Source organism: Corynebacterium nasorum, assembly GCF_032821635.1.
GTDB classification, from domain to species: Bacteria; Actinomycetota; Actinomycetes; order Mycobacteriales; family Mycobacteriaceae; genus Corynebacterium; species Corynebacterium kefirresidentii.
This window is the reverse complement of the sequence record NZ_JAVBIE010000001.1, coordinates 1-115,343: the sequence shown is the minus strand read 5'-3', so window position 1 is coordinate 115,343 and position 115,343 is coordinate 1. Positions and strand designations below refer to the sequence as shown.

Annotated in this window: 111 protein-coding genes and 2 tRNA genes (1 of these 113 running past the window's edge); 32 read left to right on the top strand and 81 right to left on the bottom strand. The window is 59.2% G+C overall.

The genetic code is table 11. The annotated features are described in order from the left end of the window. The 3 genes from RAE07_RS00560 to RAE07_RS00555 all read right to left on the bottom strand — a co-directional run. Positions 1-1,332, bottom strand: the 5' portion of a protein-coding gene (locus RAE07_RS00560; RefSeq protein WP_317001092.1) for an FtsX-like permease family protein. 432 nt of this gene lie to the left of the window's left edge; the window shows 1,332 of its 1,764 coding nt (coding positions 1-1,332); its start codon is at positions 1,330-1,332; the stop codon falls past the left edge of the window. Then, a complete protein-coding gene (locus RAE07_RS11920) occupies positions 1,329-1,901 on the bottom strand; it encodes an ABC transporter ATP-binding protein (protein WP_349839670.1) in 573 nt (190 codons plus the stop codon). The genes RAE07_RS00560 and RAE07_RS11920 overlap by 4 nt, the downstream gene beginning before the upstream one ends. Before the next feature lie 202 nt (positions 1,902-2,103). Beyond that, on the bottom strand, positions 2,104-2,691 hold the full coding sequence (locus tag RAE07_RS00555; RefSeq protein WP_317001090.1) for a YdcF family protein: 588 nt from the start codon (positions 2,689-2,691) through the stop codon (positions 2,104-2,106). 54 nt (positions 2,692-2,745) lie between these two features. Here RAE07_RS00555 and RAE07_RS00550 point away from each other — a divergent pair, with 54 nt between their 5' ends. Further along, positions 2,746-4,770 carry a TPM domain-containing protein gene (locus tag RAE07_RS00550; RefSeq protein WP_317001088.1) on the top strand — a complete coding sequence of 675 codons (2,025 nt, stop codon included), beginning with the start codon at positions 2,746-2,748 and terminating at the stop codon, positions 4,768-4,770. A 60-nt stretch (positions 4,771-4,830) separates the two neighbouring features. Here RAE07_RS00550 and RAE07_RS00545 read toward each other — a convergent pair whose 3' ends face one another. The 3 genes from RAE07_RS00545 to RAE07_RS00535 are packed head-to-tail and all read right to left on the bottom strand — an operon-like array spanning position 4,831 to position 7,168. Further along, entirely contained in the window at positions 4,831-5,277 is a 447-nt protein-coding gene (locus tag RAE07_RS00545) for a hypothetical protein (protein WP_316360410.1), read from the bottom strand. After that, on the bottom strand, positions 5,277-5,786 hold the full coding sequence (locus RAE07_RS00540; RefSeq protein WP_200288793.1) for a hypothetical protein: 510 nt from the start codon (positions 5,784-5,786) through the stop codon (positions 5,277-5,279). The genes RAE07_RS00545 and RAE07_RS00540 overlap by 1 nt, the downstream gene beginning before the upstream one ends. 2 nt (positions 5,787-5,788) lie before the next feature. Beyond that, positions 5,789-7,168: a glycine--tRNA ligase gene (locus RAE07_RS00535; protein WP_200288792.1), complete on the bottom strand. Its 1,380-nt coding sequence runs from the start codon at positions 7,166-7,168 to the stop codon at positions 5,789-5,791. A gap of 183 nt (positions 7,169-7,351) precedes the next feature. Here RAE07_RS00535 and RAE07_RS00530 point away from each other — a divergent pair, with 183 nt between their 5' ends. Both RAE07_RS00530 and RAE07_RS00525 read left to right on the top strand, forming a co-directional pair. Continuing rightward, positions 7,352-7,642, top strand: coding sequence for an ArsR/SmtB family transcription factor (locus tag RAE07_RS00530; RefSeq protein ID WP_200288791.1), 291 nt, complete (start codon positions 7,352-7,354; stop codon positions 7,640-7,642). A gap of 70 nt (positions 7,643-7,712) precedes the next feature. After that, entirely contained in the window at positions 7,713-8,132 is a 420-nt protein-coding gene (locus RAE07_RS00525; RefSeq protein WP_049361563.1) for a Fur family transcriptional regulator, read from the top strand. Between the two features lie 110 nt (positions 8,133-8,242). Here the strand turns inward: RAE07_RS00525 and RAE07_RS00520 are convergent, their stop codons facing one another. After that, a complete protein-coding gene (locus RAE07_RS00520; protein ID WP_200288790.1) occupies positions 8,243-8,905 on the bottom strand; it encodes a CPBP family intramembrane glutamic endopeptidase in 663 nt (220 codons plus the stop codon). Between the two features lie 120 nt (positions 8,906-9,025). Here RAE07_RS00520 and RAE07_RS00515 point away from each other — a divergent pair, with 120 nt between their 5' ends. Together RAE07_RS00515 and relB are read left to right on the top strand one after the other, a co-directional pair. After that, a complete protein-coding gene (locus tag RAE07_RS00515) occupies positions 9,026-9,493 on the top strand; it encodes a hypothetical protein (RefSeq protein ID WP_234288167.1) in 468 nt (155 codons plus the stop codon). Between the two features lie 3 nt (positions 9,494-9,496). Next, positions 9,497-9,691, top strand: a complete 195-nt coding sequence (gene relB / locus RAE07_RS00510; RefSeq protein ID WP_200288788.1) for a type II toxin-antitoxin system RelB family anti-toxin — start codon at positions 9,497-9,499, stop codon at positions 9,689-9,691. A 24-nt stretch (positions 9,692-9,715) separates the two neighbouring features. On the opposite strand, the gene RAE07_RS00505 is transcribed toward relB, so the two are convergent. The 4 genes from RAE07_RS00505 to RAE07_RS00490 form a co-directional block, all read right to left on the bottom strand. Continuing rightward, complete coding sequence (locus RAE07_RS00505; RefSeq protein WP_317001087.1) at positions 9,716-10,471, bottom strand: isoprenyl transferase; 756 nt, start codon at positions 10,469-10,471, stop codon at positions 9,716-9,718. A 10-nt stretch (positions 10,472-10,481) separates the two neighbouring features. Continuing rightward, positions 10,482-11,198 (bottom strand): DNA repair protein RecO, encoded by a 717-nt coding sequence (recO, locus tag RAE07_RS00500; protein ID WP_049361567.1) that lies wholly within the window; start codon positions 11,196-11,198, stop codon positions 10,482-10,484. A 6-nt stretch (positions 11,199-11,204) separates the two neighbouring features. Further along, on the bottom strand, positions 11,205-12,242 hold the full coding sequence (gene era, locus RAE07_RS00495; protein ID WP_200288786.1) for a GTPase Era: 1,038 nt from the start codon (positions 12,240-12,242) through the stop codon (positions 11,205-11,207). A gap of 182 nt (positions 12,243-12,424) precedes the next feature. Continuing rightward, complete coding sequence (locus RAE07_RS00490; RefSeq protein ID WP_234288166.1) at positions 12,425-12,571, bottom strand: hypothetical protein; 147 nt, start codon at positions 12,569-12,571, stop codon at positions 12,425-12,427. Here RAE07_RS00490 and RAE07_RS00485 point away from each other — a divergent pair. Beyond that, on the top strand, positions 12,570-12,950 hold the full coding sequence (locus RAE07_RS00485; RefSeq protein ID WP_200288785.1) for a hypothetical protein: 381 nt from the start codon (positions 12,570-12,572) through the stop codon (positions 12,948-12,950). The genes RAE07_RS00490 and RAE07_RS00485 overlap by 2 nt on opposite strands. Before the next feature lie 84 nt (positions 12,951-13,034). Here RAE07_RS00485 and RAE07_RS00480 read toward each other — a convergent pair whose 3' ends face one another. From RAE07_RS00480 to hemW, 8 genes are all read right to left on the bottom strand, one after another. Further along, positions 13,035-14,033 carry a formamidase gene (locus tag RAE07_RS00480; protein WP_317001206.1) on the bottom strand — a complete coding sequence of 333 codons (999 nt, stop codon included), beginning with the start codon at positions 14,031-14,033 and terminating at the stop codon, positions 13,035-13,037. Positions 14,034-14,326: 293 nt separating this feature from the next. Next, positions 14,327-15,175, bottom strand: a complete 849-nt coding sequence (gene pdxY, locus RAE07_RS00475) for a pyridoxal kinase PdxY (RefSeq protein ID WP_200288783.1) — start codon at positions 15,173-15,175, stop codon at positions 14,327-14,329. A gap of 51 nt (positions 15,176-15,226) precedes the next feature. Then, positions 15,227-15,844 carry an rRNA maturation RNase YbeY gene (ybeY, locus tag RAE07_RS00470; RefSeq protein WP_200288782.1) on the bottom strand — a complete coding sequence of 206 codons (618 nt, stop codon included), beginning with the start codon at positions 15,842-15,844 and terminating at the stop codon, positions 15,227-15,229. Beyond that, complete coding sequence (locus RAE07_RS00465; RefSeq protein WP_200288781.1) at positions 15,841-16,821, bottom strand: PhoH family protein; 981 nt, start codon at positions 16,819-16,821, stop codon at positions 15,841-15,843. Before RAE07_RS00465 ends, ybeY begins: the two co-directional genes overlap by 4 nt. Positions 16,822-16,844: 23 nt before the next feature. Continuing rightward, the gene (locus RAE07_RS00460) at positions 16,845-17,606 is read right to left on the bottom strand and encodes a 16S rRNA (uracil(1498)-N(3))-methyltransferase (protein ID WP_284798753.1); all 762 of its coding nucleotides are present in this window, start codon (positions 17,604-17,606) and stop codon (positions 16,845-16,847) included. Beyond that, positions 17,606-18,757, bottom strand: a complete 1,152-nt coding sequence (gene dnaJ / locus RAE07_RS00455; RefSeq protein WP_200288779.1) for a molecular chaperone DnaJ — start codon at positions 18,755-18,757, stop codon at positions 17,606-17,608. Before dnaJ ends, RAE07_RS00460 begins: the two co-directional genes overlap by 1 nt. Before the next feature lie 69 nt (positions 18,758-18,826). Next, positions 18,827-19,876 (bottom strand): heat-inducible transcriptional repressor HrcA, encoded by a 1,050-nt coding sequence (gene hrcA, locus RAE07_RS00450; RefSeq protein ID WP_200288778.1) that lies wholly within the window; start codon positions 19,874-19,876, stop codon positions 18,827-18,829. Positions 19,877-19,935: 59 nt separating this feature from the next. Continuing rightward, positions 19,936-21,075 carry a radical SAM family heme chaperone HemW gene (gene hemW / locus RAE07_RS00445; protein WP_317001085.1) on the bottom strand — a complete coding sequence of 380 codons (1,140 nt, stop codon included), beginning with the start codon at positions 21,073-21,075 and terminating at the stop codon, positions 19,936-19,938. Between the two features lie 147 nt (positions 21,076-21,222). Between hemW and RAE07_RS00440 the strand changes: the two genes are divergently transcribed. The 3 genes from RAE07_RS00440 (at position 21,223) to RAE07_RS00430 (ending at position 24,769) form a co-directional block, all read left to right on the top strand. Further along, a complete protein-coding gene (locus RAE07_RS00440) occupies positions 21,223-22,617 on the top strand; it encodes a hemolysin family protein (RefSeq protein WP_239207877.1) in 1,395 nt (464 codons plus the stop codon). Further along, complete coding sequence (locus RAE07_RS00435) at positions 22,617-23,675, top strand: CNNM domain-containing protein (RefSeq protein ID WP_284798752.1); 1,059 nt, start codon at positions 22,617-22,619, stop codon at positions 23,673-23,675. The genes RAE07_RS00440 and RAE07_RS00435 overlap by 1 nt, the downstream gene beginning before the upstream one ends. Before the next feature lie 221 nt (positions 23,676-23,896). After that, entirely contained in the window at positions 23,897-24,769 is an 873-nt protein-coding gene (locus RAE07_RS00430; protein ID WP_317001084.1) for a type IV toxin-antitoxin system AbiEi family antitoxin, read from the top strand. A gap of 241 nt (positions 24,770-25,010) precedes the next feature. Here the strand turns inward: RAE07_RS00430 and RAE07_RS00425 are convergent, their stop codons facing one another. The 3 genes from RAE07_RS00425 to RAE07_RS00415 form a co-directional block, all read right to left on the bottom strand. Beyond that, on the bottom strand, positions 25,011-26,459 hold the full coding sequence (locus RAE07_RS00425) for a hypothetical protein (RefSeq protein ID WP_317001083.1): 1,449 nt from the start codon (positions 26,457-26,459) through the stop codon (positions 25,011-25,013). Positions 26,460-26,825: 366 nt separating this feature from the next. Next, the gene (locus RAE07_RS00420; protein WP_086588326.1) at positions 26,826-27,506 is read right to left on the bottom strand and encodes a hypothetical protein; all 681 of its coding nucleotides are present in this window, start codon (positions 27,504-27,506) and stop codon (positions 26,826-26,828) included. A 251-nt stretch (positions 27,507-27,757) separates the two neighbouring features. After that, positions 27,758-29,590, bottom strand: coding sequence for an AMP-dependent synthetase/ligase (locus RAE07_RS00415; RefSeq protein WP_317001082.1), 1,833 nt, complete (start codon positions 29,588-29,590; stop codon positions 27,758-27,760). Positions 29,591-29,684: 94 nt separating this feature from the next. Here RAE07_RS00415 and malQ point away from each other — a divergent pair, with 94 nt between their 5' ends. Beyond that, positions 29,685-31,808, top strand: a complete 2,124-nt coding sequence (gene malQ, locus RAE07_RS00410) for a 4-alpha-glucanotransferase (RefSeq protein WP_317001081.1) — start codon at positions 29,685-29,687, stop codon at positions 31,806-31,808. A 50-nt stretch (positions 31,809-31,858) separates the two neighbouring features. Here the strand turns inward: malQ and RAE07_RS00405 are convergent, their stop codons facing one another. Both RAE07_RS00405 and RAE07_RS00400 read right to left on the bottom strand, forming a co-directional pair. After that, entirely contained in the window at positions 31,859-32,098 is a 240-nt protein-coding gene (locus RAE07_RS00405; protein ID WP_086588323.1) for a hypothetical protein, read from the bottom strand. Continuing rightward, positions 32,091-32,306, bottom strand: a complete 216-nt coding sequence (locus tag RAE07_RS00400) for a hypothetical protein (protein ID WP_200288770.1) — start codon at positions 32,304-32,306, stop codon at positions 32,091-32,093. The genes RAE07_RS00405 and RAE07_RS00400 overlap by 8 nt, the downstream gene beginning before the upstream one ends. A 38-nt stretch (positions 32,307-32,344) precedes the next feature. Here RAE07_RS00400 and RAE07_RS00395 point away from each other — a divergent pair, with 38 nt between their 5' ends. Next, positions 32,345-33,643: a carboxylesterase family protein gene (locus RAE07_RS00395; protein ID WP_317001080.1), complete on the top strand. Its 1,299-nt coding sequence runs from the start codon at positions 32,345-32,347 to the stop codon at positions 33,641-33,643. Here the strand turns inward: RAE07_RS00395 and idi are convergent, their stop codons facing one another. Together idi and RAE07_RS00385 are read right to left on the bottom strand one after the other, a co-directional pair. After that, positions 33,644-34,180, bottom strand: a complete 537-nt coding sequence (idi, locus tag RAE07_RS00390; protein ID WP_200288768.1) for an isopentenyl-diphosphate Delta-isomerase — start codon at positions 34,178-34,180, stop codon at positions 33,644-33,646. It lies immediately after the preceding gene. Continuing rightward, positions 34,177-34,725 (bottom strand): hypothetical protein, encoded by a 549-nt coding sequence (locus tag RAE07_RS00385; protein ID WP_239205090.1) that lies wholly within the window; start codon positions 34,723-34,725, stop codon positions 34,177-34,179. The genes idi and RAE07_RS00385 overlap by 4 nt, the downstream gene beginning before the upstream one ends. A 181-nt stretch (positions 34,726-34,906) precedes the next feature. Here RAE07_RS00385 and RAE07_RS00380 point away from each other — a divergent pair, with 181 nt between their 5' ends. The 4 genes from RAE07_RS00380 to RAE07_RS00365 all read left to right on the top strand — a co-directional run bounded on the left by RAE07_RS00380 (position 34,907) and on the right by RAE07_RS00365 (position 40,830). Beyond that, positions 34,907-36,796, top strand: a complete 1,890-nt coding sequence (locus tag RAE07_RS00380; protein ID WP_317001079.1) for an ABC transporter ATP-binding protein — start codon at positions 34,907-34,909, stop codon at positions 36,794-36,796. 91 nt (positions 36,797-36,887) lie between these two features. After that, positions 36,888-38,018, top strand: a complete 1,131-nt coding sequence (locus tag RAE07_RS00375) for a MalY/PatB family protein (protein ID WP_317001078.1) — start codon at positions 36,888-36,890, stop codon at positions 38,016-38,018. Positions 38,019-38,223: 205 nt separating this feature from the next. Further along, positions 38,224-39,624, top strand: a complete 1,401-nt coding sequence (brnQ, locus tag RAE07_RS00370; protein ID WP_200288765.1) for a branched-chain amino acid transport system II carrier protein — start codon at positions 38,224-38,226, stop codon at positions 39,622-39,624. Positions 39,625-39,810: 186 nt separating this feature from the next. Beyond that, positions 39,811-40,830 carry an LLM class flavin-dependent oxidoreductase gene (locus tag RAE07_RS00365; RefSeq protein WP_200288764.1) on the top strand — a complete coding sequence of 340 codons (1,020 nt, stop codon included), beginning with the start codon at positions 39,811-39,813 and terminating at the stop codon, positions 40,828-40,830. On the opposite strand, the gene RAE07_RS00360 is transcribed toward RAE07_RS00365, so the two are convergent. Continuing rightward, a complete protein-coding gene (locus RAE07_RS00360; RefSeq protein ID WP_200288763.1) occupies positions 40,827-41,363 on the bottom strand; it encodes a hypothetical protein in 537 nt (178 codons plus the stop codon). The two genes, RAE07_RS00365 and RAE07_RS00360, sit on opposite strands and share 4 nt — an antisense overlap. A gap of 198 nt (positions 41,364-41,561) precedes the next feature. Here RAE07_RS00360 and RAE07_RS00355 point away from each other — a divergent pair, with 198 nt between their 5' ends. From RAE07_RS00355 to RAE07_RS00330, 6 genes are all read left to right on the top strand, one after another. Continuing rightward, positions 41,562-42,326: a GntR family transcriptional regulator gene (locus RAE07_RS00355; RefSeq protein WP_086588313.1), complete on the top strand. Its 765-nt coding sequence runs from the start codon at positions 41,562-41,564 to the stop codon at positions 42,324-42,326. 39 nt (positions 42,327-42,365) lie between these two features. Beyond that, positions 42,366-43,952: an ABC transporter substrate-binding protein gene (locus tag RAE07_RS00350; RefSeq protein WP_317001077.1), complete on the top strand. Its 1,587-nt coding sequence runs from the start codon at positions 42,366-42,368 to the stop codon at positions 43,950-43,952. Further along, on the top strand, positions 43,949-44,917 hold the full coding sequence (locus tag RAE07_RS00345; RefSeq protein WP_200288761.1) for an ABC transporter permease: 969 nt from the start codon (positions 43,949-43,951) through the stop codon (positions 44,915-44,917). Before RAE07_RS00350 ends, RAE07_RS00345 begins: the two co-directional genes overlap by 4 nt. Then, positions 44,917-45,738 (top strand): ABC transporter permease, encoded by an 822-nt coding sequence (locus tag RAE07_RS00340; protein WP_200288760.1) that lies wholly within the window; start codon positions 44,917-44,919, stop codon positions 45,736-45,738. The genes RAE07_RS00345 and RAE07_RS00340 overlap by 1 nt, the downstream gene beginning before the upstream one ends. Next, the gene (locus tag RAE07_RS00335; RefSeq protein WP_200288759.1) at positions 45,735-47,189 is read left to right on the top strand and encodes an ATP-binding cassette domain-containing protein; all 1,455 of its coding nucleotides are present in this window, start codon (positions 45,735-45,737) and stop codon (positions 47,187-47,189) included. The genes RAE07_RS00340 and RAE07_RS00335 overlap by 4 nt, the downstream gene beginning before the upstream one ends. Before the next feature lie 67 nt (positions 47,190-47,256). Beyond that, on the top strand, positions 47,257-48,948 hold the full coding sequence (locus RAE07_RS00330) for an FUSC family protein (protein ID WP_317001076.1): 1,692 nt from the start codon (positions 47,257-47,259) through the stop codon (positions 48,946-48,948). Here the strand turns inward: RAE07_RS00330 and thpR are convergent. The 3 genes from thpR to RAE07_RS00315 all read right to left on the bottom strand — a co-directional run bounded on the left by thpR (position 48,945) and on the right by RAE07_RS00315 (position 51,093). Beyond that, positions 48,945-49,487, bottom strand: a complete 543-nt coding sequence (gene thpR, locus RAE07_RS00325; protein ID WP_317001075.1) for an RNA 2',3'-cyclic phosphodiesterase — start codon at positions 49,485-49,487, stop codon at positions 48,945-48,947. The two genes, RAE07_RS00330 and thpR, sit on opposite strands and share 4 nt — an antisense overlap. A gap of 3 nt (positions 49,488-49,490) precedes the next feature. Beyond that, positions 49,491-49,613, bottom strand: a complete 123-nt coding sequence (locus RAE07_RS00320) for a hypothetical protein (protein ID WP_255342548.1) — start codon at positions 49,611-49,613, stop codon at positions 49,491-49,493. Between the two features lie 85 nt (positions 49,614-49,698). Then, positions 49,699-51,093: a YeeE/YedE thiosulfate transporter family protein gene (locus RAE07_RS00315; RefSeq protein WP_200288756.1), complete on the bottom strand. Its 1,395-nt coding sequence runs from the start codon at positions 51,091-51,093 to the stop codon at positions 49,699-49,701. Between the two features lie 173 nt (positions 51,094-51,266). Between RAE07_RS00315 and RAE07_RS00310 the strand changes: the two genes are divergently transcribed. Further along, positions 51,267-51,647: a hypothetical protein gene (locus RAE07_RS00310; protein WP_317001074.1), complete on the top strand. Its 381-nt coding sequence runs from the start codon at positions 51,267-51,269 to the stop codon at positions 51,645-51,647. A gap of 22 nt (positions 51,648-51,669) precedes the next feature. Here the strand turns inward: RAE07_RS00310 and RAE07_RS00305 are convergent, their stop codons facing one another. The 6 genes from RAE07_RS00305 to RAE07_RS00280 form a co-directional block, all read right to left on the bottom strand. Further along, complete coding sequence (locus tag RAE07_RS00305) at positions 51,670-52,323, bottom strand: response regulator (protein ID WP_317001073.1); 654 nt, start codon at positions 52,321-52,323, stop codon at positions 51,670-51,672. Continuing rightward, entirely contained in the window at positions 52,320-53,531 is a 1,212-nt protein-coding gene (locus RAE07_RS00300; RefSeq protein ID WP_317001072.1) for a sensor histidine kinase, read from the bottom strand. Before RAE07_RS00300 ends, RAE07_RS00305 begins: the two co-directional genes overlap by 4 nt. A 66-nt stretch (positions 53,532-53,597) precedes the next feature. Continuing rightward, positions 53,598-54,254, bottom strand: a complete 657-nt coding sequence (locus RAE07_RS00295) for a response regulator (RefSeq protein WP_317001071.1) — start codon at positions 54,252-54,254, stop codon at positions 53,598-53,600. Next, positions 54,251-54,862 (bottom strand): hypothetical protein, encoded by a 612-nt coding sequence (locus RAE07_RS00290; protein WP_317001069.1) that lies wholly within the window; start codon positions 54,860-54,862, stop codon positions 54,251-54,253. The genes RAE07_RS00295 and RAE07_RS00290 overlap by 4 nt, the downstream gene beginning before the upstream one ends. Beyond that, the gene (locus tag RAE07_RS00285) at positions 54,859-56,079 is read right to left on the bottom strand and encodes a sensor histidine kinase (protein WP_317001068.1); all 1,221 of its coding nucleotides are present in this window, start codon (positions 56,077-56,079) and stop codon (positions 54,859-54,861) included. The genes RAE07_RS00290 and RAE07_RS00285 overlap by 4 nt, the downstream gene beginning before the upstream one ends. Positions 56,080-56,121: 42 nt before the next feature. Then, the gene (locus RAE07_RS00280; protein WP_284835877.1) at positions 56,122-57,498 is read right to left on the bottom strand and encodes a M20 metallopeptidase family protein; all 1,377 of its coding nucleotides are present in this window, start codon (positions 57,496-57,498) and stop codon (positions 56,122-56,124) included. A 157-nt stretch (positions 57,499-57,655) separates the two neighbouring features. On the opposite strand from RAE07_RS00280, the gene RAE07_RS00275 reads away from it, so the two are divergent. Then, positions 57,656-58,645, top strand: coding sequence for an HNH endonuclease signature motif containing protein (locus RAE07_RS00275; RefSeq protein ID WP_317001067.1), 990 nt, complete (start codon positions 57,656-57,658; stop codon positions 58,643-58,645). A gap of 79 nt (positions 58,646-58,724) precedes the next feature. Here the strand turns inward: RAE07_RS00275 and efeB are convergent, their stop codons facing one another. The 4 genes from efeB to lepA all read right to left on the bottom strand — a co-directional run bounded on the left by efeB (position 58,725) and on the right by lepA (position 65,246). Beyond that, a complete protein-coding gene (gene efeB / locus RAE07_RS00270; protein ID WP_200288748.1) occupies positions 58,725-60,005 on the bottom strand; it encodes an iron uptake transporter deferrochelatase/peroxidase subunit in 1,281 nt (426 codons plus the stop codon). Next, complete coding sequence (locus tag RAE07_RS00265; RefSeq protein WP_317001066.1) at positions 60,005-61,168, bottom strand: EfeM/EfeO family lipoprotein; 1,164 nt, start codon at positions 61,166-61,168, stop codon at positions 60,005-60,007. The genes efeB and RAE07_RS00265 overlap by 1 nt, the downstream gene beginning before the upstream one ends. Positions 61,169-61,171: 3 nt before the next feature. Beyond that, entirely contained in the window at positions 61,172-63,136 is a 1,965-nt protein-coding gene (locus RAE07_RS00260) for a phospholipase C (protein ID WP_317001065.1), read from the bottom strand. Between the two features lie 259 nt (positions 63,137-63,395). Continuing rightward, positions 63,396-65,246 carry a translation elongation factor 4 gene (lepA, locus tag RAE07_RS00255; RefSeq protein WP_023020960.1) on the bottom strand — a complete coding sequence of 617 codons (1,851 nt, stop codon included), beginning with the start codon at positions 65,244-65,246 and terminating at the stop codon, positions 63,396-63,398. 18 nt (positions 65,247-65,264) lie between these two features. Here lepA and RAE07_RS00250 point away from each other — a divergent pair, with 18 nt between their 5' ends. Continuing rightward, positions 65,265-65,801: a type II toxin-antitoxin system PemK/MazF family toxin gene (locus RAE07_RS00250; RefSeq protein ID WP_023031165.1), complete on the top strand. Its 537-nt coding sequence runs from the start codon at positions 65,265-65,267 to the stop codon at positions 65,799-65,801. Positions 65,802-66,029: 228 nt separating this feature from the next. After that, entirely contained in the window at positions 66,030-66,293 is a 264-nt protein-coding gene (gene rpsT, locus RAE07_RS00245) for a 30S ribosomal protein S20 (RefSeq protein WP_023020958.1), read from the top strand. An 84-nt stretch (positions 66,294-66,377) separates the two neighbouring features. On the opposite strand, the gene RAE07_RS00240 is transcribed toward rpsT, so the two are convergent. After that, complete coding sequence (locus RAE07_RS00240) at positions 66,378-66,956, bottom strand: TetR/AcrR family transcriptional regulator (RefSeq protein ID WP_023020957.1); 579 nt, start codon at positions 66,954-66,956, stop codon at positions 66,378-66,380. A gap of 331 nt (positions 66,957-67,287) precedes the next feature. On the opposite strand from RAE07_RS00240, the gene RAE07_RS00235 reads away from it, so the two are divergent. Next, the gene (locus RAE07_RS00235) at positions 67,288-68,130 is read left to right on the top strand and encodes a DNA adenine methylase (protein ID WP_317001064.1); all 843 of its coding nucleotides are present in this window, start codon (positions 67,288-67,290) and stop codon (positions 68,128-68,130) included. Then, positions 68,123-69,475 (top strand): type II restriction enzyme, encoded by a 1,353-nt coding sequence (locus RAE07_RS00230; RefSeq protein WP_317001063.1) that lies wholly within the window; start codon positions 68,123-68,125, stop codon positions 69,473-69,475. Before RAE07_RS00235 ends, RAE07_RS00230 begins: the two co-directional genes overlap by 8 nt. Here the strand turns inward: RAE07_RS00230 and RAE07_RS00225 are convergent. The 22 genes from RAE07_RS00225 to RAE07_RS00120 form a co-directional block, all read right to left on the bottom strand. Then, positions 69,472-70,119, bottom strand: a complete 648-nt coding sequence (locus tag RAE07_RS00225; RefSeq protein WP_023020954.1) for a LysE family translocator — start codon at positions 70,117-70,119, stop codon at positions 69,472-69,474. The two genes, RAE07_RS00230 and RAE07_RS00225, sit on opposite strands and share 4 nt — an antisense overlap. Further along, positions 70,116-70,505 (bottom strand): ankyrin repeat domain-containing protein, encoded by a 390-nt coding sequence (locus RAE07_RS00220; protein ID WP_023020953.1) that lies wholly within the window; start codon positions 70,503-70,505, stop codon positions 70,116-70,118. Before RAE07_RS00220 ends, RAE07_RS00225 begins: the two co-directional genes overlap by 4 nt. A 10-nt stretch (positions 70,506-70,515) precedes the next feature. Then, entirely contained in the window at positions 70,516-71,493 is a 978-nt protein-coding gene (gene holA, locus RAE07_RS00215; protein ID WP_317001062.1) for a DNA polymerase III subunit delta, read from the bottom strand. A 1-nt stretch (position 71,494) separates the two neighbouring features. Then, complete coding sequence (locus RAE07_RS00210) at positions 71,495-72,907, bottom strand: ComEC/Rec2 family competence protein (RefSeq protein WP_317001061.1); 1,413 nt, start codon at positions 72,905-72,907, stop codon at positions 71,495-71,497. Between the two features lie 18 nt (positions 72,908-72,925). Beyond that, positions 72,926-73,612, bottom strand: a complete 687-nt coding sequence (locus tag RAE07_RS00205) for a ComEA family DNA-binding protein (RefSeq protein WP_200288744.1) — start codon at positions 73,610-73,612, stop codon at positions 72,926-72,928. A 99-nt stretch (positions 73,613-73,711) separates the two neighbouring features. Beyond that, the gene (locus RAE07_RS00200; RefSeq protein ID WP_023020949.1) at positions 73,712-74,587 is read right to left on the bottom strand and encodes a DegV family protein; all 876 of its coding nucleotides are present in this window, start codon (positions 74,585-74,587) and stop codon (positions 73,712-73,714) included. Next, positions 74,587-75,285 (bottom strand): histidine phosphatase family protein, encoded by a 699-nt coding sequence (locus tag RAE07_RS00195; protein ID WP_200288743.1) that lies wholly within the window; start codon positions 75,283-75,285, stop codon positions 74,587-74,589. The genes RAE07_RS00200 and RAE07_RS00195 overlap by 1 nt, the downstream gene beginning before the upstream one ends. A 6-nt stretch (positions 75,286-75,291) precedes the next feature. Next, the gene (rsfS, locus tag RAE07_RS00190; protein WP_179387589.1) at positions 75,292-75,735 is read right to left on the bottom strand and encodes a ribosome silencing factor; all 444 of its coding nucleotides are present in this window, start codon (positions 75,733-75,735) and stop codon (positions 75,292-75,294) included. Positions 75,736-75,881: 146 nt separating this feature from the next. Further along, positions 75,882-76,499 (bottom strand): nicotinate-nucleotide adenylyltransferase, encoded by a 618-nt coding sequence (gene nadD, locus RAE07_RS00185; protein WP_023020946.1) that lies wholly within the window; start codon positions 76,497-76,499, stop codon positions 75,882-75,884. Next, on the bottom strand, positions 76,496-77,452 hold the full coding sequence (locus RAE07_RS00180; protein WP_317001060.1) for a cutinase family protein: 957 nt from the start codon (positions 77,450-77,452) through the stop codon (positions 76,496-76,498). The genes nadD and RAE07_RS00180 overlap by 4 nt, the downstream gene beginning before the upstream one ends. 11 nt (positions 77,453-77,463) lie before the next feature. Beyond that, positions 77,464-78,732 carry a glutamate-5-semialdehyde dehydrogenase gene (locus tag RAE07_RS00175; protein ID WP_317001059.1) on the bottom strand — a complete coding sequence of 423 codons (1,269 nt, stop codon included), beginning with the start codon at positions 78,730-78,732 and terminating at the stop codon, positions 77,464-77,466. A gap of 72 nt (positions 78,733-78,804) precedes the next feature. Then, entirely contained in the window at positions 78,805-79,140 is a 336-nt protein-coding gene (locus tag RAE07_RS00170) for a hypothetical protein (RefSeq protein WP_317001058.1), read from the bottom strand. Beyond that, positions 79,140-80,045, bottom strand: coding sequence for a D-isomer specific 2-hydroxyacid dehydrogenase family protein (locus RAE07_RS00165; protein WP_317001057.1), 906 nt, complete (start codon positions 80,043-80,045; stop codon positions 79,140-79,142). The genes RAE07_RS00170 and RAE07_RS00165 overlap by 1 nt, the downstream gene beginning before the upstream one ends. Continuing rightward, positions 80,045-80,974 (bottom strand): D-isomer specific 2-hydroxyacid dehydrogenase family protein, encoded by a 930-nt coding sequence (locus RAE07_RS00160; RefSeq protein WP_317001056.1) that lies wholly within the window; start codon positions 80,972-80,974, stop codon positions 80,045-80,047. Before RAE07_RS00160 ends, RAE07_RS00165 begins: the two co-directional genes overlap by 1 nt. A 33-nt stretch (positions 80,975-81,007) precedes the next feature. Continuing rightward, on the bottom strand, positions 81,008-82,240 hold the full coding sequence (gene proB / locus RAE07_RS00155) for a glutamate 5-kinase (RefSeq protein ID WP_317001055.1): 1,233 nt from the start codon (positions 82,238-82,240) through the stop codon (positions 81,008-81,010). Positions 82,241-82,300: 60 nt separating this feature from the next. After that, positions 82,301-83,833, bottom strand: coding sequence for a GTPase ObgE (gene obgE, locus RAE07_RS00150; protein ID WP_317001054.1), 1,533 nt, complete (start codon positions 83,831-83,833; stop codon positions 82,301-82,303). Between the two features lie 1,804 nt (positions 83,834-85,637). Continuing rightward, positions 85,638-85,772, bottom strand: coding sequence for a hypothetical protein (locus RAE07_RS00145; RefSeq protein ID WP_023020938.1), 135 nt, complete (start codon positions 85,770-85,772; stop codon positions 85,638-85,640). Between the two features lie 36 nt (positions 85,773-85,808). After that, positions 85,809-85,994: a hypothetical protein gene (locus tag RAE07_RS00140; protein ID WP_284835861.1), complete on the bottom strand. Its 186-nt coding sequence runs from the start codon at positions 85,992-85,994 to the stop codon at positions 85,809-85,811. Between the two features lie 1,416 nt (positions 85,995-87,410). After that, complete coding sequence (locus RAE07_RS00135; protein WP_232212622.1) at positions 87,411-87,470, bottom strand: hypothetical protein; 60 nt, start codon at positions 87,468-87,470, stop codon at positions 87,411-87,413. A gap of 775 nt (positions 87,471-88,245) precedes the next feature. Then, positions 88,246-88,524: a 50S ribosomal protein L27 gene (gene rpmA / locus RAE07_RS00130; protein WP_005324079.1), complete on the bottom strand. Its 279-nt coding sequence runs from the start codon at positions 88,522-88,524 to the stop codon at positions 88,246-88,248. A 42-nt stretch (positions 88,525-88,566) separates the two neighbouring features. After that, positions 88,567-88,872 (bottom strand): 50S ribosomal protein L21, encoded by a 306-nt coding sequence (gene rplU / locus RAE07_RS00125; protein ID WP_005324077.1) that lies wholly within the window; start codon positions 88,870-88,872, stop codon positions 88,567-88,569. Between the two features lie 226 nt (positions 88,873-89,098). Beyond that, positions 89,099-92,935, bottom strand: coding sequence for a translation initiation factor IF-2 N-terminal domain-containing protein (locus tag RAE07_RS00120; RefSeq protein ID WP_317001053.1), 3,837 nt, complete (start codon positions 92,933-92,935; stop codon positions 89,099-89,101). Between the two features lie 202 nt (positions 92,936-93,137). Between RAE07_RS00120 and RAE07_RS00115 the strand changes: the two genes are divergently transcribed. Next, on the top strand, positions 93,138-93,905 hold the full coding sequence (locus RAE07_RS00115) for a hypothetical protein (RefSeq protein ID WP_284798727.1): 768 nt from the start codon (positions 93,138-93,140) through the stop codon (positions 93,903-93,905). On the opposite strand, the gene arsB is transcribed toward RAE07_RS00115, so the two are convergent. Further along, complete coding sequence (gene arsB, locus RAE07_RS00110; RefSeq protein WP_239207916.1) at positions 93,902-94,966, bottom strand: ACR3 family arsenite efflux transporter; 1,065 nt, start codon at positions 94,964-94,966, stop codon at positions 93,902-93,904. The two genes, RAE07_RS00115 and arsB, sit on opposite strands and share 4 nt — an antisense overlap. 125 nt (positions 94,967-95,091) lie before the next feature. Between arsB and RAE07_RS00105 the strand changes: the two genes are divergently transcribed. Continuing rightward, complete coding sequence (locus RAE07_RS00105; protein WP_301715987.1) at positions 95,092-95,442, top strand: ArsR/SmtB family transcription factor; 351 nt, start codon at positions 95,092-95,094, stop codon at positions 95,440-95,442. Positions 95,443-95,455: 13 nt separating this feature from the next. On the opposite strand, the gene RAE07_RS00100 is transcribed toward RAE07_RS00105, so the two are convergent. From RAE07_RS00100 to RAE07_RS00070, 7 genes are all read right to left on the bottom strand, one after another. Beyond that, the gene (locus tag RAE07_RS00100) at positions 95,456-96,760 is read right to left on the bottom strand and encodes an exonuclease domain-containing protein (protein WP_239205003.1); all 1,305 of its coding nucleotides are present in this window, start codon (positions 96,758-96,760) and stop codon (positions 95,456-95,458) included. A 161-nt stretch (positions 96,761-96,921) separates the two neighbouring features. Continuing rightward, entirely contained in the window at positions 96,922-97,332 is a 411-nt protein-coding gene (ndk, locus tag RAE07_RS00095; RefSeq protein ID WP_005324068.1) for a nucleoside-diphosphate kinase, read from the bottom strand. A gap of 78 nt (positions 97,333-97,410) precedes the next feature. Then, the gene (locus RAE07_RS00090; protein WP_023020931.1) at positions 97,411-97,722 is read right to left on the bottom strand and encodes a hypothetical protein; all 312 of its coding nucleotides are present in this window, start codon (positions 97,720-97,722) and stop codon (positions 97,411-97,413) included. Between the two features lie 55 nt (positions 97,723-97,777). After that, entirely contained in the window at positions 97,778-98,290 is a 513-nt protein-coding gene (locus RAE07_RS00085; RefSeq protein ID WP_023020930.1) for a DUF4233 domain-containing protein, read from the bottom strand. Further along, positions 98,287-99,822: a bifunctional tetrahydrofolate synthase/dihydrofolate synthase gene (folC, locus tag RAE07_RS00080; RefSeq protein WP_317001052.1), complete on the bottom strand. Its 1,536-nt coding sequence runs from the start codon at positions 99,820-99,822 to the stop codon at positions 98,287-98,289. Before folC ends, RAE07_RS00085 begins: the two co-directional genes overlap by 4 nt. Beyond that, positions 99,822-102,542, bottom strand: coding sequence for a valine--tRNA ligase (locus RAE07_RS00075; RefSeq protein ID WP_317001050.1), 2,721 nt, complete (start codon positions 102,540-102,542; stop codon positions 99,822-99,824). The genes folC and RAE07_RS00075 overlap by 1 nt, the downstream gene beginning before the upstream one ends. A gap of 80 nt (positions 102,543-102,622) precedes the next feature. After that, the gene (locus tag RAE07_RS00070; RefSeq protein ID WP_317001048.1) at positions 102,623-103,573 is read right to left on the bottom strand and encodes a malate dehydrogenase; all 951 of its coding nucleotides are present in this window, start codon (positions 103,571-103,573) and stop codon (positions 102,623-102,625) included. A gap of 369 nt (positions 103,574-103,942) precedes the next feature. On the opposite strand from RAE07_RS00070, the gene RAE07_RS00065 reads away from it, so the two are divergent. After that, the gene (locus RAE07_RS00065; protein WP_023020926.1) at positions 103,943-104,707 is read left to right on the top strand and encodes a TetR/AcrR family transcriptional regulator; all 765 of its coding nucleotides are present in this window, start codon (positions 103,943-103,945) and stop codon (positions 104,705-104,707) included. Positions 104,708-104,723: 16 nt separating this feature from the next. Here the strand turns inward: RAE07_RS00065 and clpX are convergent, their stop codons facing one another. After that, entirely contained in the window at positions 104,724-106,019 is a 1,296-nt protein-coding gene (gene clpX, locus RAE07_RS00060; protein WP_023020925.1) for an ATP-dependent Clp protease ATP-binding subunit ClpX, read from the bottom strand. Positions 106,020-106,245: 226 nt separating this feature from the next. Between clpX and fabG the strand changes: the two genes are divergently transcribed. Next, entirely contained in the window at positions 106,246-107,013 is a 768-nt protein-coding gene (gene fabG / locus RAE07_RS00055; RefSeq protein WP_317001047.1) for a 3-oxoacyl-ACP reductase FabG, read from the top strand. Between the two features lie 98 nt (positions 107,014-107,111). Here the strand turns inward: fabG and RAE07_RS00050 are convergent, their stop codons facing one another. From RAE07_RS00050 to RAE07_RS00010, 9 genes are all read right to left on the bottom strand, one after another. Further along, on the bottom strand, positions 107,112-107,366 hold the full coding sequence (locus RAE07_RS00050; protein ID WP_023020923.1) for a hypothetical protein: 255 nt from the start codon (positions 107,364-107,366) through the stop codon (positions 107,112-107,114). Between the two features lie 170 nt (positions 107,367-107,536). Then, entirely contained in the window at positions 107,537-107,827 is a 291-nt protein-coding gene (locus tag RAE07_RS00045) for a hypothetical protein (RefSeq protein ID WP_023020922.1), read from the bottom strand. Between the two features lie 3 nt (positions 107,828-107,830). Continuing rightward, a complete protein-coding gene (locus RAE07_RS00040) occupies positions 107,831-109,129 on the bottom strand; it encodes an inorganic phosphate transporter (protein ID WP_317001046.1) in 1,299 nt (432 codons plus the stop codon). A gap of 320 nt (positions 109,130-109,449) precedes the next feature. Then, entirely contained in the window at positions 109,450-110,952 is a 1,503-nt protein-coding gene (locus RAE07_RS00035) for a peptide MFS transporter (RefSeq protein WP_316360673.1), read from the bottom strand. Positions 110,953-111,188: 236 nt separating this feature from the next. Beyond that, positions 111,189-111,812 carry an ATP-dependent Clp protease proteolytic subunit gene (locus tag RAE07_RS00030; protein WP_005324052.1) on the bottom strand — a complete coding sequence of 208 codons (624 nt, stop codon included), beginning with the start codon at positions 111,810-111,812 and terminating at the stop codon, positions 111,189-111,191. Between the two features lie 20 nt (positions 111,813-111,832). Next, positions 111,833-112,444 (bottom strand): ATP-dependent Clp protease proteolytic subunit, encoded by a 612-nt coding sequence (locus RAE07_RS00025; RefSeq protein ID WP_301714237.1) that lies wholly within the window; start codon positions 112,442-112,444, stop codon positions 111,833-111,835. A gap of 189 nt (positions 112,445-112,633) precedes the next feature. After that, on the bottom strand, positions 112,634-113,989 hold the full coding sequence (tig, locus tag RAE07_RS00020; protein WP_317001045.1) for a trigger factor: 1,356 nt from the start codon (positions 113,987-113,989) through the stop codon (positions 112,634-112,636). Between the two features lie 90 nt (positions 113,990-114,079). Next, positions 114,080-114,153, bottom strand: a tRNA-Pro gene (locus RAE07_RS00015). A gap of 134 nt (positions 114,154-114,287) precedes the next feature. Next, entirely contained in the window at positions 114,288-115,073 is a 786-nt protein-coding gene (locus RAE07_RS00010) for a DUF1542 domain-containing protein (RefSeq protein WP_317001044.1), read from the bottom strand. A gap of 122 nt (positions 115,074-115,195) precedes the next feature. On the opposite strand from RAE07_RS00010, the gene RAE07_RS00005 reads away from it, so the two are divergent. Then, a tRNA-Gly gene (locus RAE07_RS00005) sits at positions 115,196-115,270 on the top strand. Positions 115,271-115,343: the final 73 nt, after the last annotated feature.

Genomic DNA, 115,343 nt, shown 5'->3' with positions numbered 1-115,343 from the left:
TACAACCTCCATCGCTTGGCTGTCGCTCAATTCCACTTGCTTCGAAAAAATGGCTACAGCATAACCTTCGTCTTGCCTTTCGCCCGTTCCCCAAGAAGGATCTGCTTCAGAATTAAAGGTTTTATCCCATGGCCGCATCCACGTTTGGTCAAACGGCGATCGGGGTTCCGTCTCAACTACCTCTCGGTCATTAACCAAGGAACTTACTGTTCCGTCCCGATCTTCTACCAGCGCAAAGACAGCGCCTTCTTCCATGGTGGAAGGTTGGAGCTCTTCCGAGTCTTGGTCAGCAGGCACCCAGCTAAGAACTCCTAGGCAATCTGCGGCGTGATCCTGACAAATGTTTTGGGCAGTGGATGTGCTGATAGTTTGTTCATCCTGCGGCGACCCTACATACACGTTCTTCACATTGTCAGCTAATTCTTCCCTTGCTGAGTAGAGTGCCGAATCATTCGCAATAAAAGGAATGATGGGAAACAAGATAAAAATACAAGAGACCCGCAATATGGTGGTGGCGATAAAAGATCGCGCATATCGGACTCCCAAAATCGGAGGAATCCATCCCCCAAACTTGAGGGAGAGGTATTCGGCGGAATATAAGACAACCGCGTAGACAAATACAGAGGCAGCACTCACCAAGAAGGGCACGCAGTAGACGAAAATAAACGGCCACCTACTAGATGGATCCGCTTGGGGCATCGCCACAAATCCCACTAGCAATACAACACAGGCTGCTATCCCCAGCGGATATCGAAGGAGTTCTGCAGCCCGCGGATTCCTTGGAGTTGGATCTATGCGAGTTGGGCCTTGGCTCAAATCCTCCAAAACTCTCGTTTCCTGTTGGAAAGGAACGAAGCTCAGACAAACGATAGCGCACCATGAGATCACAGCGACGAGTAGTGGTGAAGGGAGTCCTTGAGGAAGATCAATGCCAAAACCCGAATACAGAACCAAGAAGATTGGCTTCATCAGCACTGGAACCAGAACTGCGCTAACTATTGAAAAGAAAAAATAAACCGTAAGTAGCTCAAGGAATAGCACTCGGCGAATTCGTTTTAATGTTAACCCAAATAAACGAAGCGCCTCATAGTGGTGGCGCCTCCCCTCCACCACATGCCTAAAGCAGTATTTGAGCGCCAGAGCAAAGGGAATGATCGATATGAAAGCCGAATACATCAGCCCCATTGACATAGATTCGGCTACCTTGTCCGCCGCTACTGTGGAGACTAACAGACAGACAAAGAAGAAAAGCACAAACGAGGTAGCTAGTAACGGGATACTCTCCACAAAAGTGCTCTTACGGATCCTCGCTTCCACAGCGCGAAAATTCATTGGTTTACCCCGATTTCCAAAACCTGATCACAAAACTGCGCTAAACGATCATCGTGGGAAACTACCAAGGCGATTGCGTGGTTTCTTACTGTGTAATTATGCAGATATCGCAACACTGAATATGTGTTGTCCTCATCCAAGGCACTCGTCGGTTCGTCTGCGAAAACGAGTTGGGGCTTTTTGGACATTGCCGTTGCTATGGCCGCGCGTTGGCGTTGTCCCCCTGAAAGCTCGTGCGGTAGAGAGGCTCCGTATTCACTCATATTGAGTTGAGCTAGCAAAGAGCTATTAGCGTCCGAGTCCGCAGTGGCTCCGCTTAGCCCTTGTGCGAAGGAAAGGTTTTCGTCGATTGTCAAACAGGGCACTACGCCGGAATCTTGAAACACTATTCCCATCGATTTAGCTCGAAGCCTATCTCTATTTCGAGCAGAAGAGCTCCATAAATCATGTCCGAAAATACTGACGGTTCCTGATGTTGGCTTCTGGAGTCCAGAGATAACGCGAAGCAGCGTGGATTTGCCGGACCCAGAGGCGCCTCGAATCCAAGTGAGGGTACCTGGCTCATGCACAGAGTCGATAGAGAATAGCGGGCTACTTTTCCTGCTTAGCTTTACAGACAGGTTCTCCAGTTTTAACACGCTTTCCTCCTGAGGCTTCGTAGCATTTCAGCGCTGACCAACATGGCTCGGTGTTATTTCCTGATGTAGTGGAAAAGAAACCCTTCTCCCCTAGAAATGCATCGGCAGCTTAAAAAATATCATGCGATGCTTCTTATCGCCGGGGAAAAGAATCCCTATCTTCCTGCTCAATCGTTTGATGCCGCAGCTTTTGATTCGGGCGCAGGAGCTGCTCCACGCGGTAGAAACCATTGCGCAATGCGGCGGCGCCACGCGGCGGCAAGAGGCCTGCAACCAGCGCGTAGGCCACGCCTCCGGTTTCGTGGGCAAGGTAGCGCCACCAGGGTGTGGAAAAGCGCGCGGCTGGGTAATACGGCGTGCCGGATACGGTGGCTTTTAGCCCTTCTTGGCGGGCGATGAGTGCGGTGCGCAGGCGGTGGAGGGGATCGGTGATGATGGTGGCGTCGGAAAGCGCGAAGGCTTCCTTGACCGCTTTCAGGGAGCTGCGGGTATCCATCCCCTCCTCCACCGCGTGCACGGTCAGGTGTGGGAAGTGCTCGCGCAGAAAGGTGCGGCCGACGCCGGCCTCAGTAAACCTATCGCCGGGGAGCTTGCCGCCCACGGTAATGACCTCTAGCCCTTCGGCGGTGGCGAGCTCACCAGCGTGGCGCAGGCGTCCGGCCAAGATCCGGGAGGGGCGGCCGTCATATTGGGCGGTTCCTAAAACAATTGCGTACTTCACTGCCCCACTACACTACCCGCCGGAGGGCGAAGCGGAGCCGGTAAAGTGGTGGGCATGAATTTGAGTGCACGTTTGGGCCGCGCGGCCATCGCCGCTTTCATTTTGGGCTGCACCTCCATCGGTGCGGGGTCTGCTTTCGCTGTAGAAACCACCACCGTGGCGCAGGGCACCGGTACGGCAACCCTCACGGAGAAGGTGACCGATGATGCGGGCGTATTAAGCACCGAAGAAAAGGCCGAGCTCAGGGAGAAAATTGGCCAGCTGCAAAAAGAGGAGCACCGAACCCTTTTTGTCTACATCACTGATGAGTTGGGCACGGATCCGGAAACCTTTGCCGCAGCGACGGTCAAGGACAAGGGACCGAATTCAGCGGTCTATGCGCTCTCCATCAATGACCGCAAGATGGGCGTGCAGACCGGCAAGGATTGGCCCAAGGGCCGGCTCGACCAGATGTATGACGCCGCCTATGGCAAGCTTGCCAGCGATGAATACGGTGCTTCGGCCCTTGCGCTTGCCGACGCCGCCCTGGGCAACTCCAGTGCCTCCAATTCTTCCGATTCCTCCGGCCTAGCCTGGCTAGGCGGTGGCGCGGCCGCCATCGTCGCCGCCGGTGGCGGCATCATGTACTACTCCCGTCGCAATACCAAGAAGAATAAGGCGCAAACGCTCGAGTCGGCCCGCGAAATCACCCCGGGCGATACCGATCAGCTGGGCCGCCTGCCTCTGGAGACTTTGGACCAGCTGGCGCAGGAAGAGCTGGTCTCTACCGATGAGTCCATCCGCCGCGGCAAGGAGGAGCTCAATATCGCGCTTTCCGAGTTCGGTCCAGAGCGCGTGCGTCCATTTACCAAGGCGATGAACCACTCCACGTCTACCCTGCAAAAGGCTTTCCACCTACGCCAGCGCCTAGATGATGCCGTTCCGGAGTCCCCGGCCGAACGCCGCCAGATGCTCGTGGAAATCATCTCCTCGTGCGGACAAGCTGATGATGCCTTAGACACGCAGGCCGCTGAATTTGCCCAGATGCGCGACCTACTTATCCACTCCGATGAGAAACTGGACGAGCTCACCCAGCGCACCGTGGGCCTGCGCGCCCGCCTGCCGGAGGCCGAGTTCACGCTGGCCGGCTTGAAGGATAACTATGACGAGCACGTTTTGTCCTCCATTGCCGATAATCCCGAGCTTGCCGCCGCTTCCCTCGATGAAGCCGAAAAACTGCTTGACAAGGCCCGCGGGGTCCAAGCCCAGCCGGCCGGCAAGCAGGGTCCGCTCGTGGGACTTATTCGCGATATCGAGCACGCCTGTGAGATGACGGATCGCCTCATTTCCGGCGTGGAAAATGCCGAGGAGAATATCGCCACCGCCCGCGGCAACCTCGAGGCCCTCATTGCCGAGGTCGAAGGCGAGATCAACGAGGCCCGCGAACTCGAGCGCCAAGGCAAGGCGCAGGGAACCACGGCGGATTGGAACGCGCTCGAGGATCTGCTCGGCCGCGCCGGCACCGCCGTCAACGACGCCAAGGCCCACGGCCAGCAGGATCCTTTGGGCCAGCACACCGCGCTGACCTCCATCGATACTCAGCTGGATGAAGCGCTCGACCGTGTGCGCGAGAAGACCTCCACCCACGCGCGCCAGCTAGACCTCTTCCGCCAGCAGATTTCCGTAGCGGAATCCAATATCCAGGCCGCAGAAGACCTCATTTCCTCCCGCGGTCGCATCATCGGCTCGGGCGCACGCACCGCGCTTGCCGACGCCAAACGTCTCCACGCCCAAGCCCTCCACACCGAGCGCAGCGATATCCGCGCCGCCCTGCAGTCTTCCCGCGAAGCGGTGGCCGCGGCCCAGGCGGCGCTGCAGCGCGCCAAGGATGACATTGACGAGCACCGTCGCCGCCAGCAGCGGCAGCAGATGGGCAACGCGGCCGGCAATATCGTCACCGGTATGGTCCTGGGCCAAATGCTCGGCGGCGGCGGCGGCTTTGGTGGCGGTTTCGGAGGCGGCGGCTTTGGTGGAGGCAGCTTTGGCGGCGGAGACTTCGGCGGCGGCGACGGAGGCGGCTTCCGCGGCGGCTCCTTCTAGCCGAGCAAAGGCCGCCCCGTCTCACTCTCCGTGGGCGGCGCCTTCGTTGATTGCGCCGGACTAGGTGCGCAGGGTGCGCGGGGTGGCGTCGAGAAGCGCACAGGCGTAGCTCAAGAATATGGCGTCGAGCTCCGGCAGCTCACCCACGCTCACCTGCAGTCCGTTTCCCTCCGGGGCGGTGCTGGCAACCTCGGCGCCCGAGCGGCGAGCTACGATGCGGCGCTCGCGGCGGAAAGGGTTGCGGCGTTCTAGCAGGTACTCGCGCTCCCCGCAGGCCGCACGCAGGCGGGTGATGGTAATCCCGGCCTGGGAGACCGAGAAATCCTCGCCCGCGCCCGCCGCGGTCTGCGCGCGCAAGAAGAAGCGCGGGGAGGAGTAATCCAGCGAAGATTCCAAGGTTAGGCGCTCGCCGGCCGCGGTGGCGAGCACACCGTCGCACACGGAAGCCAGTTGCTCCCCCGCGGCACTGCTGAGCGCACCCTCGCCCCAAGTCCACTGCACAGTCATTAGAAGATGAAAAGCGCGAGGATGGCAACGATGGAAGCGAGGACCAAGGTGATGATCCACGCCCAAGCCTTGCCTTGGGTATTGGCATCAAGGATGACGCGGGTAAACCAGCTCAAACCGGCAATTTCGGCGGTGGTGAGTCCTTCGGCTTCGTGCTCGAATTCGAGGATGGACTTGCGCACCCCAGAGTTGCGGGAGGAGAACTGGCCTACCTTGTCATCATCGACATCATCGATGATCCAGTCGCCGCTGTTTTCATTGATGAAGTGAAAAGTGCGGCCGTTGAGCGATGCCTCTAGGCGCTTATCGCGGCCGAGGCGGCCGGCGAGGCGGTAGATGGAGCCGTCGGCAAGCGTGGCAGAGGCGCCAAGGTCACTGACCTCGGTGCGCCAGAAGTGGCCGTCGACCTCCGCGGAATGCTCCGAGAATACGCCCAGCTGCTCCGGGCCGTCTTCGGCCAAGAGCACGGGGTTTGCGCGGTCAGAGCGATCCCAGCTGGTGTAATGCATCCCTAGCACCCAATCAGGCGGGAGGCGAGGTAAGCCTCGAGGTCATCGAGCTTCACGCGCTCCTGCTCCATGGTGTCGCGCTCGCGCACGGTCACGGCATCGTCTTCGAGGGTGTCGAAGTCGAAGGTGACGCAGAACGGGGTGCCAATCTCATCCTGGCGACGGTAGCGGCGGCCGATGGCACCGGAGACGTCAAAGTCCACGTTCCAATAAGCGCGCAGCTTATCGGCCAACTTGCGGGCAGGCTCAGAGAGCTCTTCCTTCTTGGAAAGCGGAAGCACGGCTACCTTGATGGGGGCCAGGCGGCGGTCCAGGCGCAGGACCACGCGCTTATCGGTACCACCCTTGGCGTTGGGAGCTTCTTCCTCGTCGTAGGCATCAACCAGGAAGGCCATCATGGAACGGCCCAATCCGGCGGCCGGCTCGATGACGTACGGGATCCAGCGCTCGTCATTGGCCTGGTCATAGTAGGACAGGTCCTCGCCCGAGCCCTTGGCGTGTACGGACAGGTCATAGTCGGTGCGGTTAGCCACGCCTTCCAGCTCGCCCCACTTGGAGCCCTTGAAGCCAAAGGCGTACTCCACGTCCACGGTGCGCTTGGAGTAGTGGGAGAGCTTTTCCTTCGGGTGCTCGTAAAGGCGCAGGTTTTCTTCCTTGATGCCCAGGTCCACGTACCAGTTATAGCGGTCATCGATCCAGTACTGGTGCCACTCTTCGTCCTCGCCTGGCTTAACGAAGAACTCCATCTCCATCTGCTCGAACTCGCGGGTGCGGAAGATGAAGTTACCTGGGGTAATTTCATTGCGGAAGGACTTGCCAATATTCGCAATGCCAAACGGCGGCTTCATGCGCGAGGAGGTCATCACGTTCTTGAAGTTAACGAAGATGCCCTGTGCGGTCTCCGGACGCAGGTAGTGCAGGCCCTGCTCATCATCGACTGGGCCAAGGAAGGTCTTGAGCAGGCCGGAGAAAGCCTTCGGTTCGGTCCAGTCACCCGGCTGGCCGGTTTCCGGGTCATTGATATCTGCCAGGCCGTTTTCTGGCTCGTGGCCGTGCTTTTCCTCGTAGGCCTCAATGAGGTGGTCGGCACGGTAGCGCTTACCGGTGTGGCGGGATTCCACCAGCGGGTCGGAGAATACTTCAACGTGACCGGAAGATACCCAGACCTGGCGTGGCTGGATGACGGAGGTATCGACACCCACGACGTCTGCGCGGGACTGGACCATGTGGCGCCACCACTGACGCTTGATGTTTTCCTTGAGCTCTACACCAAGAGGGCCGTAGTCCCACGCGGAGCGGGAACCGCCGTAAATTTCACCTGCCTGGTAGACCAAGCCGCGGCGCTTACACAGGTTTACAACGGTATCGATGACGGATGCCATAAGTTTTCGGACTCCTCTGGTAGGGGACAGTCTTGACAATCTCGTTCAGTCTAACCCTAAGCGCTTGCCGGCGGTGGATTAGGGCATGAATTTAATTTGAAATACATACGAGTTATTGAACACATCGGGTAATATAAGGGTACCCGACAGGTAATAGGTATTTAATTGAAAGTGACATTCCCTATGACGACCACTGATACGGCGATTAATAGTTCTGCGGCCGCCGGCGTGATCGCTGCCCTCGATTCGCCCCTACGCATCGCCATCATCTCCCGCCTGGCCGAACGCGATCACTTTGTACACGAGATCGTCAAAGCCACCGGCAAGTCTCAGCCGCTCATTAGCCAGCACCTGCGCGTTCTCAAGCAAGCGGGCATTGTTGACTCCGAGCGCAGCGGGCGCGAGGTGACCTACTCACTCATTGCGCCGCAGGTATTGGACTTGCTTGCCGACGCCGCCAGGATCGCCTCCTAGCCCTCCCCTCCTTGCATATAAAGCCGCCTGACTATGCAGTTGTTGAAAAAGAATTGATAATATAAAGGTCATGGCTTTACACGACAGTATTCCCAAACTAGGAGCGCGCAATACCAAGCAGCGCACCGCAGTCGTCGAGGTGCTGCGGGATATGGAGAAATTCGCCTCCGCCAAGGAGATCTATCACGAACTCCAGGAGCGGGAGGAAAAGGTGGGTCTGACAACCGTGTACCGCACCCTGCAGTCCCTAACCGATATCGATGCAGTGGACGCGCTCCACATGCCCAATGGCGAAACCCTCTACCGCCATTGCGAGACCGACGCCCATCACCACCACTTGGTATGCACCAAGTGTGGCCGCACCGAGGAAATCGACGGCGGCCCCATTGAAAAGTGGGCGACCTCCGTGGCCAAGGAGTACGGCTTCGAGCTCACCGGCCACGATGCCGAGGTCTTTGGCATCTGCAGCAACTGCGCCGCTTCCGCCTAAGCATCCCCACTCCGCCTAGTGAAGCCGCTCCTCCCCTAGCCCCAGTCTCCACTCCGGAGCCTAGGGTTTTCTTGCGCGGCCCGACTGTGGCAGGGCCTTCCACGCCAAGACTATAGCGCCGAGACCGCAATCAACTGCACGACCACATTATTGACCAAGTGCACAATAAAGCCTGCGCGCAGCGAATTGTGGAAGCGGGTTACAAGCGCGCACCCCATTCCTAGAAACGTCGCATACACCATGACCGGCGGCGCAATATGGACGAGACCAAATAGCAAAGAGCTGAGGATCACGCTGGCAAACGCTGGGACGCTGCGATCTAGATACCCCATCAGCAGGCGGCGAAACACAATTTCTTCCACCAGCGGTGCCAGCAAAAGATAGGAGGCCAAAGAAACGACCACCATGACACCGCGTCCATCTGCTGCAGATGTACTTTCCGAGGGCGATAGCCCCAACAGCGGCCCCACAATCGCGGCAGCGACTCCCGCTACAAAAATGGCGAGAGGAACTTGCCACAATAAGTGCCAACCACGTCGACCTAAGGGAACAAAGCCGAGACTAATTCCCCGACGCTTGAGGTAATACACCAACGCAACAGTCGGCACTACCACTGAAATAACAAGTGCAGCAGGCAGAACTACACCGAGCCCACCCGTGGTCAAACCGGTCTTCAGCATGGCAAAAACTGTCACTACCAATAGGACATCCATTGAGATGATTGCCACTATTCCGATTAGTGCGTCTTTTAGCCTGATGTCGTCTTCTGCCATGCTTTTACCCTAAAAGGCCGCCAATCATCCTTAAGAATGAATTTACCCGGGACAGTAAAGCACCCTTTACAGTAAAGGATGCTTGACATATAGTGGGCGTCAAGCACGCTTTACAATCACTTGTTAGAAGAGGCTTCCTTGCAGACCACCCGCTTTGGCCGCCCCAAGTTTGGCGGCACCCAAACCAAGCTCATCACACTATCCGTTGCAGCAGGCGCGGGCCTTGCTGCAGCCGCCGGTGCCATCGTGGCCGCTTTCGTACACGATGATTCACCGCTACTAGCGTTTGCTGTGTACGCACTGTGCCTATTTCCTGTAGCTACGGCGGCTAGCTGGGGATTCATGGTGGATCGAGACACCATCCGTGGGGCAACACCCGATCCGGAAAATTCCATCGAATCCCATTGGTATTCGCAAGCCTCCGAAAACACCCTGCACGCCATGCTCTTTGGCATCGGCGGACTTGGCATCGCCTCCTCTTTTTGGGATTTCCACGTTTCGGGCACCCTGCTCACTATCATCTTGGGAGTCTTTGTGACCGGCACCTTTGGCATTAGCTACTTTGCCCACAAGCGGGCGGCAAGCTAAGCCATGGACAACCGGCTTAAAGAGATTCGCGAGAGCCAAGGTCTCTCCCAGCAGGGCTTAGCCGCGGAGCTAGGCGTATCGCGCCAAACGGTCATCAGTATTGAAAAGGGGCGCTACGATCCTTCGCTCCCCCTCGCATTTCAGATCGCGCGCCACTTTTCCTGCCGAATCGAGGACATCTTTATCCCCGAGGTATAAAGCACACCACTTTGGTGCTGCGCGTTACTTCTTAACGCCACCGAAGCGGCGGTCGCGCCGCACGTATTCCTCGATGGCGGCAAAAAGGTCCTCCGGAGTGAAATCCGGGAAGAGCTTATCCTGGTAAATCATCTCCGCATAAGCCGACTGCCACAGTAGGAAGTTGGAGGTGCGCTTCTCTCCGGACGGGCGCAGGAAGAGATCGACATCCGGCATGCCCGGGTCATAGAGATGCTGTGCGATGGTTTCTTCCTTAATATCGCGCGGGGTGAGCTCGCCAGCTGCAACCTGCTTGGCGATGTCCCGAAAACCATCCACCAGCTCTGCCCTACCGCCGTAGTTCACGCACATGGCCAAGGTCATCTTGGTGTTATCCTTGGTCAGCTCTTGGGCGGCCTCGAGCTCCTTAATCACTGAGCGCCACAGGCGCGGGCGGCGCCCAGCCCACACCACGCGCACGCCCCGCTCGTTGAGCCACTCGCGCTGGCGGCGCAGCACGTCGCGGTTAAAGCCCATGAGGAACCGGACCTCCTCGGGGCTGCGGCGCCAATTCTCCGTAGAGAAGGCATATGCCGAAAGATAAGGAACGCCGGCGGCCAGGCAGGCATCGACGACGTCAAGAAGCACGGCTTCGCCGCGCCTATGCCCCTCGGTGCGCTTCATGCCCTTCTCTTGGGCCCAGCGGCCATTGCCGTCCATAACCAGCGCAATATGGCGCGGCATGAACTCATCCGGGATATTCGGCGGGGTCAAAGTGCGGTTCGGGTCTGGCGTAATCACGGGCTATATTCTACTGCTCCATTACCTGCAATGCGGAAACATTGCGCTCCATGTGCCACTGCAGGTGCGCCCGCGCTAGGCGATGCCCCTCCTGCTTTTGCGCATTCGTGGGATTCGTCGGGTAGTTATGCGCTAAAAGCCACAGGTGATGCAGCGTTTCCGGATCCACCTCGGCTGCACCCGGCGGCCGGCATTCGTGGCACGCCGCCCCGCCGACTGCCGGGTGAAAGGCGTGGTGCGGGCCGGGCCGGTTGCACTGGGCACAGTTGAAAAGGCTCGGCGCCCAACCGGCATGCGCCATCGCCTGCAGCAAGAAGGCATCCAGAGTCATGGTTGGGTCCGCAGTTTGCAGCCGCTCCAAGGTCGCGGTGACGGATTCGTAGAGGTAGGGGTCATGGGCTGCGTCGGCAAAAGCCAGGCGCTCGGCTGACTCCAGCACCGCGCAGGCCGCCGTGTAACGCTCATAGTCCTCGATGAGGCGCGCGCCAAAGTAATCCACCGTATCCGCTTGGGAAATGGTGGCTAGGTTCTTGCCCACGTACAGCTGAACATCAAGGTTAACGAAGAGCTGCAGGCGCGAGCCAAAGCGCGACTTGGCACGGCGCACGCCCTTGGCCACCGCGCGCACGAGGCCGTGATCGCGGGTGAGTAGGACAATGACGCGATCGGCCTCACCAAAATCGTAGGTGCGGATGACCACTGCGCGGTCACGATAGTTCTCGCGCATAGTGGTTTAAAACCCGAGCCTACCCAGCGACTTCGGGTCAGACTGCCAATTTTTCAGCACTTTAATGCGCAGGTCTAGGTATACGTTCTGGCCCAGCAACTCGATGATCTCCTTGCGGGCATTGCCCACAATGCGGCGGAAGCGCAGGCCATCCTTGCCTTCGATAATGCGCTTTTGGCCAGGCCGCTCCAAATACAAAATGGCGTGGATATCCAGCACACCCTCACGGGTGCGCGATGGCAACATCTCATCCACCTGCACCGCCACCGAGTGCGGCAGCTCCGCCTTCAAGCCGGATAATGCAGCCTCACGAATGAGTTCCTCGATGCGCTTTTCCTGGCCTTCATCGGTGATGTGATCATCTGGGTAGAACTTCGGGCCTTCTGGCAGGTGATCCACGATGACCTGCACGAGCTCATCAAGCTGTACACCTTCCTTGGAGGACACCGGGATGACTACCGCATTCGGGTCATCTTGGGAAAGTAGCTCGTGCAGGGCCAAAAGCTGTGCGCCTACCTGGTCTTTGCTGGCTTTATCCAGTTTGGTGACGATGCCGATGATCGGCGTCTTCGGCGCAATGGAGCGCACGTTGTCCAGGATCCAGCGGTCACCCGGGCCAATCTTCTCATCGGCCGGGATGGTCAGGCCAATGACATCCACATCGGCGTAGGTATCCTTGACTACCTCATTGAGGCGCTCACCCAACAGGGTGCGCGGGCGGTGTAGGCCCGGCGTATCCACGACGATTACTTGGGCATCTTCGCGGTGTACCAAGCCACGGATGGTGTGGCGGGTGGTCTCCGGCTGGTCAGCCGTAATCGCAATCTTCTGACCTACCAGGGCATTGGTCAGCGTCGATTTACCGGTATTCGGGCGGCCGACAAAGGACACGAAGCCGGAACGGAATCCTTCCGGGGTGTCGGTGTACTGCGAATAGTCAAGCGGGGCGGCCGCATTCTCGGCGCCTTCCGGCACGGCATCATCGGGGTCTTCTGGAAGACCCTCGAATGCCGCATCAAACTGTGCATCAAAATCAGAACTCATTACCCGCAATAATAGCCCACAGAGCCAAAATCTCCGATTAGTTCACGGCCAATTTCTACCAGCGGTACAGAATAGGGCTAATCTATGGAGAAACCTCTTCTCCCCAGCACAAACCGTGCTGCCTCCCCGGAAAGGCTCCTCCATGCCCCGCACCTCTCCTGCGCTCATTTTGAGCGCTGCTCTTACCCTCTTCCTCTCCGCCTGCTCCTCCCCGATTCCGAGCCATCAGCAGAGACGAGCACTACCTCTGCGACGACCTCTTCTTCGTCCGCCACCAGCTCTTCGAGTACGGCCTCTTCTGCTGCTACCAGCAGCGGCGAAGAGAGCATGCCTGAAGAACCTGCAAATAGCGTTGCTGCAGAGCCAGAGACCCAGGCCGAGGCTGCAGCTGCGGAGCCAGAGTTGCTGTATTGCGATGACGGGCTAGGCGCGTTTGGCCATTTTTCCGATGGCTCTTGGCACCCAACTGAGCTCTGCAACACTCCAGAGCTACAAAGAGCTGTTCGGGCTGAAGAAGTCTGCGGTGGTCCAGGCGGACAATATAAGTACCCCGAAGAATGGGCCGAGCTGTGCAATGGAGGCCTTCCGCCTTCAGATTCGCTTAATGACTATGGCGACGTAGATGCCGGATACACACCAGAGTCTGACGCAGTGTTAGATACGCCAGCCGATGCCGATACAGGTGCGGTAGAAGGCGACGAGTATTAGCAGCAAAAAGACCGCACGCTGGACAACACCAAAGCCCTGCGCCCGTCGAAACGGGTGCAGGGCTTGCCGCTAAATTAGTGAAGCTTACTTAAACTCGTCCGGCAGCGGGCCAAGCTGCGGGCCGTCCGGGTAGTACTTCCAGCCGTCCTTGATGCGGACGTCGTCAGCCCACGGGAGCTTGTATTCGCCCTTGGCCAAGTCCTCGACCCAGGTGAGATAGTTTTCGGTCTTGCCGCCGGGGTAGCCAACGTAGCCGCGGTTACCCAGGTTGAAGATGTTGTTTTCAAGGCCCCAGTTGATGCGCGCCTTATCGGCCAATTCTGGGAAGATTTCGGCAGTGACGATTTCGCCGGGATTGCGGTGGCCCTCAGAAATCATGTGGCCATCGTAGTTGCAGACGTTGCCTTCACCGAAGTAGTAGAAGGTGTTGTCATAGCCAGCCAGGTTCACCGAAGCAGTGAACATGAGGTTCTGGAAGGCATTGGTCTTATTGGTCATGATCCACTGATCCTGGGTCTGCGTGGAGTAGCCAGAAATGCGGATGTAGACGTTGGCACCCTTGTACGCGGCCTCGCGTGCCAGCTCGGGGAACATGCCATCGTGGCAGATGTTCACGGCGAGTTTGGAGCCCTTGGGGCCGTCGCAAACCGGCATACCCAAATCGCCTGGGTACCACGGTTCGATAGGAGTCCATGGCTGGAGCTTGCGGTAGTGCAGAGCAATCTCGCCATCGGAGTTGATGATGATGGCGGTATTAAACGGCGGCTTTCCTTCCTCATGGTTGGGCTCCATGATGGAGAAGACGCCCCAAACGTCATTTTCCTTACAAGCCTGCTTGAACTGATCTACCTTGGGATCATCGAGACCAATGAGGAATTCATCATAGGACCAAATCTTGGTGTTGAGACCGGAGGAAGAATATTCCGGGAAGACAATGAGATCGAGATCTGGGTAGCCCGCCTTGGTGGAGGCAACCATGCGGCAGATTTCATCCACGCTGGCTTGGACCTCCTCTGGGGTGTTAACCACGGGGACGGGGTACTGAATGAGTGCCATCAAAAGGCCGTCGGGAGAGGCGCTGATGCTTCGGTACTAGACATGGTGAGCTCCTTCTACTTGATGAGAACGTGACTGCCGCCATATTAATAGGGCATGGTGCGCCATACCACTTTTAAGCAGGCGTGGGTGTCTCATATGAGAGACTCGGAAAGTAATACAAGGAGCAGATAAAGAAAGCCGAGCTGAGGCTGCATCCTCAGCTCGGCCAAATCAAGCTAGACCTAGCGTGGCATTACGCCGCAGTGCTGCGCTAGGCAACCTAACCTCTCACTGGATAGGGTCCGCAACAATGGGCTTTCCGTAGAGATTGCCCAGGCCTAAAGCTCCTCCGCGTGGAACTGCATGCGCGGGTGTGCGAATACATCCTGAGACTGGATGAGCTGAAGCTCAGCAGTCTCGGCCTCATAGGTGTTTTCCAGCAGGTCGTAGACAGAGGAGGCGGTGCGGCGCAAGGACTCCTTAACGTCGCTGGTCTCGGTGTAGTGGCCGGTAAACAAGGCGGCGGTGACATCGCCGGAGCCGTTACGCTTAAACGGCAATAGTGGCGTGGACACTAGGAAGGCGCGGTCGCCGTCAACGGCGAGCATCTCAATCTGGCCCTCTGGAGTTTCGGGACGCTTGACGGAGGTAACCAGAACGGTCTTTGGACCGATTTCCTGCGCCTTCTTCACCGCGGCGAGGGTCTGATCGAGGGTACCGACCTCGGAATCGGTGAGGTAGCCCAGCTCAAATTGGTTGGGGGTGATGATATCGGCAACGGGCACAACGCGGTCACGCAGCAGCGGCGGGATCTCATCGGAGACAAAGCAACCGGACTTAGCATTGCCCATTACAGGATCGCAGGCGTAAAGCGCCTTGGGGTTAGCGGCCTTAATGCGGCGGACGGTTTCCACGATGGCGTCGGCAATGTCGGCGCCGCCCTGGTAGCCAGACAGAATGGCGTCAATCTGTGGGAAGGCACCGCGCTTTTCAATGCCATCGATAATGGAGGTGACATCGCTGGCCGGAATCATCGGCCCGCCCCAGTCACCGTAGCCAGTGTGGTTGGAGAAATTCACCGTGTGGACCGGCCATACTTCATGGCCGGCGCGCTGCAGAGGAAAGACGGCCGCAGAGTTGCCAACGTGGCCGTAGGTGACGTGGGACTGGATGGAAAGGATAGTCATAGGTTTCCATTGTGCTATGCGGCGCACGCGCTCACAAAAGAAAGCGAAAAATTATTCTTCCGGGCGATCTTGTGGTTCTCCCACCGCAGGTATTCCCCCACCGGGAACCTGCTTGTCCAGGTTGGCGCGTTCGGCGGCATCGGGAAAAGCCTTCGGCCCGGAAGGCTTGGGCTGATAAGCCACGCCACGATCGGCCACATCGTCGTACCAATCCGCAAGCAGCTCGTTTTGGCGGCCGAACATTTCCTTTTCCTCGGCCGGAGTGGAGTGGTCATAGCCCAGCAGGTGCAGGCAGCCGTGGACCGTAAGCAGGGCAAGCTCGTGACCTAGGGAGTGCCCAGCGGCATCGGCCTGGCGCAATGCGAATTCGGGGCACAACACAATATCGCCCAACATGGCCGGGCCTGGATCGGCGGCATCCGGGCGGCCGCCACCAGCAATCGCACCGGGGGTGAGCTCATCCATGGGGAAGCTCATGACATCGGTAGGGCCCTCCAGGTCCATCCAGCGCACATGGAGATCCTCGATGGTCTTCAAATCCACGCAGGTAATCGTGCACTCGGCATCGGGGTTGATGTCCATGGCCCCGAAGGCATAAGAGGCGACGTCAATCAGCATCTCCTCATTGACGCCTTCGAAGCCGGACTCATTGAGAAACTCGATACTCATTCCATTCCCTCGTATTCTGCGGCTTTCTTATTATCAAAGGTCTCATAGGCATTGACAATGCGCCCGACCAGCTGATGGCGCACCACGTCTTTCGCGCCTAGGTCCGCGAAGTGAATATCCTCCACGTTGCGCAGGATGCGGCGCACGATGCGCAGGCCGGAGACCTGGCCATGCGGGAGGTCTACCTGGGAGACGTCGCCGGTGACCACGATCTTGGAGCCAAAGCCCAGGCGGGTGAGGAACATCTTCATCTGCGCGGGCGTGGTGTTTTGGGCTTCGTCAAGGATGACAAACGCATCGTTCAATGTGCGGCCGCGCATATAAGCTAGCGGGGCGACCTCGATGATGCCGGCCTCCATGAGCTTAGGGATCATCTCTGGATCGAGCATGTCCCGCAGGGCGTCGTATAGCGGGCGCAGGTACGGATCAATCTTGTCATTGAGCGTGCCCGGCAAAAAGCCCAGCTTCTCCCCTGCCTCCACAGCCGGGCGGGTGAGAATAATGCGCGAGACCTGCTTGGTTTGCAGAGCCTGCACCGCCTTGGCTACCGCGAGGTAGGTCTTGCCGGAGCCGGCTGGTCCGATACCAAAGACCACCGTATTATCGTCGATGGCCTGCACGTATTCAGACTGGCCCACCGTCTTTGGGCGGACGGCCTTGCCACGGCGCTTGACGATGTCCGCCGCCAGCGCCGCCGAAACCGACTGCGGCGCCTCTACCGCCACCATGTCCATCGTGTGCTTGACCGTATCGGTGGATACGGCGTGGCCACGGCGGGCGATGGCTTCGAGCTCGTCGAGGATCTTCGCGGCGCGGGCCACCTCATAATCGGGACCGGTGATAGTAACGACATTGCCGCGGGCAAAAAGGTCCGCATCCAGGCGGTTATTGAGCACGCGCAAGTTATCGTCCGCGCTACCCAGCACGATGCTGACGTAGGCGGAATCTAGCTCACATTTCTTCGTGATGATAGGCACGTGCTTTAGGCTACCAGCGCCGGCTACCACCGCTGGGTGCGCATGCCGATTGCCGCCAGCGCCACCATTGCCGCGCTGGCTGTGCGCAGCACCTCCGGGCCGAGCTTGATAGGCGTGGCGCCGGCCTCCTTGAGGCGATCGAGCTCGGCGTCACCGATGCCGCCCTCGGGGCCGACGAGCAGAACGACATCGTCTGCGAGCGTGACATCCTTGATGGAGGCGGTGGCTTCTTCATGCAGGACAAGCACGGTGGGTGCAGCCGCCGCATCACCGGCGGCACGGTCGCGGCTGAGTTCTTGGACGAGCTGCGGGGTGGTCAGCGGGCCGCGCACCTGGGGGATGCGGGCGCGGCGGGATTGCTTGGCCGCAGAATCTGCGGCCGCCTGCCACTTGGCCACCGCTTTTGGTGCCTTCTTGCCGTCCCATTTGGCCACGCAGCGGTCTGCCTGCCAGGCGATAATCTCATCGGCGCCGGCTTGGGTGGCCAGATCCACGGCGAGCTCGGCACGCTCGGACTTCGGGATGGCCTGCACCACGGTCACCCGCGGGGTGGGCTCAGGCGTGGTGACGATGGACTCAACCATGCCCTCTAGGGAGTCCTTGCCCGTGGCGGCGGTGATGGTGAGGGTGAGGCGGATACCGGTGCCGTCGATAAGCTCGAGGCGCTCGCCCTCCCCCATGCGCTTGACCGTCACGGCGTGGCGGGCCTCCGGGCCAGAGAGGCTGAAGGCCTCGCCGGTGCGCGCGACGGAAAGGTCCGGGTGGATGAAGACGGGGAGCGACATTAGCGGCGGAACTTATCGCGGATGCGGCTGAAGAAGGATTCCTCTTGACCGTCGCCGGTGGTGCGCACGCGCGCGCCCTCGTCGCGGGAGTTGCGAATCTTCTCCAGGGACTCGCGGGTCTTGCGGTCCAGGTCCTTTGGCACGACGACGTCCACGTGGGCAAAGAGGTTGCCAAAGCCATCGGTGCGCAGGCGCGGCATGCCGGCACCGTCGACCTTGATGGACTCACCCGGCTGGGTGCCCGGTTCGATATCGATCGTGAGCTCTTCGCCATTGAGCTGGTCGATGGTGAAGTTGGTGCCCAAGGCGGCGTCAATCATCGGCACGCGCACGGTGAGGTTCAAATCATCGGCGTTGCGCTGGAAGACGGGGTGCTCCTCCGTGTGGACCTCAACATAGAGGTCACCGGCTGGGCCGCCGCCGTGGCCGACCTCGCCCTGGGACGCCATGCGGATGCGCATGCCGTCGTTGATGCCGGCCGGGATATTAACGGTAATATCGCGACGCTTCTTCACGCGGCCGTCGCCGGCGCAGTGGTTGCATGGATCGGTGATGACCTCGCCAAAGCCCTGGCACTTCGGGCACGGGCGGGTGGTCATCACGTTGCCCAAGAAGCTGCGCTGCATCTCCTGGATTTCGCCCATGCCATTGCAATTATCGCAGGTAACCGGCTTGGACTTGGACTCAGAGCCGGTGCCGCCGCAGGTATCACACAGCACGGCGGTATCCACGGTGACCTTCTTCTTCAAGCCGGTATAGGCCTCTTCCAAGGTAATGCGAGTGCGCAGCAGGGCATCATTGCCCGGTTGGACGCGGGACTTCGGGCCGCGGGAGCCGCCAGCACCGCCGCCAAAGAACTCGGCGAAGATATCGCCCAGGCCGCCGCCACCGAAGCCGCCAAATCCACCCGCACCGGCGCCACCGCCGCCTTGTTCCATGGGGTCGCCGCCCATGTCCACGATCTGGCGCTTTTGCGGATCCAGTAGGACCTCCTGAGCCAGCGCAGCATCGCGGAACTTCTCAGCCGCGGTTTCATCATCCGGGTTTAGATCCGGGTGATACTTGCGGGCCATTTTGCGGTAGGCCTTCTTAATCTCCTGGTCAGTTGCGTTTTTATCAACACCGAGGATGCCGTAATAGTCACGAGCCACTGTAAGAGATATTCCTTCTAATTCGTCTTGTTGGGGTTAACTTGAAAAAATAATGCGCGGCCAGCTAGTTTACTCGCACTGCTCGCCGGCCAAAATTTCGCTCACATACCGTGCAACGGCAGAGACCTTAGAGATTGTTCCCGAGTAATCCATAAAGGTAGGCCCCACCACGCCAAGGCCGCCGAGCGTGGCCACCTCATCGCCGGTGCCGAGACCATAGCCCGTGGCCACAACGGAGGCTTGGCGCAACTGGTCTTCTTCGTTTTCCTCGCCGATGACCACGGAGACGTTGCCTAGATCCGGCACGCGGGCAAGCAGCTTGAGGACGACGACCTGTTCTTCCAACGCCTCAATAATCTTGGGTAAACCTTCTGGGAACTCGCGGGCCACGCGCGTCAGGTTGGAGGCACCGGCCATAATCAGCCGGTCGGAGGGCTGCTCCACTAGGGTCTCGATGAGCGTGGTGGCCACCTTGAGCACATGGTGGCGGATATCCAAGGGAGCCTCGTCGACGAGGTGGGCAAGTTCCACGGAGGCGTCGCTAAGCGTCTTGCCCACCAGCGCACTATTGACGATGTCACGCAGGCGGAAGGTCTGATCCTGGTCAATGATTTCATCGAGCTCCACGTTGCGCTGGTCCACGCGGCCGTTATCGGTAATAAGCACCAGCAGCAGGCGCACTGGGGACAGCGCCACAACCTCGCAGTGCTTTACGCGCGAGACCTTAAGGTTGGGCAGCTGGACGACGGCCGCCTGCTTTGTCACCTGCGCCAATAGCTGCACCGAGCGACGCAGCACGTCTTCCAAGTCCACGCCGCCTTCCAAAAAACTGAGCATCGCGCGGCGCTCCGGGGTCGAAAGCGGCTTGACCTCATGGAGGGAGTCGACAAAATGGCGGTAGCCCTGCTGGGTGGGCACGCGGCCGGAGCTGGCGTGCTGTTGGGCGATAAGGCCCTGGGATTCCAGCACAGCCATATCATTGCGGATCGTGGCCGAAGAAACACCTAACTGGTAGCGCTCCAGCAGCGTTTTAGAACCGACCGGTTCTTGGGAGGCAATATAGTCCGCCACGATGGCGCGCAGGACTTCCTTGCGGCGGGCATCGGTTGAGGTAGACACTATGTCGCTCCTATTCGCTTGGCTCTTTCACGTGCTTTCGAGTGTAGACGGGACGAAGATTAGGTTTCTTCAGCGACGAGGAGATCGGTGATGATGCCATCGGCCAGCAAGCGGCCGGGCTTAGTGATGCGTACGCGTTCACTGGCGCGCTCGAGCAGGCCGCGGCCTATGAAGCGCTCGAGGGCGGGAGTGGCATGGGTATCGATCCAAGCCTCCGGGATACCTTCGCGCAGGCGCAGGCCAAGCATAACCTTTTCCATGTGGCGGTCGGCCTCAGTGAGCGCTTCGGTTTCCTTAATGGGCAGCTCACCGCGGCCAAGGGCGTCGATATAGCGCGAGGGGTGCTTGACGTTAAAGAAACGCTCGTTGCCTAAGTGCGAGTGGGCGCCGGGGCCTGCGCCCCACCAATTGCCATCTACCCAGTAGATGCGGTTGTGCTCGCACTCGCCACCAGGCTTGGACCAATTGGACACCTCGTACCACTCAAATCCTTCCGCTTCGAGGGTGGTAGAAATCATCTCATAGCGCCGGGCCAGCACGTCCTCATCAGGGGCGGGCAAGATGCCTTTGTTGACCTTGCGAGCCATGCGGGTGCCGTCTTCGACGATGAGCGAGTAAGCGCTGACGTGGTCCACGCCGGTCTCCAGCACGCGGTCTAGCGTTTCGCGCACATTGTCATCCGTTTCGGTGGGCGTGCCATAAATCATGTCCAGGTTGACGTGCTCGAAGCCGGCAGCTCGAGCCTCGCGAGCGGCGGCGAAGGCGCGTCCAGGGGTATGGGCGCGTTCTAGGACTTGGAGAACGCCGGGGGAAGCGGACTGCATGCCGAGGCTGATGCGGGTATAGCCGGCGTCGGCAAGCTGGGCGAAATACTCCGGTGAGGTGGACTCCGGGTTGGATTCGGTGGTGACTTCCGCCCCTGGTGCCAAGCCGAAGGTGGAGCGGACGGTGTTGAGGATCCGGGTCAGCCCCTGCCCGCCCAGCAAAGAAGGCGTGCCGCCGCCAATGAAGACGGTCTCGGCCGGGCGGCCTACGCGCGCGGCCGCCAACTCCAGCTCGCGGTCCAAGGCATCCAGATAAGGCCCGGTGAGATCGCGCGGGCTGCCGAGCTCTCCTGGGGTATAGGTGTTGAAATCGCAATACCCGCAACGAGTGGCACAGAAAGGAACGTGGATATACAGCCCGAAGGGTTCAGTCATGGATAAAACCCTAATAGGGCGGGAACAAAATGGCCGAAAGGGGGGTTAAGCATGTAGTATGTTTGCATCTTCCCAAGTAGAAAGGCACCCTCAGTGGAACCTCCCAGTCGATGTCCCTACCTCCTTCTAGGCGGTGGGGAGTAAATCATGTTATCGGCTATTTTGATGATCCTGGCCGGATTTGTAGTCATCGGCCTCATCATCGTCGCGAATGCATACTTCGTGGCCCAGGAATTTTCTTTTATGTCCGTGGACCGCACACAGCTGCGGTCCCAGGCTGCTGAGGGGGATAAGACGGCGCAGCGCGCGCTGGCTATTACCCAGCAGACCTCCTTCATGCTCTCCGGCGCGCAGCTCGGCATTACTATTACCGGCCTGCTCATCGGCTATGTGGCCGAGCCGCTCGTGGGCCAAGGACTGGGCGTCCTGCTCGGCGGCGTTGGTGTGCCGAGCGCAGTGTCTATTACCGTGGGCACCATCCTGGCGCTTTTCATCTCCACGATTGCAACCATGCTCTTCGCGGAGCTTTTCCCCAAGAACTACACCATCGCCGCCCCTATGAAGACGGCGCGCTGGCTGGCCTCCTCCACGCAGCTTTACCTGCGGCTATTCGGCTGGCTCATCCACTTCTTTGAGTACTCTTCCAATGCCATCCTCAAGGTTTTTGGCATTGAACCGGTAGAAGACGTGGACTCCTCCGCCACCGCCGATGACTTGGAATCCATCGTGGATTCCTCCCATGAGGCCGGCGATCTGGATGAGAATACTTATATGGTGCTCGACCGCCTGCTGGATTTCCCTGAGCACGACGTAGAGCATGCCATGATCCCGCGCTCCCGCGTGGACGTCATTGACCCGGACACCACCCTTGGTGAGGTTCGCGAGATGATGTCGTCCGATCACACCCGCTACCCCGTCATCGATGACGAACATAACCCGGTGGGCGTGGTGCATCTTATCGACGTCCTGGGAAGCGACCTTCCCGCCGCCACCAAGGCCACCAGCATCATGCAGGAACCCGTCGTGGTTCCTGAGCTGATGCCGCTGCCGGATGTGGTAGAGGAGCTGCGCGATAGCGACCAGAAGATGGCCTGTGTTATCGATGAATACGGTGGCTTTGTGGGCATCGTGACCATGGAGGACTTGGCCGAGGAAATCTTGGGTGATGTCACCGATGAGCACGATATCGAAGAAACCGAGGAAATCACGGAGCAGGACGATTCCCACTGGGTGGTAGATGGCGATACGCCCATTGATGAAATCGAGCGGGCCATCGGCCACGACCTGCCTGAGGGCGACTTCGAAACCGTCGCTGGCCTCGTCATCGCCCACTCCGGCGCGTTGCCAGAGGTCGGTGAGGAACACGCCATTCAGCTCGAGGCCGAGCCCGATGATTGGGTGGACCACGATGAGGCGCCCGTGCGCTCTATCCGCCTGCGCGTGCAAGAGGTGGACCGCCACGTGCCCTCCGTCCTTGCCATCGAGCTGGTGGAGGATTACCCCGACCAGTCCGATGATGACGACGAGAAGGAGGATGCATAATGACCGAATCTTGGTGGTTTAACCTCCTCGTTACCCTACTTATCATCGCCGCTTCCGGCTTCTTTGTGATTATCGAGTTCTCCTTGATGGGCGCTCGCCGTCACCGTTTGGAAGAGTATGCGGAAAATTCCCGTACTGCCCGGGCCGGCCTGCGCTCGCTCAATGAACTGACCATCATGCTTGCCGGCGCGCAGCTGGGCATTACCGCCGCTACCTTCGTGCTGGGTGCCGTGACCAAACCGTGGGTCCACCACCTGCTCATGGCCCCGCTCGAAGCTGCAGGCCTACCACTGGGCATTGCCGATGTCGCTAGCTTTATCCTCGCCCTCTTCATCGTCACCTTCCTTCACTTAGTGCTGGGTGAGATGGCGCCGAAATCTTGGGCGATCGCCCACCCAGAAACCGCACTGCAGGTCATCGCGGTACCCGCGCGCGGCTTCGTGTGGATCTTCCGCCCGCTGCTGAAATGGATCAATGTCATGGCCAATAAGCTCGTGGCCATAGCTGGCGAAGAGCCCGTCGATCGTGCCGGTGCAGCCGGCTACGATGCCGAGACCCTGCGTACCTTGGTCGAGCATTCCCGCGAAACCGGCGCATTGGATGATGACTCCGCCAACCAGATTTCCGATGTCATCGAGTTGGAAAACTCCACCGTTGGCGCCATGGCCCGCGCCCATGGCTCCGAGGTAGTGCCCCTGCCTTCCGACGCCACCGTGGACGATCTCCAGGACCTCGTCGTGCGCAAGAACATCATGCGCGTACTGGTCTTTCCTAAGGACTCCCGCGTTCCCCGCGTAGTCCACGTGCGCGATACCTTGCTGGCAGCTCCGGAGACCCCGGTCCTCGAGTTCTCCCGCCCTGCCCTGTCCGTGTCTTCTTCTACTACCGTGCAAAAGACCTTGGACCATATGCGGGCCCGCAACGAACAGCTCGTCATGGTGGGTAAGGCCGATAAGGACAATGCCGTGTGGATCCTTACCTGGGATGACATCATGGGCCAGCTGTGGCCGCAGATTACCGAGCAGCTAGACAAGGTCACCCCTCCCCCGGCCGTCTAAGTCCCGCTCGTCCCCGCCCGCGCCCGCTTCATTGTGTCCGGCGCGGGCTTCGCCGTTTTCGCACCCGCGCGCAAGGGATGTCGCCCTCGACTGTGGATAACTGTGGCCGTAACTTTCCCATCCGCCACTTCGCTCACTGGCTTTTCTCTGCGGCCTTGTTATCCACAGGTCCGGCCGCCACCGCCTCGCACCGGCCGGCAGCGTGCCCTTTGCTTAAAGGCATGACAACACCACTGACCAATATCGATTCCATCCGCGCCAACCACCCCACCTTTTGGGCCGACCTGAAAAACGGCACCTACCTTAAGCTCGCACCGCGCATCGCTGTCCGGCGCGATCACTATCATTGCCTCGATTTCCCGTCCCAACTGCGCCTGCGCGCCATCGCCGCCGCTCGCAGCGCCTATACCGCAGTACTCATCTCCAAATCCGCCGCCCGAGTACATGGCCTGTGGGTCATCGCCACGGCCGAGGAACAGATTGAGATGGCACTTCCCACCAATACGCTCCCCCACAAAGACCGCCGCCGCCCCGAGCGCATCTACCGCAAGGCTTCCCTGCCTGAACCTGTCCTCGTGGACGGCACCCGCTGTGTTTCCAAAGCCCCCACAGTTATCGATATCGCCCGCTACCACGGCTTCCGCGATGGCCTCATCGCTGCGGACTCGGCGCTACGCGCCGGGGTAAGCCGGGAAGAACTCACTCAAGAATTCGCCGGCATGGGAAGGGTGCGCAATAGCCGCATCGTTCGCGCTGTGATCCACCACGCCTCTGAGCTTTCCCGTTCTCCGTATGAGTCCTTTGCCCGCGCCCTTATCATTGAGGCTGATTTCCCGTGGCCTATTTTCTTCAAAGCACAGTTCAAAGCTCTTCCCGGCATCACGACCGCTCTGTGTATCAACAACGCCTATCTCGTTGACATCGTCTCTGCGAAGGCGCTGCCCCACCAACGCGAGCGTCACCAGCTCCTACGAAAGGCGGGATTCACCGTCCTTTGTTATTCCCCGAGACAGCTCGTCGACCACCCCGACCGTTTTCTGTCCGACCTTACCGCCACCGTCTCCGCTGGGCAGAAGGCCGCCCGTTCCGCTTAAGTCCGCGGTTTCTACCTGCCGCCACATCTGACTTCCTCTCCCCTATCTTTCCCTCCCCTGCCATTCGCGCTCACCGGCAGCACTTTCGCGACGAAATCTGCCGCGCCGGTAAGCGCGAAGGGAGGGTGCGAGAATATTTCTCGGGATGCGACGCAACAGTGACTACAAATCGAAAGAGCCTCCCCGAGAACATGCTCGTGGAGGCTTTACCGATTCCAGCTAAAGACCTAAGAGAATGGTCTTACTGGTTGATGCGCCATGGGACGCTGTTCTTCGGCAGCATGCCATGGGTGTAGAGGTAGTCAACGGCAGACAGAATGCCCAGTACCGTGCCGCCACCTACCAGGGCTGCAAGGAAGGAGAAGCCGGCCACGGAAGATAGGTCCGCGTCCTTGCCATCCTTGCCGTTGATACCGTCGCGACCATCGCGTCCGTCACGGCCGTCGCGACCGTCGCGGCCGTCCTTGCCGTCCTGGCCATCTTCACCGTCGCGGCCGTCCTTGCCATCGCGACCGTCGCGGCCGTTCTCGCCGTCCTTACCATCGCGACCGTCGCGGCCGTCGCGGCCGTCGCGGCCGTCCTGGCCATCCTTGCCGGGAACAACGACAGCCTCGCTGGTAGAAGGCTCGGTGGACTCCTCAGGAGTGGTTTCCTCGGAGGAAGGTTCCTCGGAAGGATCGACCTCGGCAGGCTGATCCTTGGTCTTCTTGCCGTTGAGCATATCGGAGCACAGCTGGCCGGCCGGAGCGTTAACGGCCGCCAGATCGGAAGCTGCGGTGGAGATATTGTTCAGGGAGTCTTCGATGCTCTTCTGCTGATCCTTGCTCAGCTTCAGGTCGCCAGCGACGTTCGCACCTGGAACCAAGCCGGCGATGGTAACGGCTGCATTAAAGAGCTTCAAGATAACCTTGGTTCCCTTGCCAAAGGTACCGTCTGCAAACTTGAGCAGGCCGGATACGGTCTTCTTTGCGGCATCCGGGTTATTCATATCAACATCGGCATCGGCATTATCGATACGTCCGATGGCCATGCCCTGGGCACGGGAAAGGTCCCAGGTAACGGTCTTGTCCTTCTCGCCTTCCTTGACCAGCTTGGCAATGCCGTCCCAGGTCTTACCGGAAATCTTATCGATGAAATCGGCCGGAATCAGGTCACCGACTACCGGAATGATTTCCCAGACGGTCTTGATAATCTTCTCGCCGCCATCGTAGAAGGCCTTAGCTAGGGCAAGCTTGAGGTCGAGCAGGTTGCCTTCCTTTTCAGGGGCATCAGTCACCTCACAGACCAGCTGGTCCTTCTTTTCGTCTTTAACCACCTTGACGTTCACGTCGCCATTGGAGGCCTCGGTCTGTGCGAGCTCATCAAGAGAGGTCGGCTTTGCAGGCTTCTCGGGGGCCGGAGTCTCGGTGGCTTCCTCAGCACCATCTACAGCATATGGGGTGATGGAATCGGCGGCATCGTCTTCCGCGTCGAGTTCTTTCATCGCCTTATCACCGGCGTTGTTTTCCTCGAGCAGGTTGCCTTCTTCATCGAATTCGATGCCATTGAGGCTTACGGTATCGTCGGTGGTCTTTTCTTCGACGAAGGTAGTGTCCTCGGCAGCGACGGCGGTAGGAACAACGGTAATGGAAGAGAAGGTGGCTACGGCCACTGCGCTGGCAATGAGGCGAGAAGTTCGGCGTGCGCCCATGGTTTGACTCCCTGTAGATATGGTTGAAGAATTTAATTGCGCGCGCCGCGTGTGGATGATGCTAGGGTACGGCGTTCGCGTGGACGGATAATACCCTACAGCGCACTAAGAGTATTTTCTACTTAAATTTTAAGGGTGACCTGGCAACAACATCGCTGGCTACAGGATCTAATCAGCTGAACAGGCATAACGTGGACCATCTGAAACGGCTGTTAACCTAAAATTCTCCTAAATTTCTACCCGAATTGGGGCAGATCCCTCCGGAAATCCACGCATAAATCCACTGGAAACTTCAACGGCCACCGAGAGAGGGAATCTCGGTGGCCGTGAACATCCCCTTGTCTAAAACAAGGAAGCCTCAATAATTTATGCAGTAGTAGCCCGGCGAGCCGCCTCGCGCTTGGCGCGAACCTTTTCCACCACCGCCGCTACGCGGGCACGCTCCTCCAAGAACTGCGGCGGGTTATGCCCTCGCATCGTGCGCACATAGGCCGGGTGGGTATCAAGCACCGTGTGCTTCCACGCTTGCACCGCGATGAGGGCGGACTCGCCGGTGCGCTTGTACAGGTGCGGCAGGGAGACCATGTCGAGGTTGCGGGCCACGGCGTCGGTTTGCGCAAGCACGTACTCGACTACCTCGCGCAGGTAATCCGCCACGGCCTGGGTACGGTAACGCAGGGACTGGGCCAGCTCGTGCACCACAATGGGCTTGGAGATGGGGAATCGCTCATCCAGCAGGCGCGGGGTGAGTTGTTCCGGCTCTTCCACGTCGTTCACACCGGAAGAAGCGGCGGAAATCGTGCCGGAGCGCACGCCGGAAACCAAAGCTTGGCGCAGGCCCATCAGCTCGCCCACGCAGCGGCCGGAGTCAACGCGAGCATCTTCGACGATATCGCCTAGCTCGGCCAGGCAATCCATGCACAGCTCTTCGTCCCAATCCTCGATGGCTTCAATGAGGTGCTCGAGATATTCTGCGACTTCGTCGCCGATATTATAAATCTCTTGCGTAAGCTCGCGGTGGCGCAGCTCGGCGGCGATTTTGTGCATTGGCTTCGAGCCACTCCTTCCACGGTCCCATTTCTAACCTCTAGTAGAGGTTGAGGTTTGCTGTAACGCTTCACGACTCTATGCGAGATCCGCCGCCACGGGCGCGCGACACTCCGAAGGCATTCACAGGTTTATGGCAGGTTCGACCGCCCAGAGCAGAGGGCGGCGGGTTGAGCTGCACAAGGGGCGTCGCCAAGCAGGGCAAAAAGAAACACCCGAGGACATGGCCTCGGGTGTACCCATCGCGCAGACTAGCGCTTGTACAAATGCTCAATGGCCGCAGCATAACGCTGCGCTACCACGTTGCGCTTGACCTTCATGGTGGGGGTCAGCTCATTTTCTTCCTCAGTAAGGTCAGACTCAAGGATGTAGAACTTCTTGATGCCCTCCGCGTGGGAGACGGTGGCATTGACCTGGTTGATGGCATCCTGCAGCTCCGCGCGCAGGGTGGGATCGGTGGCCAGCTCTCGCATAGAGCGATTTTCCGGAATATTGTGGTCCAGCTTCCAACGCTTCAAAATATCCGGATCCAGCGTCAGCAGCACTCCCACGAAGGGCTTACCATCGCCTACCACCATGGCCTGGGAGATAAGCGGGTGGCCGCGCAGGATATCCTCCATCGGGCCGGGCGAAACATTCTTGCCGCCGGCCGTAACAATCAGATCCTTCTTGCGGCCGGTGATAACGAGCTTGCCGTCCTCATCAATCTCACCCAAGTCACCGGTGTTGTACCAACCATCCTCGAGGGCTTCGGCCGTTGCCTCCGGGTTATTCCAGTAACCGTGGAAGACGATATCGCCCTTGATGCAGATTTCGCCTTCATCATTGATGCGGAAGGTCACGCCGCCCATGGGCGGGCCGACGGTGCCGATGGACTGGTCCACAAAGTCCACCGCGGCCGCGGCGGCAACCTCGGTGAGGCCGTAGCCCTCATAGACCGGGATACCGATGCCGCGGTACCAGTGCAGCAGGTCATGGCCCATGGCGGAGCCGCCGGTAATGCAGTAGTTGACGTTGCCACCCACGCCCTTGCGGATGGTGGAATACACCAGCTTGTCAAAGAGCTTGTGCTTGGCCTTCAGCAGGCGATCCGGGCCCCCCGGCTTGTCCAAAGCCTTGGAGTATTCGATGGCAACCTTCTCGGACTGCTCAAAGAGAAGGGTCTTAATGCCAGAATCGGCCGCCTTAGCAGCAGCGGAATTGCGCACCTTTTCAAAGACGCGTGGCACACCCAAAATGACGTTCGGGCGGGAGCGGGCGAACTCGATGGAAATGGTGGAAAAGTCCGACCAGTGGTTCTGGGAGGCACCGCGCATGGCCACCGCAATGGATACCGCGCGGGCAAAGACGTGCGCCAGCGGCAGGAAGGTCAAGGTATGGCTGCCCGGGACGGCAAAGATACCAATGGGATTGGTGCACAGGCCGCGGGTCTGGGCTAGCCAATTGCGGTGGGTGAGGATGCAGCCCTTGGGGCGGCCGGTGGTACCCGAGGTATAAACCAGGGAAGCCAGGTCGTCGGTGGAAGTGGCCTTGATGCGGGCGTAGACCTCCTCCGCGGCCACGCCGCGGCCCTCGAACTTGAGGGTGTCAATGGCAGAGGAGTTGATTTCCAATACGCGGCGCAGCTGCGAAGGAGAGCCCTTGAGGTTGGGCTCGCCATCTTCTTGCAAAACCAGGTTTTCTACCAGTTCGGAGTGCTCGCGGGTTTCTGTAATGGCCAGCACTGCGCCGGAGTCCTCAATAATCCAACGCACCTGGGAGGCGGAGGAAGATGGGTAGACCGGCACGGAGGCGGCTCCCGCGGCCCAGATGGCAAAATCCAAAAGGGACCACTCATAGCGGGTAGCAGAGATGAGAGCGACGCGGTCCCCCTGCTGCACGCCAAGGGCGATAAGCCCTTGGGCTACTTCAAAGACCTCATCGATGAATTCTTTGCCCGTTACATTGACCCACTCGTAATTTGCTGGGCGGGTAAACATGACGCCGTGCGGACGCTTCTTCGCGGTGTCCATCAGGGCGGTCAGGCAGGTTTCGCCCGGCTCGATAGTAAATTGCGCCGGGGTATGCACTTCTTGCAGGGTCACGCGGTGTCCTTTCGAACAGCTATTTATTAATCTCCGCCTACTGTACCAATCTGTTTCCCAGCAGGCGCGTTGTCCCCGTGGCACACTGTGGCCTGTGACTACCCGCGACTTGCTTGAAGAACTCGCTCAGCGCCACGGCGTGGCCACCAGCTATGCCTCCCAGTCTGGTTTCCCCGTCCACGTTGCTGAAGACACTATTACCTATACCCTGCGCGCCTTGGGCGTGGCCATCGAAGATAACCCAGACGATGCAGCCCTGACGCAGCTGCTTTACGACGACTACCTCACCCGCTCCTCCCAGCCCCTTCCCCACTGCGTCGTCGCACCCCAGGGTCAGGAGCGCGGGTTCGTTGTGCATGTACATGCCGGCGACACCGCCAACGTACACATCGAATTGGAAGAAGGCGGCACCCGCGAGGTCTACCAAGATCGCAACGACGTCCCAGACGCAGACGTCGATGGCACGCTATGGGGCGAGGCCAGCTTCCATATCCCTGGCGATCTGCCGCTGGGCTACCACGAGCTGGTGCTGGAGTCAGAGGGCATCGGCAAGCATGCCTGCTCGCTGATTATCACCCCGGCGCGCCTCACCACGGCCGATGAGTTTGTCGAGCACCCGATTAGCGGCGTGATGGCGCAGCTTTATTCGGTGCGCTCGGAGTCTTCTTGGGGAATAGGTGATTTCCAGGATTTGGGGCAGCTGGCTGAAACACTCGCCCCGCATGCGGATTTTTTGCTGGTCAACCCGCTGCATGCAGCCGAGCCGCTACCGCCGATTGAGGATTCTCCCTATCTTCCCACCACGCGGCGTTTTATCAACCCGCTCTACCTGCACATCGAATCCATCCCGGAGCTCAAGCTGTTGCCGGAGGACTTACAAGATGATGTGCGCGAACTGGCCGAAGAGTTTCGCCAGCGCAACCGCAGCGCAGATGAAATTGAGCGCGACACCATTTTTGAAGCCAAGCTGCAGGTGCTGCGCGAGCTTTTTAATTACCAGCCCACTCCGGAGCGCGAAGAGGCTTTCGTAAGCTATGCCCGCGAAGAGGGCCGCGGGCTGCGCGATTTCGCTGCCTGGTGCGCGCAGCGCGATGCCGCGGCGCAATCGGGCCAGCGCCATGCCGAGGGCTTGGATATGGACAAGCTCACGCGTTTTTATTCCTGGTTGCAGTTCCTCTGCGATGAGCAGCTAGCCGCCGCGCAGCAGCGTGCGCTCGATGCCGGCATGCGCCTGGGCCTGGTCACTGACCTGGCGGTGGGCGTGCACCCAGGTGGCGCCGATGCGGTAAATCTCACCGAATACTTAGCACCGCAGTGCTCGGTGGGTGCCCCGCCGGATGACTATAACCAGCAAGGCCAGGATTGGTCGCAGCCGCCGTGGCACCCGCAGCGCTTGGCCACCGCCGGCTACGCCCCGTGGAGGGAGATGCTCTCCACCGTGCTGCGCCATGCCGGCGGTGTGCGCGTGGACCACATCTTAGGGCTTTTCCGCCTGTACTGGATCCCGCGCATGGCCAGCCCGCTGACGGGCACATATGTCTCTTATGATTTTGAGGCCATGGTGGGCATCTTGGCTCTGGAGGCGCAACGCGCTGGTGCCGTGGTCATTGGTGAAGACCTCGGCACCGTAGAGCCGTGGGTACAAGATGTGCTCGCTCAGAAGGCGGTGCTGGGTACGTCCATCGTGTGGTTTGAACGCGACGATGATGACTACTCCCCGCTGCCGCAGGAGAAATACCGCCAGCTGGCGCTGTCCTCAGTCAATACGCATGATCTGCCGCCCACCTTGGCCTACCTGCGCGGCGATCATATTTCGCTACGCGCGCACCTAGGCGTGCTTACCCGCTCGGTGGAAGAAGAGCAGCGCGATGACATCGAGTGGCAAGCCCGCGTACTCGCAACCGTGGCGGACCGTGGCCTCTTGCCACAGCGCGATTACCTCGTAGATCCGGCAGAGCGCGCTTCTCGCGGCGCGGAGGAGGATATAAGCGAAGCGCTGCATCGCTATATCGTAGGTACACCTTCGGCTCTTGCGTGCACCAGCTTGGTGGACATGGTGGGTGATGTGCGCGCACAAAATCAGCCGGGTACCACGCACGATCTTTATCCCAATTGGTGCGTGCCGCTATGTGATACCAACGGCGCTCCCCTGCTCATTGAGGATCTTCCTAGTCTGGAATTCTTCCAGCGCTTAGAGGCCACCAGCCGGAAAGCATAAAGCGGAAGGCCTAACGCCGGGCCTAGGCGCTGGTGCGGGGTGGAGCAGGTTTAGGTCCACAGGCCGATCAGTGCGACGACTATCACCAGCGCGATCATCGTCCACAACGTGAGCGTGACACGGGATTTGGGCAGAGCGCGCTTGCGTTTAACGGGCTGTGCACCAGGCGTGGCCGCCGAGGTAGAAGACTGGCCGGCGCGCTTGGCTTCGGGGTCCCAAAGGCCCTCGCGGGGGTTAGCGCGCAGCTCGGCGCGCTCTTGCCGTGCGCGCTCGTTATTTTCCTCAGCCATGGTGGTCTATTTTAGTGCTGTGGCTGCGTTGCTGGGAAATCATGCGTTTGCCTCGGTTGGCTATGTAGTCGACCACCCACATCAGGCACCACGCTACGACCACCATGAGCGGCACGGCGATGGCCACCACGATGACCATTTGAATCCACACGGGCGCCTGCACCAACAATTGCGATAGCGTGCTGCCCAAGCTCGTCAACCACTCCATGGCTACTTATCCTACTTGCTCGCGGTAGTCTGGCTGACATGTCGAGCGCCCAGATTCCTGTTACCGTCGCCACCGCTTCCGGCCGGATCACCGGCGTGCGCCGAGATGGCCTGCACTATTTCCATTCGGTGCGCTATTGCAACATCCCCAGCCCCTACTCTCCTGCCGAGCCATATGATCGCAGCGTCGATCAGGATGCCCGCGAGCCGCACCCAGAAGATATTGCTTTGTCCATTACCACTCCTGCCGATGCCAACGACTGCCCTGTGGTGGTCTATGTTCACGGCGGGCGCTACGAGCACGGATCGCACGAGGATCCGCGGCTTTCGGGGACAAAGAATGCCCGTCACGGTGTAATCCAGGTCAACGTGGGTTATCGGGTCGGTTTGGCTGGTTTCGCACGCTTTGACGGCGATGAGGCGGACCGCTACCGCGGCATCGATGACTGCCTCCTAGCTTTGGAATGGCTGCAGCACAATATCGAGGCCTTTGGTGGCGATAAAACCAATATCACTTTGGTAGGCCAATCCGCTGGGGCGGCGATAAGCTTGTGGCTCGCACGCCGCGATCACTTCCGGGGCGGTTTCCGCCGCGTGCTGGCGCTCTCGCCGGCATTCCCACGCGACCGCTTCGAGCACCGCGTCACCGACCTACGCAAGGCTCTCGGCGTGCCGGTCACGCGCCAGGCTCTAGAAAAAATGGACCCAGAATCGCTGGCCAAAGGGTATGCCAAATTCCGCAAGAAATATCGCTTCGATGTCGCCTTGGGCCCCGCGCCACTGCGGGCCGAAGAACTGGCGGATATCCCTATCGTCGTGGCATCTACCCGCGATGAGTTCTATGACATGCCCACAGCCCAGCGCATTGACAAGATGGCCTTGGCGGGCTTTATTACCAGCTACCTTTCGCCCAAGTTTGGCATTTCGCAGGGGCGCTTCAAGCAGTGGCGGCAACTGGCGCACTACGTGGATCCGCAGCGGCCGATGGGCCGGCTTATCGGTGATGCCGCAGTGCGACGTTGGACCGCCCAGGTAGCCGAGTATGCTCCAGGACCTACGTGGATGATGGAATTTACCCGCACTAATGCCCCCGCAGTGCACTGCGCCGAGCTCGGCCCACTTTTTGGCGGCAATGGTAGCGAAGGGGAAAACAACGCCCCCGCCGAAGAGCTCAACGAGTGGCTACGCCATTTTGCCACCACGGGTGAGCCCGGATTCCCCAGATATGGCGATGACCACCAGGTGCTGGAATTTGACCTCGATACGGGCGAGCGTCGCCTAGCCTATGCCACCTTGGACTATGTGGCCGCGGCCTTTTATAACGACGAGGAGCTGTAATTACAGCGCAGCACGCAGCTTTTCGTCCGCTAGCTCATCAATCATCCACGGGCTAAAGACGCCAGGCATGGCATCGGCGGCAGCAAAAAGCCGGGCCGGCTCGACCCACTGGTAGGAATCTACTTCCTCGGGATTGGGCTCCCACTGCGCATCAGGGGCAAGCTCGACGGTATATACCGGGCAGATTTCGTTTTCTACCGTGCCTGAAGAATCCACCGCACGATAAGAAAAATCCGGCAGGATAAGCCGCGGGGCGGATAGATCTGAAGGCGCGATGCCTAGCTCAAAGGAGGCGCGGCGCAGTACTGCAGCCGTATTCTCCTCGCCGGGAGCGGGGTGGCCGCAAAAAGCATTGGTCCACACGCCAGGCCAGGTGAGTTTGCTCAGCGCGCGGCGCGTGACTAGCACTTTGCCGCCGCAGGTTAGCCAGGCGGAGAAGGCAAAGTGCAGCGGGGTATCGGAGGTATGAACTTCGGCCTTGGGAGCGGTGCCGATGGGTTCGCCCGCGGCAGAGGCCAAGACTACAAGTTCCGTCATAGATTAAGGTCTCCTACCCAGGTCACGTTGCCTACGTGGAGGCGCGCATTCCACAGGTTGCCAGGAGTGACGTCGTAGCGGTATTGCAGATTCACCGAGGCACCCGCTCCCAACGGGTGGTCGAGTCCTGGTGGCTCCACATCCGGGGCAGACTGCTCGTCATAGGGCAAGGAATTAATCTTGGCCCAGCCACCATTGCCGTCGGCGCGTTCGAGGGTGGGATCTTCAAAGGCGTCGACCGGCAAGGGAACGTCGTTTTCATTCTTCAGCAGGATGGTCACTACGGAGCCGCCGGAATTGTTATCGGAATACACTCCCTGCAGTTCCCAGCTCACGCCCAAGCCCTTATCCTTTACCGGCTCGGCAAGGTTAGAAGTGACCTCTTTGTCATCGGTGTCCTTGGCCTCGTACGGGGCTTCTTCGGAGCTGGAGACGGTGATATTGTCCCCGAGCCCTGTTTCTTCCGGCTGGAGAACACTACATCCGGTCAGGGTCACGGCGAGAGCGCTGACCACGCCTGCGCCGAGTATGTGAGATTTTTTCACCGTGGATGGATCCTTTGCACGCGAAGATTGTTGTATTTCTGCACAAGTACCTTAGCTTACTCTTTCCGTAACTTAGGCATTTACTCTCGTGAACCCCGCATGTGGCATACTAGGCAGTCGCTTAAATCTCTCCTCCCTTAAAATCGCGCACTACCCGCCTTTTTGAATTGAGTGTGGTTTTATGAATTCCATCTTGCGCATTACTCGCAGTGCTTCTGCCCTGTGGCCCTATTACTTGGGCGTGCTACTAGCTGCCACGGTCACCGCAGTCCTAGCACTGATATCGCCCTTTTTGACGCGCCACGCTACCGATACGATCGTAGAGGCGCTGCAGACGGACGCCCCGGCCGGCGATGCACTGCGCACAGTGCTGTTATTGGCTGTGGCGCTTTTTCTTGCCGACGCCGCCAATGCCCTCTTCCGCAATATTGGTGGCTACATCGGCGATGTCATGGTCTCGCGCCTGCGCGAGATTTTATCTACCCGCTACTTTGCCAAGCTGCTCGCCCTCCCGCAGGGCTATTACGATAACCAGGTCACCGGCACGATCATCGCCCGGCTGGATCGCTCGATTGCCAATATCACGCAGTTCGTGCAGTCCTTTGCCAATAATTTCTTTACGATGATCATCCAAACCCTCGCGGTGCTAGCCATTACCGCGTGGTTCTACTGGCCGCTGGCCATCCTGCTGGCCCTCCTCTTCCCGGTATATATGTGGCTTACCGCGCTGACCTCGAAGCGCTGGCAGAAATTTGAGACCATTAAAAATGAGAATATTGACCAGGCTAATGGCCGCTTTGCGGAGGTCATAGGCCAGGTCAAGGTGGCCAAGTCCTTTGTGAGCGAGACCCGCGAGCTCTTCCACTTTGCTACGCGCTACCGCACCGTGGTGGATACCACTAAGCCGCAATCGCGCTGGTGGCACATGATGGATACCTTCCGCGGTCTGGCCATGGCGTTTATCTTCCTAGGTATCTACGGCGTTATCTTCTGGCGCACGCTGGAGGGGCATTTTTCCTTGGGCGATATGGTCATGTTGCTGCAGATGGTCTCCAGTGCGAAGCAGCCGGTCTTTATGATGAGCTGGATTGTCGATACCGCCCAGCGCGCAATAGCCGGTTCGAAGGACTACTTCAAGGTAATGGAAGAAGAGCTCGAGCCCACCGCCCCGCGCGAACTGGTGGCCGCCACCACCGGTTCGCATACCCCGCAGCTGGATCTCACGCCGGTTCGCCCACTCGAGCCCACACCCGGCGCGCCGGTGTTTTCCTTTCAGCACGTTTCCTTCGCCTATGAGGAGGGCAAGCCCGTGGTGGAGGATATTTCCTTCGCGGCCGCTGAGGGCCATAAGGTAGCACTCGTGGGCGAGTCCGGCGGCGGCAAGTCAACCTTGGTGAACCTGCTTTTGGGCCTATACCACCCCTCAGCGGGGCACCTCGATGTGCTAGGCCACCGGGTAGACGATCTCACTGCCTCGCGCCTGCGCGCCTCGGTGGGCGTAGTCTTCCAGGAGTCTTATCTTTTCTCCGGCACCATTCGCGAAAACATCGCCTACGGCAAGCCGGGTGCCACGGAGGAAGAAATCGTGGACGTCGCCAAGCGCGCCAATGCCCATGAGTTTATCCGGGCCTTCCCGGATGGCTATGACACCGTTATTGGTGAGCGCGGCCTTAAGCTTTCCGGTGGACAAAAGCAGCGCGTCTCCGTTGCCCGCGCCATGCTTAAAGACGCCCCCATTTTGGTATTGGACGAGGCCACCTCGGCGCTTGATACCAAGTCCGAGCGCGCCGTGCAGGCCGGCTTGGATGAGCTGATGAAGGACCGCACCACGCTTATTATTGCCCACCGGTTGTCCACCATTGCGGACGTCGATACCATCATCACCTTGGACCGCGGCCGCATCGATGAGATGGGCTCGCCGGCCGAGCTGGCTCAATCCGGTGGCATTTATGCCGAACTGCTCAAACTCACTCAATCCACCTCGGCCGCAGACCGCCGCAGGTTGAAAAAATATGGCTTTGTCTCCGGCCACGCCTCCGAATCCGAGGAGGAAGAGGAGGCAGATGTCTAGGAGCCTGCACCGTCGCGGGAAGATAAGCCAGTTGAATAAAAGCGCATAAATGCGCTGGGGTGGCCGCGGGCTTCGCGTTATGGTTATGTCCATGGAGTTTCCTAGCCTAGAAGAATTGCAAGCCCGCGGAACCCGCAAGTGGACCGTCTTCGAAGAAGATGTGTTGCCACTGTGGATTGCGGAGTCCGACTTCCCCACCGCGCCCGCTATCAAGAAGGCGTTGGAAGAGATGGTGGATAGGGAAACCTTCGGCTATACCCCAGCGCCCAAGGCCTCAGGACTGCGCGAGGCTGTGGCTAATTTCTATGACACACGCTATGGCTGGCGCCCTATCCCGGAGCATATTTTCTGGATTGGGGATGTAGTGCGGGGTCTTTTGCTAGGAGTGCAGTACTTTACCCGCGAAGGTTCCCCGGTCATCGTGCCAGTGCCTTCCTACCCTCCGCTGCTGGAGCTGCCGCGCACCGCTGGCCGCGAAAAGATCGAGACCAGCTTGGAGCTCGATGATATTGAGCGCGCCTTCCAGCAGGGCGCTGGCTCTATTTTGCTAGCCAACCCTTATAACCCGCTCGGCCGTGTCTTGGACGAGGACTACCTCACCGGCTTGGTAGAACTGGCGGAAAAATATGATGCGCGCATCCTGGCCGATGAAATCCATGCCCCGCTGGTCTATGAGAGGCGGCATATCCCGGTGGCGTCGCTGAGCGCGGCGGCTGCCGAGCGCACCATCACGGTAACCGCTACCTCCAAGGCTTTTAATACTGCCGGGCTAAAGTGCGCGCAGATTATTTTCTCCAATACGTCCGATGTACACACGTGGAATGGCCTTACTGGGGTGGCCAAGGATGGCACGGGCACCTTGGGCGTGCTTGCTGCGGAGACTGCCTACCGCGAGTGCGGCGACTTCCTCGATGAAGAAATAGCGTACCTGCGGCAGACCCGCGATTGGTTGGTGGAGGAGCTGCCGCAGCGCATCCCTGGTTTAAAGACCAGCAAGCCGGAGGCCACCTACCTGCTGTGGTTGGATTTTGCTGATACCGCTATCGGCGGCAATCCGCAGCCGGCCAAGTGGTTGCGGGAGAATGCGAAGGTCGCGCTCAATGAGGGCGATACCTTTGGCACCGGCGGTCCGGGCCATGCGCGGTTGAATTTCTCTACCTCGCGCGAGATTTTGGAGGAGGCACTCGACCGCATGGAGCGTGCCTTCGCCGCACTCGATTAGGTCGGCCCGGCTGGGTCAACCATGTATTCTGCGTCACCCCCACACTTTGATTTCTCACCATGTGGGCGGTAATGTCTCATTACACGAACAGGCGTGACCCGCCACCTCGGACCGCGGAGACGCACCCCACCCCGCCATCACCCCTCGGCGGAATAAGGAAAGCTTCCTCACATTCTAGCTGTACATGGAAAATTAAGGAGCCACCATGGCTACCCCAGTCGCGTCAAGCACTGCAAAGCCCGTCGCCACCATCGTAATTGCGTCGTTGATGCTGTTTTCGATGTTCTTCGGCGCCGGCAACCTCATCTTCCCACCCATGGTGGGAGTTTCGGCCGGCACCAATTTTTGGCCCGCCGTCCTCGGCTTCCTCGCCGCCGGCGTGCTCCTTCCGGTCCTAGCCATTGTTGCCGTCTCCATTTCGGGCCGCTCCGTGCGCGACCTGAGCTCCAACGGTGGCGCGCTTTTCGGCCTCGTCTTTTCTGTAATGGCCTACCTTGCCATCGGCGCCTTCTACGCCCTGCCGCGCACCGGCGCCGTTTCCATGGAAACCGCCATCACCCCGCTGCTGGGCTGGGAGGGAACCATGGCCAATGGCATCTTCAATGTGGTCTTTTTCCTTATCGCCCTAGCACTGTCTTGGAAGCCAAATTCCATTATCGATACCTTGGGTAAGTTCCTCACCCCGGCTTTGGTGGCGTTGTTGGTTGTCCTCATCGCCTTGGCAGCTTTCAACAATCCCCGCGATCCCCAAGCACCTACTGCGGACTATACTTCTTCCCCCATGGTCACCGGCCTTTTTGAGGGCTATAACACGATGGATGCCATTGCGGGTCTGGCCTTTTCCATCGTCATTGTCGGCGCTTTGCGTTCCAAGGGTTTTAAGACCAAGAAGTCCCTGGTTAACGGCACCATTACTGCCGCTCTGGTTGCTGGCGCTTTGCTGGCCGCTATCTATCTGGGCTTGGCGTGGGTAGGCCAAACCATTCCCAATGGCCAGTCCTATGAGTCAGGAGCGCCCCTGCTTGCCGACGCCGCAAATCTCACCATGGGCACCATCGGCCAAGTCGTCTTCTCCGCCATCGTCATCCTGGCCTGCATGACCACCGCGGTGGGCCTTATCACCTCCACCTCCGCCTTCTTCGAAATGCTTGTGCCTAAGGTGAAGTACCACGTCTGGGCCTGCCTCTTTACCGCACTGTCCATTCTCTTCGCCTTCCAGGGGCTGGAGACGGTGCTGTCCATTGCAGTGCCCTTCATTACTTTCCTGTATCCACCAGCTATTTCCCTTATCTTCCTCACCCTGATCCAACCAGTGGTGAAAAAGTCCGTGGTCTTTTATTGGACCTACCGTTTGGCACTGTGGGTATCGGTGCTGTGGTCGGCCTTGTCCGTTATCGCAGATCAGGGCTGGGGAACCGACGCACTCGATCCCCTCTTGAGCTTGGCTCCTGGCCAGTCCGTAGACCTCGGCTGGATCGTCCCTACCGCCATCGCGGCAGTCATCGGCCTCGTTGTCGATATCGCCACCAAGGCAGGCGAGAAGCACGAGGCCGCCAACCCACCGGCAACAGAGCCGGCGGAGGCCGACGCCCTCGCTGAGGCTTAGTCTCTCCTTCCTACCTCCCCCTCCCACTCCACACCTCACCACGGTGCCGAGGCGGAGGGGATTTTTATGTCAACAGGCCCCTGCGGCGATGCGGTATAGCCCCGCCCGGAATAGTCAGGCGGCGCGTACCGTTGGAAGAAGAGAACTTAGACAGGATTTACCGAAAGCAAAAGGAAGGCTCTCCCCGTGACCGAACGCGCGCATCTTTCCGTCTTGGACTTCTGCACCATTTATGAGGGCGAGACCCCAGCACAATCCATCGCCCGCTCCGTGCAGTTGGCACAGGAAGCAGAAAAGCTGGGCTATTCTCGCATGTGGTACACCGAGCACCACAATATGAAGTCCATCATGTCTTCTTCTCCGGCCGTGCTCATCGCCCACATTGGTGCGAAGACCGAGCGCATTCGCTTGGGTTCCGGCGGAGTGATGCTGCCTAACCACTCCCCTTATGTCATCGCCGAGCAATTCGGCACTTTGGAGGAGATGTATCCCAAGCGCATCGACTTAGGCGTAGGCCGCGCACCCGGCACGGATATGAATACCCTGGGCCGCGCCCTGCGCCGCGACGCCCACTCTGCCGAACGCTTCCCCGAAGACGTCAAAGAGCTCAACTCCTATCTCGAGGGCAAGTCTTATATCCCGGGGGTCAGCGCCGTTCCAGGTGCCAATACCAACGTGCCGATCTATATTTTGGGCTCGTCCATGTTCGGCGCCTCGCTAGCCGCCAAGCTCGGCCTGCCTTATGCCTTTGCTTCTCACTTTGCCCCGCAGCACCTCGAGCAGGCTACCACCTACTACCGCGAGAACTTCCAGCCTTCCGAGCGCTTCAGCAAGCCCTACCTCATCGCCGGAGTCAACGTCACCGCCGCCGAGACCACCCAACAGGCGCAGGAGGAATACGAGCGCGTGTGTTTCAACCGCGTCAAGGCCTTCGCCGGCCGCGGCAAGCACCTCACCGATGAGCAGGTGGAGCAGATTATCGGCTCTTACCAGGGCCAGCAGATCCTAGACATGCTGAAGTACTCCGCCGTGGGCACCGCCGATGAGGTGGCAAACTACCTCGAGACCTTCCAGAAGCACGCTAAGGCCGATGAGCTGATGGTTTCCTTGCAGTCCAGCTCGCACGAGGAAGTCATCAAGAATATGCAACTGCTCGCACAGGGCTGGCAGCTCGATCCGGCACGCGTAGCCGGCACCCCGAGCTAGCCTTCGGCCCTTACGTGGCCTAGGTGGTCAATGGGGACCTCGGGGAACCGTTCCCGGAGTTTTCCCTCAAGCTCCCGCGGTCCCAGGTTCGCCTGCTCCGGCAATCGCACCGAATACTGCTGCGCTTCGTCCAAGGTAGAAACGCGTACCCCACGCGGAATCAGGGCCAGGAAATTTTGGCCCGGCTCGAGCGAATAGAACTGCATGCGGTCTAGCTCAGCGGCCGGATACCTAGTCCGCTGGAGTGGCAAGGAAATATCCTCGCCAATGCGCAGCAGCGCACGAGCTCGGCGCCGCGCGGAGGCTACCACCGCCAGCATCGCGCACAGCGCCCCGCCTAAGGGCATGAGCGCGGCAATGAGGTAAACGGTATGCAAGCGTGTGTCGGCCGGCTCCTGCAGCGCCGAGTAAATAAGCACTCCACCGATTAGCAGCAGCGCGACGGCGATAATGACAGCCACCGTCACTGCCTTGCCTAGGCGCGCGGTACCGCCGGCTTCGCGTACTTCAATAGTTTCGGTGCTCTCGTTCACGAAGACTTAGCCTAGCGTGCTTCCCACCCACCTAGCGCTGATAGAGCGGCGCGTGATTTTATTTAGTGCCTTTTCACTCAAATAGCGCGTAGTTTCTTAGTGACGCTGTTGCGTTAGCGCACCCTAGCAAAATGGAATAACATTGACGTGTTTCGCTCCGCTGCGAAAAGCCCCGGAGAGACTAAGGACAAAGGTTGAATGAGCCCACGCGATAAACAGCAACATAAAAAGATCGCGGACTACCTGCGAGAACAGATCCGCTCTGGCGTGCTGCAACCAGGCCATTTTCTACCTAGCGAAGCAGATTTATGCGAGAAGTTTTCTTCTTCCCGCGGACCCGTGCGCCAAGCGGTTGCGGCTTTGCGCGCCGAAGGGCTGGTTTCCTCCGGCCGCGGGCGACGCTCCACCGTTTTAGCCTCTACCCAGGCAGAGCTTTTTGAATCCATCTATTCCATCTCCAGCTGGCTCAGCGAATATGACGCGGATCCCCAACAGCACACCCTGTGGCTGGCTCGCCGCCGTGCGCCGCGGGAAATCACTCGTTTTCTGCGTGTGGACCCAGAACAAAATGTGGTCTTTGTCCACCGCGTGCGCTATACCGAGGACCACCCCATTGCCATTGAGCGCATGTATTTCCCCATGGTGGTGGGAAAGCACATCTTGGACTTCGACGCGGATGCCGGCTCTATTCATGCGCACCTGCACGAATGCGGCGTGGACTTTGATAATGTGCGCCGCGAACTCACGTTGGAGGAAGCCACGGCCGAGGATGCCGAGGCACTTGAAGTAGCCACTGGCACCCCACTGTGGCGGCTCCAGATGGAAATATCCAACCACTCCGGCGAACCGGTGGAATTGGCGGTATACCTCTATCGCGCGGACCGCATGAAGCTGGCTATGAACAACGTACGCGGGGGCGTTTCACCCCTAGAAGTTATCCCCACTCCAGGAAATTTTGCATAAGTTTCACGGCAGCTATCCCCACCGGCTACCCTGCTTCCTATGAGAAGATTTCGCGCCGGCAGGGCGCTGGGTAGCCTCGCCATGGCGGCCGCTGTCGGAACCGTATCAGCGTGCTCTGCAGGCCATACCGCGGTGGTTGATACCTCCCAAGCAGATAGTGACTCCGCTTCTGCTTCCCTTACCGTAGCCTCCACCTCGGCAGCCGCCTCCCTTGATTTCACCACTACCGGTGGTGCCGCCATCCCCGCCGTACTCATGGACAATGTCTACGAAACTCTCGTGCGCATCGATGAGGACGGTTCTATCACCCCGGGGCTCGCCAGCTCGTGGGAGATCAGCGACGATGCCCGCAGCTATACCTTCCACCTGCGCAAAGGTGTCACCTTTTCCAATGGCGATGCTTTTACCGCCGAGACCGCGGCCTTTTCCATTAATTACGTTCGCGAGAAATGGACCAATGGCATCTCTGCAGCCATGGATCCGGTAGCCAAGGCCACAGCCATCGATGATCACACACTAAAGGTGCGCCTGAAACAGCCATCGAATGGTTGGCTCTGGTCCATGGGCACGGCCACCGGCGCGATGATGACGCCTAATGGCATGGATAACCTCGCCGCCCAACCGGTGGGTACCGGCCCCTTTGAGGTTTCCCGCTTTGCGCCTTCGGAATTTGTGGAGCTCAAGGTCCGCAAAAATTATTGGGGAAAGCCCGCCGCGCACGATGTCACCGTGCGCTATTTCCCAGACACCATCTCCTCGGTCAATGCGCTGCAGGCCGGCGGCGTGGACGTGGTCTGGGGTGTGCAAAACCCGGAGCTTCTCGACGACGTCAAGGACGGCATCGCTACCGAGGTCGGCACCACCAATGGTGAGGTGTTGCTATCCATGAATAATGCCCGGGCTCCCTTTGATGATCCGCGCGTGCGCCAGGCAGTCGCCTATGCCGTCGACCGCAAGGCGGCCAATGACATTTTGTGGAATGGCCTAGCCAAAGACACCGGTGGTGCACCAATCCCACCTACAGATCCATGGTTCCAAGGCAAGCACTACTACGACTACAACCCGGATAAGGCCCGCCAGTTACTCGAAGAGGCCGGCGCAGAAGGGGCCGAAATCACGCTGACCACACCGACGCTGCCCTATGCCCAGACCGTCGCCGAGCTGCTGTACTCGCAACTCACCGAAGTTGGTTTTAAGGTGAAGCTGGAATCCGCCGAGTTCCCAGCCGTATGGTTGGGCCAGGTCATGGGTGCCAAAGACTATCAAATGTCGCTCATCTCCCACGTAGAACCGCGCGATGTGCCAACCCTATTCGGCGATCCGGACTACTACCTCAACTACGATTCGCCGCGCACCCGCGAGCTTTTGGCCCAGGCAGACTCCGCACCCGAGCAGGACTACCCCAAGCTCATGGCACAAGCCGTGGACCAGATCATGGCTGATGCCGGCGCGCTGACTTTGATGAATATGCCCAATATCGTGCTCACCCGCACAGGCGTGCGCGGACTGCATCCTGATCAGGTCACGGACGCGCTGATCTTGCGCGATCTCAGCTCCGCAGACGCTACTGCTAGCGCGGCTTCTGCGGATAACGCCGCAGACGACGCCGAAAAGGAGGCACGATGACTTCCCTTCGCCTTACTGGGCGCGCCATCGTGCGCCCGCTGCTGCGCTTTGCATTAACGCTCTTTGCCGCCTCCATCATCATCTTCGCGCTCATGCGCGCGGTGCCAGGCAACCCGGCGCGGGTGGCGCTGGGAGTGAATGCGACCGAAGAGGCCGTCGGCAAGCTCAGCTCTGAGCTGGGCCTGGATCGCCCGCTGCTCACGCAATATTGGGAGTGGATAAAAGGCCTGTTTACCGGCAGTTTTGGGCAGTCATTGTCCTCGCAACAAGATATTACGCCGCTGGTGCTGGACCGCGCCCAAGTCACGCTCATCCTGATTGGTTTAGCGATGCTGCTCGCACTGGCCGGGGCCATCCCGGTGGGAATGTGGTTGGCACTGCGCAACCGTACCCGCAGCGCGGATGTGGTTACTGCCGGTACGCAGCTAGGCATTGCGGTGCCCAGCTTCCTTCTCGGCATCATCCTGGTGGCCATCTTTGCCGTTCACCTAGGCTGGCTGCCGGCCAATGGTTGGGTGCCGCCAAACCAGGGCGCAGGCGAGTTTATTCGCCACCTCATCTTGCCGGTCATTGCGCTGGCCGTGGTGCAAGGTGCAATGCTGACGCGCTATGTGCGCTCGGCTGTGCTCGATGTGCTGCATCAGGACTATATTCGTACCGCCCGTGCGCTGGGTCAGTCCCCGTGGCAGGCGCTGAAGCGCCACGGCCTGCGCAATGCGGCGCTGCCCGTGCTTACCGTGGCCGGCGTACAGCTAACCACGATGGTCGTGGGCGCCGTAGTAATTGAGTCCGTCTTTGTCATCCCCGGCATAGGTTCGATGCTGCTGGATGCGGTGGCGGTGCGCGATCTGACCACGGTGCAGACCTTGGTCATGCTCCTCGTCGCCTTCGCCTTGGTGGTCAATGCCCTCACGGATGTGGCCTACCGATTCATCGATCCGCGCATCACGGCAGGTGATAAATAATGAAGCTGCGTTTTTCTGGCTGGCTGGGGGCCATCCTCGTCGCCGCCACGGTGCTGGTGGCAGTGATTTCGCTGGTGTGGACGCCGTATGACCCTACTCTCGCGCACCCGGATGTGAGCCTTGCCGGCCCCAGTGCCGAGCATCTCCTTGGTACGGACCGCTTCGGTCGCGATACCGCTTCCCGCCTCATGGCGGGGGCCCAGATTACGGTCTTCGTCGGCCTAGTGGCGGTGGGAATCGCCGCCGTGGTCGGCGTGCCGCTCGGCATCCTCGCTGGCATGCGCCGCGGCACGTGGGCCGATGCGTTAGTGATGCGCAGTGCGGATTTGTTGCTTGCCTTCCCCGCGCTGCTTTTGGCGATTATTGCTGGCGCGGTATGGGGCCCCTCAACGCTTACGGCCATGATTGCTATCGGCATCGCCGGCATTCCTTCTTTTGCCAGGGTTGCGCGCTCGGGCACGCTGCAGGTCATCACGCAGGACTATATTTCCTCCGCGCGCATTTCCGCGGTGCCGGGCTGGAAGGTAGCGTGGCGCCATATTCTGCCCAATCTTGCCGGTCTGCTCATCGTGCAGGCCTCGGTATATTTCGCGCTTGCCATCCTGGCCGAGGCCGGCCTGTCCTATCTTGGCTTAGGCACCGCCCCACCGGCCGCCTCGTGGGGCCGGATGCTGCAAGATTCCCAGTCGCTTCTGGGCACCGCTCCTCTGCAGGCCTTCTGGCCCGGCCTGGCCATTGCGGCAACAGTGCTGGGCTTTAACCTGCTTGGCGACGCCCTCCGTGACCTCCTCGATCCCCGCCTGAAAGGATCCGCGCGATGAGCCTGCTCAAAGTAGATAACCTGGCGGTCACCGCTGCTGGGTCCAGCACTGCTCTTCTGGGGCCGCTTAACTTCGAGCTCGCGGCCGGCGAAAAGCTCGGCATTATTGGTGAATCCGGCTCCGGAAAATCGCTCACTGCGCTGTCCATCATGGGGCTTTTGCCCGATGGGGTGCGCGCGAGCGGCTCCGTCACAGTGGATGGCCACGAGGTAGTCGGCACACGCGATTCCCGTATCCGCCCATTGCGCGGGAAGACCATGGCCATGGTCTTCCAAGAGCCAATGAGCGCGCTGGACCCGCTTATGCGCGTGGGCAAACAGCTGGCCCACGCCGGGGTGCGCGATACCGCAACCGCTCTCGAAGAGGTGGAGCTTGATGCCGACATTGCCTCCCGATTTCCGCATCAGCTCTCCGGAGGCCAGCGCCAGCGCGTGCTCATTGCCATGGCCATGGCCGGCCACCCCGATCTGCTCATCTGCGATGAACCGACCACCGCGCTGGATGCCACCACGCAAGATGGCGTATTGCGCGTCATCGAGCGCGTGACCAAGGCTCGCGGCATCGCGCTGATCTTCATCACCCATGACTTGGGAGTCATCCGCCGCATGTGTCCCCGCGTTGTGGTAATGCACCATGGCGCAGTGGTGGAGTCGGGCCCTACCGAGCGGATTCTTGCCCAGCCCGAGCATCCCTATACCCGCGAGCTCATCGCCTCCTCACAGCCGCCAGAGATGAGCCTTGCCCCGGCCGCAGCAGAAGATTCCCTCGTCACGCTCGAAGGGGTTAGCAAGGTGCACGGCACTCACGCCGCACTCGACGGCATCGATCTGCGCGTGCACCACGGCGAGCGCCTCGGCATTGTGGGTGGCTCCGGATCGGGCAAGACCAGCCTGCTCAAGCTCATTGCCGGACTCGACCAGCCCACAAGCGGCGAGGTCACTGTCCGTGGCCGAGTGCAGATGGTCTTCCAAGATCCGCAGGGCTCTCTCAACCCGCGGCTAAAGATCTGGAAATCCATCGCAGAGGCCATGCCGGGCAACCCAAACAAAGCCGAAAAGCGCTCCCGCGCCGCGGCCGTGCTTGCAGAGGTCGGGCTTCCGGCCGATAGCCTCGACCGCTTCCCGCACGAGTTTTCTGGTGGCCAGCGCCAGCGCATTTCCATTGCCCGCGCGCTGTGCGGCGAGCCAGATATCCTGCTGGCCGATGAAGCAGTCTCGGCCCTTGATATGTCCGTGCGCGCGCAGGTTTTGGAGCTACTGGCAGAGATCATCGACAAGCGAGAGCTCACCTTACTCTTTGTCACCCACGACCTTGCGGTGGTGCGCCACCTCTGCGATAGTGTCGCCGTCCTCGACCGCGGCCGGCTCATCGAGCACGGCCCTACCGAGGCCGTATGGTCCTCCCCCAGCACGGACTACACGCGTCGGCTTATCGCGGCCGCCGAAATGTGAAGCGGGTGCTGGTGGGCGTAAGGTAGTCGGGTCAGATAACTCCACTTAGAAAGGATCCTGCTGCTCCGTGGCCGCCCAGCTTGACTATCCCATCCCGCAGCGCCCTAGCACCACCCAGCTACTCACCGCATTTAATAGCGCCTCGGTGCGCTGGCCTGGTGCACTGCGCGCGGGATTGGCGATTCTCCTGCCCGGCGCCATTGCGCTGCTTACCGGCCACGACTACGCTATCCTGCTCATTTCCACCGGCGCGTTTACCGTCATCTTTGGCGAGGGACAGCCCTATCGCACCCGCCCGCGCGTCATGCTCACCGCCGGCACCGCGCTCATTACCGTCGCCGCCGTCGGCGTGTTGGTAGGCCATCTTATCTTTGCGCCCGGCCACGGCCATTGGTGGCTCCTACTCGCAGGCCTCTACTCCACGGCATTGGCCGCCGGTTGTGGCTTTGCCCAAAATGCGCTGCGCCTGCCGCCACCGGGCACCTTCTTCCTCGTCATGGTCGGCGGCGGCTCGGTCATGCTCGCCCGCACCGATGTCACCGTGGGCCAGCTGCTCTTTTGGGCGCTGACGGGCATGGTGGCCAGCTTGATCCTCGGCATGGCCCCGGCCCTTTTTGACCCGCACGGCCCTGAGCGCCGCGCCGTAGCCAGCCTGGAAAAGGCCGCGTCTGCCTTCCAGGCCGGACAGGATGATTCACTCGCCCGCCACCACCAAGCACAAACCGCACTTTTTGCTGCTTGGCAGGCGCTTTCCGACGCCCACATTATCCGCGGTGGCCGCATCATCGACTCCCAAGGAGCCCACCTAGTAGAGCGCACCCTTGCTGCCCAGCACACCATCGTGGCACATAACCGCGCCCTTGACCTCGGCTCCGATTCGGACCAGCTTACCGATCATGTCACCGACGTCGACCCGAATCGCACCGCTATCCCCCATACCCGGCCCACCGGCCGGTACCGGCTTTACCGCGCCGCGGTGCGGGATTCGCATGCCATGGTCACTACCCAAAAGGTGGTTCTTTCGGCGATCATTACCGTGCTCGTGGGCCTTAGCCTCGGCTTCGACCGGCCGGACTGGGGCGTGGTCTCTGCCTTCCTCATGCTGCAATGGGGACCCGACCATGTGCCGGGCACCGTCCGCGGCATCCACCGCATGCTCGGCTCTGTCGTCGGCGTGCTGCTGTTTTCTATCCTCCATTACTTTGGCATCAGCGGCTGGACGCTCCTGCTCACGCTGGCCGCGTGCCAATTCTGTGCCGAAATCTTCGTGGCGAAAAACTACGCCATCTGCGTTATCTTCTCCACCCCACTTGCCCTGCTCATGGGCAACTCCGCCACCCGGCCCCTATTGCCCACCATCCAGGCTCGCTGCGGCGAAATCATCTTGTCCATCCTCATCGCCACCGCCGTGCTATGGCTATGGCAGCGTCGCGCTCCTGTACGCAATCAGGCCCGCCTGCAGGTCCGCGCGATGGAATCCATGGCTACCCTGCTCGGCCTGCTCTTTGTTAATACCCCAGATGCCGTACTGTCCGCGCGCCGCGACCTGCAATACGAGCTGCTCTCGGAGCGCCGCGCCATCCAGTCCCTCGCCGTGGATAACCCCGATGCCGTGCGCCGATTCTGGGCACGGCACATTGCCGTACAACACGCCGGCTACTTCCTGCTAGATTTCTGCACCACCCACCCAGACCGCACGGCCACCCGCGCGGAGCTCGATTCCCTGGTGCACGAAGTCCGTACGGCCCGCTCCGCCTAAAACAGGGGATACTCCTCTATCACCTCGTAGCGCGGGCCGCCGCCACGGCCCTCACCGAGGTGGGATTGCATCAGACAAAGGCGGTCGGCGCGAAAATCCGGTCCCCGATACACCGATAACGCGCGCACATAATCCGCCAGCGCCCACGGCTCACGGGTCCGCCGGCCGGCACGCGCGACGGTGAGGTGGGAGCGGTGGTGATTAAAGGGGGCGTCGGCAAGCTGGCACTCAGCCATCAACTCTCGCACGCCGCGCGCCTGCCCGCCGACGCCCACCCACAACGTGCGCTGCTCAAAACTTCCCGCTCCGCTCACATGCACATCCAACGCCGAGCGCCCAGCCACCGCGTGGGCGAGGTGCTCGCGCACAGCCGCGGCATCATTGGGCTGGTCGCCATAAAAGGCCATGGTCACATGCCAATTATCCGGATCCGTCCAGCGCAACTCGTTGGTAGTTGCCGCATGGATGGGCCTAAGCGTATGTACCATATGCTCGCGCGCGGCGGCAGAGGGCAGCAGCGCGGAAAAGACACGAATCATGGCCTAGCTGGCATACACGTTAAGGCGCAGTTCCGCGTCCAGCAGGTGTTCTTCCTCGCGCTCAAAGACGGCGAAGGCATGCAAAATATCCGCAACAGCGGTGGAATTATCATCAAACTCGGGCATGCGATAACTTCTTTCAAACCACAAAGGAGGCACAAGAATCACGCTCGATTCTTCTGCCTCCACATAGTAGCTGACAATGATGTAATTAGCCGCCCTTGACTACCGTGACCTGCCAACCAGCATCGCCTGCGCGATGGAAATCACGAATCTCATGGCCTTCATCGGCCGCCCACTGCGGAATCGAGTCGGTGGCCTGGGTGCAGTCAAAATCAATGACCAGCGCCTCACCAGGCTCTAGCTCCGCCATGACCTGCTTGGCCTCAATCAAGGGGAACGGGCAGACTGCACCGAGGGTATCCAGCGCGTAGCGCCCACCGCCTAGAGCACGGGCCTTTTCCTTGGCCTGCGGTTTGGTCTTGAGCGCCACTGCCCCGGTGGCAGAGGCAAAGCTCGGCAGCACCTTCTCCTCGGCGGAGACCGCCGAGTTATCCACGGACTCCTCGGTGGAGTAGGTCTGCGGCTGCCGTGACTGGTGGCCCTGCGCCTTCTTCGGCTTGAGCCATAGGCGTGCGCCCGCACCCACGCCGAGTGCCATAAAGAACAACGATACCCAGCCCTGGAAGCTAAACAAGGAGGTCTCCACCATGCCGTTGCCCACGGTGCAACCGCCAGCCAGCGAAGCACCCACACCCATCATGATGCCACCCCAAATAGCGCGGGTTGCAGTCTGTGCATCCGGAACGCGCACGCGGAACTCGCCGGCGGACTTCGCGGCAATGAAAGCACCCACCAGAAGGCCGATGACCAACAGGGTGCCCCAATTCATGCGCACGGAATCACCGGTGGCGGCCCAGCGCACGATATCCGCAGTCGGCGTGGTAATGCCGAGCCCACCATTGCGGCCGGCGTCGGCAGAGAGCACGAAACCCACCGTGCCGATGATGCCAACAGCAACCGCCGCGATATTCATATTCAACGGCTTGGCGTACCACGGCTGGCCCAAGTCCACCTTCGGGCGCCCGGCATCCTTGGCGCGGTAGTGGCGACACAGCATAAAGGTCACGCCCCACAGCACAGCCACGAGAATCCACGGCGAGATATGCAGCGCGTCGTGGATGGTGGTTACCGGCAGGCTCCACTGCTTGAACCAATCATTCGCCCCAGCCAGCGGACCGGACTTCATCGCCGCGGCCGATAGCCCATAAAACAGCAGCGCAATCCACGAGCCAACTAGGCCCTCGGCAGAGCGGTACCACGTGCCTGAAGCGCAGCCGCCAGACAAGATGATGCCAAGGCCAAAGATGAAGCCGCCAACGATGACGGCTACTGGTTTGAAATCAGCAATCTCCGGAGAGAGCACGTCAGCGCCGGTCAACAGGGTAAGGCCAAAAGCATGGACCGAGATCAAAATGAGCAGAGCGGTAAAACCGCGCCAGGTCTTAGTGAGGAAAATATCGCGCAGCATGCCGGTCACGCAGAAGCGCCCGCGCTGCAGCACAGCACCGAAGACGATGCCGGTGAGAAGTCCGGTAATAATCACACTGTCTCCTTGTATCGAGTCAAAGGCCTCAGACTACGCCCTCAAAGACAGATTTGTCTATAATAGATGTACAACCCGGTTCTAAGGTGGCAACTGTCCGCGTTTCTGTCGGCCTTCCCTATGCCACCTCAGGCGCCCCAGCCGCTCCGGGCACGATTAAGGAGAATTAACCTATGGGAATCCCAGACGACGTTGTCCTCGATGGATATACCCTCATCGAACAACACGCAATTGACCACGAGTTCCTGCTGCGCGGCTCTCCGCTGGGCACCGATACTCCCCTGCTGTTTGCACTGACCATCGCGGGCGTACTGCTGGTTGCGGCGAGCTTCTTCCTGCGCGGTGGCGCGCGGGTTGCCACCGGCCTGGTGGGCGCGCTGCTCACTCTGACCAAGCTGTGGTGGATGCCTGTAGCACTGTGGCAGCACTTCGATGACGGCCAAGTCTTTGGCTACACGCTCAAGTACTTCCCGCAATACTGGCCGGCGGCCTCCATCATTGTCGGCGCCATTGCGCTTATCGGGCTAGTCTCCGCCATTTTCCGTCGGCCCTAGCCGGTCCCGCACCGAGCAGGAGCTAGCCGCCGAGCACTGCAATAGCAATGTGCACTCGGTTGGTGCCATCGATCTTGGCCAGGATGTGCTTCATGTGCGTCTTAACCGTGGTCAGCGAGATGAAAAGCTGCTCGGCAATCTCGGCATTGCTCAGCCCCTGGGCCACCAGCTGGGCGATTTCATTTTCGCGCTCGCTAAGCTCATCTAGCCCACTGGGCTGAATCATCTCCTGTTCCGGCTGCGGCGGCGTGTTCGCCAATCCCACCAGGTTTTTTAGCACCTTCGGGCTTAACTGTTGCTGGCCTTGGGCCGCTGCTCTTACCGACGCCACCAGCGCCTCCGGCGCCGTCGTCTTCAACAAGAATCCCACTGCCCCAGCGCGTAGGGCGTGCAGGATGAACTCATCGGTATCAAAGGCAGTGAGCATCACCACCGGGATATCGCGCGCGCCGGCGAGCGAGTGCAGCTGCGCCGTCGCCTCGATGCCGTCCATGACCGGCATGCGGATATCCATCAGCACCACATCAGGCTCTTCGGCCAAGATAAGTTCGATGCCTTCCTTGCCGTTGCCGGCCTCGCCAATGACGCTAATGCCCGGCGCGCCTTCCAAGATCACGCGCAGCCCGTGGCGCAACAGCGGCTCATCATCGACAAGCACCACCCGAATTTCACTCACTTTTCTTCCTTCCTTGGCAGGCGCAGCGTCCACGAGAAGCTTTCTTCCCCGTCCTGTACCTGCAATGATCCGCCCACAACACTAGCGCGCTCGCGCATGCCGACGATCCCGTACCCACCACTGTGCACGCCTGCCTTTTCCCCAGTCTGGGCGGTGGGGTTAGACATGGTGATAGACAGGGCGTCGGCAAGCGTAGCGATGGTGATGGTGACCGGCTGCCCCGGTGCGTGCTTACGGGCGTTGGTCAGGCCCTCCTGGACCGCGCGGTTGAGCGCGTGGCCGGCCATGGTGCTCAGCTCCTCCAGCGATTGCGGCCCCGCGCCCGCCCGGTAGCGCACTTCCACCTCCATGCCCGCCTGGCGGGAACGCTCCACCAGCGATTCCACGCCCTCGCGCGGATCGATGCGCCCCTCGCTGCGCAGCGAGTGCAGCGCCTCACGCAGATCCCCCACGGCAGCTTCGGCTTCATCGCGAATCGTGCGCGCGGACTTCCGTGTCTCTTCCGGATCTAGGTCCTTGCGGTAGGCCAACCCGCCGGCGTAGACCGCAATCATGCTCAGTCGATGCGAGAGTGTATCGTGCATATCCCGCGCGATCCGGTCGCGTTCTTCCTGCCGCGCAAAATTCTCCCGGGTGGTCATTTCCTCATGCGTGAGCTCCGCCTGCGCCTGCAGCGCAATCGTGCGCTCTTTTTGGTTCGAGCGAACCAACCCGACGACTAAAACCACTACTGCTGGGAGGATGATGCCAGAGAAAAATCCCAACTTCCCGGGCGCACTAAGCCCTTCGCTTCGAGATATATCAAAATCGACCAACTCCGAGAGCACCATGGCCGTGCATACCAGCGCCATCCACAACCGGCTGCGGCGCGAGGCCGCAGAAAACGCCGCTATAAATACCGAAGGCCGAAACTCAGCAATCGTCACCGTCGCCGAAATAATGGTTGCGGCTACCAATGCACTGCGCGGGCCAGGCTGCGTGCTGCGCGGGTCACGCTCCCCAACGGCATGGCGCAAAGCCAAAGGTAAAAGCGCCCAAGTACCGACCAACACCGCAAGTATAACAAGCACCCGATTCTCTGAGACATCATTTACCGAAACACTATCCGACGCGGCCAACACGTCGCCGACGACAGCGATTACTGCGATGAGAATTTTCTGCCACAGCGGACGCTGGAGCATTTCGTCGGATTTTCGGAACACCTTCATAACGCGCACCAGTCTAAGCCGACACGCCGCCGGCGCGGTATCCCCCGCAGGGAGGATTCTCCGGCCTTAGCCACGCGCCTCTAAGACCATAATTGCGATGTGCACACGGCTGGTACCGCCGATCTTTTTCAAAATATGCTGCATATACGACTTCACCGTCGCCAGGGACACCACCAGTTGGTCGGCGATGTCTTGATTATTCAAGCCTTGGGCCACCAGCCCGGCGATTTCCCGCTCGCGCGAGCTCAAAGTGGAAAGCCGGGTGCGGGCGTGGTGTGATTGGGCGTCGGAAAGCGCGGGGCTTTGCATGCCTACCAGCTTGTCGACGACCTGCGGGCTCAACAACGGCTGCCCCGCCGCGGCCGCGCGAACGGCCGCCATGAGCGATTCCGGCGGCGTCGACTTGAGCAAGAACCCGGCCGCCCCGGCGCGCAGGGCCCGCAGGATGAAGGAATCGGTATCAAAGGCCGTAAGCATGATTATCGGCACGGCGTGGACCGACAAGATCTTCTCCACGGCCGCGATGCCATCCATGACCGGCATGCGAATATCCATTAACACCACATCGGGCTGCACGTCGAGCACGGTAGCCACCGCGTCTCGGCCATTGCTCGCCTCGGCCACGACCTCAATATCGGGCGCATTGGATAGCAGCAGGCGCAGGCCACTGCGGACTAGATCCTCGTCGTCAACGAGCACTACACGCAGTGCGTCGGCCATCATGCTTCCTTTCCCACTGGTTGATTCCACCGCGCGCGCCAAAACTGCGACGCAACAGGCGTATACGCCACTGTAAGCGCCACGAAGATCGCCAGTACTACCGGCACTATCTTGGCGTGGCCCGCCACTACGGCGTTAAGGAACGAGGGCACGAGAATATCGTTTAGCTTTTCGAAGAATTTGGGGAAAAATTCGATGACTAGCGTGGCCGCAATGAATGTCAGCGCAGTCTGCAGGAGCAACGTCCACAGGTTCACCCGATGCAGCCGCTTATCGACGCCCGGCTCCCCCACCGCCGCAAACATCACTCTCGCTCCTTGCCCGCGAAACTGTGGCACGATATAGCCACGGCGCTCCACCAGCTCGATGCGATCTGCGTCTTCGGGCGCATTATCATCGCTATTTCCGCGCAGGAATTCCACGCTATAGGCCGAAGCATCGGTATCGGTATAGCTGAGCTTGCGCGTAGTGCCGTCGACCGTGGAGGTAAAAAGGCTGCGCTTAGAATCTAAGTATTTTCCTGTCCAGCCCTCGCGGGTCCTGGTTTCTTCTAGGTCAATGCGTATAAGCCCGTAATCGGGATGGCGCAGTTGCCAACTCATCTCGCTCATTGCGCGGCCTCCTTATGCGCCAGTGGTAGCAGGATGCTCCAGCTAAATTCCTCACCTTCTTCGCCGACGTGGACATTCATGCGCCCGCCGGATAGCTCCACACGCTCGCGCAGTCCCACCAGCCCGTAGCCGCCGGCGCTGGCACCCGCGCTACCGTTTGCCTTTTCCGCCGGGAGCGGGTTGCGCATCTCGACGCCCACCTCACCGGCCACCTCGCGCACCGTGATGCTCACCGGCTGGCCTGCGGCATGCTTGCGTGCATTGGTCAGGCCCTCCTGTACTGCGCGGTGCACGGCGTGCTGCGCCATCGTGGACAACCCAGTAAAAACATCCGGGCTGGCACCGTCCGCGTAGGTCACGGTCACCTGCGTGCCGGCCTCCTGCGCGGCCGCGACTAGCTCTTCTAAGGTGGTGCGCGGATCCTCGGAGAGGTCTTCGCGCAAGGCGCTTAGAACGGTGCGCAAATCTTCTACCGCCTTCTGGGCCTCCGTGCGGATGGTGCGCGCTGCGTTTGTGAACTCGTCGGGCACGCCCTCGCGCGGATAGCTTAGCGCACCCGCATGAATGGCCACAAGGCTTAGCCGATGCGAGAGCGTATCGTGCATGTCCCGCGCGATACTCTCGCGCTCCTCTTGCCGCGCGCGTTCTACCTTGGCACGCATCTCTTCGCGATTCATCCGGGCTTGCTGCTCCACCCGCCACCGCTTTTCGCGCAGATTGCCACGCTTTTGGCCTACCAATAACCCCGCGACTATCACGACCACAACGAAGATGGCGCCAACCCATCCGATATCGTCCCAGGCCATATAGGGGTTGAAGAACGCATCAATCGCAAACGCCGCCACGAAGCACGCCACTGCGGCCACCGAGCGCGAGGTCGAACGGCGCGAGACCATGGAAATGAAAGCCACGACTCCACTAGCCGCACCAAAATAGGAGCTCGACCCCAGCAGCACGATACAGCCAGCGATGAAGCTACGGGTGGAGCCGCTATAGTCGACGTCGGAAAGCTCGCGCGGCTGGTGCTCTAACGCAAAGGGCAGGGCGATAATCGTCACCACGCCCACCGCAAAACCGGTACAGATATAGGGCCCGTACTCCTCAAACGACGGTGAATACTCCTCGATATCCATGCTCATCAGTACTACGCCGATAAGCCAATTCGCCACCGCACAAGCGGCAACGATACCGGCCGTGCTCCACTTCGTTCTGATCATGGCCTAAAGCTTAAGCCAGCGGCCATAATCCCTAGGGATGAATTATTTTTGCACCCCGGCCGCATCGCGCATGGCCTTCGTCTGCGCGGACGGGTGCTCGTTTTCGGTGGCCAAGCGCTCAAATGCGACGGCCGCCAGTGCCGCGGACTGCATTCCCAGCACCGAGTCATCGAAACGCATCATCGGAGAGTGGTTCCACTCGCGCTCATTTTCGGGCTTGTCTGGATTGGCCGTGCCCATCCACATAAACGTGCCCGGCACTTGCGCGAGGACGTAGCCGAAGTCTTCGGAGGCCATCATCGGGGCATCGAAAGGCTGGACGTTTTCGGTGCCAAACATCTGGCTCCACAAGGTGGCGGCAAACTGATTTTCCCGCGGATTCGTCTTGGTGGTCGGGTACAAAACCTCGAAATCCACCTGTGCGGTGCACCGGTGCGAAGCAGCGACAGAACTGGAGACCTCCGTAATCATCTGCCGCACGGCGTCGATCTTCTCATCGCGCAGCACGCGCACCGTCGCACCCAAGGCCGCGCGCTCCGGAATGGCGTTATACGCGCCGTCTCCGGCCCACAGGTTGGTCACGGTAATAACGATGGGCTCGAGCGCATCGAAGCGGCGGGTCAGTGCGGTCTGCAGCGACATTTGGATCTCCGCCAGCGCAGCCACCGGGTCGATGGCATCGTGTGGGCGAGAGCCATGCCCGCCCTTGCCCAGCACAGTAATGGTCAGGTTGGACGAGCTAGCCATCATCGGGCCTGGCACGTAGTGGAACGTGCCGCGGTCCTGCGGGCCAACGTGGAGGCCGTAGGCGGCAATGGGGCGTCGGCCAGCGGCATCGAGCACGCCCTCTTCAATCATCGGCAGCGCGCCGCCCGGCCCTTCCTCGCCGGGCTGGAACATAAAGGTAACGTCGCCGTGCAGCTCCTCGCGATGCTCGCACAGAATCCGTGCTGCGCCCACCAGTCCGGCGGTATGTAGGTCGTGGCCGCAGGCGTGCATATACCCATTCGTCGAGGCAAACGGGCTGCCGGTCTGCTCGCGTACCTCGAGGGCGTCCATGTCCGCGCGCAAAAGCACCGACACCGGCCGCTCGCCGCGCTGGCCGCCGCGCAGCACGGCCACCACCGAGCTCAAATCCTGGCCCACGTGGATCTCCAGCGGTAGGCCCTCGAGCGCTTCCAAGACCTTCTTTTGCGTACGCGGCAGGTCCAGGCCGATTTCCGGGTTGCGGTGCAGATCGCGGCGGAAGTTCTGCAACTCTTCGAGCATCTCCTCGCCCATTTCCTGAAAGACCTCGGTGGCCATCTGCTCGCCAATGCGCGCCCGAGTCACCGGCAGGGGCGGCAGCTGCTGGGCCTGGCGTGGGGCAGCCAGGCGTCCGGGGTTGGTAGGACGGATTCGCTTGGTCGGGTCAGTCATGGTGGGCTCCTTTTCTCGCTTTCGCATTCGAGGGTACCGCAGGTTATCCACAGGCTGCCGGGTGGGTTCGGGGGTGGTGTGACGGGAGAGGCGAGTTATCCACAGGCTCACGCGGGGGCGCTGCTGCGGCCTTGCGGGGTGTCTTATGCTCACGGGCATGACCCGCTTGCAGGACTACGCCCGCCAACTTGCCTCGCCGATGGAGCTTCTCGGCGAGGTCTCCGGCGTGCGCGAGGCGGATCTGCGTCGGCTGGGCCTGCCCCGGCAGGAAGCTCGTAGCCTGCTTGCGCTTGCCGACGTCTACTTTGGCCCCACCTCCTTCACCCGCCGGCAGCGCTCGTGCCGGGCGACTAAGCATTGCTTAGCGACGTTGAAGATCATCGAAAAGTACGTCTCCCGCACGAAATCCAAGCGGGACGCGTGGGCGCTGCGCGCTGAATTGTGCGCGACAGACCGGGATGTGGAGCATCTTGCCCGCACGCGGTTGAAGGAGATGTATCCGCCGCGGCAGCCGGAGAAGGGGGTGCGGATGACGCGGCGCAAGGGCGGGCCGTCGACGCTTTCGATTACCGGTGATTCCGATTTCATCGCTGACCTGCACGCCAGCATCAGCGAAGAGAAACCCTTGGATTCCGTGGAGAATATTTTCTTCCGCGGCGGGGCCACGGCTCGCCCTGCCGCGATGACGAATATCATCATCCAGCTCGATGAATTAGATGAAATCCTCGACGGTGGAGGCGAGGAAATTACGCTGCGGTTGACCAATGGGGCCGAAATTAGCGGTGCCAAACTGGTGGAAAAGCGCCTTGCCGACTGCGGACTTGTCACGCTCGTCCATCCCTATGAGGGACCGGTGAACCTGTATCGCACCTCGCGGCATGCCTCGGACAAGCAGCGGCTGATGGCGAGCGCGGAAAACCCCACGTGCCCGTGGGCCGAGTGCAATTATCCGGCAGATAAGTGCCAGATTCATCATCTGCGGGCGTGGAAACACGGCGGCGAGACCAATATGGCGAATCTCAGTGTGGCGTGTCCGTACCACAACGGCGTCAATGACGATGACCCGAACGCCCCGCCGGTGCGCGGCCGGTTAGCGCGGCGGCGGGGCCGAATAGTCTGGGTCCCGCCGTGGGCCAATTCAAGCTGAAGACCCTGCCCTCATTTTTTGGGCGGACGCTTCCCAGATCACACGGCTTTCCCGCACAGTGCGAGTCGGTGAAGCATTTCTAGGCTTGGAGGAGGGAGCGGCCGAAAAAGTCGGAGTCATCAGCGACGCCGGGCAAAGCATAAAAATAGCCACCACCATAGGGTCGGATATAGTCCGCTAGGGGTTCACCTTCGAGGCGCTTTTGCACCGTAATGAACTGACGCTCCAAGTCCTGCTGGAAGCAGATAAAGACGAGACCGACATCGAGGGTGCCGTTATCGCGCACGCCATTGTCGTAGTTATAGGCGCGGCGCAGCATGAGCTGGTCCGCGGTTTCTGGCGTGCGCGGATTCGCCAAACGAATATGCGCGTCGGTGGGGATGACATCACCGGTGGCATCGTCGAGGTAGTTGGGCTCGGCATATTCGTCGCCACCGGAAAGCGGGCCACCGGTTGCACGGTCGCGGCCGAAGATTTGCTCCTGCTCAGCAATGGAGATGCGATCCCAGAATTCCGTATACATAGCGATGAGGCGAACCACCATATAGCTGCCGCCGGCGGCCCAGTCCGGCTCGTCCGTACCGGCCCAAACCAGCTTGTCCTGATCCTTTTCGGCTGGATTGACGATGCCGTCTTTAAACCCAAGGTGGTTGCGCTGGGTGCCAGACGGCCGCGGTTCATTCATATAACCGTTTTGGCGCCAACGCACGGCCACATCTCCACGGGTGTGCCGCAAGATATCGCGCAGCGCGTGAATGACGGTGTCGTGCTGGTCGGCGCAAATCTGCAGGGCGAGGTCGCCGTGGCATAGCTCCTCCTCCAACGTGTCATCGGCGAAAGCCTGCATGGAACTTAAGTGGACGGGTTTGTGGGGTTTAAGACCGAAGCGGTCGTCGAAAAGCGAATTGCCCACTGCGAGGGTAATGGACAAACTATCGGTGGGAAGCTGCGGTCCTAGCTCCCCGGAATCGCCGGCGGGATAGCCAATGCCATCGGCCGCAGTAGCGCCGCCGGAGGTAAGAATGCGGGCGCGCTCAGTCACGGTGCGAAGCAACTTCTCTAAGCGCGATTTCTCGGTGAACTGTACATCGAGGGCGACGACCTCGGAATACTTTTGGGCTGGGGTCACGATCCCCTGCTGGTGCTCGCCGTGGAAAGGAAGTTCGAGCGGAGCGTCCGCCTCGGTGCGCGGCGATGGAGAAGCATGGTCAGCAGCGCCTTCGCTTCGCTTAGAGGAACCAAAGGAAGAGCCCGCGAGGCTGGACTGCGCATTGGCAGCTGCTGCCGGGCCAGAAAGCGCGGCGGTGGCCGCGAGCCCAGAGAGGAACGAGCGGCGGGAAAAATTAAACGGGCAGGGCACTAATCCATCCTTCTGACTACGGTCATCGTGGCGACAGGGGCAAGCAGTTCATTGGCACGCGCGACGGCGGACTGCACACGCATCCGGTCCTTCTGGGACCACTTATCAAAAGCGGTGTCATATTTTTTATCGAACTCTGCGGCGAGCTTGTCAAGCTCATCCAGCTGCTCATAGATGGGCGAGGTATCGAGCCCACGGCCCTCGACAAGGGAGCGGACGGCATCCAGCGTCAGCCGGGTTGAAATAACATCGCCCCGCAACGCGGTGGGCAGGGCATGGGCGCCGAAATCGCGTTCGCCGCGCATGTCGAAGCGCTCGAATTCCTCCATTACTTCATGGGTGCGCAGGCCGTAGTCGGGGGCGGGAATGGCGAAATGGGAGGTATCGAGGGCGCGGGCGGTTTTATCGACGGCGTCGGCAAGCGCGCGGGCAGGCTTCGCCGCATCCTTGACGGGGTGCTTGGACCACAGCAGCTTTTCGACGTCCATGTATCCCTCCAAGCCGGGCCCCGGCCACATCTCGCTGGAATCGTCGAAGGATCGGTAGGTCTCGAGGTAGTCAAGGTAGGCCGCTTGGGCAGCGCGGCGATCTTTCGAGGTGGCTTTAGCAAGAGCGTGGGCTTTCTTCTGTAGCTCGGGCACACGCTTTTTCTGCCTGTCCGCTTGCTGAATGGCCACGGCCGCGACCTCACGGTCAGTAATGGGGACCATCTTGGGAGCATCGGTGATGGTGGAACCGGTGACCGCAAAATCATCAGATTTCACGGCCGAATCATTGTGGAAAACGCAGGTGAGGTGGTATGTGCCGTCCTGCAGTTTCGGGGCCCAGGCGCGCTTGGCTGGGGTGCCCACGCGCTCGAGGACCTGGTAGGCGTTGCCCGCATCATCTGCCACGTAGACGGTGAGCGCAAGCCCTGAGGTGTTATAGACCTTCCACGATGCCTGCCCCCGTACCTTCTCCGGCGTAGGACATGAATACACGTCGCGCACATTCAGCTGTGGTTCTTTCGGCTTCGCGCTTGTGCTTGTCGACGCCGCCGGCCGCGAGTCTCGCGAGCTAGACGAGCTAGAACCGAGAGAGCTCAAAGAGCTTTGGGCGACGGCAGTAGGAGCTATGGCCGCGATGGCAAGCACCGCGGCGGTGGCAAAATGGAAGGTTTTCATTGATTAAAACGGGAGGTTGGGCAATGGCGGGAGCTTAAAATCTTGCAGCTTCTTCAGGTCTAGGCCGGGGTGGCCATTCATGTACCAAGCGACAACCCCTGCGCCGACGCCCAGAGCCGTAAGGATAGCCGCAATGATACCGCCCTTAGAAGAACCAGCGGAAGAACTGGAGCTCGAATCATCGGGCTTATTCGCACCTGGCTGTGGCTTCGCATCTTGGGGCAGCTTGGTGATGTTGGGAACGCCCTGTTCGGTGACCTTGGGGTCGTCCATACCCTCGACGACGTCCTTGAGGTTGGTGCCGGCGCGGGAGGAATTATCCACCTTTTCAATGGAGGCGTAGTCCTTGGCCACGGTACCGTCGGTCTCGTTCAAGAAAAGCTTCGGGGCCTTGTGGGCGGCGTTGAAGTCAAACATGTTGTTGAGCTCGCCGGCGCGCTCGTCAAAGGCAATGCCCCCTAGACGGCCGAGTCCCCAATTGTCCTGAATGAACTTGGTGACGGAAGTCTGCTCGGTGTAAGTGGAGTCGATGTGGTTAGTCTTCGCGTATGGGGAGATAACCAGCAAAGGCTGGCGGGTACCCGGCCCGCACTGGCCGTCCTTTCCGCCGGCAACGCCTACTTTTGCTGCGGCGGCGGTGCAGATTTCTTTGTCCTGGTGCGGGTCATTGGAACCATTGCGGATTTCTGGGGCCTTGTGGTCGTACCAGCCATCGGAGTCATCGTAGGCGATAACGACCGCGGTGGAATCCCACTCTGGGGAATTTTGCAGCTCATTGATGTAATGGGTGATGAAGGCCTGCTCGTCTAGCGGGTTGGAGTAACCGGCGTGTCCGTCTTGGTAGTTGGCAGCCTTCAGGAAGGACACGGCCGGCAGGTTGCCCTGCTCCAGAGCGGTATCGAAGTCCTGCAGATCGTACTGGTGATTGGCGCGGTCAGTCTTGCCGATCATGTCATCGCTCGACGGCGCCAAGTGGTGCGGATTCGCGGTGGAAGCGTAGTACTGGAACGGCTGGTGGTGCGGGTTATAGTCCGTCTTGTTCTGGCCGGTCAGCGTGGTGTGGGAGGCGCCGCAGCGTGCGCGAGCGTCGTCTGTAGCTTCCTCGGTTGGCCGGAAGCCGCCTTGGAACCAGCCCCAAGTGACGTCCTTGTCATTGAGCTGGTCACCGATGTTCTTGGAGTGCATCGCGGTGACCTGGTTGGTGCCGGCGGAAGAGTTATTCGAGCAGTCGTCGTAAAGCGGATCTGGGTCGCCGACAACAGTGGCGGTCTTGCCATCTTCGGATACCCCAGCGAGGGCGTGGTTCTTGCCAGGTTCGATCTTCTTCTGCTCGCCCGTGGCTGGGTCATGCATGGTCCCGCCGGCCACGGTTCCGGAAATCAGATTCAGCGCGCCTGGGGTGGATGGGCCGAAGATAGTGGAGTAACTATTGTCGTTCATCGCAAAGTTTTGCGCGTAGTTCCACATTCCGGTGACGGTATTGCCGTCGTAATAGCCCATAGTCATGCCTGGAACGGCATAATAGCCGTTGGAAGACTTATCGATGTCGGTGGATACAGTCTCCGGGAACTTGTCCATCTTGCCGCCGTTGTATGCGGCCTGCTCATCGCCGTAGTGGTGATTCTGGTCCGTAGTTACTGCATGGTCTGGCCCGATGCGGAAAGGCTTGACGGAGTTGGGGTTCTTGTTCCCCATTACGCCATCATTTTCGAGGTTTTTCGCCTTGGGGGTGTCTTTCTTGGCGGTAAATTTTGGGGCGTCCTTGTCGCTGCCCTGCAGCTTTTCGCCGTCCTTATTCAGGGCGTTTGGGTAGGTGCCAAAGTAGTGGTCGAAGGAAATATTCTCCGAGTAAATGACAACGACGTGTTCAATTGGGGTCGTGGTGGCTGCCTGGGCAACGCCGGGGACAAGGGACGTAGTGGCGGCTGCGGCGGCGCAAAGGGCCACAGCGCGAGAGCGAAGCTTCATTAAAAATCCAACCTTGGTCAAGAATTTGCGGGGCAGGTCGAAAGTGGCTGTGGCTCACCAGGCGAGTCATCGGTCGCTTTCGAATCGAAATTTAACGCCGCCAAAACACCGACTGCAACTAGATTAAAAGGGCGTCCCCGGCCGTGGGGACGCCCTATAGAAGCAGCTCACTTTGAACTTTTGCCGGCCGCACCCCGGGAGCCGTTAACGAAATGTTAAGAATCTATTCGGCTCCACTTTGCCAATAGGGGGTACGGGGTTAATCGTCGGCGTCGGTAGACAGCGCAGCCACGAAAGCCTCTTGCGGCACCGAGACGGAGCCCAGCGTCTTCATGCGCTTCTTACCGGCCTTCTGCTTCTCCAGCAGCTTGCGCTTACGGGAGATATCGCCGCCGTAGCACTTGGCCAGCACGTCCTTGCGCATGGCCCGGATGTTCTCGCGGGCAATGATCTTCGAACCAATGGCCGCTTGCACCGGCACCTCGAACTGCTGGCGCGGGATGAGCTCTTTAAGCTTCTTGGTCATCTTATTGCCGTACCACTGGGCGGAATCGCGGTGGACGATGGCGGAGAAGGCGTCGACCGGGTCGCCGTTGAGCAGGATATCGACCTTGACCAAGTCCGCGAGCTGCTCGCCGGCCTCTTCATAGTTCAACGAGGCGTAGCCCTTGGTGCGGGACTTGAGCATATCGAAGAAGTCGAAGATGATTTCACCAAGCGGCATGGTGTAGCGCAGTTCCACGCGGTCCTCGGAAAGGTAATCCATGCCGCCCATCTGGCCGCGCTTGGACTGGCAGAGCTCCATGGTGGGGCCGACGAATTGCTCGGGCACGATGACGGTCATCTTCACCACCGGCTCGTAGACCTCGTTAAGCTTTCCTTCCGGCCAGTCCGACGGGTTGTGAACCCACTTTTCTTCGCCGTCTTCGGCCACCACGCGGTAGGTCACCGACGGCGCGGTGGAAATTAGGTCGAGACCGAACTCGCGCTCCAAGCGGTCGCGGGTAATTTCCATATGCAATAGGCCCAAGAACCCGCAGCGGAAACCAAAGCCGAGGGCGACGGAGGTTTCGGGCTCGAAGGTCAAGGAGGCGTCGTTAAGCTGCAGCTTTTCCAAAGCATCGCGCAAGTCTGGGAAATCGGCCTGGGAGATGGGGAAAAGGCCGGAATAGACCATTGGGTCCGGGTCCTTATAGCCCTTAAGCGGAGTTTCGGCGCCGCCGTTGGACCAAGTGACGGTATCGCCCACCTTGGTCTCGCGCACGTCCTTTACGCCGGTAATGAGGTAGCCCACCTCGCCGGGGCCCAAGCCTTCACACTTTTGCATCGTGGGGGACACGATGCCGATTTCGAGCAGCTCGTGGTTAGCGTTGGTCGACATCATGGTGACCTTCTGGCGCGGGGTGAGCTTGCCATCGACCATGCGGATATAGGTGACAACGCCGCGGTAGGTGTCATAGACGGAGTCAAAAATCATGGCGCGGGCCGGCGCATCCGCGTCGAACTCGGAGGACGGCGGCGGCACCAACTCGCAGACCTTGTCCAGCAGCTCGACCACACCCTCGCCGGTCTTGCCGGATACGCGCAGGACCTCTTCTGGCTCGCAGCCGATGATATTGGCGATTTCCAGCGCGTACTTTTCCGGGTCGGCGGCCGGCAGGTCGATTTTATTGAGGACCGGGATGATTTCCAGGTCGTTTTCCATCGCCAGGTACAGGTTGGCAAGGGTTTGGGCTTCGATGCCCTGGGCGGCGTCGACAAGCAAGATGGCACCCTCACACGCCTCGAGGGCGCGGGAGACCTCGTAGGTAAAGTCCACGTGGCCGGGGGTATCGATCATCTGGAGGACGATCTGCTCCCCTTCGTCCGGACCGGACTGGGGTACCCAGGGCAGGCGTACGTTCTGCGCCTTAATGGTGATACCGCGTTCGCGTTCGATGTCCATATTATCGAGGAACTGGTCACGCATATCGCGCTCCGCAACCACCTTGGATAGCTGCAGGATGCGGTCCGCCAGCGTCGACTTGCCGTGGTCGATGTGAGCAATAATGCAGAAGTTTCGGATTCGGGCGGGATCCGTAAACGTCGTGGCCGCAAAGTTTTCAGACATACGTCTACAATAGTCGACATGAAAAGCGCCATGCTCACCCGACTGCGCCAAGCGCTGGGAATCAGCGAGCGCGAGCCTATAGACACCGGCCTGACCCGCATTAATTCCCGGTTGGGGCTGGATAGGTCGGACGAGTTCCACGAGCCGCGTAAGGCCGCTGATATCCGAGTCGAGGCCACCGCCTCTCACCCCCGCTCCATATTTTTCTCCCCCGATATGGATGGCCAGGCTGATTCCGGCGAGGTGGTCTGGGTATGGGCCCCGGCCGAAGGCAAGCAGGCCCCGCCGCGTGAGCGCGCCATCCTGGTTGTCGGCCGCACGCGCACCACGGTGATGGGTTTGCTTATCTCCCCCAACCCGAAGCATGCGCTTGACGACGCCTGGCTGGAAATCGGCGCCGGCGAGTGGGACGAATCCGGGTGCGATTGCTGGGTGCGCCTCGACCGCTTGCTGGAGGTTTCCGAAGAGCAGGTGCGCCGACAAGGCACACTTTTTCCCGAACGCCGGTTCGAAAGAATCGCGAATAGGTTACGCGCGCGCTACCACTGGGCCTAACCAGTCGCACAGACGGCGACCATGCTGAGAGTTTTGGCAGGTCGGATTCGGTACTGCTATTGTATGTTGGTTACTTACTTGCCGGGCGCGTTGGTCGGGGCGGGCAGGACCTTGGGTTCGCTCTTCGAATACCAGCGCCGAGCGTGCCAGCGATTGCTGGCCGCGGGAATAGTCCGAGCAGGTCGGTTTCTATGTCAATCACTTTCGATTACTAAGAGGTATCTTTTCATGGCAAATATCAAGTCCAAGCAGAAGCGCGTTATCACCAACGAGAAGGCACGCCGCCGCAACAAGGGCGTTCGCTCCGCCGTCCGTACCGAGATCCGCAAGTTCCGCGAGGCCGTTGCCACTGGCGACAAGGCTGCAGCTGAGAAGCAGCTGCGCGTGGCATCTCGCGCCCTGGACAAGTCCGTGTCCAAGGGTGTCTTCCACCGCAACACTGCAGCCAACAAGAAGTCCGGCATGGCTTCCGCGTTCAATAAGATGGACTAAGAGCCATTGCACTGACAATCCCCCCGGTCGCACTCTACGGAGCGCACCGGGGGATTTTCTTAGCGTAGACCCGAGCAGTGAGGCTTAGGCCAGTTCGTCGTTGAAATAATCTTCGAAGATGGCGCCGGCGTTGCGGAAGGCTTCACTAAGCGACGTTCCTCCACGGGTTTCCACAAAAATCTCGAAGGCGGTCAGAAACTGGGTGTGGATGATGTTGACGGTCGGCGTGAGGCGCGGATCGGAGGATTTCCAACCCTCACGGGCCTGCACGGCTTGGCGGAGGCGCTCAATAGTGCGGCTATTGCGCTGGTAATACAGGGCACGCAGCTTCGTATCCTTAGCTAGTGCCTTGGCCGTCAGCTGGGAAATTTCGGGGAAGAACTCATCACCCACGGCGCGGTCAAATACGGCTTTGGCCACGATTTCAGAATCTTCGCGCAGGCTTCCGGTGGGCAGTCCGGCGGCGAAATTCTGAAATTGGTGCTCTAGTTCCTCCGAAAATTCGGGACCTAAAACTGCCGATTCTTTGTCTTTTATGTAATTAAAAAGGGTACGGCGGGAAACGCCTACCTTTTGGGCGAGTTCCTCCATAGTAAACCCGCCGTATCCGGCTTCGATGACGAGGTTGAGCGCAGCGACTCGGATTTGTGATATACGCGGCATAAATGCCCCTTTCTGTCCCGACGCTCTAAGGGCCTTACTTTCGTTTTCTAAACCCTTAAATCTTTAGGTGAAAATGGTATTTCCCTACAAACTAAGGCGTTTGGGGTGATTTTATTACCTAATATTCGACTATGGAAACAGCCGTGCGCACGGGAAGAATTTACTACCGGCATGGCCGTACGTTTAGGCCCGTCATAGAACTATTTAACAAAGCTGTGATGTTAGACAACCAAAGTACCTGTACGGCCAGCCCTCCGCTCCAGTTATCCGCCCGCACGTTCGAAAGCCCAATGGTGCTCGTGTCGGGTAGGGCCGCTAAGATGAGTCAACGATGAAAAACGTTAAGCCACTGGTGAAATGGGCGGGCGGAAAGCGCCAGCTCTTGCCACATATCCACGCCGCCCTACCGGCGGATGTCCCGCGGCGGTTTTATGAGCCCTTCATCGGTGGCGGCGCGGTGCTTTTCTCGCTCCAACCAGCAAGCGCACGGGTCAATGATCTCAATGCTGAGCTCATCAACCTATATGAGGTGGTACGCGGCGGCGTCGACGAGCTCATTGCAGAACTCGTGAGCTATCCCAATGAGGCGGAGTTCTTCTATGCGCTGCGCGCAGTGGACAGGGATGCGAAGCGGTTTGCCGCCCTCTCCCCCATCGAGCGTGCTGCACGAACGCTGTATCTCAACCGCACCTGCTATAACGGTCTGTATCGCGTGAATACGGCAGGTCAATTTAATGCGCCGTTCGGGCGCTATAAGAATCCCACCATTTGCGATGAAGACACGCTGCGTGCGGTGCACCGCTATTTTGCGGAAAATGAGGTGATCTTTTCCCAAGGCGATTTCGCCGCAGCGGTGGCAGAAGCAGGCGAAGGCGATTTTGTCTATTTCGACCCGCCCTATGACCCAGTCAATGTGACGAGCTCGTTTACCGGCTATCAAAAGGGCGGCTTTGACCGCGCGGAGCAAGAACGGCTCAAAGAGGTCTGCGATGAGTTGGACGAACGCGGGGCAAAGTTTCTGCTGTCGAATTCGGCCACCGAGTTCATCCGAGAGCTCTATGCGGATTATGAGGTAGGCATCGTGGGGGCAATGCGGGCGATCAATTCCGTCGCTTCGAAGCGCGGCAAGGTCGATGAGGTACTGGTGCGCAATTATGAGGTCAGCGGTGACTAGCGGGCCGAAGGCGCACGCGGGGCGGGAGCTGCAGGAGGAGCTGCGGGCACGTTTTGGCGTTCCGGAGTCGGTGAAGCTAGGCGTTAATGACTGGGGTTGGCTGCGCATCTTGGCGGCTGGCTACGGCGAAGAATTGGAACGGCGCGGGTATTTTTTCATCAGCGCGCGGGAAGTAGAGAGGATCTCTGCTCGGCAGCCACGGTTGATGGCCAAGCATGATTTTTCCACCTCGCGGCCTTGGATCTTTCAGCGCCTGCAGCTCGGCATCGTGCCGGTAAGCCGCAGCGAATACTTGGTGGGTCGGTTCAACCTCTACGAGAAGTTTCCGCAGGCACAGCGCGGGGAGGTACGTACGCTGCAGCTGCCAGCGGGTCTAGATACCCTCTCGTTGGAGGGGGTGAGCTCGGAGGCGGTGGCGTTAAATGGGGCGTCGGCAAGCGGGATGCTAGAAGATTTTCTGGCCTGCGGGCCTTTGCAAGCTACGGTGGCAGGCCGCATGTCCACGCGCGAGATGCAGGTGCGGCTACCGGACCTGGGCGTGGAGGTGGCGGTGGACCGCGCACAGATGGAAATCGACGGCGGTTTTGAATCGCTCGAGCATCTAGTGCTGGTGGAGGCGAAAAATCACCTTTCGGATGATTTCAATATCCGGCAGCTCTATTTTCCCTACCGGCGCTTCCAACAGCGCCTTGCCAAGGAAGTGGTGCCGGTCTACCTGGTGTATTCCAATGGCATTTTCCATTTATACCGCTATGAATTTAGGGATCCGGCCGATTTTCGCAGCATTGCGCTGGTCGATAGCGCCCGCTACGCACTGTCGGCCTCGCACCTGGATGCGCAGGCGGCGCTGAATATCGTTCGGGCGGTGGAGCCTGAGGCCGAGCCGGAGGTGCCCTTTCCGCAGGCCAATAACTTTGAGCGGGTGGTCAACCTCTTGGAGCTCATGACGCTGCAGCCGCTGAGTAAGGCAGAGATTACTCAGCGCTATGATTTCGATCCGCGGCAGGCGGACTATTATGCCAACGCCGCGCGCTACCTGGGGTTGGCGGTGCCGGTGGATGAGGCCTGGGAGCCCACCGAGCGCGGGAGGAGAATTATCGAGCAGCCGCAGCGCGATGCCCGAAATGCGGCGCTTATACGGACGTTGGCGGCGCGGCGGGTATTTCGCGAGGTGCTCGAACTCAGCTTGGCTCGCGGCGCGGTCGCCAGCACCGCGGAAATTATTGCGGCGATGGATGACCTGGGCCTGAGCTTAGCGACGTCCCGGCGGCGCGCCTCCACCGTCGCCCGCTGGACCCAGTGGGTGCTCGACACGGTGGCGGAGGGAATGCCGCGGCTGTTTTAGTGCAGGAGGTTCTGCGCGCCGGAGACAATAAGGACGATGCCGGCGATAATGAAAAACAGGCCCGAGCCGATATCGATCCACGGACCAGCGGCGATGAGCTTGCGGCGCACGGCGTTGGTAGAAATTACTGTGGCAACGACGAGGAAAAAGAGGAAGGCCGAAAGCGATAAGGACAGCGTCAACCCGATGGCCAACCAGATGGGAGGGCTGGCGGGAAGCAGCGGGGCGATCATCGCGGCGAGGAAAAGCACGATTTTCGGGTTGGACATATTCGTGGCTAATCCGACCTTGAAGGCAGAGCGTAGGCGCCCGAGTTGCGCGGCGGCGTCTTCCAGATCCACCGGCGGGTTGGCGCGCTGGGCGATGCCGCTGCGCAAGGCGCGCGAACCCATAAACACCAGGAAGCAGCCGCCAACGGCCTGAACCGCTCCCAAAATTTCCGGAAAAGCCGTCAGCAGCGCTGCGGCGCCGAAAACGGTGGCGGTGCACCAAAAGAGCACGCCGATTTGGATGCCGGCGGCTGCGGCTATGGCGTGGCGCCGCGAGCGGGTGGCGTAGCGGGTCACCAAAATAATGTCGGGTCCGGGCGAAGCGACGCCCACCAGATTCATCAACAAGAGGGTGAAAAAGGACGTCCAGGTCACTCCCCTGCCTCGCTTTCTAGGCGCGGGATAAGGTCCTCGCGGCCAAATATGCGGGCAGACTCCAGCGCGGAGGGATGGCCGGCGGCAGGGTCGGCGTGGGCGGCCAAGAGGGCGTCGATGACCGCATCTTCCTTTTTGAAAATGGCACCGGCCAGGGGTGATTGACCGCGGTCATTGAGCAGATTAACGTCCGCGCCGACGCGAGCAAGTGCGGTAACCAGCTCGGCGTGGCCGTGATAGGCCGCGAGCATGAGGAAGGACTGGCCGTCCTGGTTCACGAGGTCAATATTTACGCCGTGGTCGATATAGGCCAGGAGGTCCAAGCTGCCCTCGCGTGCCATGTCAAAGAGCCGACCGGCGAATTCCTGCACTTGCGTCTCAGACATAGCTTCTAGCTTATCGCGCCAGTTCCGCGACTCGTTTGAGGGCCGCCTCTATGGCGAATTCGGGCTCACCGCCTTGGCCTTTGACGGCGGCATCGAGTTCCGAGACGAGGATGACGGCCTTGGTGACATTATCGGCGGACCAGCGGCGAGCCACCGGCTGGGTCATCTTGACCACGTAGGGCGCTAGGCCGGTTTGGCTAGCTAAAGAATACTGGTCCCCGCGGGCGGAATACAGGCGGGCTACGGCTCCGACCTTATTGGCTAGCGCTGCGGCAATCGCCACGGGGCTGGCGCCAAGCTGCAGGGCGCGGCGGCAGGTGGACACGGCGGCTTCGACGCGGCCGGCAACGGCGGCATCGGCAATATCCCAATTGGCAACCTCGGCCACGCCGACGTAGTAGTTCTGCACGGCCTCGCGGGTGACGTTGCCGCCGGTATCGGACACCAACTGGGAGATGGCAGAGGCCAGCTCGCGTAGGTCAGAGCCCACGCCTTCGAGCACGGCATGGATGACGTCCGGGGTCGGGCGCACACCGTGGGAGGAGAATTCGCGGGTGGCCCACTGCCCCAGCTCATTGGGATAGAGCGAGAAGACTTCGTGAACCTCGGCAATCTTGCGCAGCTTGGCCACCAGTTCAGGTTGCTTCTTCTTTTTCTTTAGGGTCTTGGCCGTCACGGAGTAAATGATGACCATGGTCATGCCCGGCGCGGGGTTCGCGCAGGCACGCAGGATGATATCGACTACTTCCTTGCCGGCTCGCTCGCAGTCACTGATGACGATGACGCGGCTATCTCCAAAAAGAGAGGGGCTAGTGGCCTCGAGGATTTCGCCCTCGGAGACTTCGGAAGCTTTAAGCTTGGTCAGCTCGGGGCGAGCACCGGTTGGGCCGCTCTCCTCGGCCGCGGCACGCTGAATCTGCAGGCGGGCGCGTTCGGTGAGGAATTCATCGTCGCCAAGGATGAGATGTACTGGAGGCATGCCCGCCATTCTAACCTGCCGCCACACCGAGCCAGGCGATGCCCGCTAGCGTCAGCGCCAGAGTCAGCCAGGGGCGGTGATAGAGGAGGCCGGCAATGATCCAGGCGTAGGCCAGCAGCGTAAAAAGCGGGCTAGCGGGGATGGTGACCACCGGAAGGTGGGCCACGCCGTGGGCGATGGTATTAATCCACCACGAAAAGGGTTCTATAAGGCGCAGCAAGCCCGCACCTAGCACATCGAGTGGACCGAGCTGGGCTAAGACGGCGGCGATAAGCCCCACGATGGTAATCGGCACGGTGGCGGGCTCAACCAGGATATTGGCCAACACGGAGACCACGGAGACCTCGCCGGACATGAGTGCGACTAGCGGCAGGGTAACGATATCGGCGGCAATGGCCACAGCGACCGCGCGCAGAAAAATGGCGGGCCAGCCGGTTGTGGCCAAGTGTTTATAAATGAGCGGGCTAAGCGCCACGATGCCGAGCGTCGCCGCGCAGGAAAGGGCGAAGCCAAAGTGCACGGCGAGGTCGGAATCCACGAAGAGCAAGGCGATAATGCCGAGGCTTAAGGCATGAATCGGCTCCATGCGCGTGGAATTGAGCACGGCGAGCAGGCCCACTACCCCAGCGACGGCCGCGCGCTGGACGGAGGGTTCAAAGCCCACGAGCACAACATAGGTGGCCAGGGCGCACAGGGAGGCGGCCACGCGGGCGCGTGGCCCCAGCGCGAAGGCGGCGCAGACCATGGCTGCGGCGGAGCACACGATGGCGACATTTGCACCGGAAACTGCGCTTAAGTGCGAAAGGCCGGTGATGATATACAGGTCGCGCTCTGAAGAGCTTTGCAGGCTAGTATCGCCGAGCACCATGCCAGGAATCAGGCCCTGGCTGGAAGGACCGACGGTATCTACAACCAGAGCGCGAAATGTGTCGGACACGTGGGCCGCCCAGCCGGCTAGGCCTTCGGGCTCACCGGTTACCTGCACGTCTGTGGCAGTGGCGCTGAGCTTTCCGACGCCCGCCCTATCCGACTCCCTCACCTCCACCCTGGCCGTGAGTTCGGCGCCCGCAGCGGCCGGGACCGGTTCCGAGCTAAAGACCGGCAGTTGAGTCGGGTAGCCCGGCACCTTAAGCCGCAGCAGCCAGCCGCCCGTGCTGGTCTGCGTCGGCGCGGTGGTCAGGCGGCCGGTAACCTCGGTGCCGAGGTCGAACGCAGCGGCACGGGCCTGGCGCACCGCGGCAACCAGCGCCGCGGCTGTCGCGACCATTCCGGAAAATAGCGCTTGGCCCCATTGGCGGGCGATCAGGCAGCACCCGACGACCGCCGCAATGATAAAGATTGCCCAGCCACGGCCGCCTAGCAGCACAGCAATGACAGCCAGCCAAGCGGTGGCCGCGCCGGGGACGAGCCGCAGTTCTCGCATCGCGTGCTCGTACTCAGCTTAGAGCTGGACCTGGTCTTTAAGCTGCGCTAGCTTCGCCGGTCCGATGCCGGTGACCTCGAGTAGTTCCTCGATATCTTGAAAGCCGCCATGTTCCTCGCGGTACGCCACGATAGCTTGCGCGGTGACCTCACCAACGCCCTTAAGTTCTGTAAGTTCCTCCGCGGTGGCGTTATTCAGGCTCACGCCGCCGGTACTGATGCCGTTTCCGCCGGATGGGGCTGGTTCGCCGGGTGCGGGAGGTGGGGCGGCGCCGGAGGGAAGGATGTGGAGCTGCTGGCCGTCGGAAAGCCGCTGGGCATGGTTGAGCGCGATTGTGTCTGCACCGGGAAGGGGTTGAGCGGCGTCGAGGGCATCGGCGACGCGCGCGCCGGGCTCGAGGGTCTGCAAGCCGGGCTCGGCCACCTCGCCAATGACAGAGACGATGATTTCACTGGGCTCTGCACTGGGTGCAGTGCCAGAATCACCGCTTATTGCCGCAGGCTCGGGCATGCCCGAGGATTCATCGGAGCGGGCGTTGATGCCAAGCCACGCCACCACGCCGACGACGAGAATGACCGCCACGGCGCAGGCTTGCCACGGGCTAATGCGCAGACGCGGGCGAGGATAATCGACGGCGAGGAGCTCTTCCTCACCGGTGGGTTGGGTAAATTCGCGGAGTCGTTCGCTAATCTTGGGTGCCGCCATGGCGCTGAGAATAAAGGCGTGGGCGCTAAGGCAGTAGGTACAGCGAAGGCGGGCTGTGGATAACTTGTTGGGGACGTCAACGAACCCGGCGCACTGGGCCTAGTTATCCACAGAACGGCGCGGTGGGAAGGCGCGTGGTCGACCACGCGTGTGAGGATGCGCTGGATCGGCGGGAGGCTCCGAGCTAAACACCGCAGATACGCCGATGGCGGAGGGGCCGACGTGGACGGAGAGGACGTCGTTAAGCGGGGTGCAGATAAAGGACGAGCCCTGCGGCAGGGCCGCTTCAAGCAGCGCCTCCAGCTTGGCGGCCGCGCCTTCGGCGTGGTTGTGCTGGATGGCGACGAAGACCGGCTTCCCGTTGGCGCGGGAGGCAATGAGGTCTACTAGCTTGGTAAAAGCCTTGGTCTGGGTGCGGGTTTTTCCCACCAGCTCCAGCTTGCCGCGGTTAATCGACATGATCGGCTTGGTGGCCAAAAGCGCCGTAGATAACACGGCTGTGGCCGGCGAAAGGCGGCCGGAGCGGCGCAGATCCTCCGTGGAATGCAGGTACACCCAGGTAGCCGCACGCTTGAGGGTGTCCATGGCCGCAGCGTAGCACTCCTCCAAGCCGGCTCCGCGGGAGGCGACCTTGGCTGCGGACATGGCGGCCGCACCCATCGCCATGCCGGCCGACCCGGAATCAATCACCCGCACCGTGTGCGGGAAAACGCCCGAAGCAGTCACTGCGGCGGAGTAGGTGGAAGAAAGCTCTTTGGATAGGTGTATGGCCACCACGCCATCATCCTGAGAGCGCTCCATTTCGCGGCCATAGGCGGCTGCCAGCTCCAGCGCGCTTAATCCCGAAGTAGATTGCTCCAAGCCATCCTTGCCGTGGCGTTCCATGAGGTGGAGGTCAATGACGGTGATGGATAGCTGCTCCGCCAGCTCCCGGGGCAGGCCCGCAGCGGAATCCGTAATGACGCGAACCGCCACTAGATATCCGCCCCGCCATCCCCGGTGACCTCGCCGCCCATATTCCAACCGTCGAAGTACCACTGGGCATTACCCACATTATCTGGGGTGAAGTCTAGCGAGGACAGCGGCGCTGCCGGGTTAAAGTCCGGGCGAGCAGTCAGCTGCGACCAGTGGGTATTCTTCAGCCCCGAAAGGATCCCGTACTGCGCGTGGTCAAGGCCAAGCAGGTGGCAGGTAAGCGCCGAGATGGCCCCGCCATGGGCCACGATGAGGACGGGGCCGGCGTCCCAGCCGGCAAAGTCTTCCATGAGCTCATCGATGACGGGGCGGGCACGCTCAGCCACGTCCACGCGAGACTCCCCCTCCGGCGGGGCCCAGGTGGGATCGTGGCGCCAAATGGCGCGCGCGCCTGGAAACTCCGCATCTACCTCAGCAGAGGTTCTGCCCTGCCACTGACCCAAGTGAGTTTCGCGCAGGCGGGCATCCGTGCTGAAGTCCACGCCGAGGGCTTCGGCGACGACGCGGGCGGTTTCCTTCGCACGAATGAGATCGGAGGCAACGATTTTGGACACGCCCTGATCCTGGAGCAGGCGCGCGGCAGCGCGGGCCTGCTCATAGCCCAGCTCAGACAGCTCGGTATCCAAGTGGCCTTGCATGCGGCCGGTGGCGTTATAGGTAGTTTGTCCGTGGCGGATCAGGATCAGGCGGCGACTCATATGGGTTTAAAGCTCCTCGTCCTCACCTGGGACCTTATCGGCCAGTGGGAGCTCGTCGATGGAATCTACCTCACGCGGGTTGACGCCATTGGTCCATTCGCCCGGACGCTCCGGGGCTTCGATGCCCTCAATCTCCAGTGCCGGGCAATCATGGTAAAGGCGGTCCAAGCCGTAGAACTCGCGCTGGTCATTGCGCTGGACGTGGACGACGATATTGCCATAATCCAGCAGCACCCAGCGATTTTCGCGGTTGCCTTCACGGCGCTGCGGTTCAAAACCCTGCTTGGTCATCTCATCTTCGACTTCATCCACAATGGAGCCCACCTGGCGCTCGTTATCTGCAGAAGCCAGCACGAAGACCTCAGTAATTGCGAGGACATCGGAGACATCAATAGCCGCGATATTGGTGGCTAACTTTTCTTGCGCCGCGTGTGCCGCGGTTTCTGCCATGCTGCGGGCGAGATCAGAAGTAGACAATGTGTATAAATTCCCTTTTCGCGTCTGAGTGCATTCGAAATGAACTATCTCTAGTGAGAATCTATTCTTGCACGTTTAGCAGGCCCGTGCCCAAAATCTGGGAAAGGCCGTGAAAGTTTCTACAGGGGCTTGTCCGGGTTGGGACCGTAGAGATTGTTTTTGGTGATGTACTGCACCACTCCATCCGGTACGAGGTACCACACGGGCTGGCCTTGGGCAGAGCGCTCGCGGCACGCGGTGGAGGAAATGGCCATGGCGGGGATATCGATGAGGTCAATATCCTCTTGCGCATCGGCAGGCAGCATATCAGCGCTTAATTCGTATCCGGGGCGGGTAACCCCCACGAAGTGCGCCATCTCCAGCATCTCTTCCCAGTTATGCCAGCTCATAATGGAGGCCAGAGAATCGGCGCCGGTAATGAAATAGAACTCCGCTTCTGGGAAAAGCTTACGCAGATCCCGCAGCGTATCGATGGTATAGGTAGGCCCCTCGCGGTCAATATCTACCCGCGAGACGGTAAAACGCGGATTGGATGCGGTTGCCACCATCGTCATCAAGTAGCGGTGCTCGGCCGCAGTGACCTCGCGGTGAGACTTCTGCCAAGGCTGACCTGTGGGCACAAAGATGACGCTATCGAGGGCAAAGCGATGCGCGGCCTCACTGGCGGCTACCAAGTGACCATTGTGGATGGGGTCAAAGGTGCCACCCATGATGCCAATGCGCTGTGGGCTAGTCATGGGTGGTGATTATAGTCCCCGGCCGAGGAGGGAGTAAGCAAGGTGGCGAGGGAGTCGGCAAAAGCGGCGTCGCCAAGCGAGGGCTCTACAAAATAAGAAGCATGGCGAGCCGCCTTGGTAGCCAACGCGTCGTGGGCGGAGGCGAGGTTCAGGTCGCAAACGAAGTCTCCGTCCAGGCAATAGTTAAGCCGGCGCGAGTCCGGCAATGCCGCAGGTTGTAAGAGCAAACGCTGCGGTAGCCAGCCCGCCATACCGTGGGGACGGCTGAGGGGATTGCCCAGGTAAACTGCCCCCGCGAGCTTGCCTCGTTGTGCAAGGTAGCGCTCCGCGCTGGTAGCGACAATGGCGCCTTGGGAGTAGCCAGCCGTAATATAGCGCGGCTGGCAGCCTGTTTCGCGCTCATACTTTTCCACCACGCGCGGAGCGTTGGCCATGCCGGTGCGCAAACTATGTACAAAACCAACGGTGACCGAATACGCCAGCTCGTGCAACGGATGCTCCATCACTACCCCACCGAGGCGGCGAATAAGCTGGAGCGGATTCAACTGCTCACCTTCCTGCGCCAGCGGCGGCAGGTTCATTGACGCCGGGTATGCCTGGGGGTCAAGGGCGAGGACATGGACTTTATCCATCGTGCCGGGATGGCGTTTCTCCACTAGATGAAAAAGCGCGGAGAGGTTTGCCCCTTCATAGCCATTCGACGGCGCGGCATGCGGCGAATACTGCTGCGGTCCGAAATACTCGCCGTATTCCTCATTCTGGTCGGAGCCACGAGCAGCCAAAACAACGAACTCGGGACACCCAGCAGGCTGCGGCGATGGGGCGGATTGTGCTGCTGCCTGGGGCACGACCGGGGCAGCATTCGCGGTGGCGGCGGCGGGGCCTATAGAAACGGCAAGCGCCGCCGAGGCGCTTAGGGCGACGGCGGCACGGAAGAAAGCAGATCGAATCATGGCGGGGAGAATTATGGACGGGTCTGACCTGTACCCTGCAGGATCCACTTAGAAGAGGTGAGCTCCGGCAGCGCCATTGGGCCACGGGCGTGCAGCTTCTGGGTGGAAATGCCGATTTCGGCGCCCATGCCGTAGACCTCGCCGTCGGTGAAGGCGGTAGAGGCATTGAGCATCACCGCGGCGGCATCCACCTCGTTGCCGAATTTCACTAGGACATCGGCGTCTTGCGCGGCGATGGCCTCGGTGTGGCCAGTGGTGAACTCGGTGATATGCGCGATGGCGCCATCTACGCCGTCGACCACCTTGGCGCAGATATCCATAGATAGTGACTCCTCGCGCCAGTCTTCATCGGTGGCCTGCACGGCATCCTTGACGCCGAAGGCCTCGAGCTCGGCGACGTCGCCGTGGATGGTCACGCCAGCATCCTGCAGCGCGGCGATGATGCGGAGCTTGACGGAGTCATCCAAAGCGGCGTCGATAAGCACGCACTCCGTGGAGTTGCACACGGAGGTGCGGCGGGTCTTGCCGTTGATGACCATGTCGATGGCCTTATCAATGTCTGCAGAGGCATCCACGTAGAAGTGGCAATTGCCGGTGCCGGTCTCAATGGCGGGGACGGTGGCGCCGGTAACGACGGCTTCAATAAGCTTTGCGCCACCACGCGGAATAACCAGGTCCACCAGACCACGGGCGGTAATGAGGTCCTGGACGGAATCGTGCGTCTCGCACGGCAAAAGCTGCACGGCCTCGCGCGGCAGGTCAAACTCAACGAGGGTATCCTGCAAGATTTCTACCAGCTTGGTGTTGGAGTTGCGGGCGGATTTGGAGCCACGCAATAGCGGCACATTGCCGGACTTGATGGCCAAACCGAAGGCGTCCACGGTGACGTTCGGGCGGGCCTCATAGACCATGCCCATGACACCGAGCGGCACGCGCACCTGCTTCATCTGGATTCCGCTATCCATGGTGCGCCCCTGCAGGATCTCCCCTACCGGGTCCTGCAGGCCAGCTACCTGGCGCAGGCCACCGGCAATGCCCTCCACGCGCGCGGCGTCGAGAGACAGGCGGTCAATAAGGGACTCGGACATGCCGCGCTCGCGGCCGGCGTCGATATCCTGCTTATTGGCGGCAAGAATATCTTCGGTGTGGGCAATAAGATTTTCGGCTGCGTGCTGCAAGATCTCATTCTTGCGCGGAGTGGACAGCTGCGCCACGACGGGCGCGACTTCCTTGGCAGCACGGGCTTTGGACAGAACTTCTTCGTGTTCAGTGTTGCTCATGCCATACCAGCTTAACGAAAGGCCACGTTCATTTCAGCCAGTTGAGCGGCAAGCACCCGCACGGTGGCCTCCTTATTGGCCGAGCTCGCGGCTCCGCTTGTCGGATGCCCGGCGGCGGCGCTTCTCGTCTTTCCGCTCGAACATGAGGTATTCCTCTTCGAAATAGCTCAAGTTATAAACGTGTCGGGCCCCGGCCGAGCATACAAAACAGATAATCGGGATAACCCAGAAATAGGACCAGTGGAAGAAGAAATAGCCGAGCACAATGGAAAGGATGGTGGCCGCCCAGGCAGCATAATCGACCGCCTGTACCTTCTTCCGGCGCTCCTTCATATCCGCGACCTCGGCTTCGGTGGGATTAAAAAAGCTCCCCTGATGCGTTCCGTCTTGTGAGGGGGCGTTGTCCATTAATAACCCGCCTGAATATCGACTTCCGTGGGGATTGCCTCACCTGCGGAGTAGCGCTCCATGACCTGTACTGTATGCGAGCCGATGCGCCGGCGCACCGAATAGGGAGGGTTGGCCAGGTGCGGAGTGATGACCACGTTAGGCATGTCCCACAGTGGGTGCCCATCGGGCAGCGGCTCGGGGTCGGTGACATCCAAGCCAGCGCCGGCGATGTGTCCTGCCCGCAAGGCTTCGACTAGCGCATCGGTGTCCACCAGTGGTCCGCGCCCAACGTTAATAATCACGGCATGATCGGACATGGCGCGGAAGGCAGCGGCATTAAAAAGCCGGTGGGTCTCGTCCGTTAGCGGCGCAAGCGCCACGAAATAATCGGCGGCTGGCCAGACGCGCTCAATATCGGTGGTGGCGAAGGTTTCATCGGCGCCCTCCACTGGGTTGCCGGAGCGATTGATCGCGATAATGCGCGGTCCGAAGGCTTCCAGCATGCGAATCAGCCGCTTGCCGATGCCCCCGGCGCCCACCACCGCTACCGTCTTATCTTCAAATAGGAAGCTGGTGTGGTCCTCAACCTCATCGCGGTTATCCCAGCTGGTTCCCACGCGTTTATGCGCATGCAAATGGGCGAGCAGGAGCGCAATGGTGGATTCGGCCACGGTGGCGTCATACAAGCCGGCGGCATTAGACCAGCGGGCGGTGGTATCACGCATGACGTCGAGCAGGTGGTCCACCCCAGCGAAGGGGACCTGCACCAGGCCCACGCTCGGTGGCAGGGGCTGTGGGAAGTCGTCCGGACCGCCGTTGAAGATGAGAACCTCGGCGTCATCCAGTGGGGCACGCTCGTGGCCGGCTGCATCGAGTGCCTGCAGGGTTTCTTCCCACGGGGTGGGTAACATCGCGTACTTCATTAGTAGCCGGCCTCCACATCGACGCGGGTGGGCATAGCCTCTCCCCTCTCCCACGCCGCGGCATTGGCGTTGAAGATAGCGCCCAGGTGGTACTGCGCCACGTGCGCGGAAGCAGCCATGTGCGGCGTCATGGTGCAATTGGGCAGTTCATAGAGCGGGTGGCCATCAGGCAGTGGCTCGGGATCCATAACTTCCAAGCCGGCGCCGGCGATCTCGCCATCACGCAGGGCCGCCACTAGATCATCAGTTACTACGGTGCTGCCGCGGCCGACGTTGATAAAGATAGCGGAAGGCTTCATCGCGCGGAACGTGGCGGCATCGATAAGCCCCTCGGTGTCTTTGGTCGCCGGCAGGATGCAGAAAATGAAATCCGCCTCGCCCCACACGTGTTCTGCCCGATCCATGGGCACGACTTCATCCGCGCCTTCCACGGCGCGGCCGGAGCGATTAACCGCGGTAATGTGCACTCCAAACGGTTTAAGAAGCATAATAAGCTGCTTGCCGATGCCCCCAGCGCCAAAGATCGCTACCTTCTTCGGTCCTTGCTGGTTATAAAGCCACGCCTGGGTTTTATCCAGCTCCTGCGCTACCGACCACGAAGCGGCCTGGGCGAAGGCTTTGTGGTGGTGCGCCTGTGAAAGTGCCAGGCCAAGTGCAGATTCGGCCACCGGCTGGGCAAAAGCGCCGGCGGAATTGCACCACGGTACGCCGTCTGGGGTGATGACGCCGGCATCAATGAGCTGGTTTACGCCGGTAAAACAATGCTGCACCCAACCGATGTTCTCCGGCATCTCGGGGATGCGGCGCGGGTTCGGAGCATTATTGATATAGACCTCGGCCTCTTCAATGCGCTCCACACGTTGGTGCCCGGCAGCCTCGATATCTTCTACCATCGGCTGCCAGGTTTCCGGTCCCATGAAATATTTCATGCCCCAACCATACGGGGAATCTCGGACCTAGGTTTAAATACGCGAGGCGAAGTTGGAGAGGTAGTCCGCGTGGACAACGGAACGGCGCTGTTCCTCGGGCAACTCCTCCATCTTCTTGCCCTTAATGGTGTTTAACTCCTCAGAGTCGAAGCGGACTTCACCGCGGCCGATGACCTCGCCATTCGGACCGAGGATATCGATGATTTCGCCCTTGGTGAACTCGCCTTGCACATCGGTAATGCCCACGGCCAGCAGTGAATTACCGCCCTCGGTCACGGCTTGTTTAGCGCCTTCATCGAGGCGGACGGCTCCGCCGGTATCTGCGCAGTAAAGTGCCCAGAACTTCCAGGCGGAAAGCTGGCGTTCCTCGCGGGTGTGGAAGACGGTGCCCACAGAGGCGTCGGCAAGCGCGGGGCCAATATTATCCGTGGAGGTCAACAGCACTGGAATGCCGCCGCGGGTTGCCAGGCGGGCTGCAGAGACCTTGGTGGCCATACCACCGGTGCCCACCTTGCCGCCATCGCCAGCTACAACGCCCTTCAAGTCCTTGCCGGTGCGCACTTCATCGATGAACTTAGCGTCCGGCTCGGCCGGGTTCTTGTCATACAGGCCATCCACATCGGAGAAGAGGAAGAGCGCATCAGCACCCACCAGGTTGGCCACCAGCGCGGAGAGGCGATCGTTATCGCCAAAGTGCATCTCCGAGGTAGCCACGGCGTCGTTCTCGTTGACGATAGGAATGGTACGCAGCTGGCGCAGGCGATCAATGGTGCGCTGCGCGTTGCGGGCGCGATCGCGGTGACCAGTATCTGACGCAGTCAACAAAACCTGGCCGATGGTGCGCTGATAGCGAGCAAAGGACTGGCCCCACACATAGGCCAAGTGCACCTGGCCGACGGACGCCGAAGCCTGCTTGGTAGCCAAATCGGTCGGCCGCTGGTGCAGGCCCAGCGGCCCCATACCGGCGGCAACCGCACCGGAAGAGACGATAATGACATCGGAGCGCCCCATGCGCGCATGGACGGCATCAACGATGTGATCAATCTTTTCCTGGGAAACGCGGAAGCTCTCATCCGTGAGAGAAGAGGAACCAATCTTGACCACGACGCGCTTGGCGTGCGCGATCTCGTGGCGAAGTTCAGATTCAAAACCGGACGCTACCGGGTTCTCATCGAGCGGTTCTGGAAAGGGAGTATCGGCGGTAGGCCCGTCAAAAGGCTCTACCGGAAGTGGAAGGATGGGCTCTTTCTGTTGATCAGAAGACATGCCAACCGAGTCTACAAAGCGCCCCCTCTTATACACCCCAAGAAGAGGGGGCCTACCGAGCTAGCCTTGCCACCTATCCCGATTAGCACCCTCGCGAGTGACCTCTTCGTCGGTGCCGTAATCGTATTCATCGATAAGACCACGGCGTGCCTGAGAGGCACGCTTGCGCTCGGCGGCGGAAACGCGGCTAGTGCCCTTCAAACGGGCGTCCTCGCCGCGGCTGGCCATCGTCGGATCACCGCCAGTCATCGGCTCCCACTCGAAGGTAATGCCGCCGATCGTCACCGGACAGCCTTCCACAGCGCCCTGCTCGCGCAGCTCTTCCTCCACGCCGGCCTTGGCCAAGCGGTCCGCCAAGAAGCCCACTGCCTCATCATTTTCAAAATCAGTTTGGGTAATCCAGCGATCAATCTTCTTGCCCTCAACAATGAAGCCACCCTCGACCTCAGGGTCGGCCTTCACGGTGAAATCAGCAAATACACCGGTATGCTTCTTATGGCCCTGGGCCTTGGGATGGATAACGGTGTGGTTCTTATCCTTCTTTGGCAATGGCTGGGCCTTGCGATGCTCGGTCACCATATCCATGAGCCGGAACTTCAGCGGATCCAGGCCCTTGCGAGCGACGGCCGAAATAATAAAGACAGGCCAGCCAAACTTCTCTTCCAGATCATACTTGACAAATTCCGCCAGCTCTTCGGCCTCAGGCACATCTGCTTTATTCAAGATGATGACGCGGGGGCGCTCACGCAGATCCCCTAAACCAGTATCTTCCTGCAAAGCCCCTTGGTATTTTGCCAGCTCACTTTCCATCGCCTCAATATCGGAAACGGGATCACGGCCGGGCTCAATGGTGGCAGTATCGACCACATGGGCAAGCACCGCCGTGCGTTCAATGTGGCGCAAGAAATCCAGGCCTAGGCCTTTGCCATCGGCCGCGCCTGGGATAAGCCCCGGCACGTCCGCGATAGTAAAGGAGCTATCTCCCATATCCACCACGCCCAGGTTCGGCTGCAGCGTAGTAAAGGGGTAATCACCGATCTTGGGCTTCGCGGCCGACAAAACCGAGATAAGCGAGGACTTACCAGCCGATGGAAAGCCCACCAGCCCTACATCCGCCATGGACTTCAGCTCGAGGATAAGATCATGGGCCTGGCCCGGCTCACCCTGGAGAGCAAAACCCGGTGCCTTGCGGTTCTTTGAGGCCAATGCCGCATTGCCTAGTCCGCCGAAGCCGCCTTCTGCGGCCACAAACCGCGTTCCCGGAACGGTAAGGTCCGCCAAGGTTTCGCCCTTTTCAGTGCGGACCACCGTGCCCGCCGGGACCTCCAAAATCAGGTCCTCGCCGCGAGCACCATTACGCATATCGCCGGCTCCATTGCCGCCGCGTTGCGCCTTAATATGCGGGCGGTAATGGAAATCCATAAGCGTATGGATTTGTTCAGAGACCTCGAGGATGATGTCACCGCCGTGACCACCATTGCCACCATCCGGGCCACCCAATGGCTTAAACTTCTCGCGGTGGACAGACACACAGCCGTGTCCACCGTCACCTGCTTGCAGGTGCAGGACAACGCGGTCAATAAAACGTGCCATGGTCAAATCCTCCGTGCATTGAATAGTTGTCCTACTCAGTGTAATGCGTATCTTGGGCTGGACTCCAACCGTTTAACATAATGTGAATATTGAATATTCTTATTAGGAGGACTTGGATTTCGCTAGGTAGACACCTAGTACCCCGCTTGGTGGAGAAGAAATGAACTGTACCACCATGCCTAAATACTCCGAACAACTCAAACGTGGTGCTATGGTCCGCTCAGAGTGCATTGAAGTCGCCCGCTTCCTTCAGCTTCAGCGAGGTTTGTTGAAAACGTTCCCGCCTTTATTTTCAGGCCCACTAACACGGCACCAGCAAACGTTCCGGCACTAGAGCTTTGCGCGATATTGCCTATGGGTGAGGGCCAATTTCGAGCGAATCCGCCAGGTAGAAAATCATAGAGTTGCACGAACAACAAGATATTTTGCAAAAGGCTGCAAATTCTTTTGAGTAAAGAGACATGTGGGCAATAGAGAGTGTCTGATGGTTTGTAGGCAGATTCCCAACCTGCATGAAGAGTTAGACCAGAATGACTACTGCGACACGACCAGATCTAAGCTTATAAGACCACGACTCATGCAATTGATAAGAAGCTTCTTGCCCACCCTAAAATTGCGAAACACATTGACAGCCTAGAAACGACCACCACGGCTGCCAATAACCTAGTTCGACGCACGTTACAAACCGCAATGACCAGAGACTAAAACTGCCGCCGAAACCGACAATTACCGCAACGAGCCGTACAAAGACAGCGGACAGTAACTACAGCCCAGCCACATTGATATCCCTATGAGATTACCACTCGTTTAGTGGACCCTATTCGTACGGATTTTGTGCCCGTAGGAGAAAATGATCATTGTGAGCTAACAGCGCAAGAAGTACACGCCGGAATATCGGCGCAAAGCCACGAACCTAGTATTCGAGTAAGAGCGCCCGGTATCTTATGTGGCTAAGGAAATCGGTGTTTCCGCCGAGCTTTAGACCAGCGGGGCATACTCGAGCGTGAACAAACCTCCCGGCTGATGCGCTTGGCCGACAATTCTGGCAAGGCAAAGGACGCTCACCTATAACAACGCGCAAGCCCAACGCGCCAAATTTGCGCCAAACCTAGCCAACCATGAGTTTAAACCCCAATGCCCCTACAAACTGTGGATGACCGACATAACAACCGCGCGCACAAAGAAAGGCTTTGTGTACACCGCGATTGTCACTTATACGTTTACTCAACACATTGCCGGATCGTCGTAATCAAAATCCATGCGCACCGAAGCATTGCCGCTGCATGCTTTCAACCCAGTGATCTTATCCGCCAAAGAAAAACAGGTTCGGTGCACCATTCCTACCCCGGCTTGCTGTAAGACTACGTTGTCTACAACAAACAGCTTCCCCGGCAAGGAATCACTCCTTCCACCGGAACTGTCGGGAACTCTTACGACAATGCTCTAGCCGAAAAATTTTAATGGTTCCTACAACCATGAACTCATCCATACTCACAGTATGTGATAATGCTGCCGATGCGGAACCTCCAAAACCCAAATGGTGTCGTGATGGAACAAAACCAAGCTCCACGAAAAATTTAAGACACCCAGACCCAGCCGAGACGGAAACCGAATTATCCAAACCAGAACCCACCACAGGAAATAATAAAACCCCAAGGCAAAAGCCAGGAACAAAACTCGGGCCACTTCAGTACCGAAAAATTTACCCCACTTGCCCTAAGCAACATTGCTAGTCAGGCAAATGGGGTAAATACGCAGTAGACCAAGTATCCTTTTGACACCTGCGGTCTACTTTGGCAGGTTCTTAAACGAACATACCAATGAGCTGGGAAGCGCCGTCAGCAATATTTACAAACGGCTCAACAATAGCCTTAACAACCTCTACGACTGTATTGGAAACGCTGGATAGCTCGGACACAACGCTGGATAGCTCGGACATTTTGACTCCTTCAGGAATTAGGATACTTGAATTATTTTATTCGGACTCGGACAGCGGGTTGATCACATCAACAGCATTTTCAAGATTCTTGCCAGAGAAGATCTCGGTCACGCCGGACAGAATCTTGTACCAACCTTCTTGGGTGTTGACGAAGTTGTCCAAGTGAAGCTGGATGGTGGATAGGTAATCCTGGATGGTCGACAGGTCAAAGTTCATACTCATACTCCTCGGTATCCTCTGGAGAACTTTCAGCCCAGATAGGGTTCGATTGCAGGACCGCTCTCACGTCCCACTAAAGGTATTCTGCCATAAGGTGACAATTCCGCAACAGAAATTCTGCTCCACAAACTAATTGCACCCCCTTTCAACTAGGAAATCATAATGCTAACCCAGCCTCAGTTAAGCCTATACTCATCTTTTGGGAATTCAACAGCGATTATGTAGCCCGCCTTTCAATTAAATTGAAGGATAGGTTAAAAGAGATAAACGCGTAGGTTAACTATCCGCGTTCTAATTTAAAAGTCTTTATTTTTACCTAGCGCCCAAGCACCCCCAATACCCCCCCTTATAGGGGGTTAATCTGTACGCTTTATTCCACTGAACAGTTGGCTCTTCTTAATAGCTTCTCTTCCGATTATGTTCCTGCGGGCCTTTTACACGTTGGCAAATCAGCTTTTTATCCTTTCTGACGTGCCGCAAATCCCCAACTGAGCGACCGCTCTCTACAGAAATCAGTGGAGATCCCTTAAGACAACAAGGGTTTCCCTTGCGACACACTATACGTAGGGATATTTTTATTTGATTCCATCTGCTGGCCTACAACCCGTCAGGTGTAGACCACATCCTTCACCAAGTCTGCATTGGCGCCACCTACACGGCAGCTGCTCCATACCTACCATGCACTGCACGTCATGAGCATCGCTCCCCGTTAAGATCCTACTTATATGCCAACAGCCTACACAGAAATATAAGAGTATGTTACGAGATCTAGCGGCCACATATACCGCAAGTCTCTCTTGCTAACCTCCTTCAGACCGCTACCATCTGACTCAGACGTCAAAGGGAACGAGCTACCCCAGCTACAACAACGCTGTCCTACAACAAGGTGGTGCAATAATCTTCTGAACTCAAGATAGCAATTGTTTTAGTAAACCCTTTGTTTACTTCGGAGGCACTACATAGCGTATGGTTCGCTCTACTTGAGCGCCCATTTGCAGACTGGTTATCAACACCTAGGATGAGATCAGCTACACAAAGACCTGGTACCGCCCAGTCGGAAATCATGACCGTAGGATCGACATACCGCTTGCGGGCGCGCTTCGCGTGCCACGAGGTCGACGTTGCGCGTGATCTCGACGTAGTGCAGCAGCGACTTCTTTTTCGACTCGTATTTAGCCTGGGAAAAACAAAGGTTGATAGCTCCTTTCAGGACACACGTACGTAGCCTCATCACCGGGATAGCAACTACGCAACCACCCGCACATCTGCTGCGTCGAGTACCTATCTTTCACCATCGCCCAGACCGTCTCACGCAAACGTGGATTGGCATCAATCCTGCGCTTCCGGCGTAAACGTACTCGACGCCGATTTACGGTGCGCATATGTGGGAAGATACACCCCAAACTCGTCCCGGTTACGCTAAAGCTTCTTGCTGATAGTGCTAGCAGAGTACTGAAAACGCCGAGCTGTCTCACACACGCTTTTACCCTGCCGGTCAAGATCAAAGATGAGCTCACGCCTTCTACCGACAGGTAACGCGAAGAAATACGCCTATCAATACGCTCTTGTGGAATAGCCGGGCCAAGGACTGCTTGGCGGCCAACGACATACGGGATTACCTACATAAGCTTGTTATACAGCGCCAAATCCGGGCCAGCCGGGACAAAAGCACATGCCCAGTGGAAATTTTAATAACGCCTGGTCCATATCAGCAACATCACGCGGATGAATTCCACAATCTAAAGCTACATCTTTGAGACCTACACATTCACGCAGCTGCATATAACCACACCGGCGAGTAGTTGCGCATCTTCGCGAGCATGCGGATTGCGCTTCCACAACCCAAGCTCATTACCAGTCCCATAAACCGGACTAGAGCTTATAGAAAGCGGACTCGCAAAATGAATCGGTGTCACACCTTCAAGCCGCAATCAGGCTATCGCCTGACTGTCACACAGCTAGTACGCCTGCGATGATTGCGCGGCAAGTCCAACTCACCAGCAGGCCGATAAGCCACAGACTTTGCTAAACCATCCACACCAGCAGCCACTCAGAATGAACCACCAACCTGATCAACGCTGCAAACGGCGACATAATAGGAGAAACTGGACCCAATTCGACTCCATACAATAACCCCACCGACAACAGGTGTTCCCCGAGAAGCAGAATCCGAGAGCCCTTTTACAACAGAAAATCCCCAAGCCCTTCACACTGCTGTGGGACGGACTCGAGGATTAGCCTAATCGGCCTGAAGTTAGGCAGTCGCTTCTGCAGCAACCTCTTCAGCCGGGACGATGTTGACCATACGACGGCCACGCTTGATACCGAACTCAACGGAGCCAGCTGCAAGCGCGAACAGGGTATCGTCGCCGCCGCGGCCTACGTTCTCACCTGGGTGGAACTTGGTACCGCGCTGACGCACGATGATCTCGCCGGCATTAACCTGCTGACCACCGAAGCGCTTGACGCCGAGACGCTTAGACTCGGAATCGCGACCGTTGCTGGAGCTGGAAGCACCCTTCTTGTGTGCCATGTGGTTTTCCCTCCTTCAGGGATAATTACAGCCGGTTAAGGCTTACTTGATACCGGTGATCTTCAAGGTGGTCACAGGCTGACGGTGGCCCTGACGCTTCTTGTAACCAGTCTTGTTCTTGTACTTCAGGATATCGACCTTCGGGCCCTTACCCTGCTCAACGATTTCTGCGGAAACAGAAACCTTCTCCAAGTCGGAAGCCTTGGACTTAACATCGGCGCCATCGACGAGCAGAACCGGGGTGAGAGCTACGGCAGAGCCTGGCTCACCCTCGATCTTCTCGACCTTGACGAGGTCACCTTCAGCAACCTTGTACTGCTTGCCGCCGGTCTTGACGATCGCGTACATAGAGGGTTACCCCTTATCTAAACTCGCTCGGAAGCAACCGGGGAGGCCGCGTTCCGAATGGACACTTACATATTGCGTTTAGTTCCCGCGCGAACATGCCCGTACAACTCACTGAGTGAGTGTCGGACTGATCCAGCGCTGTGAGTACTAAACAGCGACTGTCAAAGACTACCCCGTAGCGGGCACAAAATACAAACCACGCTTTTCGTGCCCGCGTGGCGTAGCCCTAAGACTTGCTTCGCCGTGCTACGCGGCGCCGCCCGCGCCCAGATTTAGCTGAGGCTTTTTCTGGGTGGACTCCGCTCGCCGCAGGCTGCTTCTGCTCGTCGTTATCCTGTGCTTTTGGGGCCCTCGCTCTTGCCGACGTCCTCTTCTTGCGCACCGCCCTCTTCTTGCCACGGCGCAAGACCTTGGAATCGCTCGAGCCCGCCCGGTTCCCAGAACCGGTGCGCTCCGGCGAGCCTTCCTGTCGCGTAGAACGGCCCGACTCGGCCTTCGTTGCCTTCGGGTTCTCTGCTACGGCTTTCTTAGGGGAAGCCTGACGCACGGCACGGCGACGCCCGCGGCCCTTGCCACCGGTGCGCCCCGCACGTGTGGTGCCAACGGCCTTTTCATGACGCTGCTCGGCCGGGCCGCCCGCCTGCTCGTGCTCCTGCGTCTTCTCCTTTACCTCGTGTGGCAGGCGCGAGGAAACACGGCTTTGGGCTTGTTGAGTGCGCACCGTGCGACGGCGACCACGCCGGCGGCCCTTTCGCTCCCCGCGCGAGTCCTTCTGCCCCTGTTGTGCTGCGGCCTCGCTTGCGTTACCGCCATCGGATGCGGGTACCGCGTGATCGGCCTTGGGTACGGCAGACTCCTGTTCACCGGCAACTGCGAATTCCTGCGGCTGTGGACGCCTATCAGAACGCGAATTGCCGCGTGTGCGGCGCTTGCGGCGCGGGGAAACTTCAAACTCAGCTACGGCTTCCTCATAGGTCTTGCCTGCTGCAGACTCCGGGGCTTTCTGCCCGCTGCCTGCGCCAGCGCGTGTGGCCTTAGCGCGGCGCGTCGCCCGGCGCGGCTTCTTGCCACGTTTGGGGCCCGCCCCAGCATCTGGGTGGGCCTTAGCGATGGCACCCGAGTCCGCGTCCGTATCCGCATCGGGGACGTAGGAATTAAATTCCTGTACCTCGTCGCTTTCCGCAGCATTATCCGCCGCAGCGTATGCGATGGCCTCGATATCGGATACTTCAGTCTGGGTGTGCTTGCGAGCCCGACGGCGGCCACGGCCGCGTCCGCGCTCCTTAGCGCTGTCTCGGTCTCCGCTGTGCGTGTTCTGATCAGCGTGCGGCTCGTCCGCACCGCGCTCATCCACAACGACGTTAGCTACGAGATCCTCCAGCGACGTCTTTGCGGATTCCCGTGCGGCGTCTTCGCTCTCGATGCCGTAGACCGGCGCCTGGGTCTTCTTAAAGCGTTTGGGCTTGGAATCGCTTTCAGGGGCGTCATCAAGCTCGTGCTTATGCATCGCCACCGCAGCCGGGTGCTGCTGCGGATCATGAGTCTGCTTTTTGTGCGACTTGGACTTGCGCCCAGAGTGCTTCGCGCGCGAATCGTCCTCAGCCTCGTCCACCGGGTACTGGTGAATAATGATCCCGCGGCCATGGCAGCACTCGCACTCGGTAGAGAAGGTCTCCACCAGCCCGGTGCCCAGGCGCTTACGGGTCATCTGCACCAAGCCCAGAGAGGTAACCTCAGAAACCTGGTGGCGGGTGCGGTCACGGCCCAAGGCCTCCTTCAAGCGGCGCAGGACCAAGTCCTGGTTTTCTGGCAGGACCATATCGATAAAGTCCACCACAATCATGCCGCCCAAATCGCGCAGGCGCATCTGGCGCACGATTTCTTCGGCTGCCTCGAGGTTATTGCGGGTTACCGTTTCCTCTAGGTTGCCACCAGAACCGGTGAACTTGCCGGTATTGACGTCGATGACGGTCATGGCTTCGGTGCGGTCAATGACCAGCGTGCCGCCGGATGGCAGCCATACCTTGCGCGAGAGGGCCTTATGCAGCTGCTCGTCAATGCGGTGGACCTCGAAGGCATCCTGCCCGCCGTGGTCCTTGGCGCGAAAGCGCACCACGCGATCCGCAAGGTCCGGCGCCATGGAATCGACGTAGGCGCGGACGGTATTGAACGAACGCTTGCCATCAACGATGAGCTCGGTGAAGTCTTCGTTGAAGAGATCGCGGACCACCTTGATGAGCATATTTGGCTCTTCGTACATGGTCACCGGCTTGGCGCCCTTGGAGGACTTTTCTTTCTTGGCGTGGGCGATGATGTCCTCCCACCGGCTGTGCAGGCGGTTGACGTCGGTAGCGATCGCCTCTTCCGAGACATTTTCGGCAGCGGTGCGGATAATCGCTCCCCCATCGCCCGGCACCACGCGGCCCAGGATATCCTTCAAGCGCTTGCGCTCTGGGGCGGGCAACTTGCGGGAAATGCCCGCGCTGCGGCCGCCTGGCACATAGACCAGGTAGCGGCCGGCAAGGGAAATCTGGGTGGTCAGGCGCGCGCCCTTGTGACCAATTGGGTCCTTGGCCACCTGAACCAATACCTGATCGCCGGACTTCAGAGCATTTTCTACCTTGCGGGCGCGCCCATGCAGCTTGGTCTTGCGCCAATCGATTTCACCGGCGTAGAGCACGCCATTTCGGCCCTGTCCGATATCTACGAAGGCCGCCTCCATCGACGGCAGGACGTTTTGGACGCGTCCAAGGTAAATATTGCCAATCAGCGAAGCCTGGGACTCGGTGGTAACGAAGTGCTCGACCAGCAGGTCATCTTCTAGCACGCCCACCTGCGTGATGATTCCGGCACCATCCTCGCGCTCCTTATCGCGCACCACCATGGTGCGCTCCACGGCTTCGCGGCGGGCAAGAAACTCTGCCTGGGAAACAATGTGCTGGCGGGTGCGGCCCTTTGCGCGCAGTTCCGCGCGGCGGCGCTTTTGGGCCTCGATGCGCGTGGAGCCACGGATGGCCTTCGGTTCGTCAATGTATTCGGGCTCGGTAGCCTGATCCTCACGGTTCGAGCTAGCGCCGCGTCCGCGGGAGGCGCCGCGGCGACCTCGACGACGAGCCTCGGATTTACCAGAACCACGGCCGGAGTCCGGCTGCTCACTCACTTCCTCGGCAGCATCGTCGCTTTCGGAGTCATCGCCGGAGAAATCTTCCTCCGCAGCGTCTGCAACTAGTGCGAAGGCCGCTGCATCATCTTGCTGTGGGGCCATGAAGATCGGCGCAAAGTCATAGTGCCCGGATTCTTCCTCAGATTCAGCGCGCGGGACAATGTGCGGGGCGTAGTAGTCATCCTCGAAATCCTCGCCGGCCTCCGCAAGCGCTTCGTGCAGCTTCGCCGCATCAACTGTGCCGGTATCGAGTGCACTCGCCGGCGCTTCTTCCACCTCATCCGCGGATTCCGCCGCTGCGGCGTCTTCGGCAGCTGAGCCGGTATCGGCTGCGGCCTTGGCGAGTGACGCTTCTACCTTGTCTTCGATTTGGGAGATCTCATTATCCACGTTCTTGCGCACGCGGTGGCGTAGGCGTTCTTCGTCTTCTGTGGGCTGCTCCCCCGCTGCGTCGGTCTCGGCCGACTCTTCGGACACTGGGGCTGCGGATTTGCGAGTGGCCTTGCGTGCGCGCTTGGCGCGCTTCTTCGCCGGCTTCTTCTCAGGTTGCTTGCCTGAATTATCTTCCTGCGGTACAGCAGCATTGTCTGCGGACTCCGTGTCCGGTGCGGCGGTGGAGGCTTCGCTGGTATCGCCAGAGGAGGCATCGCCAAGCGCCGCGGCTTTAGCCACAGCATCGAGCACCTGGCCTGCTTCCTCACGGGTAAGGGAGCTTTGCGCGCTCTTTTTTAGCCCCATCTCTTTCAGCTGCGCCACCAGATCGCGCGAGGCAAGCCCCAGCTGCTTGGCAAGGGCATAAACGCGGACCTTGTCTTTGAGCTGGCCACGATCCAAGTTCTGGGCCAAAGACGCCGCCGCCTTAAGGTTTTCAGTTGTTTCTTGAGAGTTCTGTGCCACCATGTTCGGGCTTACTCCTGTACATCGTCTGTTTCAGGCGCTACCTCGGGCGCAGGCACAGCCATGGACTGTACCGCCGCCGCGCGAGGCATTTAGCGCGCTATAAAAGTTTGTGGGTATTAAGTTATTACGCGTCTCGTACGCGCTAATTACCATTGTGTCACAGAAACGCAGCCAGGCTGGCAGGCGGTGTTATGTTGACAGGGTGGCAGAACTAGCACGAATCCCCGCCCGCGAGCTGGCGCAGTATCGGCAGCGCAATGAAATTCCCGCACGCTCGGCGCTTTACTTCGGCGTACCGGCCGGCTTTGCCATTGGATTCGCCAACACCGGCGTGGATTATATGCTGGTAGGAGCCGGTATTTTTGCCATCTGTGCGGTGCTGGGGTTAGTGCACCTCATCCGCAACTACCCACGCGGCATCAACGCCGCGCGGGAGGAGTATCGCGAGGGCGACTATCCCACCATTGCCTATATCGCCCCGCTTATCCCCATCGCCGCGCCGCTGGCCATGGCCCCACTAAGTGCAGCCGGGCTGGTGCCGGAGGTAGAACTTGCCCCGCCCATTGCCGGTGTCCTGTCAGGGGCGTGGTGGGCGTGCGGCTTGCCTTTGGGGCTGTGGGCAATGTTTTCTCAATCCTTTCGGATTGGCCGGCGGCGCATTAACAAGATCCTGGAAAAGGATCCGCTTGAAGGAGTAACCGAGGATCGCCTAGAGCTTGCCGACGCCCACGTGGACACCCTCACCGCCCTCATAGCCGCCGGCGCGGTGCAAGGAAATACGGTCTCCGCAAGGGCCCTGTCCAGATTCATGCAGGTCGATCTAGACCTAGTATGTGAGCATCTTGATGAATTGGCACAGGCGGGCCTAGTGAAACTTGACCGCATCGCCCTGCGCTCTGCGCCCAAGGACTGGAAAAACACCGTCACACCGACCGGGGTTCGTTGCCTCTACCAATTGGGCAAGCGTTAACGCGGCAAGCTTTCGTCTCCTGGAAATAGCTTCGGCCCTATCCAGAGCATGACGTACACGAGTCCCACGAGCACGGGAATCTCAATGAGAGGTCCGATGGTGCCGGCGAGCGCCTGTGCAGACGCCGCTCCAAAAGTGCCAATGGAAACCGCGATGGCTAGTTCGAAATTATTACCAGCTGCGGTAAACGCAACGGAAGCGGATTGCGCGTAGTTCATTCCCACGACCTTTGCCACACCCAAAGCTAGGAAAAACATTCCAACGAAGTAAATGACCAACGGAATCGCAACCTTGATCACCGCCGTGGGCTGCGCTACCAACTGTTCTCCCTGGAGGGAGAATAGCAACACAATGGTATATAGCAAGCCGATCATCGCCAAGGGAGATACTGCCGGAAGGAAGCGGTTTTCAAACCATTCGCGGCCTTTGGCTTTCTCCCCCCAGACCCGTGAGAGGACACCAAGCAGCAGTGGCACTCCCAAAAATACGAGAACCGCCGTGACGATGGACCAGAAAGAAAAATCAGCAGAGGTGGTATCCAGGCCTAGCCAACCAGGAAGAACCTGCAGGTAAAACCAGCCCATAACGCCAAACATAGCTACTTGGAAAACGGAATTAATAGCCACGAGAACAGCGGTGGCCTCGCGGTCGGCGCAGGAGAGATCGGACCACACCAGGACCATTGCGATACAGCGGGCTAACCCAACAATAATCAGGCCGGTTCGCAGCTCGGGCTGGTCGGCAAGAAATATCCACGCCAGGGTGAACATCAATGCAGGCCCCACCAGCCAGTTCAACACAATCGATACCACCATCAATCGGCCGTCGGCAGCAATGTCTCGGGTCTTTTCGTAGCGGACCTTAGCCAGGGGCGGATACATCATGACTAGCAGACCCAGTGCAATCGGAAGAGAAATACCGCCTACCTCTAGGGCAGATAGTGCTTCTCCAATACCTGGCAGGAAGTGGCCGATCAATAGCCCCACAGCCATGGCCATGATGATCCAGACGGGCAGGAATCTATCGAGAAATGACAATTTTGGGCTTTGCGGAATGGCCATAGCTCTCCTTGTGCGACGAGGAATTCACATTTCAAGGCAGTACTTTAATCACCCATATTGATACTCGTCAATATAACGGAGTAGGAAGCAGCCTCCTTATGAAGCAGCCTCCTTATACTGTGTGCATGGACTCCTCCCCTAGCAATGCTGATAACACCCCCGACGGGCAGTGCTGCTCACTGAGCAGTGGCCCGCTCAGCCAGAGCGATTCTTTGTACTTTTCCCAGCAATTTAAAGTCCTTGCTGACCCAGCCCGCCTGCGCCTATTATCCATTTTGTGCGATGAGGGCTGCGGCCCGATGAGTGTGACGGAGTTGACCGCGCTTTCCGGCCTTAGCCAGCCGACGGTATCCCATCACCTCGGCAAGTTGAGGGAATCCGGCCTTTTAATCAAGCAGCAATCGGGCCGGACCGTTACCCATCGAGTACAAAGGGAAGCCTTCAGCACGCTGCGCCAATTACTCTCCTTCGATTAGGAGAGCTCCAGTCCTAGTCTGCGAAGTGAATGACCTCACGGGCGACGTCTTCCGCAACGATGGGAATGCCATACTGCTTCGCTTTCTTGGCTTTGCCCGATTGCGAGTCCGGGTCACCGGCGATGAGCACCTTGGTCTTTTTGGCTAGGCCGCCAATCTCCACGCCGTGCGCGGCAAAATACTCTTCCCATTCCGCAGTCGAGTAGGCCTTAGCTCCGGTAATGGTTACTCGCTCGCCAGCGCTCACCACAATGCCGCCCATGCTGGCGAGTCCGCCAATACTGCCGGCCTTTTCAGAACCTTGCGGCGCCTCTTCACTAGGGGCACCATGCCGACCTTCTGCCTGTGGAGCGGTGTCGGGGTCTACGGCAGCCTCGATATCAGAAGCCGGGATCCCCAAGGCGCGGCCGACAGAAGCCAGGATGTCGCGTTCCTCAGCCGTGACAACACCATCAGCCCAGGCTTCTTCAATCAGCAGCGTGATATAGGCTTCATGCAGCTCGCGCAGACCATGTTCATCGAGCCCATGTGCTTGAGCAAAGGCCAGCAATTGGGTTTGCTCGGTGGCGGAGAGGCGGCGGTCGAGCAAGGCGGCATCGAGAAGCTTGAAATAGTCTTCCGCAGCCGTATTCGATGGCGTCTCACGTTGTGCGACGAGCCCGGCGAACCAGCCGCCGTACTGTGCCGCTTGCTTGGCGGATTCCGCAGCTGCGCGGCTGAGAAGTGCCGGCTCCACCCAACCCGGGTGGGGTGCCAGGCTGCGATACAGCTGTTGCTCAGCCAAGCGCTCACTCATATAGTTCTCTTGGGCTGCCGGGGTATTGGCCAGGAAATGCTGGAATAGTTGCGCCGTGGCCATCGCATCCGCCAATGCGGAGTGTGCCAACTCATTATGAATTCCCAGATGGGCGCAGCAATCCCCCAGCTTCACCTTGGGAAGACCAAGATACCTGCGTGCCAATACGGCCGTATCGATCGCCGGCAACGCCTCTTCAGAACAGGCGCGACAAGCCAGCAGCTCGGACTGAATAAAGGTCCGATCGAATCCCGCATTGTGAGCAACGAATATGCGGTCTTCGAGAGAATTAGCCAGCTTGTCCGCTACTTGCGCAAAGGTGGGCGCGCCTAGAACATCAGAGGCGGAAATGCCATGAATTTCCGTGGCCGCGATATGGCGTTGCGGGTTAATGAGCGTTTCCCAGGAATCCTGCACTGCTCCTTCCGGCGATAGCTCCACGACGCCAATTTCAACGATGCGGTGCCCGTGCTTATAGGAAAATCCGGTGGTCTCAATGTCTACGACCGCGTAGCCGCGCATATGCGCCTCCCTACGTCTTGTTGAAAATAGTTCTTAGCCGCACCAGTGTAGGCGTGTTGTGCTCCTGCTCGCTGCCCATATAACGAGGGACCAGGTGACGCTATGAATAAAGCCCGAGCCGGTGGCTCGGGCTTAAGTGCGTACGAAACGCTATAAAGGCTTTAAAGGTTCGGGAACCAGATAGCGATTTCGCGCTCTGCGGACTCTGGGGAGTCAGAGCCGTGCACGATGTTCTCGCCAACGGTCAGAGCGAAGTCGCCGCGGATGGTGCCCGGGGTGGCCTTGGAAACTGGGTCGGTGCCACCGGCCAGCTGACGCCATGCCTCGATGGCACGCTCGCCCTCGACAACACCAGCGATAAGCGGTGCGGAGGTGATGAACTCGACGAGGTCACCGAAGAATGGCTTATCCTTGTGCTCCTCGTAGTGCTTCTCCGCGGTCTCGCGGTCAGCAACGCGCAGATCGAGTTCGGCCAGCTTCAGGCCCTTGCGCTCGATTCGGGAGATGATTTCGCCTACGTGGCCGTTCTTTACGCCGTCCGGCTTGATGAGAATCAGTGTACGTTCAGTCATGCCCCACACTGTACCGAAACCACCCGACTGCGTCGCGCGCTGGGGTATTCCTTTGGGGTAAAAGTGTGGGGTCCAGGGCTATGCGAGTTGTTTAACTATCTCTTCGGCGCGCCCCTGCGAAGTCCCCCTGAACCACAGGCGTACCTGGCCTACTGCGGCGCCAAACTGTCCATTAGCCAACAGGCGTTGCAGCTCCGCTCGCTGTTCCTTATCCAAATCCTCGAAGGTGGCTTCTTTGGCCGGTTCGAAGTTGCTCCGCAGGGCCAAAACCAGAAAAACGCCGCCAATAATGAGGGCGACTAGCGGTAGCCACGGCGTTCCCGTAGCGGCACGGGCTACCACCGCGGCAACACAAGCGAGTGCGGCAAGGACGAGATAGAGAGTGCGCATGGCCGCCAGTCTATCGCGTCTTGGCCACTCGCCGAAGGCCGTCAAGGCTACCGTGCTATTTCTCGTTGAGGTGCTGCGTGGTGAGGTAGCCACGCTTCATGCGGGCGATGAGGTTACTGCGCAGGTAAACGGCCAGGAGCCACTCCAAGCCGAAGATGATGAAGATGGCGGCTACGGCCCAGTGGACCATAAAGCCCAAGATGACGCACAGCAGCTGCACCCACACGATGACGGTTAGCGCCCACTTCTTATTCATGAACGCGATCATCACTAGGTGAAAGACAATGGCGGCAAGGACAAAGCAATAGTTAAAAGGCGTCCACAGGGTGCCGTCATACAGCTTGTACAGCATCGGCAGTGCGAAGGATAGGGCGAGCGCCTCCATGGTCAGGGAGCTGGCAATGACCATCCCGTTGAAGCTTTTAAGTGGGTCCTTGACTGGGGCTTGGCCCATGCCTAGGGGTCCGATCTCGCTTTCAGGGATATGTTCCTCGCGGCCGCGGGCACGGCTGCTGCGGGGCGGGCGGGGTTGGCGCTCTCCGCCTGGGTGGTGATTGTCGCGGCTCATGCAGGTTCCTTTCCAAACATCGCGCGGGCGTCACCGGCAGTGACGACCGAGCCGGTGATGATAATGCCGGAGCCGGATTGCACCTCCGCGTCTTCAGCAAGTTCAACGGCTTGGGCATAAGCGCCGGGAAGATCCTCGGCAACGTGGACGCGTTCCTCGCCGTAAATATCGCGAGCAGTCTCGGCCAATTCATAAGCGTCGAGAGCCCGCGGCGAGGAGTTTTGGGTAATGACTACCTCGGTCAGATACGGCTCCAACGCGGTGAGAATGCCAGTTGCGTCCTTATCCGCAAAGATGGACAACACACCGATGAGGCGGGCGAAGTCGAAATCGCGGTCCAACGCTGCGCCTAAAGCCTTGGCCCCATGCGGGTTATGCGCGGCATCAATAAACGTCGTGGGCGAGGTACGTACGCGCTCGAGGCGGCCGGGCGAAATCGTCTGGGCGAAGCCATTGCGCACGGTAGCAACGTCCAATGGGTGGCCGGCCGAAGCCCCAAAGAAGGCCTCCACCGCTGCAAGGGCCACGGCAGCATTCTTGGCTTGGTGCTCGCCATGGAGGGGAAGGAAAATGTCCTCATACAGGCCGCCGAGGCCTTGGATATTCACCTGCTGGCCGCCAACGGCAATGCGGGATTCGAGGGCCGCAAATTCGGAACCGGAGCGGGCCACGCCCGCCTCGACATCGACGGCCTGCTGCAAGATGACGCGCATGGCTTCTGGGTCCTGCTCCGCGATAACCACAATATTTTCATTCGGGGTCAACGGATCATCGGCATCCTCGCGCGGCTTAATAATGCCAGCTTTTTCACCTGCGATTTCGGTGATCGTATCGCCCAAATAATCCGTATGGTCCATGCCCACTGGGGTGATGACGGAGACGTCTGCAGTGACCACATTGGTGGCGTCCCAACGTCCGCCGAGTCCGACTTCGACGACAGCGACATCTACGGGGGCGTCGGCAAACGCAGCATAGGACAGGCCGACAAGGACCTCGAACTTAGACATAGGCACGTCCGATTGGGCATCGACCATTTCCACAAACGGCTTGATCTCGTGCCAAATACGCACATAATCGCGCGGGTGAATGGGCTGGCCATCGATGCCGATGCGCTCAGTAACGCGCTGCAGGTGTGGGCTAGTTACCAAGCCCACTCGGCGGTGGAAGGCACGCAGGAGCGAATCAACCATGCGTGCGGTAGAGGACTTACCATTGGTGCCAGCGATGTGGATGACATCGAAAGAACGCTCCGGGTGACCGAGCAGATCCATAAGCAGCTCGATGCGATTGAGGGAAGGCTCAATCTTGGTTTCGGGCCACCGCTCATTGAGTTCTTCTTCAACCTCCGCGAGGGCGCGTAGCTCCGCGGCGGAAACCTCCTGTGGGGCGGCCTCGTTGTACTCATCCTCGCCGCCCATGCCCAGATTGAGCGTCAGGCCGGACTCGGTGATTTCCACCGGACCGCCGTCGGTTCCTTCTTTGAGGGCATCGACGATCTCAAAATCCTCTGTGCCCTTGTCCTTTTCCGCCACTACTTCAGGCCTTCCAAACGGCTGGTAATGCGTTCAACCTCTTCGCGAGCGATCTGCTGGCGCTGCTTAATTTTATTAACCACTACTTCCGGCGCCTTGGACAGGAAGTTCTCATTGCCAAGCTTCTTGCCGGTTTGCTCCAATTCCTTATTGGCTTTGGCCAAGTCCTTCTCTAGGCGCTTGCGCTCAGCCTCCACGTCTACAGCGCCGTGGGTATCTAGGGTGACCTCCACGGTGGCCTGGGAAAGGCGTACCTCAATGGAGGCGGAAGGATCGAAGTCTTCGGCCGGAGCGGTGGTATTAGCCAGGTTGCGCACCAGCTCTTCCTGGTTCGACAAGTCAGCAGCGGCAAAGTCGAGGCGGCCCGGGACCTTCTGAGAAGGCTTGACCCCCTGGTCAGAGCGGAAGCGGCGCAGCTCGGTAATGAGCTTATCCGCGTCTGCAATGCGACGGGCGGCCACCTCATCCTTGGTAGCGCCACCATTGGTATCGGCAACGGTGGGCCACGGTGCCACGACGATAGACTCGCCGCCGGTCAAAGCCTTCCAAAGCACCTCGGTCACGAAAGGCATGGTTGGGTGCAGCAGGCGCAGGACAACGTCTAGGACGCGTCCCAGGACAATCTGGGTATTGCGGCCCTGTTCACTGACACCATCCCGCGGGATCTGGGTCTTTGCAATCTCCAGGTACCAGTCACACAGCTCGTCCCAAGTGAAGTGGTAGAGCAGCTCGTTTGCTTTAGCGAACTGGTAATCATCCAGGTATGCATCCACCTTGGCGCGGACCTCTTCGGCGCGGTCGAGGATCCACCGGTCGGCGTCGCTAAGCTCGTCGCGGTTGGGCAACGTTGCTACGCCGGCGCCATTCATGAGGGCAAACTTGGTGGCGTTGAAAAGCTTGGTGGCGAAGTTACGGGCGGCCGCTGCAGCATCAGAGCCCAAAGGCAGGTCCACACCCGGGTTGGCACCGCGAGCAAGGGTAAAGCGCAGGGCGTCTGCGCCGTAGTCACGCACCCAATCCATCGGGTCAATGCCGTTGCCCAAAGACTTAGACATCTTGCGGCCCTGCTCATCGCGAACCAAGCCGTGCAGGTAAAGATCCTTAAATGGAACCTGCGGTCGACCATCGGTGCCCTCCCCCAAAAGCTCTGGGGTATGAGCGCCAGCGAAAGTACCGAACATCATCATGCGGGCTACCCAGAAGAACAAAATGTCATAGGCGGTGACCAGCACGTTGGTAGGATAGAACTTCTCCAGATCCGGGGTCTTGTCCGGCCAGCCGAGGGTGGAAAATGGCCACAGCGCGGAGGAGAACCACGTATCCAGCACATCAGGATCCTGCTCGTAGCCTGCTGGGGGCTCTTCATCGGGGCCGACGCAGACGATGTCTCGCTGGCCATCTTCGCCTTCCGGCCCGTACCAAATAGGGATGCGGTGACCCCACCACAGCTGCCGAGAGATACACCAATCGTGCATATTATCGACCCACTCAAAGTAGCGCGGCTCCAGCGACTGCGGATGTAAGGTGGTATCTCCCTCCCGCACAGCAGCACCAGAGTCCTTGGCCATCTTTGATACGTCTACGAACCACTGCAGGGACAGGCGCGGCTCGATGGGTTCCCCAGAGCGCTCGGAGTGTCCCACGGAGTGAACATAAGGACGGATTTCCTTGACAATACGGCCCTGCTCACGCAGCGCCTCGCGGATTTCCACACGGGCTTCTTCGCGGGTCAGGCCGTCGAAGCGGGTGCCAGTATTGGCAATGTGGCCAGTGGTATCCATGACGGTAGGCATGTCCAAGTTGTGGCGGGTGCCCATCGCGTAGTCATTCGGATCGTGTGCCGGGGTGATTTTCACCGCGCCGGTACCAAACTCCATATCGACGTAATCGTCAGCGATGATCTTGAGCTTGAGGTCATCGCGGAATGGGTGCGGCAGCTCCTTGCCCACAAGATCGGCATAGCGCTCATCGTCTGGGTGAACGGCAATGGCAACGTCACCCAGCATGGTCTCTACACGGGTGGTGGCCACGATGAGGTGCGGTTCATCATCATTAAGCGAGCCATAGCGAATGGAAACCAGCTCGCCCTCGACGTCCTTGTAGACAACCTCGATATCAGAGACGGCGGTCTCCAGCACCGGCGACCAGTTGACCAGACGGTTAGCCTGGTAAATCATGCCCTCATCATAAAGGTTCTTAAAAATGGTCTGCACGGCGCGCGAGAGGCCATCGTCCAAGGTGAAACGCTCGCGAGACCAATCTACGGAGTCACCAATGGCACGCATCTGGTTCTGGATGGTGCCACCGTACTGTTCTTTCCACTCCCAGACCTTGTCAATGAACTCTTCGCGCTCGTAGTCCCAGCGCTTTTTGCCCTCGGTTTCCTTGAGTTTGGCTTCGACCTTGGTCTGGGTAGCAATGCCAGCGTGGTCGGCTCCTGGCAACCACAGCGTGGCGTAGCCTTGCATACGCTTGCGGCGGATAATGGAATCAATCAGCGTGTGGTCCAAAGCGTGGCCCATATGCAGCTGACCGGTCACATTCGGCGGCGGCAGCACGATGGAATAAGGCTCGGCCTCCGAATGGGCATCCGGGGTGAAGTAGCCCTTTTCTACCCAGCCCTCATAGAGGTCCTTTTCTACGGCCTGCGGCTCCCAAGACTTAGGCAGCGCATCAGCGCGGTTGGTACCAACTAATTGCTCATTATTTTGCTCAGTCACCTGGCCGATTCTACCTTGCACGTCAACCGGCTCATCTAGGCAGGGTGCACACCGAGTATGTGGTGCGCACCTAGTGGGTTTTAGAGCAGGTCTGCTACGGCTTCGCGCTCCTCACGCAGCTCGGCCACAGACGCTGCAATGCGCTCTTTTTGGAACTCGCTAAGCTCCAGCCCCTGCACGATCTCCCATTTTCCATCACGGCAGATGGTGGGGAATCCACAGATAAGGCCCTTGTCGACGCCGTAGGAACCGTCCGAGGGCACCGCCGCGGTGCGCCAATCCTCAGTGCCATGAATCCAGTCATGCATGTGGTCCACAGCTGCCGACGCCGCCGATGCGGCCGAGGAGCTGCCACGCACCTCAATAATCTCGGCACCGCGATTCGCTACCTTGGGGATCATCTCTTCGCGGTACCAATCCTGGTCCACCTCGGCATTGGAAAAGGTGATGTCTGGGAACTGGCTTGCGGAGTGATTGCCCCAGACTGCCACCTTGGTGAAATCTGTGGTGGACTTGCCGCTTTTCAGCGCTAGCTGGCTCAAGGTGCGGTTGTGGTCCAAGCGCATAAGAGCATTGAACTGAGAATCGTCCACATCCGGGGCATTTTTCGCAGCGATGAGAGCATTGGTATTTGCTGGGTTGCCCACCACAAGCACGCGGACATCGCGCGCGGCATAGTCATTGATGGCCTTGCCTTGCTTGGTGAAGATGGCACCATTGGCTTCCAGCAGATCCGCACGCTCCATACCCTTGCTGCGCGGGCGCGCGCCTACGAGGAAGGCAGCAGAGGTGTTTTCAAAGGCCTCCTTTAGGTCATCAGTTACCGTAATCGAGTTGACCAACGGCAGGGCGGAGTCATTGAGCTCCATGGCCACGCCCTGGGCCTTGCCCACCGCAGCGGGGATTTCCAGCAGCGCTAGATCTACCGGGGTGTCCTTGCCATAAACATCGCCGGCAGCGATGCGCCACAGCAGCGAATAAGCAATATTGCCGGCGGCACCGGTGACAGTGATTTTGACGGGCTGAGTCATGGTTAAAAGCCTCCTCAATGGCTGCGTCAAGGGCGGCACACGCGAGCCAAGCTGCTCGCACCGCCACGGAATGTACCCATCCCCGAGCTTAGCCCCACCGCCGCCTCTCGCGCTGTGAATCTGGCCCCCTCTTTTGGAGGGGATATTCGCTGAGGTTGCGCTAAATTACCCCCATTTACCTCCAAATTAACGCCCCCAATGGGTAAGAAGCTCCCGCAACGGGTGTCTAATCGGGCATGATGGGAAAAGGAAAAGCGGGGCTCTCCCCCACGCCACGCACACAGATTGCATGGGGCCTATCTACTCCCGCACTATTAGATATCAGTTGACCGCGCCACCGCTGCGCCGCAAGGATTAAGGACTTACGCCATGAGCACTGAGAATACTGATGCACTGCAGGCTGCAGGCCAGGCGGATTCTCCTCACGCTGCCCACGCGGAATCCGTCAGCATTGACTCCGTGGTGGACGTAGCGATCAAGCACTTTTCCCGCAGTGGTTTCGCAGAAACCAAGCTGGAGACCATCGCCCAAGAATCGGGCATGTCCAAGCGCATGATCCACTACCACTTTGGCGATAAAAAGGGCTTGTACCTACGTGCACTCAGCACGGCCGCGCAGCGCCTTAACCCGCCGCAGGACGCTCTGGAAATCGATACCGCGGTTCCGGTCGAGGGCGTGCGCAAGTTGGTGGATTGGCTCTTCCGCGAACGCGTGGCCAACCCGGATGCTATTCGCATGCTGGTATGGGAGAGCAATCAGCAGATTGTGGACCCAGCTCAGCAAGCTATTGCCGACGTCGCCGGGGTCGCCCTCCACCTCGACCGCCTACTCCTCCTAGGCCAAGACGCCGGCGCTTTCCGCCCGGGGATCTCCGCCAATGACATTTTCACCCTGATTTCCTCGTTGACCGTCTACCGCGTAACCAACCAGGTGATGGTGGAAAACATGCTGGGCGTGAACTTCAATACCCAAGAAAATATCGACGGTATGCATAGGCTTACCGTCGATGCTGTGCTGGCGTTTTTGACCGCCAATATTCCAGACTCGGGCCACGAATCCTACCTCACCTCCTCCTCGTTCGATACGAAAGAGGGAGACGAGGCCTCACCACAGGATATTTACAGCGAGGAGTAGTCGCGCCGGCAGGCGCTTAGGCAGATTCCTTCGCCTCGTCCTTATAGCTAAACTGCGGCTCCGCGCCCTCTGTCACGCACTCTGGGGTGATATGTACCGCGGCGATATCCTCGCGGTCCGGCAGATCATACATAACTGGCACCAGCAGCTCTTCCATGATGGCGCGCAGGCCACGTGCACCTGTCTTACGCTCCAAGGCAAGCTCTGCGATGGCATCCAACGCCGCCGGCTCGAATTCCAATTCGCAGTCATCCATCTCAAATAGGCGACTGTACTGCTTGACCAAGGAGTTCTTTGGCTCGGTAAGCACTTTGACCAAGGATTCACGGTCCAAGTTATCCACCGTGGCCACGACGGGCAGGCGCCCGATGAATTCTGGAATCAGGCCAAACTTCACAAGGTCCTCAGGGCGTACCTGGGAAAAGAGGTCGACCTTTTCGCGCTCATCCTTGGTATCCAAGTTGGCGCCAAAGCCCACGCCCTTTTTGCCCACTCGATCCGCAATAACCTGGTCGAGCCCAGCGAATGCGCCGGCAACGATGAACAAGATATTCGAGGTGTCTAGCTGGATGAACTCCTGATTCGGGTGCTTGCGCCCACCCTGCGGTGGAATGGCCGCCACGGTACCTTCCAGGATCTTCAGCAAGGCCTGCTGAACACCCTCACCGGAGACATCGCGGGTGATGGACGGATTCTCGGACTTGCGGGAAATCTTGTCCACTTCGTCGACGTAAATGATGCCGCGCTGGGCACGCTCCACATCAAAGTCTGCGGCTTGCAGCAGCTTTAACAGGATATTTTCCACGTCTTCACCCACGTAGCCGGCCTCGGTGAGGCTAGTGGCATCGGCGATGGCAAAGGGGACGTCGAGAAGCCGGGCCAAGGTCTGTGCCAAGTAGGTCTTTCCGGAACCAGTAGGTCCCAACATCAAGATATTGGACTTAGAGATCTCCACCTCATCGCCCTCGGCCTTTTTGCGCCGTGCTTCCAACGCGGCAGACTCTTCCGCCTTGATGCGCTTGTAGTGGTTGTAGACCGCCACAGATAGCACGCGCTTGGCTTTGTCTTGGCCAATGACGTATTTATCCAGGAAGGCAGAAATCTGCGAGGGCCGAGGCAGGCGCACCTCCGCGTCGGAGGATTCCTGCGCCTGTTCTTGGCCCAGTTCCTCTTCGATGATTTCATTGCATAGCTCGATGCACTCGTCACAGATGTAGACACCGCCGCCGGCGATGAGTTTTTTCACCTGTTTCTGACTCTTGCCACAAAAGGAGCACTTGAGCAGGTCAGCGCTTTCTTGCATACGTGCCATTAAGTTCTTTCACACTCGCTTTTCGTACCGCTATCCATAAATGGAAGGATGATTCTACCCTTCCGAGCGGCTTAATCTTCATCTATTTCTACCTTAGTAAATCAACCCGACAGGCCCTTCATTCATTCCCTTCCGCGTGGCGAATTTCCCCGACTTTCCTTGCTCCTGCGACCTAAGCTAAAAGGTGAAACGACCTTCATTCCGCCCCGTTAGGAACAGGAGAATTATGTTCGATCTCACAGACCGCGTAGCCGTTGTCACCGGCGGTGCTTCCGGCATTGGCCGCGGCATTGCCGCTTCACTTAGCGAGGCCGGCGCCTCTGTCATCATTGCTGATGTCAATCTAGAGCACGCCACCGCTACCGCAAAAGAGCTAGGTGCCAGTGCGATTCATGTGGATGTCACCGACCGTACTTCTGTACAGGAAATGTACCGCCATGTTGTTGCCACGCATGGCGGGTTCGACATCGTCTGTTCCAATGCCGGCGTCTTTCCCAATTGCCCATTAGCAGAAATGACCGATGAGCAGTGGGAGGCCATGTTTGCCATCAATACCCACGGCACCTTTAAGGTGGTCCAGGAAGCACTCCCCTACCTCCAGGAACGCCGCTATGGACGCATCGTAATTACCACGTCCATCACCGACTCGCACACGGGCTTTCCTGGCTGGGCCCACTACGGCGCCTCCAAATCCGCCCAACAAGGATTTATGCGCTCAGCTGCGCTCGAAGTCGCTCGCGATGGCATCACCATCAACAGTGTTCTTCCCGGCAATATCCTCACTGACGGTCTCAAGGCCCAAGGCCAAGAGTATCTCGATCAGATGACGCGATCGGTGCCATTGCATCGTCTCGGCACTCCACGCGATATCGGCAATGCGGCGGCTTTCCTTGCCTCAGAAGAGGCAGGCTTTATTACCGGCCAGACCCTCATTATTGATGGCGGCCAACTCCTGCCCGAAACCCCGGAGGCCATCTTGCCGCCGCGCGATTAGCCGCGCTTACCGAAGTCCACCGAGTCCGGCAAAGCACGAGGCCCCTTGCTGCACAGTATGCGGCAAGGGGCCTCGTGGGGATTTCATTCAGTAGCTGCTTACTGCAGCCAGTCGAAGTCGAGCAGGAAGAGTTCTGCGTCGAGCATCTCAACTTCATCCGGTGCATGACCGGTGACGGCTTCTAGCGCTTCTGCTACGTCTTTAGTCGTAGCAGGAGTCTTATCAGCGTCAAGCAGGGTTTCTGCCACCAAAGCACGGACCGGAGCTTCCGAAATGGTGTCCAGGCCGGTACCAGTGGTGGAGCCCTTGAACGCATCAGCAATGCCGTCCATCAAAGAACGCATCTTGTTCATTTCTCACACCTCCATGTGGCTTTCTCTCTGTCTGATACAGAAGAATATACGTGACACAGCCCCGTTAGGCAACCCATAGGTCGCTTAAAGTTAACCTTTTGTTAACTTTAAGAGAATGTGCCACGCATCACTTGGAAGGTTGACTTCCCCCTCAGGAAGGGAGAGATAACTTAGAGGTCACCGAACGGCGCGAAGCCGAAGTAATGGTCCAGCGTATCGCGAGCAATCCACATGATGGCGACGAGGATAACTACGGCTAGCACTGCGTAAACGGTCCAACCAAGCACCTTCATCTGAGTGCTTGCCGGGGTATCCCCTACGACAACACCGTTGTCATCACGAATGGGGTCACCGGTCATACAACGCATACCCAGGGAGAAAAGGAGCGGAATGCCAGCGCCAAATACCAATGCCAGGCCGGCAACATGGAGAAGAGACTGGAAGATTTCTGCAGCAGTCATGGTTTAGCGCTCCTCTTGAGCAGTAGACGGCGCGGAGGTGTCCTCCGCCTGGGTTGCAGCAACTGGGGCGGCGCCGGCAGCAACCGGCTCCTGACGGTCGGACTCAGCTCCCATGGAGGAATCCACGGACTCGGAGTTTGGATCCCAATCGTTGTTCACGTTGGAGGCATCCACTGGGTTCATGCGGGAGCGGATGACGATAAGTCCGGCCATGGCCAGCAGCAAGACAAAGTCAACGATGGCGCCAGTTGCCACGTTAGTAAAGGAGGAGACACCGTGTGCCAACCACCACGTAGCAAAGCCAACAAACGCAGCGCAGGGCAGGGTGATAAGCCATGCGGAAACCATACGCATCGCAACACCCCAGCGAACCTCGGCACCGCGACGGCCCAGGCCGGTGCCCAAGATGGAACCGGTGGCCACGTGAGTGGTGGATAGCGCCATACCACCGGTAGCGGAGGTCAAAATGATTGCCGCGGAGGTAGCTTCAGCGGCCATACCTTGCGGGGACTCAATCTCCACCAGCCCCTTGCCCAGGGTGCGGATAACGCGCCAGCCACCGGACATGGTGCCGGCTGCGATTGCTGCGGCACAACAGACGATAACCCAGGTGGGGATGCGGGAGTCAGCAACCGCATGCCCGGAGGCAACCAGCGCTAAGAAGATAACGCCCATGGTCTTCTGCGCATCGCCAGCACCGTGCGCCAGCGACACCAAGCAAGCGGTGACAATCTGGCCATGGCGGAAGTGCTCGTTCTTAGCCTTATTCGGAATAGTGTTGGTAACCCAGTAGATAAGGAAGGTGGCACACGCGGAAACTAGGGCCGCAATAATCGGCGAGGCAACGGCCGGGATAACGATCTTGCCAGCGATAGAAGACCACTCAACGCCAGACGTACCCATGGCGGCGAAGGCGGCACCAATAAGGCCACCAAACAGCGCGTGGGAAGAACTCGATGGCATGCCCAGCAACCAAGTAAAAAGGTTCCAAATAATGCCGCCGATAAGGCCAGTAAAGACCACCATCAGCAGCGCCTGGCCGTCAGTGTCTGCTGCGGCGCCGGACAAATCATATGAATCGAGGTTAACAATGCCTTTCGCTACGGTCGCAGCAACATTGACCGAAAGGAAGGCACCAACCAGGTTAAGGACTGCGGAGATTGCCACCGCAGTAAATGGCTTCAAAGCACCGGTGGCAATGGACGTAGCCATCGCGTTGGCAGTGTCATGAAATCCGTTCGTAAAGTCAAAGGCAAGGGCGGTAACCACCACAATGCCGAGGATGATCAGAGTCGCTGTCACAGCGTTGGCCCCTTGGAAAGAAAAAGATGAACACGGTACGTATCTACGGCGCCTTCACGCGTCGCGGACGAAATGCAGAATACTCCAGCCCCGAACCATAGACAATTGCTTTTCTTTAACGTTTTCTTTGGTTAACCTTTAGTTAACCTACCGCGGCATGGAATCGCGCCTTTTGGGGTTTACACAGGCATAGAAATGCCCAGCTTAGAACACTTACATTCTTTTACCCCCACCGCTTAGCTTGAGTGATAAAAACCACTAAGGGAGGGATGTCGCAGTTGAATCGACATACCTCCCGTTTCGGGGTGCTTTAACTTCCCTTAGCGGAAGCTAGAGAACTTCTTTACTACCCAGCGGCTGAGGACAAGCAAGATGCCGCCCAACACGATAGATACAACGCCAAGGGAGATAAAGAAGGTATTCTCCGCGCCTGCATCATCTGGGTTGTAGAAGCTAGCCAAAGAGCCAGCCAGGGACGTGCCCATTGCCACGGCCATCATCCATACCGCCATCATGCGGGATGGGAATGCCTCTGGCGCCACCTTGGTAGCTAGAGAATTGCCCACCGGCGAAAGGAGGAGCTCCGCCATGGTGAAAAGGAAGAGAATGAAAATGATGACATACATCGGGGTGGAGTTCGCTTCCGCACCCGAGAAAGGAAGGAAGAAGAACAAGGAGATGCCGATGACGATATTGGCAGCGCCAAACTTTACTGGGGTGGACCACTGCCTATCCCCTAGCTTTGTCCACATCGTTGCAAAGACCGCGGAGAAAATAACAATGAAGACTGGATTAATGGACTGGACGAGTGATGGAGGAATTTCCCAACCAAATACGTGGCGGTCCAAGCGCACATCCGAGTAAATCGTCATAACGGTGAACTGCTGCTGGAAGATACCAAAGAACAAAACACCGGAAATGAACATCGGGATAAAGCCCAGCAGGCGGTTCTTTTCTTCGCGGGTTACCAACTTCGAGGTATACATCTGAACCCACAGATAAACTGCAGCCAGAAGTGCCACCGCGGTAACAATATTAGAAAGCCAATCAACCTGAATAGCGCCGGTTGCCAGTGCCACAACCATAACCACAATGATGGCCGCTACTGCCAACACACCCATAAGCAATTGCTTGAAGCTCGCTGGGTTTGGAACCTCATGCCCCGCGTCTTTGATAGTGGTCTTGCGCATGAGCGAATATTGAATCAGGCCGAGCGCCATGCCGATTGCTGCGATACCAAAGCCCCAGTGGAAACCCTGCCAGCCCCACAGGGCCGTGGTGAGCAGTGGACCAACGAGAGCGCCGATATTAACGCCCATATAGAAGATGGAGAAGCCACCATCGCGGCGCGGATCATCGCGACTGTACATGGCACCAAGCACAACCTGCGCGGTGGTCTTAACACCGCCGGAGCCGATGGCGATAAGAACGAGGCCAATGGCCAAACCAGTTATTGCGGGAATAAACGCCAAAGCAATGTGGCCAAGCATCACCATGCTAGCCGAGTAAAACAGTGTGCGTTCTGCGCCTAAGACACGGTCAGCAACAAGAGAAGCCAACAAGCAGGCCATGTAGACCAAGCCGCCGTAGGCTCCCACGATAGACGTCGCGTCCGCTCGGTCGAGGCCGAGGCCACCATCGGTAGTGGCGTAATACATGTACAGCAAGACAAGGGCTTGCATGCCATAGAAGCTAAAGCGCTCCCACATTTCCACGCCGAAGAGGTTGGCCAATCCCCAAGGGTGCCCAAAGAATGTGCGTTCGCCGCTCTGCGGCGTGGGCGCAGCGGCCTGAGCCGCTGCGTCGAATGTGTGTCTCTCCATAAAAATATATGACCACTTAGAGGTCTAAATCACAAATCGACCATTATAGGTTTAGTGTCGCACGATAGAAATGCACCTAACGACCTGCAGAAATTGTATGAAGAGAGATACCCCATTCGGGTGCAGCGCGAGCCAACAGGACACCCCCTTCCCTGCTTTAAAAAGCAGAAAACCCCTGCCATGCAACCGGAGTACCGGTTTCATGGCAGGGGCCACGTGGAAAGCGTTATTCCAAATTATGCATTGAGCTTGCGGTAATCAAAGACCGTATCGATGATGCCGTATTCAACGGCCTCCTGAGCGGTCAGAATCTTATCGCGGTCAGTATCAATGCGGATCTGCTCAGCAGTACGACCAGTGTGTTCAGACAGGGTGGTTTCCATCAGCTTACGCATGCGCTCAATCTCGGCGGCCTGGATCTCCAAGTCAGAAACCTGGCCTTGGGTACCCTGGGTCGCCGGTTGGTGGATAAGCACGCGGGAGTTTGGCAGCGCTGCGCGCTTGCCCGGCGCCCCCGCAGCTAGGAGCACCGCTGCCGCGGAAGCAGCCTGGCCCAAGCACACGGTCTGAACGTCAGGACGCACGTAGCGCATGGTGTCATAAATAGCCATCAGCGCGGTAAAGGAACCACCCGGCGAGTTGATGTACATGGTGATGTCACGGTCCGGGTCTTGGCTTTCCAGGACTAGCAACTGCGCCATGATGTCATTGGCGGAAGTATCATCCACCTGGGTCCCCAGGAAGATGATGCGTTCTTCAAAAAGCTTGGAGTATGGGTTGGTTTCCTTAGTGCCCTGTGCGGACTGCTCAATGAAGGACGGCAGAACGTAGCGGGAACTTGGCATCTGGGACTGATTCATAGTGATTTTCTCCTTATTCCCTAGTTGCTCAGCGGGCCGTTGACGGACTCAATGACGTGGTCAACAATGCCGTAGTCCTTAGCCTGCTGTGCGGTCATCCAACGGTCACGATCGGAGTCTTTGGTGATCTGCTCAAAAGTCTGGCCGGTGTGCTCTGCAATGAGCTCGGCCATCTCCCGCTTAGTCTGAGCAAACTGCTCAGCCTGGATCGCGATATCCGCAGCGGTACCACCGACACCAGCGGAAGGCTGGTGCATCATGATGCGAGCGTGCGGCAGCGCGTAGCGCTTACCCTTGGTACCGCCGGAAAGCAGGAACTGGCCCATGGAAGCTGCCAAGCCCATACCGTAAGTGGCGATATCGCACGGCGAGTACTTCATAGTGTCATAGATGGCCATGCCGGCTGTGACAGAGCCACCCGGGGAGTTGATGTAGAGCGAGATATCGCGCGTGGGATCCTCTGCAGATAGCAGCAGAATCTGTGCGCACAGTTTGTTAGCAATCTCATCGTCTACCTGGGTGCCCAAAAAGATAATGCGCTCATGCAAGAGGCGCTCATAAACGCTATCTCCCAAGCTCAGGCCGGAACCCGAGGGGTTGTTCATCTGAAGCTGGTCAGATTTCTTAGACATTCGAAAAGTCTCCTTGAGGACGGTTAATCTCTAATGCCACCACACTACTTAATATGGCAGCCCTTGTGGGCACTGTTCGCTATCAGCGTTTGGCCCACATTCTTACTCCTTCCCTTCCCAGCCACGAATGGAAAAAGCCCAGCCCATCGACCACTTTGTGGCCATCGGGCTGGGCTTTAGCAGGAAGGATTACTCCGCGTCGGTAGCGTCGTTTTCTTCCTCATCAATTTCACCGAAGTACTGGTCAACATCCACGTCGTTGCCCTCTTCGTCCTTAACGGTGGTGCGGCAGATAGCGGCAGCCAGTGCCTTGCCACGGCGGACGTCCGAGAAGAGGTTAGCAATCTGACCATTGGACTGCAGCTGCTGGATGAACTGGTTCGGGTCCATACCGTAGGACTGAGCGGTGAACAGGATGTGGTCGGTCAGCTCCTGCTGGGAAACTTCCGGCTCTTCCTTCTCTGCTACAGCGTCAAGGAACAGCTGGGTGCGCACGGACTCTTCTGCCTGCTCGCGAGTCTGCTTATCAAACTCCTCGCGGGAGGTGCCCTGGGCCTCAAGCAGCTGAGCCAGTGCCTTCTCATCGTGAGCCAGCTGGCCCAGAATCTGGTGCAGCTGGGAGTGAGCCTGCTCGTCCACTACGGACTGCGGCAGTTCGAATTTGACCTCGGAGAGCGCGGACTTCAGGACCTCATCGCGAATCTGGGCAGCCTGCTCAGCCTTCTTGGTCTCCTCCACCTGGGTCTTGGTGGATTCGCGCAGTTCATCCATGGTGTCGAACTCGGAAGCCATCTGAGCGAACTCATCGTCCATAGCCGGCAGCTTGCGCTCCTTGGACTGCTGGACGTGAACCTTGATGGTGGCCTCTTCGTCCTTGTGCTCGCCAGACTGGATGGTGGAAGTGAACTCGTTATCCTCACCGGTCTTCATACCACGCAGGGCGGTGTCCAAGCCCTTGATGAGGTCATCGTCACCGATGCGGTAGGACAGGCCCTCGGTGGAAGCGTCCTCAATCTTCTCGCCGTCAATCTCAGCGGTGATGTCGATGATTGCGTAGTCGCCGGTCTTCATCTTGCGCTTGGTGTCCTTGAGCTCACCGAAGCGCTCTGCCAACTCCTCCAGAGCCTTGTCGACGTCCTCTTCGTCAGCCTTCAGGGCCGGGACGGTAACGGAGATCTTGGAGAAGTCTGGGACCTCGAACTCAGGGCGGATATCAACCTCGGCGGTGAACTCCACGAAGTCTTTATCCTCAATCTTGGAAATATCAACGTCCGGCTGGCCGATAACCTTCAGATCGTTTTCCTTGACTGCCTGCTCGTAACGGGAAGGCAGCATGTCATTGACGACCTGCTCCAGGATGGGGCCGCGGCCGAAGCGAGCGTCAATAAGCTGGCGCGGTGCCTTGCCCTTACGGAAACCTGGAATAGAAACCTGCTGCGCGATTGCCGCGTAAGCTTGATCGATTTCCTGGTCCAGCTCCGCAAACGGAACGTTGACGGTGAGCTTAACGCGGGTATCGCTCAGCTTGTCTACGGTGGTCTTCACGAGTGAATCTCCCTGGCTTCATTGTTTTACGTACATAAACTTAAAGGGGGTCCGGAAATCCTTATTAGGGCATTTCCAGACCCCCATACGTCGGGGCGACAGGATTTGAACCTGCGACCCCCTGCTCCCAAAGCAGGTGCGCTACCAAACTGCGCCACGCCCCGTATGTAGGCCACCAAGTAACCTTGGCTGCGTTGCATACCTGAGACAGTGTACCGTGTCCGTTTTAAATCTCCTAAACGGACCCCCACTTAAAGGTATAAACGCAGCCCAGCGGCCGATTTTGACAGTGCTTCAGCTAGAAATCGAAATCAAACATTCCATCAAAGAAGCCGTCACCGTCGCCGTCAGTTAGACCATCGAAGAAACCGCCGCCATCATCGCCGCCACCAACGTCGCCAGCGTCACCCATACCATCGGGACCGCCCCAATCGCCGCTTTCTGCAGCAGCCGCAGAGTAGCCAATGCCCGACATGCCAGAGAATAGGGCATTAAACATCATGGAGTAGCCCACCATCCACACGCCAGTTTGCAGCGCATCGGCCCACCATGGACGGGAGTACCAACCTGCCGGAACCGGACGCCCTGCCACGATTCCACCCGGGTAGTAGTTGGGAGTATTCGCAGAAGCATATGGTGAGGCCGTAATCTCCTGGCCATTCGCTTCGACCGTACGCTCTTCCGTCACCTTGCCAGCCGCACGCTGCCCCTCCAGCGGCGGGAGCTCTGGGCCTGGGTTCATGCCCATAATTTCGCGCGCGGCATTCACATAATGCATGCCTTCCAGGGCCGACTCGCGCGCCAAATTCGCCTGCTTGGCGGTAGTAGCACGCGAAATCGCCGCGTTAGCTGCAGTAAATCGCTCAGAAGCATCAGCCATCGCTTGCTGGGAGGCAGAATCTGTGCCAGAAATCTGCATTACTTGGCCACCTAGCCGTTCAATCCACCGGCGAGCATCAGCCTGCGCATCGGCCAATTGCTGTGCCTCACGTTCTTCCCGACGTTTGTGAGAGCTACGGGAGGAAATAAACCAGGCGCCTCCACCAATTGCCAGCGCAACGAGCAAAATTCCCACTATGATCATCGCTTTCTATAGATAGGTCCGTTCCTCTTATAACAACGGCTCGGGCGCCAGCCTAGTTCCCTATTTTCTTTTTTGGCCGCGGTTGCGCTAAAGTATGGCCCAGCGTTGAGATAGCGCGTTGTGGGAATGTCGTATAGTGGCTAATACCTCAGCCTTCCAAGCTGAAGACGCGGGTTCGATTCCCGTCATTCCCTCCAGTTGTAAGCTGCACTAACCGCCTATTCTAGCTGGTTGGTGCAGCTTTAGTCGATCCACAAGTCGAACCAACTA

Coding starts and splice junctions, on each gene's coding strand:
- RAE07_RS00550 (WP_317001088.1), top strand. CDS start 2,746: ATGAATTTGAGTGCACGTTTGGGCCGCGCGGCCATCGCCGCTTTCATT.
- RAE07_RS00545 (WP_316360410.1), bottom strand. CDS start 5,277: ATGACTGTGCAGTGGACTTGGGGCGAGGGTGCGCTCAGCAGTGCCGCG.
- RAE07_RS00540 (WP_200288793.1), bottom strand. CDS start 5,786: ATGCATTACACCAGCTGGGATCGCTCTGACCGCGCAAACCCCGTGCTC.
- RAE07_RS00535 (WP_200288792.1), bottom strand. CDS start 7,168: ATGGCATCCGTCATCGATACCGTTGTAAACCTGTGTAAGCGCCGCGGC.
- RAE07_RS00530 (WP_200288791.1), top strand. CDS start 7,352: ATGACGACCACTGATACGGCGATTAATAGTTCTGCGGCCGCCGGCGTG.
- RAE07_RS00525 (WP_049361563.1), top strand. CDS start 7,713: ATGGCTTTACACGACAGTATTCCCAAACTAGGAGCGCGCAATACCAAG.
- RAE07_RS00520 (WP_200288790.1), bottom strand. CDS start 8,905: ATGGCAGAAGACGACATCAGGCTAAAAGACGCACTAATCGGAATAGTG.
- relB (WP_200288788.1), top strand. CDS start 9,497: ATGGACAACCGGCTTAAAGAGATTCGCGAGAGCCAAGGTCTCTCCCAG.
- recO (WP_049361567.1), bottom strand. CDS start 11,198: ATGCGCGAGAACTATCGTGACCGCGCAGTGGTCATCCGCACCTACGAT.
- era (WP_200288786.1), bottom strand. CDS start 12,242: ATGAGTTCTGATTTTGATGCACAGTTTGATGCGGCATTCGAGGGTCTT.
- RAE07_RS00485 (WP_200288785.1), top strand. CDS start 12,570: ATGCCTGAAGAACCTGCAAATAGCGTTGCTGCAGAGCCAGAGACCCAG.
- RAE07_RS00490 (WP_234288166.1), bottom strand. CDS start 12,571: ATGCTCTCTTCGCCGCTGCTGGTAGCAGCAGAAGAGGCCGTACTCGAA.
- pdxY (WP_200288783.1), bottom strand. CDS start 15,175: ATGACTATCCTTTCCATCCAGTCCCACGTCACCTACGGCCACGTTGGC.
- ybeY (WP_200288782.1), bottom strand. CDS start 15,844: ATGAGTATCGAGTTTCTCAATGAGTCCGGCTTCGAAGGCGTCAATGAG.
- RAE07_RS00460 (WP_284798753.1), bottom strand. CDS start 17,606: ATGTCGCTCCCCGTCTTCATCCACCCGGACCTTTCCGTCGCGCGCACC.
- hemW (WP_317001085.1), bottom strand. CDS start 21,075: ATGACTGAACCCTTCGGGCTGTATATCCACGTTCCTTTCTGTGCCACT.
- RAE07_RS00440 (WP_239207877.1), top strand. CDS start 21,223: ATGTTATCGGCTATTTTGATGATCCTGGCCGGATTTGTAGTCATCGGC.
- RAE07_RS00435 (WP_284798752.1), top strand. CDS start 22,617: ATGACCGAATCTTGGTGGTTTAACCTCCTCGTTACCCTACTTATCATC.
- RAE07_RS00430 (WP_317001084.1), top strand. CDS start 23,897: ATGACAACACCACTGACCAATATCGATTCCATCCGCGCCAACCACCCC.
- RAE07_RS00425 (WP_317001083.1), bottom strand. CDS start 26,459: ATGGGCGCACGCCGAACTTCTCGCCTCATTGCCAGCGCAGTGGCCGTA.
- RAE07_RS00420 (WP_086588326.1), bottom strand. CDS start 27,506: ATGCACAAAATCGCCGCCGAGCTGCGCCACCGCGAGCTTACGCAAGAG.
- RAE07_RS00405 (WP_086588323.1), bottom strand. CDS start 32,098: ATGGCTGAGGAAAATAACGAGCGCGCACGGCAAGAGCGCGCCGAGCTG.
- RAE07_RS00400 (WP_200288770.1), bottom strand. CDS start 32,306: ATGGAGTGGTTGACGAGCTTGGGCAGCACGCTATCGCAATTGTTGGTG.
- RAE07_RS00395 (WP_317001080.1), top strand. CDS start 32,345: ATGTCGAGCGCCCAGATTCCTGTTACCGTCGCCACCGCTTCCGGCCGG.
- idi (WP_200288768.1), bottom strand. CDS start 34,180: ATGACGGAACTTGTAGTCTTGGCCTCTGCCGCGGGCGAACCCATCGGC.
- RAE07_RS00380 (WP_317001079.1), top strand. CDS start 34,907: ATGAATTCCATCTTGCGCATTACTCGCAGTGCTTCTGCCCTGTGGCCC.
- RAE07_RS00375 (WP_317001078.1), top strand. CDS start 36,888: ATGGAGTTTCCTAGCCTAGAAGAATTGCAAGCCCGCGGAACCCGCAAG.
- brnQ (WP_200288765.1), top strand. CDS start 38,224: ATGGCTACCCCAGTCGCGTCAAGCACTGCAAAGCCCGTCGCCACCATC.
- RAE07_RS00355 (WP_086588313.1), top strand. CDS start 41,562: ATGAGCCCACGCGATAAACAGCAACATAAAAAGATCGCGGACTACCTG.
- RAE07_RS00350 (WP_317001077.1), top strand. CDS start 42,366: ATGAGAAGATTTCGCGCCGGCAGGGCGCTGGGTAGCCTCGCCATGGCG.
- RAE07_RS00345 (WP_200288761.1), top strand. CDS start 43,949: ATGACTTCCCTTCGCCTTACTGGGCGCGCCATCGTGCGCCCGCTGCTG.
- RAE07_RS00340 (WP_200288760.1), top strand. CDS start 44,917: ATGAAGCTGCGTTTTTCTGGCTGGCTGGGGGCCATCCTCGTCGCCGCC.
- RAE07_RS00335 (WP_200288759.1), top strand. CDS start 45,735: ATGAGCCTGCTCAAAGTAGATAACCTGGCGGTCACCGCTGCTGGGTCC.
- thpR (WP_317001075.1), bottom strand. CDS start 49,487: ATGATTCGTGTCTTTTCCGCGCTGCTGCCCTCTGCCGCCGCGCGCGAG.
- RAE07_RS00320 (WP_255342548.1), bottom strand. CDS start 49,613: ATGCCCGAGTTTGATGATAATTCCACCGCTGTTGCGGATATTTTGCAT.
- RAE07_RS00310 (WP_317001074.1), top strand. CDS start 51,267: ATGGGAATCCCAGACGACGTTGTCCTCGATGGATATACCCTCATCGAA.
- RAE07_RS00300 (WP_317001072.1), bottom strand. CDS start 53,531: ATGAAGGTGTTCCGAAAATCCGACGAAATGCTCCAGCGTCCGCTGTGG.
- RAE07_RS00295 (WP_317001071.1), bottom strand. CDS start 54,254: ATGATGGCCGACGCACTGCGTGTAGTGCTCGTTGACGACGAGGATCTA.
- RAE07_RS00290 (WP_317001069.1), bottom strand. CDS start 54,862: ATGAGCGAGATGAGTTGGCAACTGCGCCATCCCGATTACGGGCTTATA.
- RAE07_RS00285 (WP_317001068.1), bottom strand. CDS start 56,079: ATGATCAGAACGAAGTGGAGCACGGCCGGTATCGTTGCCGCTTGTGCG.
- RAE07_RS00280 (WP_284835877.1), bottom strand. CDS start 57,498: ATGACTGACCCGACCAAGCGAATCCGTCCTACCAACCCCGGACGCCTG.
- RAE07_RS00275 (WP_317001067.1), top strand. CDS start 57,656: ATGACCCGCTTGCAGGACTACGCCCGCCAACTTGCCTCGCCGATGGAG.
- RAE07_RS00265 (WP_317001066.1), bottom strand. CDS start 61,168: ATGAAAACCTTCCATTTTGCCACCGCCGCGGTGCTTGCCATCGCGGCC.
- RAE07_RS00260 (WP_317001065.1), bottom strand. CDS start 63,136: ATGAAGCTTCGCTCTCGCGCTGTGGCCCTTTGCGCCGCCGCAGCCGCC.
- lepA (WP_023020960.1), bottom strand. CDS start 65,246: ATGTCTGAAAACTTTGCGGCCACGACGTTTACGGATCCCGCCCGAATC.
- RAE07_RS00250 (WP_023031165.1), top strand. CDS start 65,265: ATGAAAAGCGCCATGCTCACCCGACTGCGCCAAGCGCTGGGAATCAGC.
- rpsT (WP_023020958.1), top strand. CDS start 66,030: ATGGCAAATATCAAGTCCAAGCAGAAGCGCGTTATCACCAACGAGAAG.
- RAE07_RS00240 (WP_023020957.1), bottom strand. CDS start 66,956: ATGCCGCGTATATCACAAATCCGAGTCGCTGCGCTCAACCTCGTCATC.
- RAE07_RS00235 (WP_317001064.1), top strand. CDS start 67,288: ATGAAAAACGTTAAGCCACTGGTGAAATGGGCGGGCGGAAAGCGCCAG.
- RAE07_RS00220 (WP_023020953.1), bottom strand. CDS start 70,505: ATGTCTGAGACGCAAGTGCAGGAATTCGCCGGTCGGCTCTTTGACATG.
- holA (WP_317001062.1), bottom strand. CDS start 71,493: ATGGCGGGCATGCCTCCAGTACATCTCATCCTTGGCGACGATGAATTC.
- RAE07_RS00210 (WP_317001061.1), bottom strand. CDS start 72,907: ATGCGAGAACTGCGGCTCGTCCCCGGCGCGGCCACCGCTTGGCTGGCT.
- RAE07_RS00205 (WP_200288744.1), bottom strand. CDS start 73,612: ATGGCGGCACCCAAGATTAGCGAACGACTCCGCGAATTTACCCAACCC.
- RAE07_RS00195 (WP_200288743.1), bottom strand. CDS start 75,285: ATGAGTCGCCGCCTGATCCTGATCCGCCACGGACAAACTACCTATAAC.
- rsfS (WP_179387589.1), bottom strand. CDS start 75,735: ATGGCAGAAACCGCGGCACACGCGGCGCAAGAAAAGTTAGCCACCAAT.
- nadD (WP_023020946.1), bottom strand. CDS start 76,499: ATGACTAGCCCACAGCGCATTGGCATCATGGGTGGCACCTTTGACCCC.
- RAE07_RS00180 (WP_317001060.1), bottom strand. CDS start 77,452: ATGATTCGATCTGCTTTCTTCCGTGCCGCCGTCGCCCTAAGCGCCTCG.
- RAE07_RS00175 (WP_317001059.1), bottom strand. CDS start 78,732: ATGAGCAACACTGAACACGAAGAAGTTCTGTCCAAAGCCCGTGCTGCC.
- RAE07_RS00170 (WP_317001058.1), bottom strand. CDS start 79,140: ATGGACAACGCCCCCTCACAAGACGGAACGCATCAGGGGAGCTTTTTT.
- RAE07_RS00165 (WP_317001057.1), bottom strand. CDS start 80,045: ATGAAGTACGCGATGTTACCCACCCCGTGGGAAGAAACCCTGCAGGCA.
- RAE07_RS00160 (WP_317001056.1), bottom strand. CDS start 80,974: ATGAAATATTTCATGGGACCGGAAACCTGGCAGCCGATGGTAGAAGAT.
- proB (WP_317001055.1), bottom strand. CDS start 82,240: ATGTCTTCTGATCAACAGAAAGAGCCCATCCTTCCACTTCCGGTAGAG.
- obgE (WP_317001054.1), bottom strand. CDS start 83,833: ATGGCACGTTTTATTGACCGCGTTGTCCTGCACCTGCAAGCAGGTGAC.
- RAE07_RS00145 (WP_023020938.1), bottom strand. CDS start 85,772: ATGTCCGAGCTATCCAGCGTTGTGTCCGAGCTATCCAGCGTTTCCAAT.
- RAE07_RS00140 (WP_284835861.1), bottom strand. CDS start 85,994: ATGAGTATGAACTTTGACCTGTCGACCATCCAGGATTACCTATCCACC.
- rpmA (WP_005324079.1), bottom strand. CDS start 88,524: ATGGCACACAAGAAGGGTGCTTCCAGCTCCAGCAACGGTCGCGATTCC.
- rplU (WP_005324077.1), bottom strand. CDS start 88,872: ATGTACGCGATCGTCAAGACCGGCGGCAAGCAGTACAAGGTTGCTGAA.
- RAE07_RS00120 (WP_317001053.1), bottom strand. CDS start 92,935: ATGGTGGCACAGAACTCTCAAGAAACAACTGAAAACCTTAAGGCGGCG.
- arsB (WP_239207916.1), bottom strand. CDS start 94,966: ATGGCCATTCCGCAAAGCCCAAAATTGTCATTTCTCGATAGATTCCTG.
- RAE07_RS00105 (WP_301715987.1), top strand. CDS start 95,092: ATGGACTCCTCCCCTAGCAATGCTGATAACACCCCCGACGGGCAGTGC.
- RAE07_RS00100 (WP_239205003.1), bottom strand. CDS start 96,760: ATGCGCGGCTACGCGGTCGTAGACATTGAGACCACCGGATTTTCCTAT.
- ndk (WP_005324068.1), bottom strand. CDS start 97,332: ATGACTGAACGTACACTGATTCTCATCAAGCCGGACGGCGTAAAGAAC.
- RAE07_RS00090 (WP_023020931.1), bottom strand. CDS start 97,722: ATGCGCACTCTCTATCTCGTCCTTGCCGCACTCGCTTGTGTTGCCGCG.
- RAE07_RS00085 (WP_023020930.1), bottom strand. CDS start 98,290: ATGAGCCGCGACAATCACCACCCAGGCGGAGAGCGCCAACCCCGCCCG.
- RAE07_RS00070 (WP_317001048.1), bottom strand. CDS start 103,573: ATGACTCAGCCCGTCAAAATCACTGTCACCGGTGCCGCCGGCAATATT.
- RAE07_RS00065 (WP_023020926.1), top strand. CDS start 103,943: ATGAGCACTGAGAATACTGATGCACTGCAGGCTGCAGGCCAGGCGGAT.
- clpX (WP_023020925.1), bottom strand. CDS start 106,019: ATGGCACGTATGCAAGAAAGCGCTGACCTGCTCAAGTGCTCCTTTTGT.
- fabG (WP_317001047.1), top strand. CDS start 106,246: ATGTTCGATCTCACAGACCGCGTAGCCGTTGTCACCGGCGGTGCTTCC.
- RAE07_RS00050 (WP_023020923.1), bottom strand. CDS start 107,366: ATGAACAAGATGCGTTCTTTGATGGACGGCATTGCTGATGCGTTCAAG.
- RAE07_RS00045 (WP_023020922.1), bottom strand. CDS start 107,827: ATGACTGCTGCAGAAATCTTCCAGTCTCTTCTCCATGTTGCCGGCCTG.
- RAE07_RS00035 (WP_316360673.1), bottom strand. CDS start 110,952: ATGGAGAGACACACATTCGACGCAGCGGCTCAGGCCGCTGCGCCCACG.
- RAE07_RS00030 (WP_005324052.1), bottom strand. CDS start 111,812: ATGAATCAGTCCCAGATGCCAAGTTCCCGCTACGTTCTGCCGTCCTTC.
- RAE07_RS00025 (WP_301714237.1), bottom strand. CDS start 112,444: ATGTCTAAGAAATCTGACCAGCTTCAGATGAACAACCCCTCGGGTTCC.
- RAE07_RS00010 (WP_317001044.1), bottom strand. CDS start 115,073: ATGATCATAGTGGGAATTTTGCTCGTTGCGCTGGCAATTGGTGGAGGC.